The following is a 115,343-nucleotide window of genomic DNA, read 5'->3' as shown; positions in this document are numbered from 1 at the left end:
AACTGATCATTTTGTATGCTTTGTTCATCTCTCTAGGAAAGATGCCATTAGCAATTACGACGCATAACCCTGTAGCTGCTGCAAAAGCTAGAGTGGTAAATGCTAGACTTTGTAAAAAATCCCTTCCACTAATTTTTTTTTCCTGTATATTAGCAGAGTGCGATTTGTTTGATGCTTCTTCTAGATGTTCATGCCATATATGATTGCAGTTCGTACACTTTACCTTTCTTCCAAATGCACCAATTTGCTCAGAAGATACTAAGTAAGTTTTAGTACAACTATTACATTGTATTTTCATAGCACTTACATATAAAGTAGTAACAAGCTCAAATAGTACAGAGCTATAAATTTAATATTAATATATATAACAAATGGAAGGTTTGCAACTAAAAAAAACACAAAGTGAGATAGAAAATATTTGGAAAAATAGAGAAAAATTTAATGACTGTAACCTAAAGGAAACAGCAAGAATAGCAATTAAAGAGGTAATTGAGCTCCTTGATAGTGGCAAAATTAGAGTAGCAGAAAAGCTATCAAGTGGAGAATGGGTAGTACATAAGTGGATAAAGCAGGCAATATTATTACATTTTCTCACTGAAGAAAACAAAATAATAGACAATACCAATTGCTGGTTTGACAAGATCGGTAACAAATTTAGTGAATGGAATGAGGAGAAATTTCGCCAGTTAAAAATTAGAGCAGTTCCTGGGTGTTTTGTCCGCCGATCTGCTTATATAGGTACAAATGTTGTTCTAATGCCAAGTTTTATCAACGTTGGTGCATATGTTGATTCAGGAACAATGATAGATACCTGGTCAACGATTGGTAGCTGTGCACAAATAGGAAAAAACTGCCATATTTCCGGTGGAGTGGGAATAGGTGGAGTCCTTGAGCCTATTCAAGCTTCACCTGTCATTATAGAAGATAATTGCTTTATTGGAGCACGTAGCGAGGTAGCCGAGGGTGTGGTAGTGAGAGAAGGATCAGTCCTTGGCATGGGTGTGTTTATTGGAGCGTCAACAAAGATTATTGATAGAGAAACTAGCGAGGTATTTTATGGCGAAGTGCCACCTTATTCTGTAGTGATACCAGGGTCTATTCCATCTAAAAATAACATTTCAACCTATTGTGCAGTTATAGTAAAAAAAGTGGATAAAAAGACGAGATCGAAAGTCTCTATAAATGAAATATTGAGGGATTAAACTATCTCACTGCTTGTCGTCACTTTTTTTATCATTATTACTAACCACAGTAATGGCATACGCACATAACTCTGAGAAAGAGACTCCATTTTCTTGAGATAGTTTATGTAATTTTTGTAGACTTTCTTTTACTTTATTAGGGATATTCCCTCCACGTTCTTTTACAAGCCAGGAATCTTGATGATGAATTGGATGAGCATCACTCTTTGGATTTCCTATGTATATTGCAAAAAGTGAACTTTGCCCTTTGAAGTCACATTGTACAGTAAATTTTTTTATAGATTCGGCCATTTAAAGACCTCTACTTTTCTTTTTGGTCGATTTTATAGCAGGTGGAAGAGGTGGTTTCTTTATAAAATCTTGTCTATTGACAACACTTTCTTTACCTTCCAAAGCTCGGCGAACATCAGCTCTTCTTAATTGCGACTCTTTTGCTACCTTCATTCCATGCTTTGCCATAATATTAGCATATGCTAGTACTTTTTTTACCAATGCTAGATCACCATCTAGCATTTGAACTAGCACTTGAAACACTTCCGCTAAAGTTAGTCCATCAGCATTTATAACCTTGTTTTCTATAAAATTGACAGCTTCTTCAAATTTGTATTCAATACTATCATCTTGAGGTATAAGGGCAACATAATCGGTGTTTTTGTCGTCCATAACTGAAGCACTATTAATCACAAACTTGAGTTTATACTATATATATAAATACTCTACTATTTTATATTATGGCACGCTATAGTTAAACATTTATTAATAACATGCTCACTTATATACACGAATTAATTGACAAAAGTCAAGGATCAATATCCATCAGTGATTTCATAAATGCCGTTTTGTACCATGAAAAATACGGCTATTATACGAGTAGATTACCACTTGGTAAGGATGGTGATTTTACTACTGCACCTGAGATCAGCCAATTATTTGGTGAAGTAATTGCAGTTTGGATAATGCATACATGGGAAAAATTAGGAAAGCCATCAAAATTTTCTCTAGTTGAACTTGGGCCAGGTAAAGGAACACTGATTCACGATATAATAAGAGTCACTAGAAAATACAGCAGCTTTTTTAATTCAATGTTGATCCACTTAGTTGAAATAAGCCCTACTTTACGGAAGATACAAAAGGAAAAATTAAAAGGCTTAGGTGTTAATTGGCACAAAGATATTGACAACCTACCAGAACAACCAACCATTTTTTTAGCAAATGAGTTCTTTGATGCTCTTCCGATAGATCAGTTTGTATATCGTGATGAGGGGTGGTATGAAAATAGGGTGACAAAACAAGATGATGGCAGTCTCTTGGTGTCATGCCAGTGTGTAGTGCCCCTTCCTCGTCATCCCAGTGCCCCCTCTTTGTCATCCCAGTGCGTGACACTGGGATCCAGCAAAATTGATTGTAAACAAGCGCACTATGCAACATTTTCGATCAAAAAACTGGACTCCAGTGTCAGTTACTTTCATAACACCATCTGCAAGTCGTGCAGTTGTATACCAAGCGCTAGAATGACAAATGGAAAACTTTTTAATGGTGCAGTGGTGGAAATATGTTCGACTGGGGTTGAAATATTAAAAAAACTTGAAAAGAAGATACATAATAATAAAGGAGCTGCTTTGATTATAGATTACGGTTATGTATACCCCGCATATAAGAGCACTTTGCAATCGATAAAACAACATAAGTATGCTAATTTTCTTGAGAATGTTGGTAATAGTGATATTACTGCACTTGTGAACTTTCAAGCATTAAAAGATTCATTAAAACACGTAGATTGCGAGATTTTAACTCAAAGAGAATTTTTGTATCTTTTTGGCATAAAAGAAAGAACCCAGGCTTTAATGAAAAGCGCAAATGATGAACAAAAGAATAGGATCTTTAGTGAATTCTTAAGGTTGACTGAAAATATGGGCACTCTTTTTAAAGCAATGCTATTGATAGCATAGCTAAAGTAATTTATGTTATTGGGTAAGTTAAAAATATGATATAAATGAGATAGGAGGGAGCTACTCACTATAGGAATAGAGTTGTGCGCGCGACCTAGGGTTTTATACCATTCTAGAGGTGATATGCGGAAAAGGGGGGATTCGAACCCCCGACATATTTTCATATGTGCACGCTTTCCAAGCGTGTGCTTTAGACCACTCAGCCACCTTTCCATGCTTATTCATAATATTGAAAATTGTACTGCTAAACAATATAAAAACCTGAGACCTGCTGCGAATCAAGCGATAAAAAAAGGAAAGGAGGGTGACTAAAATCAAGGTTAACTAAAAGGCGTGCTTAAGATTTACAATACCAGCAATAATATTGAACCTCAGGTTATATTTTTTCTGAAAATTGCGATAAACATTCGACATAATCTTAAATATCTTTATCTCTCGGATCTTGTTTTCTACTCTCATTCTAAATGATGCTAATCTTCTATTATGCTCTGGAGTTAATGGCTTTTTACGATACTTTTTATATGGAATTATAACATTGCTTTGCAATTTTTGCCAACCTTGATATCCAGAATCGGCATGTTTTATGCTATCAAGTGGTAAATATTTTTCTTGTTTCCTTATGCGGAAATCACTAATTCTACCACGGTATGACTTTGACACTGATAAAATTCTTCCTCCTTCTTCGATAATAATCTCAGTTTTCATAGTGTTGGTTCTTTTTTTCCTGAATATGATTTCTTCCGTTTTTTACTATCTTCTGGTCTCTGTATTTGCTGTTCTGTAACATCAGCCAAAATCTTCAGTATTTTTTCTGGCGTCATACTTCTATCTTTTGTTATAGTCACTTTTTTGGCGAGTAATGGCTCTATTCTCTTAAGTAACCTACATACATTTGCGTTGTGTACATTGAATAGGCATCCTAAAAATCTATGTGTTATGTAAGTGCGATAGTACAAAATTACGCAAAACAACTTATCTTCCAGAGTTGGTAGTTTTGATCTTCTACCATGACACTTTTTCTGTTTTTCCCATCCAGACCTCACTTTTTCCACTACTTTTTCGAACTCCTCTATAGTTAAACCTGTTATATTACGAAAGTTTCTTGGGTATTTTTTCATATTATAGTAACTAAAGCTCATTTTTTTTCCTTACTTGATCTGCTTATTCTTCTTCTACCTCTCTCACATCATTTTTTCAATCACCTTTTTCAGCAGGTCTTTAGATGTACAGTCCCAGAGTGTGATGGTAAGGATTTAGTATAAACAATTCAGGAGCACTGAGAACATATAAATTCAAAAGGAGTAAGACCATTACAGGTATAATGCAGGAAGTCTAATAGCGCAGCAACACGGAACCCCAAGTCAGGCCTGCACCTATTGCAATCAGCAGTACCAGATTTCCTGATTTTATTTTTGATTCTTGTATTGCATAGTCTAAAGCCAGTGGAATTGACGCTGCTGAGGTGTTTGCATGCTTATCAACGGTATTAATCACTTTCTCTATAGGAAAATCTAATTTCTTTACTACTGCTTCAATAATACGAATGTTTGCTTGATGGGGAATTAACCAGTCAATATCAGTGATTTTCAAATTATTGCATCTTAGTGTTCCCTCTACTGAGGCTGTTAACTTATCCACTGCATGTTTAAACACTTCTCTTCCATTCATGCATATTTTTCCAGAATCATCAGTAGAGGATACCCCTCCGTTCGTACATAATATGTTCACATTGCCATCAGAGTGTAAGTTCGTTGATATGATGCCGCTGCTACCCATTTCCGATTTTATTATCACTGCACCAGCACCATCACCAAAGAGTACACAAGTTGACCTATCTTCCCAGTCAACAATCCTAGACATTATTTCAGCACCAATAACGAGCGCATATTTAATTTTATTGTTAGATTTTATGAGCGAATCAGCAACTGTAACTGCATATATAAAACCAGAGCATGCTGCTTGTACATCAAAAGAAAATGCGTTTTTACATTTTAACTTACTTTGTACAATCGTTGCACAGCTAGGAAAAGTTTTATCAGGAGTTGTTGTGGCAACTATAATCAAGTCAATTTCACCCACTGAAATTTTAGCTTTTTCTATAGCACTTTTTGCTGCATTTACAGCTAGATCTGACGTTAATTCTCCTTCATCTGCTATATGCCTTTGAACTATTCCTGTTCTCTGCCTTATCCATTCATCGCTTGTCTCAACTATCGATGCAATTTCGTTGTTACTCAACGTTTTTCTTGGTAGGTAAGATCCAGTGCTTAATATGAAACTTTTATTCAATATGACTTACCCCGTTAATTATCTTTTGATTTAAATTTTCACTAATTGCATTTACTGCAAATTTTATAGCATGAGCAAAAGAAATAGCATCAGAATTTCCATGACTTTTAATGATGATACCATTCAGCCCTAAAAACATAGCTCCACTTCTAATTTTGGGATTAAAACGCGTTAATGCTTTATTTAGTTTAGATTTTAACAATATACCAACAAGCATCTTTGTTGCCCATGAGCTCAGTACTTCCTGCTTTATTAGATTGATAAAAGTACTAGCGGTTGCCTCAGCTGTTTTGAGCATTACATTGCCAACAAAACCATCAGCAACAATCACATCTATATTACCCTCTAAAAATTCACTTGCCTCTATATACCCTTTGAAATTAATGCCTGGAGCGTTTTTAAGCAACTCAAAAGCGCCGCGTACTGAGTCAGTGCCTTTAACTTCTTCTGTGCCGATATTGAGCAAAGCAACCTCAGGATTGTCAATTTTTAGCGCTACTTTTGCAAATATGCTTCCCATTAATGCAAATTGGAATAACAAATCGGCATTACAATCGACATTTGCACCAAGGTCAAGCAAAGCGAAGCTTTTTGTCTTAGTTGGACAGATAGAGACAATAGCAGGACGATAAATATTTGGTAATGTTCCTAAAATAAATCTGGAAATTGCCATCAACGCCCCGGTGTTGCCTGAAGATACCACTCCGAAAGCTTTACCTTCTTTCACTGCAACAATTGCAGCTTTCATACTTGAGTCTTTACGATGTCTCAGCGCAAAAGATGGCTTATCATTTGCAAGGACATTGTCAGAACAATGAGTAAATTCAGAATTGTTACTTACTTTTTTATATTTCAAAAGCAAAGGAGATACTTCTTCCTTATCTCCATAAATATGAAAAAAAACTTTAATTCCTGGGTCAACAAGATTATCCAAAAAAAAACCAGCACCCTGAATTATGGAAAGAGGTGCAAAATCGCCCCCCATAGCGTCAAGTGCAATAACTATGTGATTATTGACCGTAGGTAACATACCATAATAGTCATTCTGCCTGTTGCTTAATAAAAACCCGTTTTCCTTTGTAACTGCCATCGACCGCTACATTGTGAGGCAACATGAATTCCCCAGTTGTTGAACATACCACAACATTCTTAGGCTTAATAACATGATGAGAACGATGCATATCACGCCTTGACTTTGATTTTTTTCTTTTTGGAACTGCCAAAATTTCCTCCATTTTACTACAAAATACAATACATTAGTAACATGTTTTTTACAAGAAGTAAACAGGGATAGTAAAATAAGTAAGGTTTGCTTATGTAATTGAGTCCTATGGATTTTAAATTAAAACATCAAGTATATTGAACTTAAAACATATCTCAGCTATACTTTGCGATAAAGTTAATAAAAATTTTAATAAAATCAGTAACTCTAGCTAAAATGAATACAAAGTGAGCTTTTTTGATATAAATAGTGTTAGAATAATTGGTAGGTACTTTATCAATTTTTTGTTAAGGCTTGGTAGTGCATTCATATTTTTTATTCAATCTCTATACCACTGCTTCGTACCACCATATTATTTTAGCAACGTAGCAAGACAAATTATAGAGATAGGCTTTTTCTCTCTGCCAATTGTTGGGCTCACTGGAGTTTTTATAGGAGCGGCGATAGTTTTACAAAGTAGCTTGAGTGACCCATTAATTAACCAAGAACAGATAATACCCAAACTTGTTACGATCACTATCATTAAAGAGTTAGGACCAGTTTTGATCAGCTTAATAATGGTAGGAAAGATTGGATCATCAGTTGCAGCAGAAATTGGTACAATGCGCATCACCGAGCAAATAGATGCCCTTACAACTTTGAACATCAATCCTTTCAAATATTTAATTGCACCAAGGATTTTAGCGTCAATCATAGTATTTCCCATACTTATAGTATGTGCAGATCTAATAGGAATATTTGGAGGGTATGTCACTGCAGTCTTCGAATTTAACCACAATCTAAATATATACATTAAATACACAACTCAGTTCTTTAATATGTACGATTTTATTGTTGGGCTAATAAAAGCAATTGCTTTTGGCGCCATAATTTCTGTTTCAAGTTGCTATTACGGTTACCATTGCAAAGAAGGTGCACGAGGAGTAGGTGTTGCTACAACATCAACTGTTGTTTTATCGTCCATACTGATCATTTTAGCAAACTACATGATTACTTTGATACATGCGTAACCCCATAATATCAATATTGAACTTAAGCTTATCTTTTGATGATAGGACAGTACTAAAAGATCTAAGTTTTGATATATTAAAAGGGGAATCATTAGTCATACTTGGCGGCTCAGGAAGTGGCAAATCTGTACTAACAAAAACAATTATTGGCTTGCTTGCTCCAGACTCAGGGTCTGTTAAAATAAATAGCAAAAGCAAAAATAAATTTGGGGGTTTATTTCAAAATTCCGCTTTACTTGACTACGTTACAGTGTGGGAAAATATATCTTTTAATTATAAAAAGCGCTTTAATATCAGCAAAAAGGAGGCAAAACAGCTAGCAATTGAGAAGTTGAATGATGTTGGACTGGAGGAAAACATAGCAGATATGTTTCCAATAGAGCTATCAGGTGGAATGAAAAAAAGAGTGGCACTTGCAAGGGCGATTGCACACAATCCAGAAATCATTATTTTGGATGAACCAACTTCAGGATTGGACCCAATTATGTCAGATATAGTAAACGAGATAATAATAAAATTATCTAAAGACTTTAACCCTACAATTATCACGATTACACATGATATTCATAGCGCATTTAAAATAGCTGACAAAATAGCAGTATTATATGAAGGGGAAATCATTTCCCATGGAACTATTCAGGAAATACAAAATACTAATAACGAATATATAAAGAAATTCATTCGTTATATAAGGTAGCAGACATTGGAATTCGGATTTTTTCAAACTGGGTCCTATATAAGATGACAGAAATTGTTTGTATTAGCTATATTCAAAAGCTCTATTAGACCTGCTGCAAAAGGTGATTGAAAAAATGATGTGAGAGAGGTAGAAGAAGAATAAGCAGATCAAGTAAGGAAAAAAAATGAGCTTTAGTTACTATAATATGAAAAAACACCCAAGAAACTTTCGTAATATAACAGGTTTAACTATAGAGGAGTTCGAAAAAGTAGTGGAAAAAGTGAGGTCTGGATGGGAAAAACAGAAAAAGTGTCATGGTAGAAGATCAAAACTACCAACTCTGGAAGATAAAGACCTGCTGCGAATCAAGCGATAAAAAAAAGGAAAGGAGGGTGACTAAAATCAAGGTTAACTAAAAGGCGTGCTTAAGATTTACAATACCAGCAATAATATTGAACCTCAGGTTATATTTTTTCTGAAAATTGCGATAAACATTCGACATAATCTTAAATATCTTTATCTCTCGGATCTTGTTTTCTACTCTCATTCTAAATGATGCTAATCTTCTATTATGCTCTGGAGTTAATGGCTTTTTACGATACTTTTTATATGGAATTATAACATTGCTTTGCAATTTTTGCCAACCTTGATATCCAGAATCGGCATGTTTTATGCTATCAAGTGGTAAATATTTTTCTTGTTTCCTTATGCGGAAATCACTAATTCTACCACGGTATGACTTTGACACTGATAAAATTCTTCCTCCTTCTTCGATAATAATCTCAGTTTTCATAGTGTTGGTTCTTTTTTTCCTGAATATGATTTCTTCCGTTTTTTACTATCTTCTGGTCTCTGTATTTGCTGTTCTGTAACATCAGCCAAAATCTTCAGTATTTTTTCTGGCGTCATACTTCTATCTTTTGTTATAGTCACTTTTTTGGCGAGTAATGGCTCTATTCTCTTAAGTAACCTACATACATTTGCGTTGTGTACATTGAATAGGCATCCTAAAAATCTATGTGTTATGTAAGTGCGATAGTACAAAATTACGCAAAACAACTTATCTTCCAGAGTTGGTAGTTTTGATCTTCTACCATGACACTTTTTCTGTTTTTCGCATCCAGACCTCACTTTTTCCACTACTTTTTCGAACTCCTCTATAGTTAAACCTGTTATATTACGAAAGTTTCTTGGGTATTTTTTCATATTATAGTAACTAAAGCTCATTTTTTTCCTTACTTGATCTGCTTATTCTTCTTCTACCTCTCTCACATCATTTTTTCAATCACCTTTCTCAGCAGGTCTATAGAAGTATGACGCCAGAAAAAATACTGAAGATTTTGGCTGATGTTACAGAACAGCAAATACAGAGACCAGAAGATAGTAAAAAACGGAAGAAATCATATTCAGGAAAAAAAAGAACCAACACTATGAAAACTGAGATTATTATCGAAGAAGGAGGAAGAATTTTATCAGTGTCAAAGTCATACCGTGGTAGAATTAGTGATTTCCGCATAAGGAAACAAGAAAAATATTTACCACTTGATAGCATAAAACATGCCGATTCTGGATATCAAGGTTGGCAAAAATTGCAAAGCAATGTTATAATTCCATATAAAAAGTATCGTAAAAAGCCATTAACTCCAAAGCATAATAGAAGATTAGCATCATTTAGAATGAGAGTAGAAAACAAGATCCGAGAGATAAAGATATTTAAGATTATGTCGAATGTTTATCGCAATTTTCAGAAAAAATATAACCTGAGGTTCAATATTATTGCTGGTATTGTAAATCTTAAGCACGCCTTTTAGTTAACCTTGATTTTAGTCACCCTCCTTTCCTTTTTTTTATCGCTTGATTCGCAGCAGGTCTTATGTTATATAATATACTGTACAAGTATTAAATGAAGCAGTGTAATGAAAGACATTAGGGATAAGGTTATAGCTCTTGCAATAATTGGTGGTATAACAGGAGGTATTGCCAGTCTTGTGCTAAATTTAATAAAATTAATAGGGATGATTATTAGTTTTGTACTAAGTTTTATGGAAGTTGCTGCTGGTTTTGTACTAAGCTTAGTAGGCCTAAAGGTAGCTTTGGCTTGTCTTGCGCTAGGCTTAATTGGAGCTATTGTCATTGATAGGCAAACCAGCTCATCACCTTCGATCAAAAAGATAATTGTTCCGCCTATTATTGTTTGTGGAATAATTTTAATAGGGCACATTGCTGACTTTGTGTTGAACTTTATTAGTTCGTCACCTTTGATTATGGGAGGAACGATTGGTTTTATATATCCAGCACTGTCTACAATTTTGTTCTCATTTGCAGTTTTATCGTATAATTCTAATGAGGAAGACAAAGCCTTCGATGGAATCTTTCAAAATAGTAAAACATTTTTCATAAAATTAGGTATTGTGACAGTAATCGGTACAGCAGTTGGAATTGGTCTTGGTGCTGCTGTTAGTGCTATTTTCCCTAATGTCATGCTTGGAATGTGGTCGATAGCTTTAGCAAGCACAGCAATAGGAGCAATAGTATTCCCAATAGAAATTTTTACTGCTGAACTTATTACCCTGTCTGCAATTAAAAAATTAGAAACCTTCACTGCATTTGTGGTAAATAAAGTAACCAAACGTTTTTCTTCAAAAGAAAGTGAACCAAGTGAGCAATTAAGTGGAGCAGAAGTGCTTAAAGCTTTAGGAGACTTACCTTACATCTTACCTTCCACGCCTGTGGACAAAAAAAATAAACCAAGTGAGTCGTTAAATGAAACAGAGGTACTGAAAGCTTTAGGGGACTTACCTTACGTCATCTAGTTTTTCTGCTGCATTTTCAACTCCGTAGTTATTGAAGTGACAGTAAGGCCTTGCACACAGAATTAGAGTTGCGAAGACGTAAATGTTATGTATAACATAAAAAAGTATTAATCTGGAGATAGTATGACCGGGATAGGGGTGACAACAACAAGTTTTGAAGAAAGTGTAAAAGTAGAAACTGCAGAGCAGAAAATAATGAAAGATACAACACAAATAAAACACTCTGTTGAATTTCTAAGTGGTGCGAGTAGTAATAGCACTATTAAAGGGATTTTAGAGAAGATTGAAGAAAAAATAAAGGGATCTCAGCCTCTGGATAATGTCAATGTCAACACTGATGAAGTAGATGCTGAAATTAAAATAGAATCTGGTGAAAAAGATGATGTATACAACATTAAATTTACAGATATTAAAATTAAACAAGTTCAAACTCAAGATAAGAAACAAAATGAAGAATTAGCTGCGTTAAATACACTTAAGAAAGTGCGGTTGTTTGCACACAGGAAGGAGGTGGATGGCAAAGAAGAATATAAATTTGGAGTAAAGTTTGGTAAAGATGGAGAAGAATTTACCATAGGTGGAGATAATGAAAAGTTACCATATAAATCACAAGTAAGTGCACTAGAAGATGGTTTTGATAAGAATTTAGCATTAATTGCAACAGCAACAGGATCTGGTAAAACCATAACAAAACTCATGTTTGCTCTTGTAGCAAAATTACGTGGAATGGATGTTGTATCGGTTAATCCCCGTGCTGACTTGGTAGGGCAAGAATATGAAGAGCAAAAAGGAGCCGTATCAAAACTAGGTGATATTAACTATGATAATTCTTACAAAAAAGAATACAAACACAATGTGGTAAGTCTAGAGGCTTTCTTTAATAGCTCAAATGAAATATTAGATTTTAGTAAATTTTCCAAGCTGCTGAAAGATGAAAAGGCGGAAGATGAGGAATTTAAGGTAGATTTAAAAAACAAAGAAATAACAATTGGTGGAAATATCACGATCTATAAAGATTACTATACGATTGGGGGCAAGGAATACAAAGAAAGTATTTTTAATGACCGCAATTTACTTTTAATGCTTGATGAAGTGCAGGATATGGTTGACAAGGGAGAAGCATATTATAAAACAACCCAGCTTTTGCTATTGCTTGCACATTGGAAAAAAATAAACCTGGTAATAACAACGGCAACTCCTCCTGTTTGGATGAAGGGCTACATAAAAGAGGAAGAAAAAAAGGGAAGAGCGCATATTGAAAGTCAATCGTTGCAGCAAAAAATTAAGTTGGGTATTGGCGCGAGGATTGATGTTAAAGTTAGTAATAATGTAGAAGATAGTGGTTTTGTTAGCAAGTATGTAGAATACCATAATAAGGAATTATTGGAAAGACGACCTGAAGATGATGAATATTATTACAATCCCAAGAAGGACAGTTCTAATATAGAGGAAGAGATAAGGAAGTGCATCATATGGAATATGCAGAGTGTACGCAATAGAATGACTCTTGCTTGCATGGATTCTGATCAAGCTCAGAAGCAGTTGAAGGAGTGTTTGTGGAAAGAGAAAAAAAGTTCAGAGATGGGGGAATTTCTTGACAAGAGTAAGTTAGGTGATTCAACCAGTACAGTAAAGGAAAAACTTTTAGGTCAATTTGGTAAAGAGAATGAAGAAGCAATTGATAAAGTTCTCATAGGCTTTGACTGTAAGGGTAGCATTGTTGATAGTGGTACATTTGCTGTAGAGCATGGGATTATTAACAATGTCATATCGTGCATAACACAGGATAAACTAGATAAAGATAAATTCGAAGATAGGCTGAGTGAGCTCGATAATCAACGGTTCTCAAATATAGAATTATTTAGAGAAAAAGTTAAAAAGGCTATCGCAAAACTTAATGATCAGGAAGCTCATAAAAAGATAGAGGAATATGTTAAAGGTCTAAATATTGACAATTGTTTATATGAATGCGATATAAGATCAGCAATGAAAACTGTATGGGAGGTATTAAAGGACGATAGCAATAAGGACAGGCTAAATGAATTGCTAGACAATCATAATCTCAGCAAAGAAATTCACGGAATGATGCCACCTGACTTGGGTTCCATATTCAATAAAGATATTCTAGATATTCTTGAGAAAAATAGAAGTGCTTTTTTTAGATACCTCAAAGAGCACTATGAAACAGGTGGAATGTTGGCGAAAATAGAATGGAAGTGTAACACACTGTATCAAGAGTATGAAAAAGCAAAGGATGATGCAGATAAATATAAGAGAGAAACACTGAAGCCAGCTAAGGGGGAGTTTGAGGAAGCAGAGAGAAAACATAACGCATGTGAAAGAAGAATAAAAGAGTTAAAAAAGGGGATAGAAAAAGCGAAAGGTGCGGATCGAAATAAAATTGAGGAGATGAGAAAAGAGTTACGAGAAGCTGAAGGAAAACTGGGAGGTTTATGGGACAAAAAGAAGGAAACAGAAGAGAATAAGAATGCTTGTCAAACTACATATAATGGTAAAGAAGAAAAGGCAAAAGAAAAGGGGCAAGACTTAATTACTGCATTTAGAAAAATTACAACAGAGTTTGAAAGTGATGAAAAGTATCCGTTAAGGAGATTACGAAAAGTTTGTGAAAAGTTATCTGTCTACGAGGCTAAGGGTAAAGATGAATGCGCTGGCGATAAATTATCAAAGGTAGGCCTTGTTGGGTATTATTTCAATTGGGAAAGGAAATCGGGTTATAATAATCAAGTACTGCATAACGTTCTTATGAGAGAGACGGTGGAGGATAATATAGAAAATAAGAAGCAGTGCGTAGGTAGGGGAGGTAGGAAGAATGGGCCTATTATATCGTTATCTTATGTTGATTTTGCAAAGGTCAAGAGTCCTGATAAAGTAAAGGGTCAGCTAATAGATAGTGATCCCTTTGACTCTCTTAAGGAAGTGAAGCATAAAACTGATACGAAGAAGTACGCTGAAAGGATAGTTAAAGAGATCGAGAAAGTTGTTGATTCTAAGTATCCAAAAAAAGAGGTTGCAGGAACTAAGGAAGAAATTAAGTTTATTAATGAGGAAGTATACGATGCACTGATTAAAGGTACTTTTGAGTGTATTTTAGGTGTGCGTAAAGAAATTTATAACCGTAGTGGGTACAGTGTTGAAGCAAATGAATGCTTTTATCAGGTTTTAAAGTCTGCAACTTCTACTTTGAAAAAACAACTTGATCAAAAAGGAATAGTAGTAGGTGATTGTGAAATTGAGCTTGGAATTAAAATTCTTGAAAACAAAATAGGTGATCCGTTGGAAAAACATGAGAACTCTTCACGTAACATCACGCGTAAACAAGAAGAAAAAGATAAGGTTAGTAACAAACTGAAGATAGAAGGTAATTTTTTAAAGGTTATTATCATCAAATTTTGTACTTTAGTATTACGTTTGTGGTATTGGAGATTTACCCTTGACAAGTCACAAGTGGAAGAAGTTTTAAAGAAAGAAGATAAGCTTACTTTCAAAGAAAGAGTTGGCCTTATCAGGGAAGAAAATAAGATTCAAAAGGAAGAAGCAGCTTTACAGAAGGTACATGATAAACAGGAGAGCGAAATGGAAGATTTCAAGAAAGAAAAGATAGATCTTCAAAAGCAGTATAATAAAATGCATCAATTCATAGAAATAAAGGCAATCAAAGGTAATGTGGAACACAGGGAAATAACAAAAGAATACAAAGAGAGAACAAAAACAAAACAACTTAAATACATTGAATCAGAGTTAAAAGAAGTGCAAAGTCGTTTGGGTAAAAACAAAAAGGATGTGGATATGTTTAATGAGCTCAATAGTAGTACAATCGGCATAACAGAATTAGAAAATAATATGAATTCTCTAAGAAAGGAATTAGAAGAAATTGTTTATAAACACCAACAATTAGCTGAAATTAAAAAGATTTTAGTAGGTCTGAGAAAGGGTATTATAGGAAATTTTTCAGAAGATGGTCAGAAATCATTGAAAGACAGAATGAGACAGATAACAGAAAGTTTGCACAGCGGTAAGTTAATGGGTAGTACTGATAAAGATAAGATAAAAAGTCAAATTAATGGTCTATACGCTGCAGGCAAAAGTGAAGAGCAAAATAATAAATTAGCTCAAGACATATTTGAACAGCTATTAAATTATATGGAGAAGGCCAGTAAGACTTCAGTGTGCCCGAAAGGTACAGAAGAAGGTAGAACTAAATTTGAGAAGTTGTATAATACAATAAATCATAAAATTAAGGGTCTCAAAGATACAGATCTTGCCGATAAAGCGCTGCAGTGCAATCTTGGTGATGTTGAAAGTTTGCTCACGTATTTTGATGAATTTGCAGATGAGAAGAAAAAGATAGAAGAATGGCAGGAGAAAAAAATCAATTAGAAGGTGAAAAAACTGAGTTATCCGATGATGCAAGACTAACGGATATTTGCAGAAGATTGAAAGTATTTGAAAGTATTAATAAGAATTATGATGTAAGAAGGATTATGTGGCTAGGTATGGTACTTACTGAATTCTTGCCAAAGCTAAATGAAAAGGATCTTGATCTCAAGATGGAGTATATCAACTCCCCTCTTTTCTTAGAACTCTTTACTAATATCGTGGCACCACTTGCTAATGATGGAAATCTCAAAATAGCACTTGATATATTTGATAAGAGTAGCAATAGTTCAAAAGATGGTGCAGGCAAAATCTATAAATTTTATCAAAGTTTATTAAATAAGGATGAGAGTTTTATAAGAGACAACATTGATAATGTGTTAACGAATACAGCTCAATTGTGTGTATTAATTGTATTTACAAAGTTCAGTCATCACGCTAACGCTTTTAGCAAGGATCTTGAGCTTATAAGCTCTTTAACATTTGGTATAGTTAATCCAATAGAGCTGTTCGTTAACAATAACACTTCTGATACTACTAACAATGAGCAAAAAATATATTACAAGATATTGCGAAACGATTTTTCTCAAGAAACTCAACTACAAAAGAAGCATTCAACCATCTAAAGAAACATAACCCTATGAGCACTGGAATTCGTGGTGATCAATTCAATACTGGAACAACTATGTTTTCAACGCTTAATGTAATAATGAGAGGGTTAGCTGTTGCGGCGGATTACACAGCTCATAGTGGAGATAATCAAAATAGCATGTCAGAAAAGGCACTTGGGTTCTTTGGCGATAGTAGTATTAGAAGAGCGGAAGAAGAAACTGCAAGATTAGGTAAAGGTGTACATAAAGAGGTTGCAGAAAAATATATTTATGAATATTTGAGGATATTGAGAGCAGGATTAAATGGTCGTAATTACTGTATATCTCAGCAGCCTGGTGATTTACCAAAAGCTTTGCTTAACACTTGCCATATTCAAAAATTATCGGAAGATTATAAGAAAGCATCACAAGGCCCATTTCCTGCAAGTTTAATAGCTTCTCCAGATATTGAAAGTTTAGATAGAGTTCAAGCAGGGGTTAAGTTGGGTGGGTAAAGTAAGAACTTAAAAGATCAAGGTTCTCAATAACCTACCTAAAATCACTCTGGTTAAGAGTTGCAAGAGCTATTGTAGATCTTGTGAAAAGCGAGGAAGTCGTACATTGCTGAAGTGCGAAATTACAGAATTCTTCTCTGCTAGAAATTTTTGGCTCTTGTGTAGCAGTTTCTTTTGGAGCAGTGGTCTTCCAATTTTTGAATTTTCTAGCAATAGCTTTCCCTATCTTTTTCATAATCTCTATTAAAATTTGTTGTATTTAATGTGCGTAATTTAACCGTAGAACTTCTCCAACTGTTCACTCCACAGCATCGTTATTTCCCTTAAATCAACTAACCTCAAATTACTTGGTTGCCTCCCATTTACTATGTCTTCCTTAATCTTTGGAGCCAGATAATTTAATCTCAAGATTTGCTGTATTCTTCTCATGCTTATCTTAATTTTAGTGCTCAGCTCCTTCACACTTCTATATTTTCCTGCCTCCAGTTGACGTTTCCACAGATGAGCCCTTACCACTGCTTTCAGTAGCGCATTTCCCTTCTGGCTGTGCACTTCGTTGCTTTCTTTTTTAACTACATTGGTATAAATTTTTCTCTGACTCAGGACACACCCCTATAGGTAAACTTTTCACCGCTAGTAATAGCAGAAAGAAATTGGTGGTCTATGAGACTATTTCTTCTTGAGTTGTTCAATTTCATCTTTAGGAAGACCTGTAGATTCAGCTACTAGGTCAACAGATACTCCAACCTTAAGTAAGTTTTTTGCCACTTCAATTTTTCCTTCAATTTTTCCTTCATTAAATTTCTGGTTGAGGCAAGATACGTTATCATCCTCATTTTTCTTAGCTTGTCGATATATATCACGTTCTTCCCTAGTCCAATTATACTCTATCAACTCGTTATAAGCTCTGCCAATAATCTCGTCACTTCCTACTATTTTCTTTAGATCCTCTTCACTAGTCTCACTTGCATACTTAAAGAAATATATCCATTTTTCAACTATGCTTTCTAGTTGATCCTCTTTTGTCTTTGGAAATTTCGGTAGTTCTATGAAAGTAAAACTAAAGTCCTTCAAGTCATGCTCGTGAGTAACCTTATCAAGAGTAACGTGATCTGATTTGTAGGCTGCTTTTTTAGGAAACAGAACAAAATCAGTGATGGCAATGAAGATAACTTCTTTAAGTTCATGATATTTGTCACCTATGCCAGCTTGGCTAAAATAAGCTCCAGCAGCATAGTATTGTGCGCGTTTTTCAAAGCCAGTCGTTCTCGCAACCTGCATCTCGCATATAAATTGAACACCTGCAGAATCTCTACAGAGTACATCGACAATACTCTCCTTTTTAGCGGTAATGTCGGGATTTTGAATGGGGCTTAGGAACTGCACATTCTTTATTTTAGCTTCACCTGTTAGGTTTAGGACATCGTTGAGAAAATGAATGAGAATATCTTTATTTTTCTCAGTACCGAAGATGCGCCTAAAGGCATAATTATTTTTTGGATCTAAAAACTTTGACAAACCCATAACAAATTTTCTTCAAAAGTATTAATAATTATACTCTATTCTATTCAAATATTCAACCTCTTTATTTTTAAATCCTCTTTTTTTAACTTTGGGCTTGTTAAAGAAAAAAACGACTGTCAGAGATGGGCTGAGATCGCATTCCCTACTTTAACATATCTTTTTATAACCACCTCTGTAACATGCCTTGAAAGACCAGAATCAAGTTTTTTTGCCAATACCTTTTTTCAGTGCTCTCATTTTGTTGCTTTTATAAACGTTAATCCATAAAATTTCTCCAACTGTTCACCCCACAGCATCGGTATTTCCCTTAAATCAGCTAGCCTCAAATTACTTGGTTGCCTCCCATTTACTATGTCTTCCTTAATCTTTGGAGCCAGATAATTTAACCTCAAGATTTGCTGTATTCTTCTCATGCTTATCTTAATTTTAACGCTTAGCTCCTTCACACTTCTATATTTTCCTTCTTCTAACTGCCGTTTCCACAGATGGGCTTTTACCACTGCTTTCAGTAGCGCATTATTCGTTTTCCCTTCTGGTTCTACCACCATGCATTTATTTCCTTTCTTCTTTAAATTCATTGCTATAAATGTCTCCTCTGACTCAGAATGCACCTCTATTCCATCTTCTTTTACCATTACTCCCTCTATTAATTTCTTCACCACTTCTTTCTGTTTTCCAGGGCTTAAATTTTTCCATTCTTCTGCTTTTTCTTGCCAATTTTTGTATAGACGTTCGGCTCTTCTCATTACTTCTTTTTCTACTTCTCCTGCTACTATATTCCGACTCTTTGACGCACAGCTTTTTCCAACTAAATGATTGTTGCATACGTAATATCTATACCTTTTATTTTCCTTTTTTGCATAGGTCAGCGTCATGTTTACTTCACAGCTCTTACACTTAATTATTCCCCTAAGCAGCGCTTCCTCATATTTTGCTTTTCTATATGGCTGATCCTTTATCAACTCTTGCGCTTTTTGCCATTTTTCTTCTTCTATTATTGCTTCATGCTTTCCTTCATATTGCCTCTCATAATGCCTTATCTTACCCATATATGTAGGGTTTGTTATTATTCTCCTTACCGTCGCTTTTTTAAAGATATCTGATTTTGCTTTCGTTCGGTACCCTTGGCTATTTAACTCCCTTGCTAATCCTGCCATCGATTTTAGCTCCATATACCTCTCAAATATATGTTTCACCGTCTTTACTTCTTTCTCATTTATTATTAATTCTTTATCTTTTTCATCATACCCCAGTGGCAAAGTTCCACCCATCCACAACCCTTGCTCTTTTGATGTTGCTATTTTGTTTTTTACTCTCTCTACTATCATTTCTCTTTCTAGTTGCGCTGCTCCTGATAACACTGTTTGTACAAACTTCCCCATTGGCGTATTATTGTCAAATATTTGTGTTACTGCTACAAAACTTATCCGGTGCCTTCTAAAAAATGACGTTACTTCTATGCAGTCCTTTGTTTCTCTTGATAACCTATCGAGCGTATACACTACCACGCAGTCTTGTATCTTGTAAAAAGCATCTAATGTTTTAAGCTTAAGCATTAGATGGAGAAGGGAAGAACTCTGTCAGCGGTCTTAGATATAGAATCTGTGAGGTAGATAAGAGTTCCCTTCTCAAGAGTACAGGCTGGACGGTATCGTAGAAAAACCTAAATGGTTCTAATTCTGTATTCACAAGACTAGCCTTACTTTTCATTTTTAATGGTAACGTATATATGATCAACAACTTTTTAGGCATAGACGTATCGAAAGATCGCTTTGATGTTTTTCTCTCATTTATAAGCAAAAAAGGAAGACATGAAACTAGAAAAAGGAGTTTTAAAAACGAGGATTCTGGGTTTCAAGGTCTACTTAGCTTTCTACAAAAACATAATGTAGAAGAAGTAAAAGCCTGCATGGAGGCTACTGGTTGTTATAGCGAAGCTTTGGCTGAGTTTCTGCACAACGCTGGACATTTTGTTAGTGTTCTTATTGCATAAAATCTTATGCGAGGAGTAAGCTTATACGACAAAAAAATGATCAGACTGATGCAGAAATTATTGCTGATTATTGCCAAAGACAAGAACCAACTCGCTGGACACCACCTGCTCCTGAGTTAAAAAAATTGAAACATCTTTATCGTTGCTCGGCTGCATTAAAAGATGAATTGACATTAGTAAATAACCACCTAGAAAAAAAGAGAGGCTACCTAAAGAAGTTGCAAATGCTTGGGAAGACCTCGCAATCAACATAAGACCTGCTGAAAAAGGTGATTGAAAAAATGATGTGAGAGAGGTAGAAGAAGAATAAGCAGATCAAGTAAGAAAAAAAAATGAGCTTTAGTTACTATAATATGAAAAAATACCCAAGAAACTTTCGTAATATAACAGGTTTAACTATAGAGGAGTTCGAAAAAGTAGTGGAAAAAGTGAGGTCTGGATAGGAAAAACAGAAAAAGTGTCATGGTAGAAGATCAAAACTACCAACTCTGGAAGATAAGTTGTTTTGCGTAATTTTGTACTATCGCACTTACATAACACATAGATTTTTAGGATGCCTATTCAATGTACACAACGCAAATGTATGTAGGTTACTTAAGAGAATAGAGCCATTACTCGCCAAAAAAGTGACTATAACAAAAGATAGAAGTATGACGCCAGAAAAAATACTGAAGATTTTGGCTGATGTTACAGAACAGCAAATACAGAGACCAGAAGATAGTAAAAAACGGAAGAAATCATATTCAGGAAAAAAAAGAACCAACACTATGAAAACTGAGATTATTATCGAAGAAGGAGGAAGAATTTTATCAGTGTCAAAGTCATACCGTGGTAGAATTAGTGATTTCCGCATAAGGTGTAAAAGATAAGACTTAATCTGACAGACAAGAATTAACTGACAGAAGAATTGAGGTAGTTAAAACTAATATCAGTCTCTTGTTTAATGCTACTAATATTTTTCTGAAAAGCAATATGTTTGCTATCAAGAAAAGTCTGCATAGGTGTTTTTCCATAGCAGTACTTACCAGAGTGAGGTCTTGTATCATTATAAGAATGCAACCAACAATCAACATCAATCTGTAGATCTTCCAAAGAATTGTAGATTTTCTTTCTAAAGATAATATTGTAACACTCATCTTGCATAGTTCTATGAAATCTTTCACATATGCCATTAGTTTGTGGAGAGTTGGCTTTGGTTCTAGAATGGTCGATATTTTCGATTCCCAAATATAGCTGATAAGCGTGATTTTCTGGCTTGCCACAATATTCCGTACCCCTATCAGTTAGAATGCGTAATAATGGAATTTTCTGCTCATCAAAAAATGGAATAACCCTATCATTGAGAAGATCTTCAGCTGTAATAGCTGTTCTGTCCGTGTAAAGTTTAACCATTGCAACCCTGGAATAAGTGTCAACAAAAGTCTGCTGATAAATTCGCCCTATACCTTTGATATTGCCCACATAATAGGTATCTTGAGAACCCAAATAACCTGGATGTTGCGTCTCAATTTCACCATGAGCTTCCTTTTGTTCTTTCATTTTTTCTAAAGCTGCAAGTTGTTCTTCAGTTAAAATGATTCCGTCTTGAGCTACTTTTGTCTCTAGTGCTTTAAGTCTCTTTTTGAGAGTTTCAAGGTCATTTCTTAGCCATACAGACCTTACTCCTCCCTGAGAAATTATTATACCTCTTTTTCTCAGTTCATTTGCAGCTCTTTCTTGCCCATATGCTGGAAATTCTGTTGCTATACCAATCACTGTTCTTTCTATATTATCGGAAACTCTGTTCGCTAATAGCGGTTTTTTCTTACTTATTTCATGTAATGCTTCCTCTCCTCCATTTTCATATAACTCCTTAAATCGATAAAATGTATCTCTTGAGTATCCCATCACTTTACATGCTTGAGATACATTTCCTAGTTGTTTTGCTAGTTCTAATAACCCTAGCTTTGGTTTTAGTATTTTTGTTTGTATTGTACTCATTTCTAACACTCCTTTCTTTTATTATTTTATAACTTACTTTTTTAAAGTGTCAGATCAAGTCTTATTTAATACACATTAAGCACGATAAAGAAAATCATTCATAATCGCTATAGCAACTAGTGTAGACACTTGACGTTCCTTGTGATTTGATAAATAGAGGTTTTTATCTGACTTCACAACAAGGGCTTCTGGATGACTTTGAAAGTGAACATTACCATGCTTATCTTCAATAGCCTCTATTACCCCCTCACTGGAAAATGCTGCAACTTTATATCCAAGTAACTCCAATTTTCTTCTATTTTCTGGTGTATTACTTACTGCCCCTGAATGAGCATCTGGAAAATATGTTGAAAACCAGCCATTTTCATTAGGTATTAGGAATTTGGCTACTACTTCTGCTAAACGACTATTTGGAACGATCTTTATCTGCTGGAGAGGTACATCCTCTTTCTGTGGATTAGGTGTTGATTTTAAATGAGATCTTTGCTTCTCTTCATCACTCACAACACTCACTACTTCAATTCTCTTTGCATTCATTATGCCTTCACATATGCCAAGTAAATGAATTGCAGGGTTATCATCAACTATTTTTACAATTGCTTCAGTAACAAGCTGGCGATAAGGAGTGGGTGCTGAATGTAAATTATCCGGAATAAATATCCTATTTATTTTGTGCTCTTTAATGAATTGTGCAACTTCAACTTTTATTCGGTCTAATGTTAGCTTTTTTGCCAATGTTTCATCTTGTTTTGCGAGATTAAGTGACTCTGTCTGAATTTTTTTAAGGCTAATTATCTTATTATAATCAATCAGTACAGTCTTAACCCCAAAGTTATTAAACATCTCATAGATATTTTGAGATAGCCCAAGTTCATGTGCTTCTTCCGTTTTCAACAAACCAACAACTACGTCATTATTTACTGTATTTTCTGCCGTCAAGACAGTTGACGCTGGTTCTTCTTTTCTGGTTACATGTTGAGATGCCGGTTTTTTACTAACGCCAGCATAAGTAATATTGCTTAATAATAGAACTATAGTTAATAAGATCTTAAATACTTTATTATAATATTTATATACCATCTCCCTAATATTTATATTATGATATAGAGTATTTTATAACAAAAAGGCAAGTTTGCCACGAAAGAGAAAGTGGCCTGAGCAGGAATCGAACCAGCGACACAAGGATTTTCAGTCCTTTGCTCTACCAACTGAGCTATCAGGCCAACTGTATACTTTCATTTTTAGATAAAAAATGTTATTATGTCTATCAAAAGTTTTTAAAGTAGTTTATATAAAAATAAAGGATGAACATTAATAACAGAATAGGAATCTACCCTGGCACATTTGACCCTATAACTTTTGGGCATATTGACATAATCAAAAGAGCGTGTAAACTAGTCGATAAATTAATAATAGGAGTTGCAGAAAACGTTAATAAGCATATTGCCTTTGACACAAAGCTACGCACAAGCATGGCTGAAAGTGAAATCAAAGGGCTAGGAATTGATGCAGATGTTATATCTTTTAATGGGTTGCTAGTGAAGTTTGCCAAAGAGCAGAATGCTTCTGTTATTATAAGGGGACTCAGAGCAGTATCGGATTTTGATTACGAGTTTCAAATGAGTTGGGTAAATTATAAACTTCTTCCTGAAATCGAAACCATATTTCTTCCTGCTTCTGAAGATACTCAATTTATCTCATCAAGTTTTGTAAAGGAAATAGCAAGATTAGGGGAAGATGTTAGCAAATTTGTATCAAAAGGCGTTCAAAACGAATTGATTAACCTGAATAGGATAAAAAATGGAGAATAGTGCTTGTTGTTTTTTATTTCTGGATGGGTATATTCAATATATAAAATATTATAAGCTAAAGGAGTAGCATGTCAAAAGTGAGGGTTAATAATAGAAAAGTTTGTTGTCATGGTGATGAGAATGATGAGGGTTCCGGCCATCCATTAATATATTTAGATATGGGAGAAGAAGAGGAAATAGCCTGCCCTTATTGTGAAAAGACGTTTGTCCATGACTGTACTGTAGAAGCGGTTGGGGAGCTGACTAGGGATGAACTCTAATGGCACTTTATTTCTTCTGCAGACTTAGCTTATGTAAATGGCAATAAGAGGGGCAGTAAAAATGAAACTATCCATACGATCGAGCACTCCTCCATGGCCAGGTATCATACTTCCACTATCTTTAACACCGTAAGCTCTTTTAACAAGCGACTCAGTGAAATCGCCAAGTTGCGCTAGAATAGCGATTGCAAGGCCAATGATTGGAGAATAAAGAATTGAAAATAGACCAAAAAATATTGATCCAAAAATTGTGCACACTACTCCAGCTAAGATTGCACCAAGAAGTCCTGTCCAAGTTTTTCCAGGGCTAAGAATTGGGCAAATTTTAGCTCCACCAAAATTCTTGCCAAACAGGTAGGCAGTAACATCAATTCCCCAAATGGTTAAGACGAACCATACTAATGCATATTTTCCCTGTGGTAGATTATATAAATATATTAATGAGGCGCTTGGTAGCGCAATTAATAATAATGCAAAAACGTATAAAATTTTGTTTCCTTGGGTTAGATTATACCATTCAAAAGAAGATAAAACTGCTATCGAAAAAATTAATAGGTAAAACGATAAATCACTGAAATATGTAGCAAAAGAAAATATAAATAATATTATTATTGAGGACAATATTCTGACTATAAAATTATTATCTACCATATTTTTTCTCTCTTTTTGTATAATCTTCTAATGCTTTGCTCAAATCTTGACAAGAAAAATCAGGCCATAAAGTATCACAAAAATATAATTCAGCATAAGCTGCTTGCCATAATAAAAAATTGCTTAATCTTTTTTCGCCACCAGTGCGAATTAATAAATCCAATTTTGGCAAATCTTTAGTATATAGAAATTTTTCAAATTCCTCTTCTGATACATAAGCAATATTTTCTTTTATAATATTGCTTATAGCTTGTGTAATTTCTTGCTTTGCTCCATAACTGACTGCCACAGTGAGTAATAACCCATCGTTCTTATGTGTCATTTCTTCTGCTTTTTTAATTTGATCCAATATTTTACTGGATAACAGACTTAAATTGCCAATAAAATTCAACTTAATGTTACAGTTACAAATGAAATTGACTTTATCTTCATTAGTTAAAACGGAGTAAAATAAATCAAATAGACAGTCAGTTTCGTTTTTAGGTCTAAGCCAATTCTCCATAGAGAATGCATACAAAGTTAAGTAGGGTATGGTTAGGTCCGTACAATACTTGGCAATATCGTATGCAACTTCACTGCCCTTTTTATAACCATCAATTTTTACCTTTCCTTGATTGTTCGCCCATCTACCATTACCATCCATAATAATTGCTAAATGTTTCGGTAAAGATTCTTGATTCAACATTTAAAGTTCATCTAAACTACTCGATATCATTCCAGTACTTGACATATAACTGTGCAAACATTGTGATTTGGGACACTTGAAAGGTGTCATCCCAGTAGCCCTTTTTCCTGTCATCCCAGTGCGTGACACTGGGATCTAAGTATAAAAATATTTGCAAATTATGCAATGAACAACAGATTCTTAGAGCATATAATGTCCATGATGAAAATAAGATGGATCCCAGTGTCACGCACTGGGATGACAGGGAAAAAAGGCACTGGGATGACATGAAAGAGAACACTGGAATGACATCATTTACTGTATAATATTGTGCAATATTGCAACGTTCATACGGTTGTGTGCCTGCTACCTCCATGACACCCTTGCATGTAATTTTTTCTTTTTCACTACTGAAGGTTTCTTTCATATTACCTTAGTGATGCAATATATCCTTTTCTTTGATGGACAATTCACCATCAATCTTTTTTATATTATCATCAGTAGTATTTTGTATTTCCTTCTTAGCACCATGAAAATCATCTTCTGAGATCTCCTTATTTCCCTTCATTTTCTCTATTTCTTCCATAACATCTCTGCGTATATTTCTGATGGCAATCCGCGCATTTTCAGAAAACTGATGCAATAATTTTACTAATTTTTCACGGGTTTCTTGTGTTAAATCCGGAAGAGCTATACGTATGGTATTGCCCTCAACAACAGGATTTAAATTCAAGTTGGCATTTAATATAGCATTTTTCACTTCACCTACAACATTAATATCCCAAACTTTAATTGATAGGGTTTTGTTATCTATAACTGAAACGCCTGCAACCTGATTTAACTTTTGATGTCCACCATAGATATTTACAACTATACCATCAAGCAACGATGCGCTAGCTCTACCAGTGCGTACGCCTTTAATATCACCATGAAAGGACTGAATAGTTTTTAGCATTCTTTCTTTTGTTTTAGCTTTTATTTCATTTAACATAAATTACCTACTGTTTACAATCTGAAACTATAGTATAAGTACCTTGACCCTTAATAATATTGACTATTTTTTCTCCCTTCAAAGAAAAAACTATAATTGGAATAGAATTCTCACGAGCAAGTGAAATTGCTGATGCATCCATAACTTTTAAATCACGAGTCAATAAATCCGTGTAAGAAAGCCTATCATACATTACAGCATCCTCATTTTTTTTCGGATCAGCGGAGTATACACCATTTACTTGTGTACCCTTTAGAATAACATCACAATTCATTTCAACAGCACGTAAGGCTGCAGCTGTATCTGTAGTAAAAAATGGGTTGCCTGTGCCTGCTGCAAAAATTACCACTCTACCTTTTTCTAAATGACGAATAGCTTTCCTTCTTATGTAAGGTTCACATACAGTGGCCATGGGTATTGCAGATAATACCCTAGAAGCTACTAAATTTTTTTCTAAAAAGTTTTGTAAAATTAAAGCATTGATTATAGTTGCAAGCATTCCAATATAATCACTGCTTGCTCTTTCACAGCCACTTAAAGACGCAGATGCGCCACGAAAGATATTACCACCACCAACAACAATACATACCTGAACTCCAAGCCTGTTAACATCAGCTATATCTTTGCATAATTGGCTTATTATTCCCATATCATGGCCAAAAGACTGTGACCCCATCAAAGCTTCACCAGAGATCTTCAATAACACTCTAGAGTATTTTACTTTATCTGCTAAGGAAGACATTTCTTGCCATTTAGTTTGCACTGCCCAAAACAAGTAACTTGTAATCAGATAATTTAATAGCACTCACCTCGCTTGATTTTATAAAATCAGAAATCTTCATTTTATCATCTTTTATGAACTTTTGTTCTAGTAAAACAACTTCTTCATAGTACTTAGCCATTCGTCCATCTACTATTTTTTTTGCTACTTCTTCAGGTTTATTTAAGCTCCTTACTTGCTCTTCAATTATAGAACGTTCATTTTTCAACTTCATTTGATCTAAATCATCTATAGACAAAGCTTCAGGCTTCATAGCAACTATGTGCATCGCTATTTGTTTTCCAATTTCCTGTAACTTTGCCTTATCACCGGGTGATTGCAATGCAACTAAAGCGCCAGTTTTACCTAAACCACGTACATCACCGTGTACATAACCAGCAACAACTCCATCCTTAGTCTCTAGGTAACAAAGCTTGCTTAACTCTAACTTTTCACCAAGAACTGACGTACCATTCATAATAGCTTCCTGCACTGTGCCAATGCTTTCATACTTGGCATTTTTTAACTCATCAACACTGATACAGCGTTCTTGATGAGCAATTGATGCTAAATTTGAAACTAACTCTATAAATTTCTCATTCCTTGCAACAAAATCGGTTTCGCAATTGAGTTCAACCAATGCACCATAATTTTCAGTCAAACACATAGCAACGAGCCCATCTGAAGCTACTCTATCAGATTTTTTGTCAGCTTTAGCAAGACCTATTGTACGCAACTTATCAACGGCTTTCTTGATGTCACCATCACATTCTTCTAATGCTTTTTTACAGTCACTTAAGCCAAGCCCTGTCCTATCACGTAATTCCCTTATATTATCTGGATTCATCTTCATTTGTTACTACCTCCCTTTCTTCTTCTTTGTAAACTTTACTACGTTTCCTTTTAGTTTGCACAATACTATCTTCTTTTTCTTGAATAAACTCATCACCTTTTATGTTATCAATCTTAACTCCAGATCTTGCTAGACTAGACTCTATTCCAGCTAATATAGAGTCGGTAGCTAATTTACAATAGAGCTCTATTGATTTTCTTGAGTCATCATTTCCAGGTATTAGATAAGTAATATCATCTGGATCAGAATTAGTATCAAGTATTGCAACTATTGGGATTCCTAACTTTTTAGCCTCCTTAACCGCAATATGCTCTTTATTAGTATCAACGATGAATAAGATATCAGGAATTGCTCCCATTTCTCTAATACCACCAAGCGCCTTATCAAGCTTTTGCTTTTTCTTTTCAATGTTCCCCAATTCTTTCTTTGTTAAAATGCTATCCTCGTCATTTAATATTTTCTCATATTGCATCAAGGTTTTTATCGAAGAAGAAACAGTGCCCCAATTAGTAAGCATACCACCAAGCCATCGATGATTCACATAATATTGACCACAACGAATCGCTTCACTTGCAATAATATCAAAAGCTTGAAACTTTGTACCAACAAATAGAATGCGACCACCTTGAGATGCAACGTCATATAAAGCCTTCATGGCCACCTGTAGCAATGGTAATGTTTTTCGCAAGTCAATTATATGTATACGATTTTCTTGATGCACTCCATATATGTATGGAGCCATTTTTGCGTTCCAGCGACTAATTTTGTGACCAAAATGTACACCAGATTCGGCTAAATCACGCACAGTGACTTCAGGCAAACTTGCCATATTTATTCCTCCAAATAGTTTATCTTCCATGGCATAACCCTAATGGGACTACTTGTACAAGCCATGTGTGAAATTAAATTATTTACATAGTAATAGAAAAGACAGCAAAGCGCAAACAAAAAATATTGACAAAGGGCAACATGTTTATTAGCTTTAAAGTCGAAGCCCGAAAACGCTAAAAAGAAATTAGGGGGGTGTAGCTCAGTTGGTTAGAGCGCATGCCTGTCACGCATGAGGTCGTGAGTTCAAGTCTCATCACTCCCGCCATACTGGTTTTAGCATAATCTAAAATCCGCAACCGGTATTTAGAAACGTTTTCACCAGACTTGACATGGCATGGTATTGTAATTAATACTTAAATAGGTTTATTTTTATCATTAACAATTAGGATTAAATATGCTCATTTCTGAAGTTTTTGCAGCAGATGCAACTAGCAATGCATCAAGTATCGGCGCATCTTCTGCTAGTTTTATTCCATTGATTTTAATATTTGTGGTATTTTATTTTCTCATTATTCGTCCACAACACAAAAAACTAAAAGAACATAGAAAGATGATAGATCAAATAAAGCGTGGTGATACAGTCATTACTTCTGGCGGGATAATAGGTGAAGTTAATAAAGTTGATGAGGCAAATGCACAATTTATAATAGAAATAGCACCAAAAGTTGAGGTGAAAGTCCTAAAGTCCGCTATATCTGAAGTTTTAAACAAAGAAACTCAAAAAGTGGCAGCTAAACCAATTGAAAAAGGCAAAATCGAAAAGAGTGATGAAAAGAATAAAAATCAACCACCAGAGGAAAGTAAAAAGGGAAAAGATGATAAAGACAAAAATGCTGCATAACTTTAAAAGAAAGTTCATTTGGTGATCCATTTGTGTGCGGAATATTTGGTGTAGTAAGTAGCGGTGATTCAGTAATACCAACTTTACTAACTGGGTTGCAAAAATTGGAATATAGGGGGTATGATTCCTCAGGTATAGCAATCATAAATAACGAAGGCGAGATAGAAGTCAAAAAATCAGAAGGTAAAGTTAAAAGATTGTATGAAGTTGTTGATGAAAGCAAGATTTCTCACAGTACAGTTGGTATAGCACATACTCGCTGGGCTACACATGGAGTTCCAGGCCTTAAAAATGCTCATCCCATTCATACAAATAATGTTGTTGTTGCTCATAACGGCATAATTGAGAATTACAATCTGCTAAAAAAGGGTCTAGAAGAAAGGGGAATGTTATTCCATACTGATACTGACACAGAGATCATACCAAATATGCTAACCTTATATCTTGATGAAGGATTGTCGCCAGTTGATTCTCTATTTAAGTGTTTAAACAACTTACATGGCTCATTTGCCTTGGTCTTATTATTTGCAGAATATCCAGATGCCTTATTTGTTGCGAAGAGAAATTTGCCTTTAGCAATAGGCTATAACTGTAACACAGTGTTTGCTGCATCTGACTCTAATGCTTTAAGTGCATTTGTGGAAAGAATATCGTATTTGGAAGATGGTGACATTGCAGTGATAAAATCTAGTGGAGTTAGTATATACAACAATGGTACACAAGTTAAACGTAGTATAGAAAATAGTAGTCCAAGTGATTTTCTAATTAGCAAAAATGGGTATCCTAGCTTCATGTTAAAAGAGATTTTTGAGCAACCGCGTGCATTAAACAAAACAATAAATCAATTTTACAAGCAATATAAAGAGGTCAACAAAAAATTATTTTCTGAGCGGAGTTACATTACTATAGTTGGATGCGGGTCATCTTATTTTGCCGGGCTAATAGCAAAATATTGGCTGGAAAGTGTCGCTCAAGTTCGAGTATATCTGGAAATCTCATCAGAATTTAGGTATAGCAACGTCAAGCTAGAAGAAGGCAGCATTGGGTTATTCATCTCTCAATCTGGCGAAACTGCAGATACCATAGAAGCGCTGCGTTATGCGAAATCACAGAAGCAAACAATCATTAGTATAACTAACACATTTAACAGCAGCATTGAAAAGATCTCAGATATTGTGTTACATACTCTTGCTGGGCCAGAAATTGGTGTTGCTTCAACAAAAACCTTTTCTGCGCAACTTGCAACTTTAGCATGCTTTGCCGTGGAGCTTGGAAAAATAAAAGGTATACTGGGTGGAGAGAGAATAAAACAGCTAAGCAGTGCTATCAATTCTATTCCCGAGTATGTTGAGCACGTTTTGAATGTGATGAAAATACAACATATATCGGGCAGTATATTAGAACACAATAACGTTATTTTAATCGGCAGAGGAAGTTCATACGGAGTTGCAATGGAAGGCGCATTGAAGATAAAAGAGCTTTCATACATTAATACCATTGGTATTGCAGCAGGGGAAATGAAGCATGGTTCTATTTCTTTAATAGACTCTACTGTGCTTGTTATAGCAATTATCCCTTATGATAGTTTATTCTTTAAAGCGCTATCTAATATACAAGAGATTATTGCAAGAAAAGGCAAAGTAATTGCCTTCAGTGATAAGCAAGGAGCGCCATTCCTAAGGGGAGTTTGTGCAGATGTGGTGCAACTTCCAGACACTGATAATTTTATCTCTCCAATCATCTACAGTGTTGCTATGCAATTCCTTGCTTACTTTACTGCAGCAAAAAAAGGGTTAGATGCCGATTGTCCAAGAAATTTAGCTAAGTCTGTCACGGTTGAGTAGTCCATTTAAAGTTAAAGCTAGACTTCTAATTAAGGTACTCAATGGCATCAACTTAAGGAAAAATGTCTGCGGTTGTGTGTAAAATTTCTCTCTAAATTTTTTCGCATTAAATTACCCAAAAGCTGCAATAAACAGCACTTTTGTTTCTGTTTTATTTCAACAAAGAAGTCTAAAATGTGTCCTTTTTAGGTGAAACATGCAAAAAGAGACCTGCTGAAAAAGGTGATTGAAAAAATGATGTGAGAGAGGTAGAAGAAGAATAAGCAGATCAAGTAAGGAAAAAAATGAGCTTTAGTTACTATAATATGAAAAAACACCCAAGAAACTTTCGTAATATAACAGGTTTAACTATAGAGGAGTTCGAAAAAGTAGTGGAAAAAGTGAGGTCTGGATGGGAAAAACAGAAAAAGTGTCATGGTAGAAGATCAAAACTACCAACTCTGGAAGATAAGTTGTTTTGCGTAATTTTGTACTATCGCACTTACATAACACATAGATTTTTAGGATGCCTATTCAATGTACACAACGCAAATGTATGTAGGTTACTTAAGAGAATAGAGCCATTACTCGCCAAAAAAGTGACTATAACAAAAGATAGAAGTATGACGCCAGAAAAAATACTGAAGATTTTGGCTGATGTTACAGAACAGCAAATACAGAGACCAGAAGATAGTAAAAAACGGAAGAAATCATATTCAGGAAAAAAAAGAACCAACACTATGAAAACTGAGATTATTATCGAAGAAGGAGGAAGAATTTTATCAGTGTCAAAGTCATACCGTGGTAGAATTAGTGATTTCCGCATAAGGAAACAAGAAAAATATTTACCACTTGATAGCATAAAACATGCCGATTCTGGATATCAAGGTTGGCAAAAATTGCAAAGCAATGTTATAATTCCATATAAAAAGTATCGTAAAAAGCCATTAACTCCAGAGCATAATAGAAGATTAGCATCATTTAGAATGAGAGTAGAAAACAAGATCCGAGAGATAAAGATATTTAAGATTATGTCGAATGTTTATCGCAATTTTCAGAAAAAATATAACCTGAGGTTCAATATTATTGCTGGTATTGTAAATCTTAAGCACGCCTTTTAGTTAACCTTGATTTTAGTCACCCTCCTTTCCTTTTTTTATCGCTTGATTCGCAGCAGGTCTAAGGAAAAAATCTTATTTTACAAATTAAAAATACAATATACTCGAAAACTTTTCAGAAGATCCATTGTGTTGGAAAAAAAGTTTCACACGCACGAGGAAACTTCCTTTTGCGACAGTATTAGACTTCCTGCATAACCAATAACGAACTTTTATTGGGAATAGAGACGAAAAAACTTCCTTGACAAACTCCACCAGCCCCCTTATCATGAAAGTGAGGCTATTTTATTTAACTTCGCAATCTCTGCAGCAGATTAAAATGACAAGAAAACTTGTATTTGGCGTACTATTGTTTAATTTTTTGCACTATGTGCACCGTATGTCTTTATAAAATTTCTAGGTTTTTACCTACATAAGCTGAAACGCGCTTATAAAGCGTTCAAGACATCACCCAACGTCAAATTTTAAAATAGAGAGTGCAATAACTAGCTACCACGGGTTTTCTATGCCTTTTTTTTCTGCCTAGTAAATTTCTTAAATATTAAAGCTAAGGTTAGTTGCCGTTTAAAAGCAGCTAAATTGCAGCGTTTAAGACTTAAAAAACGCCAATACTGAAAATAGACAATGACTAGGGCTTCTTTTGCCTTTTTTTTCGTTTGATAAATTTCTTAATGTTTGTAGCTAAAGCAACTTAAGAGACCGAAAATAGTCAGTGCTCCTTTTTTTGTCATCCGAGTGGCCCCTATGATGTCATTCCAGTCTGTGATGCACAACTGTACGAACGTTGTAGTTTGGGAGCAATTCCCACTAGTGGGGTGTCATCCCAGTGCCCAGACACTGGGATCCAGCTTCTATGCAACTTAATTAAAAACGTTTGTTTTAGCGTAAGACAACTACCTTTAGCTCATCAGCTCAGTTATAAGCAAAATTTCTGGATTCCAGACTGGAATGACACCATTTGCTGTCTTCAAAAATGAATGTTCGTACAGTTGTGCGCGTGACGCTGGAATCTAGTTCTTATTGTACATTTACTTGGTGTAGAGTTAAGTTTCCTGGATCCCAGTGTCTGGGCACTGGGATGACAAAGAAATAGGCACTGGGATGACAAGAAAGGAACACTGCCATTATAGAGTAAAATGAGATCCCAGTGTCAAGCACTGGAATGACATCATAGGGGCTACTTTCATGACATCATTCTTTTTCCTGGATCCCAGTGTCTGGGCACTGGGATGACAAGAAAAAGAGGTACTGGGATGACATTCAAGAGTAGGGATTGATGGCAAAGAGAAATACAGGTGTCATTCCAGTGCGTGACACTGGAATCCAGGTGTGCATTGGGTTTGATAAGTGTAGGGTTTTATGTTAAAAGGGAGCGTTCTTGATGAAATTGCAAAAAAGACTGGATCCAAGTAGTCTGGGCACTGGGATGACACCCTTCCTAGTGGAGATTTTTCTCAAATCACAATGTTTGTGCAGTTTTTGAACTTACGCGTTCAATTTTATTTTCTTCCATTTCTCTATAGCTTGGTAATGTAGAATTTTTTATATGCAATCCGGTACATACTGCAACCAAAGCAGCTACAATACCACAAATTGCTGCACCAGCCGCAAATGGAACCATCACAGCAGCAGCAATAAATAATCCTGTAATAACAACTCCAACAGCATCTTTTGTTAATGAGGTGTAAAAATTTTCCTTATATTTAGTTTCTTTTTCATTTGGCCTAGAAAATTGAGCATTTGTGAGGTTACTAGACTTATCATTACCGCTTGACATAGCAGGTGTGCCGGCGTTTGTTGATACTACAGGAGATACTGGTTTATCCCCACCGTTACCACTATTTGGTACTGTTTCTTGTGTAATAAAGTTTAAAAACACCTGAGTAATTTCTTCTTGTGCATTATTTATAGCCAACTCTAAAGCTGTTTGTCTGCTTTTATCATTTACATAACCTAAAAATGCTTTAACTTCTTGAACATTACCTTGAACAATAGCAGAATTCAAAGCATGCAATTTTTCTTCTTCATTAAACTTACCACTATCTAAGAGTATTCTTACAACGTCAGTTTGTTTTGTTATTGCAGCTATGCCCAATATAGTTCTGGAAGCAGTATCTGTAAGGTGGATTACAGCATCTAAATTCTGTAAACAATTTTACAACATACAGCATTTGCAAACGAGTCAAAAATTGCTCGATTTGTTTCTCTCCCTTGTATTAGTTGCTTGTAAAGTACTTCAGCAGTCATACCAGGGTTTTTGCAGTTACTAGAATCTACTTCATTACTGTCTGATTTATTTTCTTCTACATTAGGTGCCTCTTCTTCCTTGTTTATTGCTGCGGTTATTTGCTCTTGTTGAAGGGGTTCACACCCATTTTGGAGGAGAAAATCCTTAACGCGTGGGTTGTCTTTTTTGGTTGCATGTTTTAGAAGTAAGTCTCCTAATAAATTGTCTCCTTCACACTTATCTTGAAAATTAACTTCTTTTCTTAATCTCTTTTCCAGTTCTTCCAAACTAGTAACTGTGTTATCAAATTTTGTAATTCTATCTAGATATAACTCTTCAATATCATCATTACTATATACCATAACTAAACCTACTACTATATGTTAGTTTATTATATCAACTTTCCCACAACCAGTCAAGACATATTGCAGTTTCAAGCAGCATGATATATATTGAATATAGTTCTTAAAGCAAATGATGGAAGATTTAGCCTATAAATTAGTTAAAGTGACCGAAGCTGCAGCACTTGCTGCGTATAAATTGGCAGGCTTTGGTGATGAAAAAAGGGCTGATCAAGTTGCAGTTGATGCAATGCGAACAGTGTTAAATTCAATGGAAATAAATGGTACTATCGTAATTGGCGAGGGGGAGAGAGACGAAGCTCCTATGCTATATATTGGGGAAAAGGTTGGCACTGGAAATGGTCCTGAAATCGACATTGCTGTTGACCCACTTGAAGGCACTACAATCTGCGCTCACCATAAACAAGGGGCAATGTCCGTTCTTGCTGCAACGAAAAAAGGTGATTTTTTACACGCACCTGATGTTTATATGGAAAAGATAGCAATAGGAAAAAATCTCCCAGAGGGTGTAGTCTCACTAAAAAATAGCATTGAAAAGAATCTAGACAATTTAGCCAAGGCAAAAGGATGTAAAGTGAATGATCTTACAGTAACTATACTTAACCGTGAAAGGCATGATGAATTAATATTAAAAATCAGGAAGTTAGGAGCAAAAGTTAAACTAATAGATGATGGTGATGTTGCGGCCGTAGTTTCACTAGTAAATGACAATCACGACATGTATATCGGAATAGGAGGGGTACCAGAAGGGGTGCTTGCGGCTGCAGCGCTGAGTTCAATCGGTGGGCAGATAGAGGGAAGATTAATATTTGACACAGATCAGTTAAAAGAAAGAGCAAAAAATTTAAATATTGATGACCCAGAAAAAATCTACACCATAAAAGATATGGCAAAAGGTGAATCAGTGTTTATTGCAACTGGAATAACAAACGGAGAACTTGTGGATGGAGTTAAATTGAATCATAATACCTATTCAACTAATTCTTTAATAATTCTGCCTAACAAGCTGATAAAGCTGCAAGTTATAAGTTAGGTTAATTATTTTTCAATATATTATGTAAGAGTTAAAGGGAGTGTTAAAATGTTAGATTCATTTTCTCAAGAGAAACTAATTGTACAAGAAGTTCCTCAAGACGGACATAAAAAGAAGGCTGAACCCTTTTCAAAACCTTCTATCTATTGTTTCTTAAACCACTCTGCTGAACGGAGACAGTTTAGGCTGTTATGCCTGGCGGCTTTGTTGAAATAAGTTTTTCAACACTGCTCACAATAAAGTCAGTGATACCGTCAGCTACCTTATCGAATTTATTGTTTATATCTTTTCCTATTTCTTCATTTTTAACATATTCGTGTAGAGCTAAAGCAGTTATAGCTGCACATGCTGCAATCAAGCCAGTTTGTGCTATAATGAATAGTGATAATCCTCCTACAAGTATAGATGTTAATCCAATAGCTAGGTTTATAATTTTACTTTGTGTTGTTTGTTGTGCTACCTCTGCTTCCTTCTCTTCAAGAACGTTTGATGTTGTTTTTAAGGCAACTTTTATCGCTATTGCTGCAACTGAAACCATAATTAGCCCTATAGCTATTTTTGCTAAAAGAAGAATCGACGGCATCATCATTGCAAATAACAGCGAGCCAGCTACTATAGTTAACCACTTCTCATTTATTTTTTTAGGTTGATTTGTGTTAGTGTTCATTGTTACCCTCCACTTTACTTATGATTTACCTATATCTAATACGAATCAATGGTGTCACTTATTCTTGCTAATATATTGTCAAACTTTTTGAATTGAGATTTATCTTGTGGTGCCATATTACTAACCTCTAGAATAAAATTATTTAATTGTACAATAAAGCTAAAGGAAGTCAAGTCCAGCACTTATTCAGGAAACAATAGCTTAAAAAGAGACTTAGTGTTAAATTTCTAATAGATTACTTATAAAAATAAATCTTATGGAAAGCAGAGCTAAGGCTTGGTTCATTTGGCTGATCAGTAACTTGGTTGTTATATTCAGCAATATGCAGATAATTTATACTTTTATAAGTGTGAATCTCGAAAAAGAACTTAGACTGACAATTACGCAAGTTGCGCTAGCTAACTCAGTATATACTTGGACTTTTGCCATCTTACAATTTTTTAGTGGGGCAACGTTTAATGTTTTTTCCAGTAAAAAAATTTATTCTTTCTCGTTATCAACTATAATCCTCGGGTTTCTTATCCTTGTTAACGGTAACAATTTTTCCCATTTGATTTTGTCTCAAGTGTTGATTGCAACTGGAGCATCATTTGGTTTTATTGGTGCTGCTCACACAAGTAGCATATGTTTTTCCGCTGCTCAATTTGGACTAATGTTTTCACTAGTGCAGACAATTTCAAGCCTTTCTGCTTTGGTAATTCAAATACTGTTCTCTAACTTGCTTGCCGAAGATGCATATTGGAAAAATCTGATTGTATGCATAATACTATTTGGTGTGTTGATATTTGTACTTACGCTTTTTTGTCCAAACGCACTTCCAGAAAGCAGCTCAGAAAAGCGCACAATAAAAAGCTCTATGAAGACAGTAATGTGCTCTATATTAACAGTGCTAAAATTAAGAGATATCTGGATAACTTCAGTGGTGGGTGCTATTACTTTTGGAACATTTTTAGCACTTAATACCTTGTGGGCTCCAAGGTTACTGGGCAACTCAGAACTCAATGCAATGGAGTCAGGTATAGCAACTGCAATACTATGGCTTGGTCTTGCAGTTGGTGCTCCAATTGCAGATCGAATCTCAAACTTATTTAAAAATAGGAAATATGTAATTTCTGCTTTTGCTTTATTGCAAGGCGTCTCAATTATTATTTTACTATACAGCCATTTAACAGTCCACGTTGTGTACTTTTGTATGTTAATGTTCGGGTTTTTTGCGGGAGGACATATGCTTAATTTTGCTGTCGGCAGCGAGATTGTGAAACGAAAATACATTAGCACATCATCATCTATTATCAATGGGTTTATGTTTATTGTCAGCGGAATTATAGTGTCAATGCTAGCACTTTTTACAGATCATCAAATGGCGCTTTTTGCAATATTTGTAATGTTGGCAGTTGCTAGTATTTTAAATTATGCTACAGAAGAGACATACCCTAAAAAATAAAGTAGCTGAATCTCGAGTCGATTGCTATATTATATTTACGTATTGTAATATTTATCAATAATGGATCACGTTACAACAAAAGACACGACAGTAACTAAGGCAACGATAGCTGAAAATATAAACCAAGAAATAGGATTATCAAAGGAAGACTCTGCTTCGATAATAGATGATATATTGAACGAAATAAAGACAAGCTTGGCAAAGGATGGAATAGTAAAAATATCGTCATTTGGAACATTCTTGGTTAAGAAAAAGAAGGAAAGACCAGGAAATGTACCAAATACATCGGAGAAAGTGATGATTCAGGCAAGGAGTTCAATTTCTTTTAGGCCTTCAAAAATTATAAAAAAATTAATCAATAATTAATGAATAAGGAAAAATTATTTTATACGATTGGGGAAGTAGCTGAAGAGCTACATTTGGAACAGCATGTTTTAAGATTTTGGGAAGGTCAATTTCATCAAATTAAGCCTACAAAGCGTAAAGGAAGAAGGCTATATGATCTTAAGTGTATAGAGGCCATAAAGAAAGTAAAATACATGCTATATGATAAAGGATATACAATAAAAGGAGTGCAAAAAGAATTTGGTAATGATATAAGAGTCACAAAGAATTTGTTGCAAGAACTTACCGATTTGAGGGATTATTTAACTAGTAAAATAAATAACGAGGAAAGTAACGAACAGGTGTGAAACACTACGTCTCGCTAAAATTTTGGAGTTTTGTGAGAGTTGATATATCTAAAATATGGCATATAGCTTCATTTCTTATATTATTAGCAATATTAATAGGCTGTGGCCTGCAAAAACCTGCACCTGTGCTGCTTAAAGGCGAAGAATTTTACGGAAAAAGAGAGCTGGAATATACAAGAGAGTACCATTTAATTAGGGAGCCTTTAATAAAAAAAGAAAATAGAAAAGCCATCATAAACAGGATATACAAAGATAACAATAATGCACAAAACGTGGGGGTAAATTGCAAATTTGTAATGCCAGTTAAAGGTACAGCTACCTCTTCTGATGAAACGTGTAAGGATGGCATAAAAATTGCTGCTCAAAATGGAACGAATGTAGTTGCTTCTGCACCCGGCAAAGTGGTATATGTAGGCAAAGGGCTGAGATGGTATGGAAATTTAATTATAGTAGAACACAAAGATAATTACATGACTGTGTACTCCTATTTAAAAAACATACATGTTGAAATTGGTGATAAAGTAAAGCAAGGTCAAGTGATTGGATCTGCAGGTAAATCAAGCACACAAGATAAGGATCCACAGATGTGTTTCACAATACGGCATAATGGCCAAGCGGTTGATCCTTTGATGCATGTGAACTGTAATTGAATTTGGATTTATATGAAATATGATTTTAAAAGTGTTGAAAAATTTTATCAAGATAAATGGGATTTTTCTGTAAGCAAGAATAGTGAACAAGAGAAATGTTACGTATTGGAGATGTTTCCATATCCATCCGGTAAAATTCATATGGGGCACTTACGTAACTATGCAATAGGGGATGTGATAGCGCGTTACAAGAGAGCTCGTGGATTTGAGGTTTTGCATCCAATTGGCTGGGATGCGTTTGGATTACCAGCTGAAAATGCAGCAAGGGACAATAATATTAGCCCTGAAACATGGACAAAAGAGAATATAGATAATATGCGTACACAGTTGAAATCTATAGGTCTTTCTTATAATTGGGAGCGTGAACTTTCCACATGTGAGCCTGATTACTACAAACACGAACAAAAATTTTTCCTGGATTTTTTAAAGCATGGGCTTGCCTATCGAAAAGAGTCATGGGTTAACTGGGATCCAGTGGACCAAACAGTGCTTGCAAATGAACAGGTGGTTGATGGAAAAGGGTGGCGATCAGGCGCAATTGTTGAGAAACGTAAGTTATCCCAATGGTTTTTAAAGATTACTGATTTTGCTGAAGATTTACTCAAGTGCTTGCAAAGTTTAAAAAATTGGGCCAGAAAAAGTCAAAACAATGCAGGAGCGCTGGGTGGGGAAATCTGAAGGGGCAACTATAGAGTTTGAAATCGTTGGCTTAAATAAGAAATTGAAGGTTTTTACAACTTATCCTCATACTTTGTTTGGGGCTTCTTTTTGTGCAGTGGCAGCAGAGCACCCTATTGTGCAGAATTGCAAAAACGAAGAAATACAGGACTTTATCGATAACATAAAAACAAAGGGAGAGAATGACGAAAAAATAGGAGTTTACACCGGATTAAACGTCAAACATCCATTTCTTGATAAGGAATTGCCACTTTACATAGCGAATTTTGTGTTGATGGAATATGGAGAAGGCGCGATTTTGGGTTGCCCTGCACATGATCAGCGTGATTTTGAATTTGCGCAGAAATACGATTTGCCGGTTATTCCTGTAGTTCGTGAAGAGGGTGCACAAGCCATAGAGACCTTAAAAGAAGTATACACCGGCGATGGGGTAATGTTCAATTCTGAATTCTTAAACGGATTAACTGTCAGCAAAGCAAAGGAAGTAGCCATTAAAAAGCTTGAAGAAAAAGGAATAGGCAAGAAAACGATAAACTATCGTTTACATGATTGGGGAATTTCAAGGCAACGTTATTGGGGATGCCCTATACCTATAATATATTGTAAAGATTGCGGAACTGTTCCAGTGCCAGAAAAAGACCTTCCTGTGGTTCTACCTGCAGATGTAGAATTTACAAGTGGTGGCAATCCGCTGGATAAGCACCCAACTTGGAAGTTCGTTGATTGCCCAAAATGTGGAAAGCAAGCAGAGCGTGAAACTGATACATTCGACACCTTTTTTGAGTCTTCCTGGTATTTTGCTGCATTCTGTAGTGAAGATAAATCAATAGACAAAGATGCATGTAATCGTTTTATGCCTGTTGATTATTATATAGGTGGGATAGAACATGCAATTCTGCATTTGCTTTACTCACGATTTTTCTGCCGTGCTTTAACCAAATGTGGCTATTTTGATATTAAAGAGCCTTTCTCTACTTTAATCACCCAAGGAATGGTCTGCCATGCAACTTATAAAGACGAAAATGGTAAGTGGCTATTTCCCGCAGAAGCAAAAGAGTTGATTGCACAAGGAGCTAAGGTTCAAGTGGGCAAAGTTGAAAAAATGAGCAAGTCGAAAAAGAACACAGTTGATCCAAATTTTATCATAGAAAAATATGGTGCTGATACTGCTCGCTTGTTTGTGTTGTCCGACACTCCTCCAGAGAAAGATATGGAATGGTCCGATGATGGCGTGGAAGGTTGTTCTCGTTATATAAACAAGTTGTGGCGTATGGTAATGCAGCTGAGACCTGTAAATATACACTATGATAATGAGAGTGTTACGGGTGGACTTCTAGAGTACAGAAAAAAAATTCATAAACTCTTACACGGACTTACAGATGACTTGGAAAACTGCAGATTAAACTGTGTAGTGGCAAAATTTCGTGAGATGACGAATTTAATAGCTGAAATAGATGTAAAAACTGGAAAATCTCTTATTGATGAAGGTATATGTATATTAATCAGAGTAATCGAACCATTCATACCACATCTAGCTGAAAGCCTATGGCAAGAAATAGGAGGTCAACCTTGGCCAAAAGCTGATGAATCATTATTAGTTGACGATACGGTAACTATAGCAGTGCAAATCAATGGAAAATTACGCACAACAATAAAGGTAGCAATTAACTTACCTCAAGAAGAATTGAAGAAAATAGCGATAGACTCTGTGTCCAGTAAGATCGGTCAAAGCAAAGTTCGCACTGTATATGCTGTACCAAATAAGATAGTAAATATAGTTATATAAAAAATCCGAGTGTATCTGTTCAGGCAATGGCGTCAACTTAAGGGAGAATATCAGTGATAGTGTATAAAATTTCTCTCTAAAATTTTTACTATTAAATTACCCAAAAGCTGCAATAAACAACACTTTTGTTTCTGTTTTATAGTATTTTCAAAAGCGAATGATAAAGGTATAATATATTCTATACCGAGAATATGCATGAGCTCCAAGAGGAGAAAAAATATATGCTGATGTTCCAGGAAAAAAGTGGGAAAGAGTGAGTATAATAGGTGGATGGATTGAAAAGAAGTTTATTGCACCAATGACCTTCACAGGAGGGTGTAATAAAGATGTATTTAATGTATGGTTAAAGCGAACCACAATTGCAGCGGCATAGTTATAGATAATGCTGCATTCCATAAAACTCCCAAAACAAAGTCATTAATAGAGTCTTTTGGCTGTCATTTGCTTTATCTTCCAACATATTCACCTGATTTAAATCCGATAGAGCATTGTTGGCACACCATCAAAAGTCGCCTCAGACCTCTAATGCATCAATAGACCTGCTGCGAATCAAGCGATAAAAAAAAGGAAAGGAGGGTGACTAAAATCAAGGTTAACTAAAAGGCGTGCTTAAGATTTACAATACCAGCAATAATATTGAACCTCAGGTTATATTTTTTCTGAAAATTGCGATAAACATTCGACATAATCTTAAATATCTTTATCTCTCGGATCTTGTTTTCTACTCTCATTCTAAATGATGCTAATCTTCTATTATGCTCTGGAGTTAATGGCTTTTTACGATACTTTTTATATGGAATTATAACATTGCTTTGCAATTTTTGCCAACCTTGATATCCAGAATCGGCATGTTTTATGCTATCAAGTGGTAAATATTTTTCTTGTTTCCTTATGCGGAAATCACTAATTCTACCACGGTATGACTTTGACACTGATAAAATTCTTCCTCCTTCTTCGATAATAATCTCAGTTTTCATAGTGTTGGTTCTTTTTTTCCTGAATATGATTTCTTCCGTTTTTTACTATAGATCTGCTGAAAAAGGTGATTGAAAAAATGATGTGAGAGAGGTAGAAGAAGAATAAGCAGATCAAGTAAGGAAAAAAAATGAGCTTTAGTTACTATAATATGAAAAAACACCCAAGAAACTTTCGTAATATAACAGGTTTAACTATAGAGGAGTTCGAAAAAGTAGTGGAAAAAGTGAGGTCTGGATGGGAAAAACAGAAAAAGTGTCATGGTAGAAGATCAAAACTACCAACTCTGGAAGATAAGTTGTTTTGCGTAATTTTGTACTATCGCACTTACATAACACATAGATTTTTAGGATGCCTATTCAATGTACACAACGCAAATGTATGTAGGTTACTTAAGAGAATAGAGCCATTACTCGCCAAAAAAGTGACTATAACAAAAGATAGAAGTATGACGCCAGAAAAAATACTGAAGATTTTGGCTGATGTTACAGAACAGCAAATACAGAGACCAGAAGATAGTAAAAAACGGAAGAAATCATATTCAGGAAAAAAAAGAACCAACACTATGAAAACTGAGATTATTATCGAAGAAGGAGGAAGAATTTTATCAGTGTCAAAGTCATACCGTGGTAGAATTAGTGATTTCCGCATAAGGAAACAAGAAAAATATTTACCACTTGATAGCATAAAACATGCCGATTCTGGATATCAAGGTTGGCAAAAATTGCAAAGCAATGTTATAATTCCATATAAAAAGTATCGTAAAAAGCCATTAACTCCAGAGCATAATAGAAGATTAGCATCATTTAGAATGAGAGTAGAAAACAAGATCCGAGAGATAAAGATATTTAAGATTATGTCGAATGTTTATCGCAATTTTCAGAAAAAATATAACCTGAGGTTCAATATTATTGCTGGTATTGTAAATCTTAAGCACGCCTTTTAGTTAACCTTGATTTTAGTCACCCTCCTTTCCTTTTTTTTATCGCTTGATTCGCAGCAGGTCTTATCTTCTGGTCTCTGTATTTGCTGTTCTGTAACATCAGCCAAAATCTTCAGTATTTTTTCTGGCGTCATACTTCTATCTTTTGTTATAGTCACTTTTTTGGCGAGTAATGGCTCTATTCTCTTAAGTAACCTACATACATTTGCGTTGTGTACATTGAATAGGCATCCTAAAAATCTATGTGTTATGTAAGTGCGATAGTACAAAATTACGCAAAACAACTTATCTTCCAGAGTTGGTAGTTTTGATCTTCTACCATGACACTTTTTCTGTTTTTCCCATCCAGACCTCACTTTTTCCACTACTTTTTCGAACTCCTCTATAGTTAAACCTGTTATATTACGAAAGTTTCTTGGGTGTTTTTTTATATTATAGTAACTAAAGCTCATTTTTTTCCCTTACTTGATCTGCTTATTCTTCTTCTACCTCTCTCACATCATTTTTTCAATCACCTTTTTCAGCAGGTCTTATGTACTATTATCTTCTCTTACTTTCAACCAAGCAATACTTATTCATATCATCTGGGTAAGGTCCACAACTGTACGAACGTTGTGATTTTGGCCCATCAGGAGGGTGTCATTCCAGTCTGGGATCCAGGAATTTTAATTGTAAGTAAGCATACTGAGTTGATAAGTATAAAAGTAGCTAGAAAATAAACATTTTTGATGAGATTATATGGAAAACTGGATTCCAGACTGGAATGACAAGAAGAGGGTACTTGGATAAGAGGCATTGCCCTTCTGGTAGCACAATGTTCGTACAGTTATGGGTAAGGTCACAGTCATATAATAAAAGACCAAGGACGTAAGTATTTCTTTCCTTTTGCAGAAGAATATTGTCACTTATTTACTTAATAATTCAAAAAACTTGAAAGAATAAAGATAGCTATTGAAATTATCTTGATTTACATCAGTTATCCAAGTTTGACATTGAATACTTAACACTTCCTCTATTAACGCCTTTCTGTAATGTTTATCTAGATGAGACATTATATCATCAAGTAGAAGAAGTGGTGCCTTATTGTAATGAATACACCTTGCTTTTACACTGGATAAAATAATAGAAAGCAGTAATAACTTTTGTTCTCCAGTGGAGCACAGATTTATTGGTACGTTTCTTTTTTGACAAAAAACCCGAAAATTATCGTTATGCACACCAAAGGTTACTCTACCAGTCAATGAATCTTTTTCTCTGTTTTCCTTTAGACGATTCTGAAAATATTCTGCAGTATCGTCCAAAGTTAGCTGGCTGCTGAATTTCAAACTTGCCTTCGGAAAAAACTCACTGGAATGGTTATCAATTGTGTCTTGTAGTGTCTTTAAAACAGACGATCGCATACGTAAAATACTAACTGCATTAACGACCATTATGTTTTCAAGACTAGAGAGCCAATTTTCGTCCAAGGTGTTCTCTCTCAACAGTTTACTTCGCTCATGTTTAGCTTTTCTATATTTCATGTAGCAGCAAGTGTAATTTTCTTCAAACAGTGAAACTATACGGTCTAAAAATTTTAATCTGTCACTTGGAGAATTAAGAAGAACATAGTCCATTTGTGGAATCAGCCATATTACATTGGATATCTTATACAGAGATGAATAACTTGATTGCGTTTTTCCATCAATTTGTATTAGTTTCTTATCAAAACTCTTTGCGATACCAATTGAATTAAAATCCGTTCCATTAAAAAAATCATAGTGCACTACCCAATCTTCATTACTGAATCTATTTTGTATCTCACTGGCTTTTGCTTTTTTCATTCCATTGCTTTTAGCAAGCAACGAGATTGCTTCAAGTATATTAGTTTTACCAATACCATTTTCGCCAGTTATTACAACTGAGCTATCATCTGAATCCAGCTCAAAGTTTGAGTGGCTACGAAAATTATGTAATTTCAGCTTTTTTATGTAGCAATGGGTAGCCATTAACCTATTCTTTAGTTTACATTCTCCTTACTTCTTCCAGAACCTCATCAACATGCCCACTAACTTTTACATTTTTCCAGATCTTCACTACTTTACCTTTTTTATCTATTAAAAAAGTAGTGCGCTCTATTCCCATATACTTTTTGCCAAACATACTCTTCTCTACCCAAACACCATATTTTTCCAACATTTCAGCATTCTCATCAGAAACTAAAGAAAATGGCAGAGAATATTTTGCTTTGAAGTTAGCATGGCGCTTAACACTATCTTTTGATACACCAATTATCACTGTGTCAAAGGAAGAAAAATCATCTATTTTATTTCTAAAGCCTTTTGCCTCCATCCTACAACCCGGAGTATCGTCTTTAGGATAAAAATAAAGAACTACATTTTTTTTATCAAAAAATTCACTTAATGATAAAATTTCACCAGAATCTGTTGGTAAGCTAAAATCAGGTGCATTATTTCCTATTGCTAATTCCATACCTTGCTCCATTAATACCACTTCTGTGGTATTATAGTAGTATGGCACATTATTTCCTACTGCTAATTCCATACCTTGCTCCATTAATACCACTTCTGTGGTATTATAGTAGTATGGCACATTATTTCCTACTGTTAATTCCATACTTTGCTCCATTGATAACACTTTTATCTATAGTAGTATATTGTAGTCAGAGTATCAAATTTTATATATAGCTAACAGATAAGATTCTTGATGGGGGCTTATTGATAAGTTTCTGTCTTGTATCTTGTAAAAAGCATCTAATGCTTTAAGCTTAAGCATTGTAAGTCATGCTCATTAGTTTCCTCATCTCTTATAGTATGGCTGGATATATAATTGGATTCCTTAGATGTACAGTTCCAGAGTGTGATGGTAAGGATTTAGTATAAACAATTCAGGAGCACTGAGAACATATAAATTCAAAAGAAGTAAGACCACTAAGAGTTTTGAGTCTCTTTGCATAATTGTAAGCCATATAAAGATGCTTTGTGAATTGCTGATGTGATTGGTAGTAGTATTTTTTAAAGTTTCGTTCAACTTGCCCAAGATTTTTGTTAGACGATGTTCAATATTATGTTCTTTACAAACTCTATCAAATATGTGTTGGAAAGCGTATTTATGGCGTTTCTGGTTGGTAAATTGTATATCGTTGTCTGTCAAAACAGTGTGCGGTAGAATTTTAATCAAATTACGTAAAAACTCAGCAGCTATGGGTTTTGTAGCACGTTTATGTAACTCAACATAGGTGAATTTGATCTATAGCAACAAATAGATATAGTTTTCCCTCCTCTGTTCTGACTTCTGCAATATCAATATGCTATAGGATATTTCTTAAATTTCTTTTTTGGTTTAATCAACATCTGGCAGTTTGCTAATGTTATAACAGCGATGCAGGCTAGAAGTGCGGAATTGTAGACTGCAAGGCAATCATCTAATGGCAGAAGTGTATGCTTCCGAAATGCGATCTTCTTCTAAAGTTAGAACAGTTGATCTTGGATGTTTTGAGCGTCTTTAGTAAATGAGCGTTTTCTCCATTTGACAATAGTTTTTGGATTAAGGTTTGGAAAGCTTTGCTATACTATTTTGTATTGCTCTACGCTGTTGTCCGGGCGCACCCATGTAACCATAATTCCTCCTTCGATGGTATTTTTTTCTTACATTTTATCATACCATCACACTCTGGGACTGTACATCTAAGGGATACCGCGGCGGTATGACGTAGGGTTTGCCGAGATTCCAGTGCTTGACACTGGAATCTAGTTCTTATTGTACATTTACTTGATGTAGAGTTAAGTTTCCTGGATCCAAGTAGTCTGGGCACTGGGATGACATCATAAGACCTGCTGCGAATCAAGCGATAAAAAAAAGGAAAGGAGGGTGACTAAAATCAAGGTTAACTAAAAGGCGTGCTTAAGATTTACAATACCAGCAATAATATTGAACCTCAGGTTATATTTTTTCTGAAAATTGCGATAAACATTCGACATAATCTTAAATATCTTTATCTCTCGGATCTTGTTTTCTACTCTCATTCTAAATGATGCTAATCTTCTATTATGCTCTGGAGTTAATGGCTTTTTACGATACTTTTTATATGGAATTATAACATTGCTTTGCAATTTTTGCCAACCTTGATATCCAGAATCGGCATGTTTTATGCTATCAAGTGGTAAATATTTTTCTTGTTTCCTTATGCGGAAATCACTAATTCTACCACGGTATGACTTTGACACTGATAAAATTCTTCCTCCTTCTTCGATAATAATCTCAGTTTTCATAGTGTTGGTTCTTTTTTTTCCTGAATATGATTTCTTCCGTTTTTTACTATCTTCTGGTCTCTGTATTTGCTGTTCTGTAACATCAGCCAAAATCTTCAGTATTTTTTCTGGCGTCATACTTCTATCTTTTGTTATAGTCACTTTTTTGGCGAGTAATGGCTCTATTCTCTTAAGTAACCTACATACATTTGCGTTGTGTACATTGAATAGGCATCCTAAAAATCTATGTGTTATGTAAGTGCGATAGTACAAAATTACGCAAAACAACTTATCTTCCAGAGTTGGTAGTTTTGATCTTCTACCATGACACTTTTTCTGTTTTTCCTATCCAGACCTCACTTTTTCCACTACTTTTTCGAACTCCTCTATAGTTAAACCTGTTATATTACGAAAGTTTCTTGGGTATTTTTTCATATTATAGTAACTAAAGCTCATTTTTTTTCCTTACTTGATCTGCTTATTCTTCTTCTACCTCTCTCACATCATTTTTTCAATCACCTTTTTCAGCAGGTCTTATGTTGATTGCGAGGTCTTCCCAAGCATTTGCAACTTCTTTAGGTAGCCTCTCTTTTTTTTCTAGGTGGTTATTTACTAATGTCAATTCATCTTTTAATGCAGCCGAGCAACGATAAAGATGTTTCAATTTTTTTAACTCAGGAGCAGGTGGTGTCCAGCGAGTTGGTTCTTGTCTTTGGCAATAATCAGCAATAATTTCTGCATCAGTCTGATCATTTTTTTGTCGTATAAGCTTACTCCTCGCATAAGATTTTATGCAATAAGAACACTAACAAAATGTCCAGCGTTGTGCAGAAACTCAGCCAAAGCTTCGCTATAACAACCAGTAGCCTCCATGCAGGCTTTTACTTCTTCTACATTATGTTTTTGTAGAAAGCTAAGTAGACCTTGAAACCCAGAATCCTCGTTTTTAAAACTCCTTTTTCTAGTTTCATGTCTTCCTTTTTTGCTTATAAATGAGAGAAAAACATCAAAGCGATCTTTCGATACGTCTATGCCTAAAAAGTTGTTGATCATATATACGTTACCATTAAAAATGAAAAGTAAGGCTAGTCTTGTGAATACAGAATTAGAACCATTTAGGTTTTTCTACGATACCGTCCAGCCTGTACTCTTGAGAAGGGAACTCTTATCTACCTCACAGATTCTATATCTAAGACCGCTGACAGAGTTCTTCCCTTCTCCATCTAATGCTTAAGCTTAAAACATTAGATGCTTTTTACAAGATACAAGGACCGCTGTCATTCTGCTTTGTTAGCGGATGAGATACCGCGAATGAATCGCGGTATGAAGGTTCGCGGCGGTATGAAGGTCTGCGGCGGAATGACGATAATCTCGTCATCCCGCTACGTGTTAGCGGGATCTATAGACCTGCTGAAAAAGGTGATTGAAAAAATGATGTGAGAGAGGTAGAAGAAGAATAAGCAGATCAAGTAAGGAAAAAAATGAGCTTTAGTTACTATAATATGAAAAAATACCCAAGAAACTTTCGTAATATAACAGGTTTAACTATAGAGGAGTTCGAAAAAGTAGTGGAAAAAGTGAGGTCTGGATGGGAAAAACAGAAAAAGTGTCATGGTAGAAGATCAAAACTACCAACTCTGGAAGATAAGTTGTTTTGCGTAATTTTGTACTATCGCACTTACATAACACATAGATTTTTAGGATGCCTATTCAATGTACACAACGCAAATGTATGTAGGTTACTTAAGAGAATAGAGCCATTACTCGCCAAAAAAGTGACTATAACAAAAGATAGAAGTATGACGCCAGAAAAAATACTGAAGATTTTGGCTGATGTTACAGAACAGCAAATACAGAGACCAGAAGATAGTAAAAAACGGAAGAAATCATATTCAGGAAAAAAAGAACCAACACTATGAAAACTGAGATTATTATCGAAGAAGGAGGAAGAATTTTATCAGTGTCAAAGTCATACCGTGGTAGAATTAGTGATTTCCGCATAAGGAAACAAGAAAAATATTTACCACTTGATAGCATAAAACATGCCGATTCTGGATATCAAGGTTGGCAAAAATTGCAAAGCAATGTTATAATTCCATATAAAAAGTATCGTAAAAAGCCATTAACTCCAGAGCATAATAGAAGATTAGCATCATTTAGAATGAGAGTAGAAAACAAGATCCGAGAGATAAAGATATTTAAGATTATGTCGAATGTTTATCGCAATTTTCAGAAAAAATATAACCTGAGGTTCAATATTATTGCTGGTATTGTAAATCTTAAGCACGCCTTTTAGTTAACCTTGATTTTAGTCACCCTCCTTTCCTTTTTTTTATCGCTTGATTCGCAGCAGGTCTATTAGATGCTTTTTACAAGATACAAGACCAATCCATCCCAAGAGAAACTCTTCTCACGCTTGCTGGTTTTGGTTGCTGGAAATACTATATTATTAATATTGTGTAATGATAATTCATTTGAGATATAGTTAGCGTTATGATAACCCCATTACATATTTACTACAGTAACGTTTTATAAGAGTATTGACAAAGCTTCGTTATCTAAGTGGAGAAAGTCACCTCTCCCCACTCGACTGCAGAACCGTACGTGACAGGTTACCGTCATACGGCTCCTCTGCAATTTGGTGCTTGTCATGCACACTTTCTGTGTAAATTATCATGGCAATGTCCATGTAACAAAGATAAGTTTTTGGTTATATTGTTTTTCTTATTTTGGTCTTTGTGATGTACTTCCAAAATATCATCATTTTTAAACCAAAGTTGACAATAATCACACTTACCTTGTTGTAACTTCAATAAATTTGTTACTCTTGTTGGCTTATCTGGTACTCTCTTCAGACGATTACTCCAGTATACCCAATCACCATCATATGGTGTCTTGGTTCCTTTCACCTTGGTATGCCGTTTAATAACGTAATCTCCATGTCTGGTAAGATTTACTCCATTACTTGTCATAAATCGCCAATTATCGTTACCATACTTTTTAAAGTATTTTTCCTTGATCCAGCGGTTTCCTTTGTTATGGTGTTTATATACTGCCCATTTCCAAAGTTTTCCAAACATAATGTGATCTAACAAACTAAATATCTTACATGATACTACTGAAGTGTAATATTGACACCATCCTTTAATAATTGGGTTAATGTGTTTTATTACTGCTCCCTGCGATTCACCACGCAATTTCTTCAGTTTGTGTTTGATGACCCATGTATGCTGTTTCACGGATTCGCGACTTGGCATAATTATTGTTTTATGGCTTCTCTTACCACGATTTACTGGATATTGTCTTACCGTAAACCCCAGAAAGTCAAAACCTGGCTTTTCTCCCTTTAGAGTATGAGTTATCTTGTTTTTGATGGCTTTAGCTCTAGACCTATGGTTTTTAACCATTCTTCAACCAGAACTTTCGCCTTAAGAATAATTTCTTCACTCTCATGTATGATGACAAGGAGAGTAGACCGGCGGAGCTTCCCCACCAGTCTCTCGCAGAACTGTACGGAAACCTCTCGGTTTATACAGCTCCCATTATTTAGTCTTTTGATCCTAACCCAAGTGTCCAGTGATAGAAAATATTTGGAGACCTCTTTCTCACTTTTCCTAGAAATTGCTTTGCTAGCCTTCCGTGATCTCGAAGTTTCTTATACTTGGTTCTGACCCATCTTATGAGGTATCTCTCTATATTTCTGAGAGATGGATACATCTCTGATTTATAAAACCTGCCATAGTACTGAAACCAGCCTCTGACTATTGGATCTATTCTCTTCGATATTTCCTCTAATGTGGTCCACGTGACCCGATGTATTCTCCATGACTTTATGGTTTTCTTGATCTTCTTTTTGGCTTTGTTACAAATTGCTGGTAGAAATGAGACAAAATAATTCCTCATCTTATTCTTTGCTATTCTAGGTCTGAAAGTATAGCCTAGAAAATCAAAGCTTTGTATGGGATATTCTTCTTTTCTGTCGTCGTCCTTATTGTACACAATCTGTGTCTTTTCAGGACGCAACTTCAATTTACACTTGGCCAATCTTTCTTCAATCATTGCTTTCATAAACTCTGCCTGTCTTTTAGTTCTGCAGTGTACTATCGCATCATCCACACATCTTTCAAATGGTACCGTTGGGTAATTTTGTTTCATCCACATATCAAATGCATGGTGCATAAATATGTTTGAGATGATTGGACTTATTGAACCTCCTTGCGGAACTCCTTTATCCCTAGCTACCTTGTTGCCATCTGCTTGCTGAATCGGGACTTTCATCCACCTTTCAACATACAATATGACCCATTTGCAGTCTGTGTGTTTCTTGATAGCCTGCAGTGCTAAATCGTGGTCCAGATTGTCAAAAAATCCAGATATATCAAGATCTATTGTCCAATCATTTTTCCAACATCTCTTCCGTGCTGTATATACCGCATCCAATGCAGACTTATTTGGTCTATAACCATATGAATCCTTATGAAATATCGGCTCTACTAACGGTTCAAGATACATTGTAGCTGCTGTTTGCGCTATCCTATCTGATACTGAAGGAACACATAAAGTTCTTTGTCCTCCTCCTGTACCTTTCGGTATTGCAACAGCTTTTACTGGCTCTGGAAAATAACTTCCGGATGACATCCGATTCCATAGTTTGTATAGATTATCTTTTAGATTTTCTTCAAACTTTGTTATCGTAACCTCGTCTACACCAGCCGCTCCTTTATTCTTCGATACTTGTTTATAAGCTCTCCAAACAAGTTGCTTCGGCATATCAAAAGACTTTGTTTTATTCATTAACTCCTCCCTTTCGGTTGATAAATAATTAAAACTAAATAACTCAGCTCCTTCGCTCCATTTCCATTACAGAAACTTCTTCACTACTACGAGCTGATCCGCCCCTGTTTTTCGCATCGGTACTCTCATCCTCAGAGATCGGCTCTTTGGACTTCTCCCTTATCATCAAAACGACAGGTTCCCGTAGTTCCATGCAGTAGCCTAAAATAGATTCACGCCACTTTTATGCCGGACGCCACCTACCCAGTAAACAAGCTCCTGGTAGATTTATCCCAGGTTAACGACTACCCCCTGGTTTTGACGTCGTCCCTACGCTTTCGACACCTCATCAGTGGTTCACTTACGTTCGTCTCTCTATTTCATACATGACACATAATTGTGCCTTTTCCATAACGCTCACTACCTTAGCTCTTTACTAAAGCAGCTTATGGCTGTTTGAAGCCTGCTCTTGCAAACCGGCTCCGAGGGGCCCCTCCCTCATCTACTGCAAGCTTCAACACTTCCCGTGTCTCTACGGCGCACAATCATCTGCGTAAAAGATTACGCTTATTGATTGTTTTACCTCTTCATACGATCCCTGACCACGCTTCTTTTTCATAAATTGAAAAAGTTCATTTGTTAATGCTTGTTTGACATATTGTTCTAATCCATATAATGCAACACATGCAAGTAACGGTGATATCGTTCCTCCTTGTATAGTGCCACGTTTTGTGGGTTTAAACTTTCCATCTTCCATAACACCTGCCTTCAACCATCCTCTTATTATCTTTCTAAAAGTTGGTGTGGTATTGAGTTTCTTTAGCAAGGCGTTTTGGTCAATTTGGTCAAAGCATCCGGAAATATCAGCATCTAATATAAATGCTGTCTTACCTCCAAGAGCTATGAATATAGCCTCTATTGCATCATGACATGATCTACCAGGTCTAAAACCATATGTGTTTGGCTCAAATTTTGCCTCCCACTCTGGTTCTATCGCCATTTTCATAAGTGTTTCTTTTGCTCTCTCTGAAATAGTAGGTATGCCTAACGGCCTTTTCTCAGTTTTCCCAGGTTTTGGAATCCAAATACGTCTTGATGGTTTAGCTTTCTCTCTTATATCCAAAGAATATGCTAATTGCAATCTTTCTTCTTGATTAAGATTAGCCTTTCCATCAATACCTGCTGTCTTCTTTCCTCTGTTATCCTGAGTTACCTTTCTAACAGCTAGCAATTTTGCACTCATTGAGTTAAGTAATAATCTTTGAAGTTTATGTACCTTCTTGATATCATCACACTTTGCAGCTTGGTAAATTCGCTTTTGTAACTTGAATACAAATTTCTCTAACTTACGCCAAGGAATTGTACGCCATTTATACCTAACATTTTGTTGGTCTATAACATATTTATTACTATTCACAACTTTACCTTCCAAACTACAGTGTTTACGTCTGCATATCCCAAATATTACTTCGGGCATTAGCTTCTTAAACAATCCTTCCACATAGAAGCATTCGGTTGGCTACCTTCTTGATTATCCTTTAAATAAAGAATAATAAGAGCTTCCATGTGGTTACTCCGTTCCATGGTTTCGTTTCACGTTAAACTTAGGTTCTTACTATTTGCCGGAAGCTGAAAACATCCATAATCAAGCATCAAAACCTTGATTCTTCTTGTGCTTCATACCATTTTGGTCCATGCGTATCAACCTTATTTCGCATATTGATATTGACGACAATTCAAACATAAGTTCCTCTCGTAACCATATCTAACTCTGTTTGCAGGGATTTACCATAAAGGTTAGGTATTACCTGCTTTTGTCTCATGCTTGCATCCCAGAGGTTGCCATTCTCCAAGATGTGAGACATACATTATCCCCGATGTCTAGGGAAGATGGAATTTAACCATCACAAAACCACGACTATTCGGATCGCACTTTGACCTATATCCCGTTCCACTTCTTGAGGCATTGGATTTCCTATACTACTTGTCATCCAAGTAGCTGACACTGGGGTCCATTTTTCTTTTTTTTTCTGGATTCCAGCGTCAAGCGCTGGAATGACACCAAATGGTATATTGTTGCTCTGTATAGAAGGTTTTGGTGTTCTTAAAAGGGATAACCTTATTACATCATTAAAAAAATTGGGTAAGGGAAGGAAGATTCTATATTTTGGTATATTAGCTTTTATTGCAGCAGTAACCACTGGAGCTTTACAATTTACTTTGCTTGCTATGTTAAAGCCAAACGAGCCTGTAAATGGTACAATTTGTCTATTTTGTGCGTTTTTTTGCTTAGTTTCACTCTGTTCTTGTCTGTCTTTATTTTCTGCTTCTTTTAGTTGTAGTGTAACTTGACTCTGTTCCTCATTTTCAGTTTTTTCTGCATGTTTTAGCTTCTTATTCAAGAACGACTCAATTCTGTGCGAGTTATCCAGGTTAATGTTTTTAACGTCTGTTTGTAGTATTATTGTTATTCCTTGCAGAAGGATTTGAGGCGGAGCATTACTTATGAATTCTTCTACAGTTTTATCACTATTAGTTTTACAGTAGTTATTATATAATTCACTGCTTTCTTTTGGTACTTTTATGTTGACTGTAAAATTTTTTTCCCGAGAAAGGCAGATTTAAAAAAATCAATTAAAGATTTTATTTGAAATGGTCTTGTATTAAAAGTGTCTTTATCTGTTGCTGTTAGCTCAAATGAAAATTCTTGTATATTACTTTCAACACTTCTCGAGCGAATGGTACTGATCTTAATTATTTTGCTAGAAAATGCTTTACTTATGTTTTTGGATCTTTCCTTAAAGAACTTAGGTAAATCCTCTATTTTGTACGTATTATAAGTTTCAGTGTCACTGTTGTGCATGGTTGATACAGCAAATTCATCAACGCAAAGGTAAATAAAAAAAATGGTCAATAAATTAATAATTAAAATGGGACAGTTTTTAGATTGTTGATGCTATTCAAGATTTTACTATAATTAAAGTTTAAGCCAGCGTTTCTAAGATGAATAAAGAGCTACTGAATGAAATACCTTCACTTGAAGATAAAGCGGTCTCTGAAATTGAGAATGCTTCTTCTTTACAAGATTTAGAAAAAGTCAGGCTATCATATTTGGGAAAAAAGGGTGTAATTAAAGCTTATTTTGACAACTTAAAAGAGATAGAAGATGCAGGAAGAAAGCGCAATTTAGGCGAAGTTATCAATGTTTTACGTAATAAGCTAGATCAGCTTATAACGAATAAGGAAAATATACTAAAAGCCGAAGAAGCTAACTTTAAATTGCAGAACGAGGCGGTTGATATCACGTTGCCCGTTAGACCAGAAAAAATGGGCAAGGTCCATCCACTCAGTAAAGTTATAAATGAAGTAAAGCTTATTTTTGCACATATGGGTTTTAAAGCAGTTGATGGCCCTGACATTGAAGATGAGTTTCATGTATTTGATGCACTGAATACTCCAAGTCATCATCCTGCGCGAGAGGAGCAAGATACCTTCTACTTAAAGAATAAAATAGATGATAAAAGAATGGTACTGCGCACTCACACCTCATCTGTGCAGATTAGAACCATGGAAAAAACAAAAAATTTCCCAATTAAAATAGTAGCCGCAGGTAGAGTATACAGAAACGACTTTGATGCAACTCACACTCCTATGTTTCATCAGATAGAAGGGTTATATGTCGATGAAAGTGTCAATATGGGCCAGTTAAAATTTACTATTCATCACTTCCTTAATAAGTTCTTTGGCGATAAAGGGCTGAAGATACGTTTTCGTAATAGTTTTTTCCCTTTTACTGAACCCTCTGCGGAAGTGGATATAAGTTGTAAAGGTAGTAAATGGATAGAGGTGCTCGGATGTGGTATGGTGCATCCAAATGTCTTTCAAAATGTTGGAATAGACCATACTAAGTACAACGGTTTTGCGTTTGGCATTGGTATAGAAAGGCTTGCGATGCTAAAATATCAAATCAGTGACCTAAGAAGCTTTTACGATAACAAAATCAGTTGGCTTGATCATTATGGTTTTCATTTCTCATCTTTAAGATAAGTGATAAATAAAGCTCATACTTTCATCATACTTGCTGCCGGGCATGGCAGGCGGATGAATTCAGATTTGCCTAAGGTCCTACACAAAATAGGCAGTTTTTCTATGCTCCAGCATGTCATTTACAATGCAAAACAGTTAAATCCTGAAAATATTGCTGTTGTAGTTGATCAGCCTTTAATTGAAAGACTAAAGTACTTTGAGGATATACAGTTAATTACACAAGAATTAACACTTGGCACGGGAGATGCAGTCAAAACTGCGATGAGAAACCTGAAAGAATTGCCAGATTCGAGCATAATTATTGTGCAGTATGGAGATACCCCACTCATAAAAAGCAGCACAATAACTAAAATGGTTAGTTGCTTAGAAGGCAAGGCTCTAGTTTGCCTAGGTTTTAGGACAAGCAATAAAGAATACGGTAGGTTAATTATTGAGAATGGTTCCTTAAGAGAAATCGTAGAAGCAAAGAGTGATAAAAATAATCACGAAGAGTTTCTTGCAAATGCTGGAATAATGGTTGCATGTGCAAAGAATTTACGTGAATTGGTGGAGAAAATAGAGTACAATAGCTCAACTCATGAATATTACTTGACCGATATAGTTTCCATTGCAGTGAAGAGTAATTTAAATGTCGGTCACGTTATTACCGGTGGAGAAGAGGCAACGGGAATAAATAACAGAAATGACCTTATAAAAGCTGAATTTTACTTTCAAGAAAACAAAAGAAAATTTTTTACCAACTCTGGAGTAACGCTTGTTGCTCCAGAGGCTGTTTTCTTTTCTCTTGATACGCAAATTGCCAGAGATTCAGTTATTTACCCATATGTTTTTTTCGGTACTGGAGTGAAAATAGAGTCTGGTGCGAAAATACTGCCATTTTCGCATTTAAAAAACTGCTTAATTAAAAGTAATGCTGAGGTCGGTCCATTTACCAGAATACGCGGAAACACAACAATTGGTAATAAGGCAAAAATAGGAAATTTTGTGGAAGTGAAAACAAGTGAAGTTGGTCAAAACACTAGAATAAAACACTTAAGTTATATAGGAAATGCTAAAGTAGGGCAGAGGAGTAATATAGGAGCAGGTACTATTGTTTGTAATTATGATGGGAAAAATAAACATGAAACGAATATAGGGAGCAATTGCTTTGTTGGCTCCAATAGCTCGCTGATTGCGCCACTTAATATTCATGATGAATCTGTAATTGCAGCAGGTAGTGTTATAGTTGAAGATGTACCAGAAAAAAGCCTTGCAATAGCAAGAGAAAAACAAGTGATTAAGAAAATAAAGTAAAATGATTATATGTGTATACATGCATATATCAGTATTTGGAGGGTAAAAATGAAAAAACTACTTACTTTAGTAGCTATATTGCCTGCTATTTCTTTGTCAGCACCGTCTTTTGGAGTTGATTGGATTAGAGATAGAATCTATACTTCGTCGTCATATGGCAATCTTGGTATTAATTATGATCTTGGCTATCATTATACAGATAGCGTCAAAATTTCAGTTGGTCCTGTAGTCAAACCTATTCTCAATAGTGAGTATCAATTCACTGGACTAGAGGGGGGGGCTTATGGCAAAGCTTCATTATCATCATAAATTTGAAAGTACGGATATTACTCCTTATATTACTTTTGGCGCAGGAGGCATTACTGCAGTGTTTCAAGAAGGAGGAGATTTTTTTCCTACCAAATAGGTTCTGGTGTTAATCTTCCACTTTCTGAGCGAACGAATATTTTTGCTGGTTACAAGCTTCACAAGTTCAGTAATTTTTCTCATGGGTTTGAACTTGGAATGAGTTTTAATTTGTAAGCTCCGATTGAAAGCTTTTATTAGCATAGCAAAGTTTCCATGAGACTCAGAGAATTTAAGAGTAGTAAAGTTTTAAAACTTTACTACTTGCCAAAGGAAAGAGGATGAAGTATTTCATGTTTTTATTTATATTGACAGTATGTGTAACATCATTTACGATTAGTATTAATAACGATAATTGATATTTATCATGTTTGCAGTAATTGAAACTGGCGGAAAGCAGTATTTAGTAAAAGAAGGCAGCATAATCAAAGTAGAAAGATTACAAGCTGAAGAAAAAGAGGAAGTGGAGATCAGTAAAGTGATTTGTGTTTCAAATAATGGCTTATCTTGTCCATCTAATGCTATTGTTAAAGCTGAAGTACTGGAGCAGTGTAGAGATAAAAAAATTATAATCTTTAAGAAAAAGAGAAGAAAAAATTACCGTAGGAAAACTGGTCATAGGCAGTATATCACTGTTCTTCGTATCAATGAAATTAGTCTTCAAAAGTAAGAGGTAAGATATGGCAACTAAAAAATCAGGTGGTAGTTCCTGTAATGGTAGAGATTCAGCAGGTCGTAGGTTAGGAATAAAGAAGAATGGGAAGGTTATTCCTGGTAACACAATTGTGCGCCAAAGAGGCACAAAATTCCATCCTGGGAAGAATGTTGGTATAGGTAAAGATCATACGATTTTTGCCAAAGTAGAAGGCTGGGTCAGCTTTAGAAGGTCAGCAAATAAAAAGACTTTTATTGATATCTTGCCTACAGATAATATGAAAGCTTCAGCTTGAATAAATCAGGGGTCTGTAGCTCAGGTGGTTAGAGCGCACGCCTGATAAGCGTGAGGTCGGAGGTTCAACTCTTCCCAGGCCCACCATTTAGTAATTACTAACTGTGTTTTTTATAGTGGTTTTGGTATTGTATAAGCAGAAACCTAAAGCATGAGTTTATATAAAAATTTAGTAACCAGTGAGTCAGTGGCGGCTGGTCATCCAGATAAAGTAGCAGATCAAATTTCAGATGCAATACTTGATGAATACCTTTTCACTGATCCTTTTGCGCGAGCTGCAATAGAGACTTTAGTCACCAAAGATAACGTTATTATAGCTGGGGAAGTATTCGGACCTAACATCAAAAATAGCAGGATTGAAAGTATTGTACGGAATACAATAAAAGATATTGGTTATGAGCATGATGGTTTCCACTGGAGAAAAGTGAAAGTAAATATACTGCTGCATGAGCAATCAAATGACATTGCAATAGGGTTGAATCGAGGTGCTGGGGATCAGGGCATAATGTATGGCTATGCAACAACAGAGACAGAAAACCTTATGCCAGCACCCATTTTTTATGCACACTCGATTCTGAAAAATATTATGAGCGCAGTTAAAGAAGCAAAGCTTGGTCCGGATGCAAAATCACAAATCACTTTGGCATATGAGAATAACCTCCCGGTACGTGCTGAAAGTATTATTGTCTCAATACAGCACCCTGAGGATTTGGATCAATCAAAAGTAAAAGAAATAATTTATCCTTACATAGTTTCATCTTTACCTAAAGGGTGGATATGTCCTGAGGAAAATCTCTTAGTCAATCCAACTGGTAGATTTGTTATTGGTGGACCGGTTAGTGATTGTGGATTAACCGGACGAAAAATTATGGTTGATACCTATGGAGGTTATATTCCACACGGTGGAGGGGCATTTTCCGGAAAAGATGCAACCAAAGTTGATAGATCTGCAGCTTATATGGCAAGATACCTTGCTAAAAATATTGTCTTTGCGGGTTTAGCTGAACGTTGTCTTGTGCAGCTTTCTTATGCAATTGGTGTATCAAAACCTACTTCATTCTATATTGATACATTTGGTACGAATGCGGTGGAGGAAAGAGTAATTAAAGAGTTTATCGAGAATAGTATAGATTTATCAACAAAAGGCATAATCAAGCATTTATTGCTTAATCGCCCTATATATAAACGTACAGCCTGTTATGGACATTTTGGTAAAGAGTCAGAAAATGACGGTGGATTTTCTTGGGAAAGCATGAACTTGTCTGCTGATCTTTGTAGAGAATTCAATATAGAAGGTAATAGTAAAATTTCTTTAGATTGCTAAAATTTTTGATTTACAGCCTCATATTTATATACTAGCTTATTGTTGAAGTATAATTGCTTTTTCATAATAATTATACTATATTAGTGATAATTATTATATTCAGTTTTTATTGTGAGGCTCAGAAAATGTATAGCGGAATAGAAGAAGAATTCTGTAGCATAGCTATAAAAGAATCATCTGATCTTATTGATAGAATAGAAGAACATCCTTTTTATGTTGAATTGATGAATGGCAAATTAAGTTATAAGAAGTTCAAGTTCTACGTTCAACAGACTTTTTATGCTTAGTGGATTGCACTCGTGCTTTTTTAATTATTGCAGCTAGAGCTAATGATATTGAAACAATGGATAAATTAACCTTTATAGCTCGTAAAATATTCAGTATGCGAAGTCTATGTAAGGAGCAGTTTACAGAATGTAACTCATCCGATAATCACAAAAGATCGAAATCTAGTTCTGCCTTTATTGATTTCTTCATGCGTGCTGCATACCATAATTCAGTAGCTGAAGGCTTAGCAGCTTCTTATCCATGTTTTGGTATGTGTCAGATCACCTTTCAACATACGGTAAAAGATAGCATTCCTTCAAGCAATAAGTATAAAAAATGGATTAATCTCTATAATACTAATATAGTGGATAACACAGCTAATGCTATAACTGAGATTGTGAATAAGCTGTATAGAGAATCTAGTAATAAGGAGAAGAAAAAGATGCTCGAGTTTTTTTATAACGGATTAGAACTTCAGGTAATATTCTGGGACGAGATGTATTACTCTAATATATCTAGCAAAGAATATTAGCAGAGGATTATTTACGTTGACTTGATCTTTATCGGTAACTACAGTGTTCAGTGGCGTAATTAGGAGCTGTTACGGGTCAAATCTTTTAAAGGATATAATTGAGCATCCTTTTAATGTTAAGTTGGCGGATAACACCCTAAATATAGAGAACTTCAAATTCTATGCTCAACAAAAGACGTTGTTCTTAGGTGATTATATTCGTACCACCTTAATTACTGCATCCAAAATGGAAGATTATAGTAATATTATCTCGCTTACTGAAGTAGCCCAAAGAGCAGTGACTGTTAATAGAGTGCTATATGACTACTACTTTACTATGTACGGTATAAGTCGTGGAAAGAAATCTCTTGAGTGTTTTAATTTCACTAATTTTCTTTTATCCATCTCGTATAGTAATACCTATGAGGCTATGACGGTTTTGTATTCTTGCATGTTTATATACAAGACTGTCGTTGATAGCATGAAAAATAGATTCAAAAAAAATAATAGATATAGGGATTGGTTTTATTTTTGTTACAGTGATTCAGTAAAGTCTGGATGTGTTATTTTGGAAAATATTATTGATGGATATTGCAGCAGAGCAAGAGAAAATGAAAAGAGCAAAATGCTTGAGTTGTTTAGAATAACTGCACAATTTGTGTTAGATTTTTTGAACGGTGCATATAATTTTTCAAGGTTCAATCAATTTCCTAAGGAACATAAGACCTGCTGAAAAAGGTGATTGAAAAAATGATGTGAGAGAGGTAGAAGAAGAATAAGCAGATCAAGTAAGGAAAAAAATGAGCTTTAGTTACTATAATATGAAAAAACACCCAAGAAACTTTCGTAATATAACAGGTTTAACTATAGAGGAGTTCGAAAAAGTAGTGGAAAAAGTGAGGTCTGGATGGGAAAAACAGAAAAAGTGTCATGGTAGAAGATCAAAACTACCAACTCTGGAAGATAAGTTGTTTTGCGTAATTTTGTACTATCGCACTTACATAACACATAGATTTTTAGGATGCCTATTCAATGTACACAACGCAAATGTATGTAGGTTACTTAAGAGAATAGAGCCATTACTCGCCAAAAAAGTGACTATAACAAAAGATAGAAGTATGACGCCAGAAAAAATACTGAAGATTTTGGCTGATGTTACAGAACAGCAAATACAGAGACCAGAAGATAGTAAAAAACGGAAGAAATCATATTCAGGAAAAAAAAGAACCAACACTATGAAAACTGAGATTATTATCGAAGAAGGAGGAAGAATTTTATCAGTGTCAAAGTCATACCGTGGTAGAATTAGTGATTTCCGCATAAGGAAACAAGAAAAATATTTACCACTTGATAGCATAAAACATGCCGATTCTGGATATCAAGGTTGGCAAAAATTGCAAAGCAATGTTATAATTCCATATAAAAAGTATCGTAAAAAGCCATTAACTCCAGAGCATAATAGAAGATTAGCATCATTTAGAATGAGAGTAGAAAACAAGATCCGAGAGATAAAGATATTTAAGATTATGTCGAATGTTTATCGCAATTTTCAGAAAAAATATAACCTGAGGTTCAATATTATTGCTGGTATTGTAAATCTTAAGCACGCCTTTTAGTTAACCTTGATTTTAGTCACCCTCCTTTCCTTTTTTTTATCGCTTGATTCGCAGCAGGTCTATTGACAATTTTAAGCTAATTTGTATCCTTAGTAAGTATTTTTTAAAATGCTATGAAAAGTAAAGAACATGATTTTCATTTAGTGGATCCAAGCCCTTGGCCAATTGCTATATCAGCAGCAATTCTTATTCTTGCACTTGGATTAGTTGGCGCGCTTCATAAACAAATTTTCGGAGTGTTTTGTTTAGTTTTGGGAATCTTTGCAGTATCAGGGGTGCTGTTTTATTGGTGGAGAGATGTAATAAGGGAGGCCATTTATGACAAATGTCACACTGCCATTGTAAAACATGGACTCAAATTTGCAATGTACTTATTTATTCTCTCGGAGGTCGTATTTTTTATAGTGTTCTTTTGTTCATTCTTTAAAGCCTGGCTTGATCCAGTTTTTTTATTTGAGGCGTTTTCTCCTGCAAAAAAAGTTGAATGGCCCCCTGAGGGAATTTTGCCACCTGATCCGTGGTCACTACCGTTCATGAATACGTTAATATTATTGCTTTCTGGTACAACAATTACTTGGGCAAATCACTCTTTACTTAAAAATGATAAAAAGAGCATGATTAAAATGCTGTCCATAACTATATTGCTTGGAGTTTTTTTTATAATAGTGCAAGCAATAGAGTATCATGAAGCGAGTTTTTCTCTACAAGAAACAGGAGAAAAGCTTATTTATACATCCAATTTTTATATGATTACCGGTTTTCACTGCGCACACGTTATAATAGGAATAATATTTTTATCAGTGTGTTTATTTAGAGCACGGAAAGGCCAATTTACACTTCAGGACCATTTGTGCTTTGAGTTTGCCTCCTGGTATTGGCACTTTGTAGATGTAGTCTGGATATTTTTATTTTTGTTTGTCTATTGGTTAAGCGTTTATTAAGTGGTTAAAATAATAGGTCTAGATCCAGGAATAAGCAAGACTGGGTGGGCCATTATCAGCCTGAACGAAAAAAATAATATTGAATTTTTGGGCGGCGGTACCATATCAACTGATGGTAAATTGGGTACAGGTGAACGCCTACATATAATTTTTGAACAATTAAAGAAAGTAATTTCCCTATACTCTCCGAATGAAGCTGCGGTGGAGAAAATTTTTGTTAATAAAAATCCTAAATCTTCACTAACTTTAGGATATGCAAGAGGGGTTGTAATTTTAGCGTTAAAAATAACAAAGCTAACTATGAATGAATATGATGCAAACTATGTAAAAAAAAGCATTACCGGAAATGGCCATGCTGATAAGGATCAGATTATATTTATGGTGAAGCAAATAGTTAAAAATTTGAGTATAAAATGCCACCATGCTGCTGACGCTCTTGCTGTAGCAATTTGTCATGCTTATACGAAAGGTTCTTGTTTTGTTGAGTAACTTTTATATGGGATTCAGTTTGAAGATTTCCAGATCTGGAAAAACTATTTGATTGTATTTATCTTGTCTAACGTTCGTTGCAAAATAATACATGCGGAGATTTTATCATCTATTTTTTTCGATTTTGTGATTGATATTCCAGTAATTTTTAGTGTATGAGTTGCGATAGATGTTGAGAAGCTTTCGTCTTGTAAGTATATATTTACTTTATATTTTTTTATTATTTTATTTGCGAATTGGATTATAGTTTTACACCATTTAGTTTCTTGCTCGTCCATTTTTAATGGTAGTCCTATTACCATTGATCCAGATTCATTTTCTTTGAATATTCTATGCAGATAACCTAAATCTTTGCTCATATTTTTTCTGTGATATATGCTATGAGCTGTGGCTATGAGCTGTGTTTTATCGCTAAATGCTATGCCTATTTGCTTTTCTCCCATGTCAAGGCACATTATGCGCTTATCTTTTGGAATAGACTTTAGAAACTCATCTGGATTTCTATGTAGCATCTATTAGACTTCCTTTAAAGTGACCTTACCAAAAAAGTGGAGAGAAAGTTAAGAAAATTTTTTGCAAAAAGAATAATGAATCAAATTGCTCAGGAATGCAATAGACTTCTTGCATAACCCAAACTAAGTAGCTGACACTGGTTTCCATCCAAAAGGGCAGTGCCCCTATGATGTCATTCCAGTGCTTGACACTGGGATCTATAGACCTGCTGAAAAAGGTGATTGAAAAAATGATGTGAGAGAGGTAGAAGAAGAATAAGCAGATCAAGTAAGGAAAAAAAATGAGCTTTAGTTACTATAATATGAAAAAATACCCAAGAAACTTTCGTAATATAACAGGTTTAACTATAGAGGAGTTCGAAAAAGTAGTGGAAAAAGTGAGGTCTGGATAGGAAAAACAGAAAAAGTGTCATGGTAGAAGATCAAAACTACCAACTCTGGAAGATAAGTTGTTTTGCGTAATTTTGTACTATCGCACTTACATAACACATAGATTTTTAGGATGCCTATTCAATGTACACAACGCAAATGTATGTAGGTTACTTAAGAGAATAGAGCCATTACTCGCCAAAAAAGTGACTATAACAAAAGATAGAAGTATGACGCCAGAAAAAATACTGAAGATTTTGGCTGATGTTACAGAACAGCAAATACAGAGACCAGAAGATAGTAAAAAACGGAAGAAATCATATTCAGGAAAAAAAAGAACCAACACTATGAAAACTGAGATTATTATCGAAGAAGGAGGAAGAATTTTATCAGTGTCAAAGTCATACCGTGGTAGAATTAGTGATTTCCGCATAAGGAAACAAGAAAAATATTTACCACTTGATAGCATAAAACATGCCGATTCTGGATATCAAGGTTGGCAAAAATTGCAAAGCAATGTTATAATTCCATATAAAAAGTATCGTAAAAAGCCATTAACTCCAGAGCATAATAGAAGATTAGCATCATTTAGAATGAGAGTAGAAAACAAGATCCGAGAGATAAAGATATTTAAGATTATGTCAAATGTTTATCGCAATTTTCAGAAAAAATATAACCTGAGGTTCAATATTATTGCTGGTATTGTAAATCTTAAGCACGCCTTTTAGTTAACCTTGATTTTAGTCACCCTCCTTTCCTTTTTTTATCGCTTGATTCGCAGCAGGTCTATAGTATAAATTATTTCAAATTGTATCTATTTGCAAGTATATAAATATAATAATTTTGCATAAAAAATTAGATCCCAGTGTCACGCACTGGGATGACACCCTACTAGCGAAAGTTACTCTCAAATGTTTGTTCATGCTAGCTATAAATATTAAGAAATTTACCAAGCGAAAAAAAAGGCAAAAGAAGCCCTAGTCATTGTCTATTTTCAGTATTGGCGTTTTTTAAGTCTTAAACGCTGCAATTTAGCTGCTTTTAAACGGCAACTAACCTTAGCTTTAATATTTAAGAAATTTACTAGGCAGAAAAAAAAGGCATAGAAAACCCGTGGTAGCTAGTTATTACACTCTCTATTTTAAAATTTGACGTTGGGTAATGTCTTGAACGCTCTATAAGCGCGTTTCAGCTTATGTAGGTAAAAACCTAGAAATTTTATAAAGACATACGGTGCACATAGTGCAAAAAATTAAACAATAGTACGCCAAATACAAGTTTTCTTGTCATTTTAATCTGCTGCAGAGATTGCGAAGTTAAATAAAATAGCTTCACTTTCATGATAAGGGGGCTGGCGGAGTTTGTAAAGTAATTTTTTCATTTAATTTTTCGTTCTGTTTCTACGGGTTGCATACCACTTAGCTAACATGAGTTTTGTTTTGACTTTTTGTGTTAATTTTGCAGAATATTAAGATTATCATTTTAAATAAAATACATGACAAAAGAGGATTGGGAAGCGGTAATTGGGCTTGAGGTGCACGCTCAAGTTTCTTCTAATACGAAGCTATTTTCTAGCTCATCAACGGAGTTTGGTACTGAGCATAACACTCAAGTTTCTCTAGTTGATGCGGCAATGCCAGGTACGCTGCCAATACTAAATTATTACTGCATAGAGCAAGCAATACGCACCGGTCTTGCACTTTCTGCAGAAATTAATAAGTGTTCTTACTTTGATCGAAAAAATTATTTTTATCCTGATTTACCGCAAGGTTACCAGATAACCCAGTTTTTTGAGCCAATAGTTAAAAATGGTAGAGTATTTATCAACGACAATGAAAAGGAAATAAGAATTGCGAGAATTCATTTAGAGCAAGATGCAGGGAAGAGCGTTCATGAGGAAAGCAAAACTTATGTGGATTTAAATCGTGCAGGGGTTGCTTTAATGGAAATTGTTTCAGAGCCAGATCTCCGTTCATCTGCGGAAGCTGAAGAATGCATGAAAAAATTGAGGCAGATTTTGCGTTACATTGGTTCATGTGATGGTGATATGGAAAAGGGATCACTTCGTTGTGATGCAAATGTTTCTGTCCGCCTAAAAGGCAGTAGCATACTTGGCACCCGCTGTGAAATAAAAAATCTAAACTCGATACGTTATATCGTGCAAGCTATAGACTATGAAATACAAAGACAAATTGAAATTTTAGAAAGTGGGGAAGAAATAAGTCAAGATACCTTATTGTTTGATGTCGCTTTGGGAAAAACAAAAGTGATGAGAAGCAAAGAGGATGCAAGCGACTATAGGTATTTCCCTGAGCCTGATTTATTACCTGTTGAGGTAAGCCAGGAGGAAATTGATTCTATTAAATCATCTTTGCCTGAGTTACCAGATCAAAAAAAGCTGCGATACATTGAGGAATTAGGTATCAATGAATACGATGCAAACGTCATTACTTCCGGTAAGGCGATTGCTGATTACTTTGAGGAATTGATAAAAAAACATGATTCAAAGCTCGCGGTCACCTGGTTAACTGTAGAGCTTTTCGGTCGTTTAAATAAAGCAAATATTGATATTGTGAGCTCCCCAATCAAAGCAAATGCTTTGTCCGAACTCTTAGATTTTATCGTTGATGGAACGATCTCTGCTAAACTTGGTAAACAAGTTTTTGATATTATGTTTGAAACTGGCAAACCTGCATCTCTTATCATAGAAGAGCAGGACCTAAAGCAAATAACTGATAGAGGGCAAATATCAGAAATAATCGACAAAATCATCAATAGCAACCAAGATAAAGTTCAAGAATACAAAAGCGGTAAAACAAGATTATACGGATTCTTTGTCGGCGAAGTCATGAAACTTACCAAGGGAAAAGCCAGCACTGATGTGGTGAATTTAATTTTGAGTGAAAGATTAGGATAAAAACAGGGGTAATGTATCTAGAAGATGATTCTACTTGGGGGTTCAAACGCATTTACCATGGTATTACCTATCAAGAGTTGGTGCTCATAATATCTCTCATGGATGTGATGGATAAAAAATGTCCTTTCTACCTAGCCACAGAACTAAAGTCAGCTAAAGGTTTTGATGATGTTGTTCTCCAGCGTGAGGAAAATAAAGCTGTAGTACATAAGTTTGCACAAGTCAAGCACAGCCAAAATGGGACTAAAAAAATCAGTGTAGGTAGCTTATTAACAAAAAGTGGTAAGTTTAACTTGTTAAAATACTTTGCTGCCTATTTAAAAATCAAAAGTAATGGAAAATTCAAGAGTGAAATAAAGGATTTTATTATTGCTACGAATATTGATTTTGATTTCGCAGATTCAACACAACATGCAGTGAGAAAGCTAAGAATGATGTTAAGTGGAGAAAATGAAGGAAAAGAGGTTTCAGTTGTAAAGATAGATATACAAGATGAGTTTCTGGATATAGGCAATGGTGCAAGATATAGAATTAATGATTCGGGCGGTAGTATTGCTCAATACTTGAAGCAAAATATGGGTTTTATAAAACGTGAGATAGGCAGAGAAGTCAGCGATAAAGAAATAGAAGACTTTTTAAATGAACTGGTGTTTGTGGTTAATTTACCCAATGAAGATCAGCTAAGAGAATTGTTTAAAGGTAAGTTGAGTAGTAGGTTGGCCGAAAGATACGGCTATATTGGTGGCAATGAAATCTTTTGCAATGATCTTCTGAAGAAAATATCGGACTGGGTAAAAGATATAAAAGGGAGTTTTTTTTCACGTAAAGAAGGTGAAAAGCTTTTCGAAGAAGTTGAGCTGTGGGCTAGTACTTTAGGTAAGATAGAGGAAGAAGTAAAGAAAGTAAATGAAAAAGCAGATAGAATAGAGGAAAAAGTCAATAGAATAGGAGAAGAGGTAGCAGACAGTGTGCCGTAGAGACACAAAGGATGTTCATAAAAGGGCAAACTAAGTGCAAAAGCTGCGCAGTAGATGAGGGTGGGCCCCTCGGAGCCGGTTTACAAGAGCAGGCTTCAAACAACCATAAGCTGCTTTGGTAAAGAGCCAAGGTAGTGAGCGTTATGGAAAAGGCATAATTATATGTCATGTAAGGAATGGAGAGATGAACGAAAGTGAACCACTGATGAAGTGTCGAAACCTTTTAAATGACGTCAAAACCAGGGGGTTGTCTGTAACCTGGGATAAATCTATCGGGAGCTTGTTTACTGGATAGATGGCGTCTGGCATAAAGGTGGCATGAATCTATTTCAGGCTATTGTGTGGAACTACGGGAACCTGTCGTTTCGATGATAAGGGAGAAATCCAAGGAGCTAAACTCTAAGGATGAGAGTACCGATGCGAAAAACAGGGGCGGATCAGCTCGTAGTAGTGAAGAAGTTTCTGTAATGGAAATGGAGAGAAGGGGCTGAGTTATTTAGTTTTAATTATTTATCAACCGAAAGGGAGGAGTTAATGAGTAAAACAAAGTCTTTTGATATATCAAAGCAACTTATTTGGAGAGCTTATAAACAAGTATCGAAAAATAAAGGTGCTGCTGGTGTGGATGAGGTTTCGATAACAAAGTTTGAAGAAAATCTAAAAGATAATCTGTACAAACTATGGAATAGGATGTCATCCGGAAGTTATTTTCCAGAAGCTATAAAAGCTGTTGCAATACCTAAAGATACAGGAGGAGGACAAAGCAATCTTAGGTGTTCCTTCAGTATTTGACAGGATAGGGCAAACGGCTGCTGCTATGTATCTGGAGCCGCTAGTAGAACCAAAATTCCATGATGATTCATATGGTTATAGACCAAATAAATCTGCACTGGATGCGGTAGATACTGCGCGTAAAAGATGCTGGAGGTACAATTGGTCAATAGATCTTGATATATCTGGATTTTTCGACAATTTGGACCACGAGTTAGCATTGCAAGCTATCAAAAAGCACACAGACTGCAAATGGGTCATACTGTATGCTGAAAGATGGATGAAAGCTCCAATTCAGCAAGCAGATGGCAGTAAGGTAGTTAGGGATAAAGGAGTTCCACAAGGAGGTTCAATAAGTCCGATGATCTCAAACATATTTATGCATCATGTATTTGATGAGTGGATGAGACAAAAGCACCCGACAATACCATTTGAGAGATATGTAGATGATGCGATAGTGCACTGCAGAACTAAGAAGCAAGCGGATTTTATGCGAGACGTAATTGAAGAAAGACAGGCCAAGTATAAGCTAAAGCTACATCCGGAAAAGACACAAATAGTGTATTGTAAGGATAACAGAAGGAAAGATGAGTATACTATACAAAGTTATGATTTTCTAGGTTTTACATTCAGACCTAGACTAGCGAAGAACAGTAAAGTAGGGAATTATTTTCTTTCATTCATACCTGCAATTAGTAATAAGGCCAAGAAGAAGATTAGTCAAACCATAAGGTCATGGAAAATACACAGACAAACATCTACAACTCTGGAGGGGATATCAAAGAAAGTAAATCCAATAGTCAGAGGCTGGTATCAGTACTATGGCAGGTTTTACAGGACAGAGATATACAAACCTCTGAAGAACATAGAGCGGCAACTTGAAAAGTGGGCAAGAAGAAAGTACAAGAAACTTCAAACTCGTGGAGGACTAGCAAGGCAACTTCTAGGAAAAATGAGAAAAGAAGGACCAGACACTTTCTACCACTGGACATTAGGTTTGGGACAAAAGGCTGAATAATGGGAGCTGTGTGAGTCGCGAGGTTCATGCACAGTTCTGCGAGAGACTGGTGGGGAAGGTCCGCCGGTCTACTCTCCTAAATGCTGAAGAATATGGAAATAAATGCACGTCGCTGCACCTTGCATGTATGGTAGGCGAAAAAGAAATAGTGGAGGAGCTAGTAAAAGCAGGGGCTGGAATAGAGCAAGCAGATAAATTTGGAATGACAGCGATAGATTATGCGAAAAATAGTAAAGAAGTAAACGAGGTGTTGAAGAAAGAAACAGACAGAATTGAAAAGTTATTTGAGAAATTATGAGAGGATAGAAAATATGGAAAAAAAGGAAGAAACAGAAAAGAAAGTGATGAATTTAGAGAAAAAAACGTTAGAAGAGCTAAGGAGAATGTGGAAGAAGGTATTTGGGGAAGAGGTACCTAAACATTCAAAGAAATATCTGATACCGAGACTAGCATATAGAATGCAGGAGGAAGCATATGGAGAAATGTCAAGAAAAGGAGCAAAAAGACTAGAGTATCTGGCAGATCAGCTAGAAAAGGGAAAAAGAATAAGTAGTGACAAATTGCCAGTAGCAGGAACAGAGTTGATATTAGAAAGAGGTGAAGAAACACATTCGGTAATGGTAACCGATAAGGGTTTAATCTACAGAGAAGAGTTTTACACATCATTATCAGCAATAGCCGGGAAAATAATGGGAATGAGCTACAACGGACCGCTCTTGTTTGGGATGCGTGAAAAGGAGAGAAAGGGTGTGTGAAGAAATAAGATGTGCGATATATACGAGAAAATCAAATGAAGATGGACTAGAACAAAAGTTTAATAGTCTTGATGCGCAGCGAGTAGCATGTGAAAAGTACATAAAGAGCAGAGAGGGCTGGGTAGCATTGGCAAAAAGGTACGATGATGGTGGCTTTTCAGGGAAAAATTTAGAAAGACCAGCGATAAAGGAGTTGTTTGAAGATGTAAAGGCGGGAGAAGTAGATTGTGTAGTAGTATATACATTAGACAGGTTATCAAGGGAAACAAAGGATAGCATAGAAGTAACATCATTTTTTAGAAGGCATCGAGTAAATTTTGTAGCAGTAACACAAATATTTGACAATAATACGCCAATGGGAAAGTTCGTGCAAACAGTATTGTCAGGAGCAGCACAACTAGAAAGAGAAATGATCGTAGAAAGGGTAAAAAATAAAATAGCAACATCAAAAGAACAAGGATTATGGATGGGAGGAACTGTGCCACTTGGGTATGATGTAAAAGATAAAGAATTAATAATAAATGAGAAAGAAGCAAAGACAGTGAAGCATATATTTGAAAGATATTTGGAGCTGAGATCAATGGCAGAATTGGCAAGAGAGTTAAACAGAGAAGGATACCGAACGAAATCAGATATCTTTAAAAAAGCGACGGTGAGAAGAATAATAACAAATCCGGTATATATAGGAAAAATACGGCATTATGAGAAACAGTATGAGGGAAAGCATGAGGCAATAATAGAAGAAGAAAAATGGAAAAAAGCGCAAGAATTGATAAAGAATCAGCCGTATAGAGGGGTAAGATACGAGGAAGCGCTGCTTAGGGGAATAATTAGATGCAAGAGCTGTGAAGTAAACATGACGCTAACATACTCAAAAAAGGAGAACAAGAGGTATCGATATTATGTGTGCAACAATCATTTAAGAGGAAAAGGTTGTGAATCAGTAAATCGAAATGTAGTAGCAGGGGAAGTGGAAAAAGAAGTAATAAAGAGAGCAGAGCACCTATACAAAAATTGGCAAGAAAAAGCAGAAGAGTGGAAAAATTTAAGTTTTGGAAAGCAGAAAGAAGTAGTGAAAAAGTTAATAAAGGGAGTAATGGTAAAAGAAGATGGAATAGAAGTGAGTTCAGAGAATAAGGTGGAATTTATACCAATAAAAAAGAAAGGAAACAAATGCACAGTAATAGAGCCAGAAGGTAAAACAAATAATGCGTTACTCAAAGCAGTGGTAAGAGCTCACCTATGGAAACGGCAACTGGAAGAGGGAAAATATAGAAGTGTAAATGAGCTGAGTGCCAAAATTAATATAGGTACAAGACGTATACAGCAAATTTTAAGGCTGAATTATTTAGCACCAAAGATTAAGGAAGACATAGTAAATGGAAGGCAACCAAGAGGATTGAAGTTAGCTTACTTGAGGGAAATACCAATGCTTTGGAGTGAGCAAGTGGAAAAATTTTACAAATTGGCGCCTTAATTAAGCGATTAATAAGTTATTAATGTAACTAATTTCCAGACTATATTGTGATATTGATGCTGCAGGCAAAGAGAAAGATATAAGATCAGTAATGCAACAAAGACAGGCAGTCTGGCCGGTAGTGCTGGTGTAATGTTACTGGTAGACAGCATTGCATTGTATATCATGAAAATGCCTATAGTAGCAGTGGTTGTGGAATAGTTGGATTAGCATGTATGGGTTTTGCGCTGTACAATCTTTTAAAGCCCAATACCAAACTCGAAAAAATTGAAGATGTAGAACAACTCACCACTCAGCCTTTTTTGAATCTGGCATAAAATGTGTATACTCAAGAAATATGAAAATTTTACTACTTGCTAACAAAACAATTGGTATTTTTGAAGTCCTTTACGCTATTAAATTCATAGATTCATTTGCCGGGGTTTTATGTGATTTACAGAAAGATAGCTCTTTTCGCAATAATCCGAACAGATCATAATATGCTACTGGCCTCCCATAGCCATAAGCACATATCTTACCCTATTTGGACTATTACGAGAAATGCTATAGTATCCAAACGATCCATCGAGCTCTTAAAAAGATTAGATTCACGCGCAAAAAAAGACATATGAATACAAGGAAAGGAGTGAAGAAAAACATGCTGAATTTTTGAAAATTATAGCAACAAAAGAACCTCAAAACTTATTATATATAGATGAATCTAGGATTGATAGTACCGAAGACTATCCTTATGGATATTGCCAGAAAGGACAGCGGTTTTATGCCCTAAATCTGGCAAGAAAACTCAACGAATTAGCATGATTGCATCCTTAAAAGGCAGAAAAATAGTTGTTCCGTTAACATTTGAAGGCCACTGTAATATGGATATCTTTAATAAATGGTTTGAGCAGTTTTTGACACCGATTTTGGAACCTGGACAAACTGTTATTCTTGATAATGCTACTTTTCATAAGTCTAACAAGATTACTGAACTTGCTAGAGGAGTTGGTGCAGAAATTTTATATCTACCGCCTTATTCTCCCGATTTTAATAAAATTGAGCATTATTCGTTTGCTATAAAAAACAGAGCTAGGAAAAACATCCCTCTATTCACATCTTTTCGTCATGCTGTTGATTCTGTTTTTCGATAAGCCTTCCGGACTATTGTGAAAAGAGCTATAAATCTAGAATTAGAACTTTTATTAGATGTGAAAAGTTGTTCCAATTGACTATAACTTGATTGTAAGAGAAAATCTTATTTAGATTACCATGGGTAGTGCTGTAAACTAGTAAAAAAGAGCAAGTGCTTTGTGTAGAGCTTAGGGCAATTCCTTTCTTAGACTACTAATTATCTTAGTTAACATTTCAATGAATCTCAATTTAATACTTTTTACCTAGCAATTTCTCCCCTAGAATCAGAAATCTTTCTTAACTCTTCACGTCCTGCCCATGAAACTTTCTTGTTATCAGACTCGCTTATTACTTCATGATGTATTAATCCACCGGATCTAGCAAAAACACCTTGGTCTATGGTTTGAATAACTGGTAAACCTCCTAATAAGCAATTTTTTCCCACTTCTTCTTCACAATTCTTTAACTTTTTCCACTTGTCTTGATCCTTTACTTCTACCTTTATTAGACCTTGCATATCAGGATATAATCTAACTTCTAATTCTCCTAAACTAGTATGGAAAGTTAATACTACATCACTACCATCTGCAAGGTCTGTATAATTTCTCACTTCTCCTATCTTCTCAATTCTTGCTACACTGCTACCTACCCCCAGCACGAAAATTCTTAACCCCAGCTTCTCTACTTCACACTTGTTCATAACCTCTGCAGGTTGAATAACACAATTCTGTGGATAATTTACGTATAAAAATATATTATCCATTTCCACTTCTAGATTTTTCCTAATCTTCCCGCTTGCATTTACAATGCTCTCATACGCTATACTTTCTATTTTGTTTTTAATTTCTTTACAACAACTAGAGAGGTATTCATCAAAACACTCGGCAGAACTATTTATAAACCCCTCAGTAGAGTGTGCTATCCTATCGTAACGGAAAAGATGCCTATTGACTTTGCCACCTCTTAGTAGCAAATTGCTAACAATGTCTTGTATTACTATTATATTTTCTTCCTTTGTTTCTTCATTTTCATTCTCATCATAGCCTAGATACCCTGAATTGCTAAACCTGCACGCAATACCACCAGAAGTCGTGGTTGTAGTGGATTGAAGAATTCCTATTATTTCTTCAAACACTAAATCTACCGTAGTTTCTTTCTTATCGTTATAATATACACTTAGTCTCATTCCCTTTGCTAAGTATTGATCAACTACATATTTGATACGTTCTAAGGAACTTCTTGTCCAATCTACATTTAATAAGTTCAAAGTCTTTTGAAACTCTTTGTTGTTTTTTTCTTGCACATCCTGCATTTTCTTGTAAAACTCATCGAGCAGGTCTATCTCATCTTTAGTAGATGAAATTGGCTTCTCCAATAGGCAATATCCTTCCTCCAAAAGAAAAGGAAAAGTGTCACCCAAGGCATTACCATCTTCCCCAGACTCTAAAACGGGATATGTTGAAGTATGATCCTTCTTTAAAATTGTCTGATCAGTCATATAGTGTAACCATTATTATAATATCTACTTAAAAACTATCATACTATAGCATTCATTTAACAAAATCATAACTTTATTTTGCTAATGCAAATTGCCTCTGATATATAGGAGACAGCAAAGTTGCCCATACAAATCAGAGTGAAGAAAAAGGCTGTCCGCTCTCTCTGCCTACATCACCTTCTAGTAGAGATATATCTAATTAAAGTTGAAACTTCTAGACAGATCAAGATTATGAAGCACTTTAAGAGAAATATTTACATGCAAGCATCGAACAGACGAAATCTGTCAAATCAGAAAGAAACACACAAATTTAAGTTTTTAGTAGTTTTCAAGTATAGTTGTACAGGGAGCGCCTTTGCAGTTATGACCGACATTTTCAATGGTGCCTAAGTGCCCGTATGCAAGCATGGTTTTGGAAGGAACGGTCAAATCATTGATGGAGTCATTTAGACTACCTCGGTTAGGAGATTGTACTATCAACCGTTCCAAGCTGAAGCGTTTCCCTATTACAAATTATATGTAGGGGTTACCATGAAAAAAGCAAAAAGTAAATTAGAAATAGTGAATCCTAATGCAGCAGGAATAGACATTGGTTCAGCTGTACACTATGTGTGTGTACCTGAAGGAAGAACGCGTTCAGAAATTTGGCTGCTTTACTGAAGACCTTCATAACTTAGCACAGTGGTTGAAAAAGTGTAAAGTTACAACAGTAGCTATGGAATCAACAGGAGTATATTGGATTCCTTTATTTCAAATACTTGAGTCATACAAATTCGAGGTAAAATGCACGGCATGTAAAGAATGTACCTGGTAGGAAGTCTGACGTTCAAGATTGCCAATGGCTCCAACAACTGCATAGCTACGGACTGCTTCATGGATCGTTTAGGCCAGATAATCAGATGTGTGTATTGCGCAGTTACGTGCGGCAACGCAAAAATCTCACTGAAAGTGCATCTACACATATTCTGCGTATGCAGAAGGCATTAATTCAAATGAATATACAATTACACAAGGTTATTAGTCATATTACTGGGATAACTGGTATGAAAATCATTGAAACTATAATTGAAGGCGAAAGAGATTCTGAAAAATTGGCAGAATTCAGGGACGTGCGAATGAAAAATGATCAGTCTACTATTGCAAAAGCGTTAGCTGGTGACTATAGAGAGGAACACTTATTCACGCTAAAGCAAGAATTTGAACTATATAATATTTATCAAGAAAAAATAGCAGAATGTGATAGAAATATTGAAGCCTATTATAAAACGTTTGAAACAAAGTCTTGTGAAAGCAAACAGCTAAGTAAGCAAAAGAATAAAAATAGCAAAAGTAAGCCAAGCTTTGCTTTGTATGAGGAACTGCACCGAATAACTGGTATGGATTTCACTAAAATTCCTGGATTTGATGTATTAAGTATACAAACCATAATTTCAGAAGTTGGTATAAACCATAGTAAATGGCCAACAGAAAAGCACTTTTCATCGTGGTTGGGACTCAGTCCTGCTAATAAAGTTACAGGGGAAAAAGTGTTTAACACAAGAACACGTAAAGTCATTAACCGTGCTGCAAATGCTTTGCGAATAGCTGCTCATTCTGTAGGAAATAGTAAAAGTGCGTTGGGTGCATACTACAGAAGATTGAGAAAACGACTAGGAGCACCAAAAGCAATAACAGCTACTGCAAGAAAAATGGCATGCATATTTTATAGTATGCTCAAATACGGACAGGAATATGTAGAAAAAGGAATGGAATACTATGAAACACGCTATAAAGATAGAACTGTAAAAAATTTGATCAAAAAAGCGAGCGAATTTGGCTACATATTAGTTCAACAAGAAGAGTTAGTTAAGTGAGTTTCTTAGGAGGTAAAAACCTAGAAATTTTATAAAGACATACGGTGCACATAGTGCAAAAAATTAAACAATAGTACGCCAAATACAAGTTTTCTTGTCATTTTAATCTGCTGCAGAGATTGCGAAGTTAAATGAAATAGCTTCACTTTCATGATGTGTATAACAATGTTACAAAAAATAATATCATAGAATTCAATAGGATAATTCCTAGAAAATCCCTACATACTAAAAAAAGCAAAATGCTGTTAAAATGAGCTTAAGAATAAATAGCAAACATCTAACATAACAATTCTATTTGTAAATCAGGTGAGACTTATCCTATAGAAAGCTTTCGAACTACACAAGCGTATCTTTTGCCTTTAGTATTTCTTTAAACCTGCTGCAAAAGAGTGGGAATGGTTATAAAATAGGGAGGTATAGCAAGAGAATAGGGAGGGAAGATGGGCTTAAACTACCATAATCTAAAAGAACATCCGAGAAATTTTCGAGATGTAACAGGTTTGAAAATAGAAGAATTCGAAAAGGTTGTAGAAAAAGTGCGCCCAGAGTGGGAAAAAGTTCAAGAACAGAAGAAATGCCATGTCAAGATTGCCTGTATTGGAAGATAAAATACTCTGTATAATTCTATAGACCTGCTGCAAAAGAGGAGATATTAAAGAGAGATGTAGCAAGAGGGAATGAGCTTAAATTATCAAATCAACGTTATTCTACTTTACCTCACTAGCATTTTCCTTACCTTGAGCCTTACTATTACTCACAAATATAAACGTTCGTTACATAGCTCTTAATATTTCTACAGAGACGAAATTTCCCGAATTATTTATAATGAACCCTTACGATCACATTCTGGGGACGTACATCAGAAAACTTTTATATTATTAGTTTTGTAGTAAAATTATATGAGTACATCGTATCTATTAAATCAGAAGCTTTATGGATTACAGATTGAGAGCTTATTTGTTTGGGGTTATCTGGTTTATACTTAGCTTACTTAGTAGTGTAGCTAATGATACTATATCAAAATATCTAAGTTTACATCTTCAGAGTTTTGAAATAATTTTTTTCCGCTTTCTGTTTACCACTATTACCCTTGTACCTTTTATGTTTTACTATGGAATAGAAACTTTTAAAACAAGTCAAATATCTACTCAAATAACCAGGGGCGGGTTGTTATTTTGTGGAATGACCTTATGGACTTACGGGTTGACTGTTTTCCCCATAGTAACTGCAACGATTATAAGTTTTTCTATACCATTATTTGTTATACTTCTTGCAATCTCTTTGCTAAACGAAAATATAATTTGGCAAAGATGGATAGTAACTGTTATTGGCTTTGTTGGTATTGCTATTACTACCAAAGCTCATAGTGAAGATTTTAATCCTAAAATTCTTATTTTTATTGTATCTGCATTGATCTTTGCTATATTAGATATACTTAATAAGAAACTTATAATAAAAGAGTCAGTAATAAGTATGTTATTTTATTCAGCTCTAACGACAACTATTTTTTCTACTCCACCTTTGTTATTTTATTGGCATATGCCTTCCTTGTTGGAATTAATATTACTGCTGATTTTGGGAATTAATTCAAATCTAATTTTGCTCTTTATGTTAAAAGCTTTTACTCTTACTGATGCTACTGCACTTGCACCTTATAGATACATAGAGCTAATAATTTCTGCAGTAGTAACATACGTTATATTTAATGAATTACCTGATAAAAGTGTTTTACATGGTACTTTGATATTAATACCGTCAACCTTATTTATAGTTTACTCGGAAGGTAAGGCAATTAAGAAAAATAGTGTAACAACAAAAGTTTATAATTGTTAATGGTGTTTATTTTAGATGCTAAGCTACATTTTTAAGGTGATAATAAAATGCACATAACTATTATAGGAGTAGGGTATGTAGGCTTAGTATCTGGTACAATGTTATCGGAGCAGGGCCATAAAGTTGATTGCATTGACATAAATACTAAGAAGATTGAACTTTTGAAATCAGGGAAAATTCCTCTATATGAACCTGAATTAGCAGATTATTTAGAGAATAATATAAAGTCACAAAGGATAAGATTTTTCGATTCGTATTCTCAAATAAATCCCAATACAGAAGTAGTATTTGTAACTGTAGATACTCCATCAGACTCCATAGGAAATGCAAATTTAAAGAATGTATATAATGCAGTAAGTGAAGTTTCTGAGAGAGTCAATCAAGATTGCTTAATAGTGATAAAGTCAACTGTTCCTCCTGGTACTGCAGAGAATATACATAATTATTTATCTAATAAGGGCTATAACTTTGATTTGGGAGTTAATCCAGAGTTTCTCAAGCAAGGCTCTGCAGTATCAGATTTTTTATACCCAGATAGGATAATAATAGGAGTAAAAACTAAGCTAGCTAGGGCAAAACTAGAAATTATATATAGATCATTTATAGGTAAGAATATTCCGTTAATAGTCACTGATACAGTTACTGCTGAAATGATTAAATATGCTTCTAATGCTTTTCTAGCAACAAAGGTTGCTTTTATCAATGAGATGGCAGGTTTATGTGAGCTATTAGGAGCAGACATTGACCTTTTAGCTAACAGTATGGGAATGGACCATAGAATAGGTAAGGAATTTCTCAAAGCTGGTCCAGGATTTGGAGGATCATGTTTTCCTAAAGATTTGTCAGCTTTAATAAGGCTTGCTGAAGACCACAATGTTAAGCTACAAATTTTAAATTCAGTTAAGGAATCTAACTATAATCATATAACAAACATTGCTAAAAAGGTAGAATATGTATTGAATGGAGTCCAAAATAAAAAAATAGCGATATGGGGGCTAACTTTTAAGTCTGGTACTGATGATGTAAGAAATAGCCCAGCTATAGATATTGCAAAATTGTTAGTGAATAACAAGGCTAAAATTACTGCATATGATCCAGTAGGGATGGATAATGCTAGGCAAATTCTAAAGGATATAGAGTACGCGGACAGCGCTATAGGAGCTGCAAGAGACGCGGAAGCCTTATTATTATTAACGGAGTGGAAAGAATTTAAAAATCAAGATTTTTTAATCTTAAAGGATGTTATGGCTACACCTAATATCTTTGACTTTCGCAACTTGTTAGATAATGAATTGCTACTAGGATATGGCTATAACGTTTATTCCCTGGGTAAAAAATCTATCTACAAAGTTTAACTGTTGAGAAATGTTTTCTACACCGCTTTACTTAGTTTTTTAAGATCTTTGCTTGATAGTATGGAAAAGCAAACGAGTGCAACAACAGAGCAAATGGAAAAAAATGAAAACATAATACTGTTACCACAGTGCTTAACAAGCACTCCTAAGAGCACGCATGAAAATATTGAACTTGCAATATACCCAAATAATCCTGTTAAGCTTACAATTGCACATATATTATTTTGTGGAGCAATTTCTACAGCTATAACACCTGTCAGTACTTGCACTCCAAATATAAAGAATCCTGATAAGATTGCACCAAGGTTCATAAGAATTATGTTTTGACCAAAGTTCATTGCAATAAAAGTGAGTGCTATACCCAACATGTAAAGTAATGCCAGCAAGCTTCTATTTTGAAAGAAGTACATATCACTAATTCTTCCTGTGATTAAAGTTCCAAGGATTCCACCTAAATCATATACGCCCGTTATTAGTGAGGATTGTACAAGAGAAATTTGTAATTTATCCTTTAAAATTATAGGAAACCAAAAGAAGATTCCCATTTTTATAATATAAGCACAAAAAGTAGCACAACATAGAAACCATATGGAACTTGTTACCTTGATACCTATTTGAGATTTCTGCACCTTATAATAGGTAGTAAAGTTGGCACTTTCTTTGTAATATGCTTTTAATATTATATAAATTCCAAAAAGTAAGCATAAGAGACCAGAGTATAAAAATGCACTCTTTGCATCATATATTTTAATTATACTTGGTAATAAAATTAAAGTAATACAAGAACCAAGTTGCTGAGATGCGCTCATAACTCCCCATGATGATGCAATTGAAGAGATGCTAGAGTTTGTAACCATAAACTTGGTAATAGCTGGCCAACCTAACCCTTGTGTCCAAGCTAATAATATTAATGTTAACAGTAATAAAGTCAGATTATTATATGATAAAGTTATACCAATGGTTAATAATCCAGTTGCAATGTTGCATATCCCGAACATAAATAATGGATTATTTTTGGAGTCCATGATTATTCCATTAACAAATTTTGATACTCCATAAAAAAAAGAAAAGCAGGCAAAAAAATAGCTTAATTTTACATGGTCAGTATCTATTAACAGTGGTAGAGCAATTGGTATACTTTGTCTTGATAAATAAAGCAGCATATATCCACAGAAGAATAGTAAATATTGAAAGAAGACAAAGTTCACACCTATTCCCAAATAGCTCTATGCAGATGCTAGCATAATACTATATTGGTATAATATTGTTTGACAAGCAGTTTGTAAACAATTAGTGCAGAAAATTACTTAGTATCTTTCTTATAGCAGATACAGTAGTATTAATATCTTCATAGCTTATATCTCTATGTGTTATAGCTCTGATTTTACCTTTGATGTTAGCCATTCTAATTCCATAATTTTTCATTAGTACGTTTATTAATTCTTGAGTAGATATACAATTAGTACGTAATGAAAAATACGCTATATTAGTTTTATACAGGTCGATATCAATTATAACTTGATCTATGGAGTCTAGGCCTTCTATAAGGTGCTGCATTTTTTTATGATCTTCTTCTAAAGAATTTACATTATTATGTAGAGCATATAAACATGCAGCTGAAATAATGCCAGCTTGGTGCATACCTCCGCCAATTTGAAACTTATAGTACCAAGCTTTTTCAATAAACTCTTCACTTCCAAGCAATATTGCGCCCATTGGAGCACCTAATCCTTTACTAAAATCAATGAATACCGAATCAAAATAACTTGCATACTCCTTTGGAGATATTTTAGTATGAGCACAAGCGTTGAACAGTCTTGCTCCATCTAAATGAGTGAATACGTCATTCTCTTTGCAGAGACTTGAGATCTCTTGAATATATTCTAAAGGCCACACAGCTCCACCACCAAAATTTGTCGTTTGTTCGATAGAAACAAGCCCAACTCTCGGAATATTTCTTAAACTAGGACGAGTAATAAACTCAACAATTTGTTCTCCAGTAAATATTCCTCTCGTACCTTTGATGGGCAAAGGAGTAGCATGTGCCTGGGCTGCAATCAAGCCAGATTGTACTATGAGCGGATGTGAAGTTTCATCAAGCAGCAAGTAATCACCAGGTCTTTGAATGTGTACTTTATAAGCAATTACATTGGACATCGTTCCTGAAATCAAAAAGATTCCTGCAGGTTTACCTAATATTTTACATGCGGTTGCCACTAATTCGTTCACAGTTGGATCTTCACATGCAGCTTCGTTTCCAACTTTTGCTTTAGCCATCGCTTCCCTCATTTTAGCTGAAGGGTCAGTGTTTGAATCGCTAAAGAAATCTATTTTTATTCTCATATTAAATTTAACACAACCTCCTTTATAATTTCAGCAGCTTTCATGATGTCTGTTTCCTTTGTGCCAAGATGGGTAACTGCTCTTATATGAGACTCAAGCCAAGGAAAAAGCAATAAACCATAAGCTTGGCACTTACTCAAGAAAACCTCATTAGTTACATTTAGTGCTTTTATACTAAAGCTTACTATATTAGTTTCTGGATAAGGTAGTACCAGTTTGATGTGTGGAATTTCTTTAATCTTATCTGCAAATAATTTAGCGAGCTTATTATCTTCTTTAAGCCTAGAGATATTATTCTGTAGTACGTATTTTGCTGCATTAGCACAATACCCTATCTGATGATAACCACTACCTAGCCAAACCTGTAGCTTTTTAGCCCTTTCAATTATCTCTCTTTTACCCATAAGCATTGAACCAAAAGGAGCGCCAAGTCCTTTAGTAAAAGAAAAGCTCATTGTATCCACATATTTAGCATAATCTGCTAAAGCAATATTTGTTTCGATATGAGCATTAAATATTCTTGCACCGTCTAAATGAAGATTTACATTGTGAGCTTTTAAAAAGTGATATAACTCGACTTGTTTTTCAAAAGGATAAATTTTACCATTAAACCCATTTATACTATTTTCTATAGAAACAAGACTCACCTGAGCAAAAATTTTATACCTCGGCTTAGAATTAATAGCATATTCTACTTCATCAACATCTAAGATTCCGCTATTATTTCTAATACAATTAAATACGATATTATTTACTTTTGCATTGCCTGCGCTATCGAAAAAATTAACGTGGTAATTATAATGAGTTATTAGTTCATCACCAGGACTTGTTTGACTGGCAATGGCTAATCTATTTGCAAGCATACCGCTGGTTACAAATAATGCTTCTTCTACTTTGAATAATTGTTTGCAATATTCTGATAAGTCATTACAGCTTTTGTCTTCACCATAAGCAAAATCTCCAACAGTTGCATTACTTATTGCATGTATAACGTTGGAGCTCTGCAGAGTTGTAGTGTCACTTCTCAGATCAATAATTTTTTCCATCTTCTTTTTTGCCATTCAAACAACCAATTTGAGCATTCCAAAGTTCTTTATAAAGACCGTGTTTAGAAACTAGTTCAGCGTGTTTACCATCTTGGACAATTTTTCCTTTGTTAAATACTAGAATTCGGTCCATGTGTAAAAGTGTAGAAATACGGTGTGCTATAGTAATCGTAGTTTTATTTTTCATCAATTTAAATAAACTCATTTGAATTGTTTTTTCTGTTATAGAATCTAACTGACTAGTTGGTTCATCGAGAAATAATATTGGAGCGTTTTTTAAAAATGCCCTTGCTATTATTATTCTTTGTCTTTCTCCTCCAGATAGCTTGATGCCTTTTTCTCCAACTGTAGTTCCATATTGATCTGGTAGAGTCATAATAAAATCGTGAATACCAGCCAGCTTTGCAGCTCTCATTATTTCTTCTATAGTAGATTGAAGTTTACCATATATGATGTTTGCTAAAATAGTATCATGAAATAACAATGGGTCTTGAGGTATTACAGATATTTGTTGCCTCAAAGAACTCTGTGTAACTTCTGATACTATTTGATTATCAATCTGTATATTACCTTTTTTAACATCAAATAGCCTTAGAATTAAGTTTATAAAAGTAGATTTACCACCTCCAGAATAACCAACTAGACCTACCTTTTCGCAAGGATTAATGGTAACTGAAAAATCTTGAAATAATGACTCCTGACCTTCATAAGAAAAAGAAACATTATTAAACGTTATTCTTCCGCTTAATAAATTTAATTCTTTAGCATTTTTCTTATCTTGAATTTCTGGTACGGTAGTCAAGATTGGCAATGCATCTGAAACTTTGCCGAAATGAGTAGAAAATTGGGTAAGATTCCTAGTTAGATGGTTAAGAAACTCTATAATCGATATATTAATTCCAAGTACAAGAGCAATATCTCCTATTGCGATTTTGTTAAATTGATAATCATGAATTAAAAAGTACAAGTTTACTGCTTGGAGTATATCAAATGAATAGCCATATATAAACCAAAGCCAAAAGTATGTCCATTGTAATTTTCTCTCTGCAATAGTTCTTTTCTTACATATTTGAAAAAATTTGTGTCTCTCATGTGCTTGCTGAGAAAATAACCTTACTGATATAACATTTAAAATACTATCTGCTATACTAGCTATTACTTGTGAATTTTGTTTAGAGTAATTATCAGCTAATTCAGTAAGTACACGAAAGCTGAAAATCGAGACTAAAATAAAAATGCTTACCCAAGTGAATGTAGCGATTGCAAACTTTATGTTTACTAATGATAAGGTATAAATAGCTAAGACTAATGCTATACTGTAACCGAAAAAACAATCTATAAGCAATCTTATTAACTCTATCACACTATCCATTAAGCTACTGACCTTATGTACTAAGCTTCCAGATAAATTGTTCTGATAATAGGAATGGTCTTGTTGGAGTAGCCTACAAAAAGATATATCAGCTATTTTTTGACGCATTAAGGTAAACATTCGAATGTCAACAAAATAGCCATAGAATCTAAAAGCAGTAGTGATAAGTAATGCCATACCAAGATAAGCGCTTACAGGTAATAAAAGATTCTCAATTACATTACCTTCCTGATATTTTACAGCTGTATCTAGAATATTTTTTACTAAATACTTTCTAAAAGACAAATCAACAGCTACCACCAGGGCAACTAAAGACATTATAAGTACATTAAGTTTGAATTTAGATACTATATTCAAGATGAACATCAATACACATTTGAAGCTATCAACTCTACTTCTGTTCATTTATAATGCTAGCTCCACTACGTTGACTTTTTTATTGAGAAATACAAGTAGTGAAAACCATAAATTTTTGTATATTTTTCCTGAGATGTCTCCAGCATCATGTAGTGCTGACGCTTGATTCAGAATAAGTAGCTTATATAAATCTCGCTTAGCCTTAGTAGTGTCGATCTCAGAAATATTTGTAGTTGTATCTGTAATAAAGACTAACCAGCTCTTAATAAGTTCTTCCATGTTTTTTGCTTTTATACTTTCCTGGTAGCCAAATAATGACAAGTATTCTCTCAGTATAGATTCTGTTAACTTACCACAATTGAGTATACCAAAAACTGAAGGCTGAGGTTTTGGCACAAAGGGAAGGTCTTGATCTTTTACAATCCACCTTGTTACATAAGCAAATCTATCTTTAGCATCTGTATTCTTATCACTACCATGCCATAACCGTGAATCAAAAACTATCGCATCTCCTGCTGAAATAGGTAGTGACTTAATTTTGTAATTTTCTCGGTTGTTTGAGTACTGATCAAAAAAATATGGGTACCAAAAATCAACTAAAGGCTGTATTTCCCATTTATGACTGTTTTCTATAATTTTTAGTGCACCTGAAGTTTCACTGACATTATTCAAAGCTAACCAAACGGAAAAGTGGTAAGGATCATTGAAACTATAGGAGATGTCTTGATGGAAGGGAACTGCATCTATTAAATCAGCAGTTTTACATATAACATTTGATTTTTTCTGCAGTATCTGACACTGAAGTGATTTTTCAAGGTAATTTTTAATAATTTTATCTAATGCTTGAGAGATAATTCTAGTTACTTGAGATGACGTGCCCCATCTGCCGGTACAGTTTAAGTAGTCAGAAGTTGAAACACTTAGTTCTTGGGATAGCTTTGATATCTTATTTGTTATGTCACTTAAAGACTGAGTTATTAGCTCTAAAGGAACCAGATTTTTGATAATAAAAAAACCATTTTTTTGTAATGTTTCCATATGATTAACACCTGACATCAATAACTGATAAGTAATCTGTTAAAGGTATAACAGCAAAAATTTTGAATCCTTTTACTTGTTTGAGTATTTTTTCCCAATCGCTTAATGTTCTTAGTTTACCTCCTGTTTCAACCATTACATTAATATCTACAGAGCCTCCAGCTGGAGAGCGGTAATCTAAAATAGTTTCTATCAATAAAATACGAGATATTCCTTTGACCAATTTTAAATAAGATAATACTTTATCATCATCATAATGCTGTAGAAAGCGGCAAAAGACACCTAATTCATAATTTGTAACTGATAGTTCTTCCTGAGTTATAAGTTTGACTTTTAAATTTTCTACTAACTGTCTTGGTACTTTATGTTCGTTATATAGGCCTATAGAACCTTTATTGTGTATATCAGAATAAGCAAGAAATAAAGAGTGTACACCAAATAGCAATATATTCTTAGCATCATCTATATTAATTCTAGAATTAAACTCTTTAGTATCAAACCTAGAATATCCTAGCAATGCTTGGTAAAATGCTATTTTCTTATCTTCTGATGCTTCTCTTTCCTTAAAAGATTCAAATGAAGAGATAGACTTCTGTTTTAGTATATCGGCCATCTTTAACCAATTCTTTTCAGCGGCAACTCTTGCCCACATCGTTGCTGCTTTTGGCAAAAATGGTATTTCCTTAAAACACTTACCTTTTGATGATAGTTGCCATAAGTCCTTGTCCTTATCGTAATCAATAAACCCTATTTCCCACAACGCCCTTAACAGCCTTTCTAGATTTGGTACGATAATGTTTAACTTTTTAGATAAAACTGGCGTAGTTGCAGGTAAAATATTTAACAAATCAAGTTCAATAGCAACGCTTGTTAGGTAAGTTTTCCAAAAGGCTGAAAGTTCTGCAGAAATCCTATGCACTTGAGATTCTTTACCTAAATCAAAAATACTAAACTTTACATTTCCGGTAATATCGATTTGTCCTAACACGCCTTCAAAAGTTTCAACTTTTGCCATCCCATTATAAAATGCTTCTACCATTTTAAATCTCTGCTGGTAAACAGGATCACCATTAATATCTATATGAAACCAACCATGTTGATCTTCTGCAATAGAATACCCTTTATGAAAAACATTAAGTTTTTTATACCATTTATTATGTACTAACTTTCCATGATGATTAATATGTGTAGCTTTACTATCCTTATAGACTACAGCGATACCATCCTTAAAATCTCCAACATAATCATATTCCTCCTGATAAATTCTGTTGCCATTTAAATTAATATGAAAACATTTATCATGTCTTCTAACTACACAAGCATCTTCCTGATAATTTCCAATCCATTGATAAGACTGTTTGTATACTCTACATCCAGATGGATCAATATGGTAACACCCTGTATCATCTTCTACGGCTGCTCTATTAAAGTAGAATCCAAAAGTTTTCAGAAATCTATTATGATAAACTGCTTCTCCTCTTACATTGATATGATAAGCACCTGTCTGATCATAAACCGGTGCAAGACCGGGCTCATGAAATTTACCAACCTTTATAAACCTATTTTCATATAAAGGATTTCCTAGTAACTCGTGAAAGCTCTCACACGGTGAAATTTTAATAGATTTAAAATTATCTTTGATTAATTGATCAAAGGTTTTCTCATGTTGCATGTTTTGCATAATTTGTAATTTAAATAATTCTTTTGTAAGCTTAGGTACTCACTACTCTGCCATATTTCCTCGAGTTTAACCTCATTAACATTACCAAAATTTCCTAATGTCTTACGGAGTTCATCTGGAGCACAGCAAGGACTAAACTTTCCTTCATTGTTTATCCATGCTTCTTTACCTAAAAATGGGCATTGACCACCTGGAGCCAAATCCTTAATACCTTCTTGAGAAAGGATTGTAAAATTTTCTAATTTTATCTTTTTACCATTTGGCAATAGCATATTATCTCTAAGCTCATATAACCTTCTTACCTCTGTATTCCATCTACTAATTGCTAATTCATCTCTTCTCATAGATAGATCCTTAATTTCCTCAAAATGTGCCCAAAGATGATGTCCTTTGACTCTATCTATGCCGTTCTTTATGGCCATCTTAACTATGTCATAGAGTTCATGTAAATTACTTTCCAAAAATGTTAATTGTAAAGTAACGGTACACCTTTCACCTGTATCGCTAAAGTATTTATCTCTAACTTCAAGGAAAGTTTTTAAATTTTCTGTCACTACTTCCCATTTTGAACCTTTCATGATTCTTTCATGAGTTTCTTTAGTTGCCCCATTCCAGGAAATCTTAACATCAGATAAGATTGGTACCAATAGTTCAGCCCATTTTCTAGCTCCTTTAATAGGAAAAGAACCATTGGTTGTGAGGTTAAGCTTAAGGCTGAACTCATGGCACAAATTGATTATTTCATCAAAGCTTTTATACATTAAAGGCTCACCCATAGTAGAAGGAATGATTTCCCTTAAAGGTGTTCCAGCTGCTTCCTTAATTACTTTTCTGATAGTTTCTATCGACAGTATCTTAGGTTTTATTCCTTTAGCTTTCTTTTCTTCTTTAACTTTGCTGTATGGTGAAAAACATTCGCACATTATACAAGCAAAATTGCAGTAATCTGGATTAGTATCAAAAGTAATTCTCCAAGGACCTGGTTTCACAGCTACTGATTTGCCTTTCTTTTCAATAACATTGCAGTAAATCTTGTTAAGTTTCTCAGTATGCTCACTTATAGAAGGTATATTTCCATTTTCAGTATAAGGATAGCCTTTTTGGGTAAGTTTATTATATAACTCCTGATCTGTAGATAGGACTTGCATTTTTTCTGACAAACTACTTGCATCTCTGTGCTTAAATAATAGTCCATCTCTTACATATTCTGCCATTCCACCATAATCGGCTGTTATAACTGGTATTCTAAGTTGCTGTGCTTCATGTATTACTAACGGTGAATTTTCACCCCAAATTGAAGGAACGACTATTGCATCAACTTTATTAAATACGTCAGTAACTATATTCTTGTTATCGTAACTTCCCATCCACTCTATTCTTTCTTTAACAACAGGTGAAAACTGATCGGAAATCGCCTTTAAAGCTTTAGTTTCTTCTCTTGCTGTTCCCCAAATTCTAAGTTTTGCTTTAGATGATAAGTGAGAAAAAGCTTTCAATAATAGATCAACACCTTTCTCGGGAGTATGAGTACCAATATAACCGAAAATAAACTCTTTTTCTTGTGCTCTATTTCTATTCTTAAGACGATTGAGATCAAAACCATAATCAAGGTAAGAAATTTTGTTTATCGGAACATTAAAATCCTGAGTAAATTTATCCATTAAGAATTTCGATGGGGAAATAAAGTAATCTATATAGTCTATTATTTTCCTTGTGTGCTTCATTCTAGTTGCAACCCATTGTTCCCAATAATTCATGTCTAAATTCAGGAGTTCTTCATCTCCTGTAAAATATCCCTTGTAACATTGGGTTGCACATTTTTGGTCCTTTTGTCCATCACAAAGCCGTAACAGATCTTCAGAATTGCGTTGAATAAACCTTCCTCTTGGACACATTAACCAAAAGTCATGTAGCGTAAAAATTGTAGGTATATTTTCTTTAAAAGCAATTTTTGGTAAAGTAATTGATAGATGATTAAGATGACCAAAATGTATAAGATCTGGCTGAAAGTTATCTATTACTCTTTTAAATTGTCTATCTACTTCTTCATTGATAAATTTGTAACGATATTTAGCTGTGGGTATATTAATTAAATGCAGTAAGATTCTGGAATCACTACGATCTAGGACTGTAGTGTAATAAAAATCAGGTAAAAAGCTATTTTCATACCTAGTAAATACTTGTACCTCATTGTTATTTGCTAGTTCATGGGCAAGAGTTTGGCTGTAAACCTCTGAACCAGCACTATAATAAGGAGGGTAACCATGAATAACTTTTAATATTTTCATATATTACCATATCTATATTGTTAGGATATTCTTGTGTATTGTTTTGTAGACTTTTTATAAATTTACTTAATCCTACTTCTAATGAATGTTTTGGAGACCAACCAAGTAGCTCTTTAGCTCTAGTAAAATCACCATAGAACTTAGTTACATCAAAATTTCTTGGAGGATAAAAATCAATTCTAGAATCACTTTTCGTGACTTTTAATATTGTTTTTGCTAAGTTTTCTAAGGTACATGGGCTATTAGTAGTAAGATGAATAGCAGGAAGAGAAGATTTTTCACTTTGTAAATATTTTACAGTTAAGCATATACCCTCTATAACATCATCCAAGTAGGTAAAATCAAAAACACATTCTTTACCTTCTATTTTAATTGGATCACCTCTTAATGCATTAATACAGAGTGCGGGAATTACTCTACTGTTATGATCTAGTAAACCACCATATACATTTGAAAAGCGTAATATTGTTACATTAAAATCTTTTAAACTTGTTATTTGTTCCTCAATAAATGCTTTACCTTTGGCATAATTATTTATTGGATCGATACTAGCAGATTCTGTAACCGGCAGTTCCTTCTGCTCTCCATAGACTTCCCTACTACTTGCATATATAAACCATGGCTTATTTGAAAGTGACTTACATAACCCTAAAAACTCCATTGTACCATCAACATTAATTTTTTTACATAGTTCAGGATAAAGTTCACCATGTATAACTCGAGAAATTGCAGCCAGGTGAATAATTCCTGTACACTTAGCAAGTAGTGGTACTACATCTTCTGAAAAAAAACTGAGTGGATTATCGCGAAACCTAATATCGCAGCTTATTACTTCATGGCCTTGGTTTTCTAACTTTTTCACCAAGGTCGACCCTATCAAACCTGCAGCACCTGTTATTAATATCCCCATGTATACCCTCTACTACAACTAGGAAAATTTGTCGTACCAATTATCTTACAAGTAAGAATCAAAAGGTATTATAAAACCAGTATAAAACAAATGTCAACTTAAATTAATGAATAAAAAAATTTAGTTATGAAAGAAGAATTGGCTGCCTTCTTTCTTGAAAATAGTGTTCGGCTTTAATCAAATCCTCTTTATTATTTACTCCCATTGCTTCTCTTTCATCAGAAACTACATAACCTACACTCAAGTTATTGTTTGCTGCAATGGGTACTATATCATTAAGACAATATTCATTGGTCGAATTATTAAATTTTATTTCTTTTACTAAGGTAAAAAGATCTTTAGCATATGAAACTATTATTCCAGAGTTTGCAAGAAGCATTTTATCGCCATTTTTTAGGATTTTTTGAACATTTCCGTAATTATCAATTACTAACCTTCCATATTGTTCATCTTGACTATTGAATCCAAGAAGAACTAAATTATTATACTTTAGACAATCAGTCATCTTCATAACTGTATCACTAGATATAAATGGAGTGTCCCCATACTGTATTAAAACCATATCTTGATCAGATAACTTCTCCAGATTTTCTAGGGCAATTTTAACTGCAGTGCCAGTACCTGTAATATCTTCTTGAACTATTAGTTTTATATTGTATTGATCGATTATACTTTTTAGGGTATCAAACCTTTGTAAATCTTTTAGAAGAGACTCATTAACAACAATTGATAAGCTTTTTAGACTCAGCGATTTTGCATTAGAAATTATATGCTCTAAAAGAGTAAGATTTCCCACTTGGTGCAACGCTTTTGAATATTCAGAATTCATTCTACTGCTCTTTCCTGCTGCTAATATTATCAAAGTTTTACTCATACATAACTCAGGAATTAATTAGGTAGTAAGTTAGTTTATAATTAGTAAGATGTAAAGCCCACTGTAATTTTTTAAGTGATCCAGATCTTGGCACCCTCATTAGAGTTTCATTTAAGAAAGCTATAACTTCAAACTCTTTACTCGATTTTCTACGCTGACATCTTGTAAACTCTGATCTGGACTTTTTAATATTTCTAATAATCTACTTGCAAGGTTTGAGTGTTTATTGATTACTGCAACCTGGACTAATGACTTGTCTTGATCATTACGAGCATTTGTTACAGCTACGCGCTCATCGGGTTTTATTGCTTTCAGCTTACTGATAATTTCAACATTACCATTTTTTGCATTCTCAAATAGCTCTTCTACTAATTTCAATAGGTTAGTAATATTCTGGTCTCGAGAAAGATCAAGTGGTGTTTTACCTTCTTTATTCTTGATGTTATAAATTGCACCATGTTTTAACAAAGACTTTACAGCTTCAAAAAAGCTATTTTCAGTAGCAACATGCAACGATGTAGTGCCTTTAACTATTGTTTTAGCATTAATAAAATCACTCAATTTATTGTGGCTTACACGTTGTAACAAAGCTTCAATAATTTCTTTGTGACCTTTGGAAGCAGCAGTGTGTAATGGTGTATTACCTTTGTTAGTAACTTTAGTAGCATCAGCTCCATTTGCTAGCAAGATATTTACAACTTTTATGTGCCCATTATTAACAGCATAATGTAATGGCGTTCTTCCATCCACGTTCTTCGAATCAATGATTGCTCCATCTCTAATGGAACTCTCAATTCCTAAATAATTATTATCTTCTATAGCCTTAAATAACTTCTCAACCAATTTTAGTAATTTTATTACTTCTGGGTTTCCTCTTCTTTCTGCAAAGTGTAATGGTAAAACATATCTACCTCCTTCAGCTCTAGCATTAAAGTATGCTCCTCTCATAAGTAGAGACCTAACTATATCTAAATTACCAATTTGTGCCCCTAAGTGTAAAGGTGTAGCATTTTTATCCATTTTTGCATTAACATCTGCTCCACTTATAATAAGGGTTTTGACTACCTTAGGATGACCATATTGAGCTGCAAGATGTAGGGCTGTGCCTTTATTTTGATTTTCTTTTACATTTACATCAGCACCATGTTTCAATAGAATGGTTGCTATCTGATCATAACCTTTTTCTGCTGCAAAATGTAAAGGAGTCCAATTTGTGTGATCTAGAGCATTAATATCTGCTTCCTTTTCTAAGAGCAATTCAACCACCTCTAAATGATCATGGTCTACTGCAAAGTGTAGAGGTGTAGTACTTTTAACTGTTTTAGCATTAATGTCTGCTCCTTTATCAAGCAAAGATTTAGCAACTTCTAAATTACCATCATATGCTGCACAATGTAGAGGAGTCCAACTTCTGTTATCTAGAGCATTAATATCTGCTCCATTTTCAATCAAGAAATTCATTATTTCCAAGTGATTATGTTCTGCTGCTAAATGTAGAGCTCTTCTACCATCATCCATCTTTGCATTTATATTTGCTCCTTTTGCAATTAAGCTCTCTACTATTTTTAAAGAAAAACCATTATATGCTGCATTATGTAAAGGAGTCCAATTCTGATCATCCACGGTGTTAATGTTTGCTCCATTTTTAATTAAAAAATCACTCACCTCGAAATGACTTTGCTGCATTGCTAGATGTAAAGGTGTAAAACCTTCGTTTTTTTTAGCATTAACATTGGCTTTTTTCTCTATTAGTAACTTCACTACTTCTAAGTGACCATTCTGAGATCCTATATGTAAAGCTGTGGAATTATCGTGGTCCTTAGCATTAACATCAATTCCCTTTACGAGAAGAAGAGACTTAACTACTCCAAAGTGATTACGTTCTGCTGCTAAATGTAGAGGTGTAAGATTCTCATAATCCTTAGCATTAACATTAGATTTTGCTTTTAGTAAAATGTCTACTAACTCTAAAAAGCCATTTTGAGACGCTAAATGTAGAGGTGTAATCTTATCATCTGTTTTTGCATTAACGTTTGCTCCCGCTTCAAGCAGAACTTTAACTATATCTAACCTACCAGTTTGTGTTCCCAGATGTAAGGGTGTAATGTTTGCATCAACTTTACGATTACCTATGCCTGAAGATCCAGCGTTAATGTCAGACCCTTGTGAAATAAGAGCTTTAACTACTTCGAGGTTACCATTTTGTACTGCAGAATGCAAAGGTCTTGCTCGATCATTATTTACAGCATTAACATCTAATCCCTTTTCAATAAAAACATTTACTATATCTAGATGACCATTCTCTGCTGCTAGGTGTAAAGGTGTATTAAGTTTATCTGTTTTAGTACTAAAATCTGCTCCATTTGCAATCAAGGTGTTGACTATATCTAAATATCCTTGCTGGGATGCAAAACTTAAAGGTGTAAAGCCTAGAATGGCCCTATGGTTTACATCTGCTCCATGAGCAATAAGAAAGTTAACCATCTCTAAGTGATTTTTTGCAATTGCAAAATACAGTGGCGTAAAGCCATCGTACTTAATCTCTGAGTTAATATCTAAACCCTCTCCTAATAAAGTGTTGACTAAATCCAACTGACCATTTCCTGCTGCTAAATGTAGTGGTGTAAGACTAAGATGTTTCTGAGTTTCATAATTTTCATTTAAAAACTCTACAAAAAATTGTAGCTGATCCAGATTATTAGATATTCTATTAGTAAACATAAAGGCCTCGCATGAAGAATTTGTGTAAAATATAGTATCTACAAGTTTTTAAGCAAGATAAATCTTCTTCTTAAAAAAGATACTGTGATCTAATCTGTGTGCTTATAACTTTTTTATTTGATCATGAGTGATCAGCTGTCTCAGCTGCAATAGAGACACCTGCCTTAAGTAGTTACATCAATTTTCTCTGTTTTTTTGCCCTTTTTTTTCGCTGATGATGATGTCTTCATTCTTCTCAGTAGCCAACATTCTTTTTAAAGTATAATCGTTACGTGCACCAAGGAACTTAGAAAGAACAATAGGAAATCCACTTAAAAAGCATTAATAATTATACATAATTCTAATGATCTTCATGAAAGGGCTTAGAATAGAATTTAATAGACAATCTGATTTTAATTGATATTAAACTGATCAGACTGAGAGTTGAAAATATGGCAATAATTCTTTTAGACAAAAAAACTATAAATCGTATAGCAGCAGGAGAGGTAATAGAGAGGCCAGCAAGTGTAGTAAAGGAATTAGTAGAAAATGCAATAGATGCTGGAAGTTCAGAGATAGAGATCAAGATAGAAAGTGGTGGGCGTAATCTTATAACTGTAACAGATAATGGAAATGGAATAGAAAAGGAAGATTTGGAACTTGCGTTTATGCGCCACGCTACTTCAAAATTAAGCGATAGTGAGTTAATAGAAATCAAGCACCTTGGGTTTAGAGGAGAAGCTTTGCCTTCAATTGCAGCAGTAAGTAGAATGAACTTATCGTCTAAGGCAAGTGGAGCAAAGGAAGCATGGTCTATAAGTTATGAAGGAGGAGAAAAAATAGGAGAGGTTATCCCTTGTTCTTTGCTACAGGGTACATATATTGAAGTTCGTGACTTATTTTTTGCCACTCCAAATAGACTAAAATTTCTAAAAACTGAAAGAGCAGAAACACAAAGCATTGTTGAAATTGTAAATAACTTAGCAATGATTAACTACAATATTGGGTTTACTCTCACTTCCAGTAATAAAAAGCTCTTAAAATATGCTAAACAAACTTCATTCTTTAACAGACTATGTGAAACAGAAGAAGAATTTCAGAGCAATTCGCTGGAAGTTAAAGAGGAAGAAGACGGCATCAAACTTACGGGACACATCTGTAAACCAACTATTAGTCGTGGCAATTCAACTCAAATCTATACGTTTGTTAATGGAAGGCCAATAAAAGACAATTTACTTGTTGGTGCAATTCGATATGCATATCAAGATTTTATTCCAACTGGAAAGTATCCTTTTGCAGTGCTGCAGTTAGAAATACCGTACGACCAAGTAGATGTAAATGTGCATCCAAATAAATCAGAAGTAAGATTTCAGAATAAAAGGTTAATATATGAAATAGTGAGAAGAGGGATAATAAAAGCATTATCGACTAGGTTCGCAGCAAGTGATGTTGAGTCTCAAAGTATTGAAGAGTTTGATAGCCAAGAGCAGGTTAACAGTAAAGAGGAAAAAAATCAAAAAGAGTTTTATGAAAAGAGACCAAGTCTTTTAGAAAATCGTCTAATGAAAGAATTCAATGCACCAGATGAAAGAAGGCAAAGCTTACCAGAAACGTTTAAGTATGGAGAATCTCCACCCCAAAAGGGAGCGATGGTTCTAGAAAGGGAGCAAATTGATTTAATAGAGGATCATCCTCTAGGGTATGCACGCTGTCAGGTCCACAGTACTTACATTATTGCTGAGGCTAAAGGCAAATTAATTATAGTAGATCAGCACGCAGCTCATGAGAGATTGATATACGAGTGCTTAAAGCAAAAATCAAGCATAAAAAGACAAAAACTTCTTCTTCCTGAAATAGTTGAGATTAAAAACCAAGCAGGGATGGAGATGGTTGAAACTTATAAAGATAAGCTTTTTGAAATGGGTTTTGGTATTGAAATAGAATCAGAAGATAAAGTAAGGGTGAAAGAAATACCTGCAATCTTGGGAACAATAGATATAAAGGAGATGCTAGTTGATATAGTAGATAAGTTAATGGAAATGGAAGATACGGTGCCAATAGAGGATAAGGTGAATAAAATATCAGCCACAATTGCTTGCCATGGAGCAGGAAGAAAAATGAAATTGGAAGAGATGAATGAGATACTAAGACAAATTGAGAAAACTCCATATTCTGACCACGGAAAGCTAACTTATATAGAAATGAAACTAAGTGATATAGAAAAATTATTTGAAAGGAGATGAGTTCAGTTTGTCAAAAAGGTTACCAATTAGGTATACGTAACGGCTCTTCTGATTATGAGGCGTAAAATGTGAAAAAAGAGAATAATTGTTCTAACTTTTTAGATTACAAAGTAATAGGACAGGAAGTAAGAAATCGTAGATTAGCAAAGGGATATACTCAAAAAGATTTAGCAAAAAAAACCGGCACAACATATCAGGTAATACTGCAATATGAAAAAGGAACACGCAGAATTTCAATTAAGAAGTTATATGAATTAGCAGAAGCATTATCAACAACTGCTAGAGATCTAGCTTGCGGACAAGAAGTATCAAATGAGGAAAGGTATGAAGAAGAAGAGGTATTAAATCTAGTAAGAAGACATAAAGAGATTAAGGACCAAGAATTACGTGAAACGTTTTACTTATTAACCAAATTCATCCGTATTAGTGAGGAAAGAAGTGGAAAAGCGGTAAAAATAGAAGTAGCAAAGGGTTTGGTTAAGGAAGGAGTTTCTGCTCATGTTATCTCTCAAACGACCAGTTTATCTATTGATGAATATGATAATGATGAGAAAAAAATTTCTATTCCGTATAAAGTAGGTCAAAGAATAAAAGAATGGAGATTGATACGAGGATACACTCAAGAAGATTTAGCAAGCAAAGTGGGCGTAATAAATCAAAGAATATATGAATATGAACAAGGACGGTCTGCTGTTTCACTTGAAATGTTAGATGAAATAGCAAAGGTACTATTAATTAATATTACAGATCTGCTTCCAGAAACAACAGAAAATGAGAATAGTGAAGCAGAGCTATCAAGGTTAATAGAAGAATATAAAAAGATTAAAAGCCAAGAACTACGTCATGTACTAATAAAATCTCTGTTTGAAAGCATACAAATTTGCAAAGAGAAAGTGAAGAAAGTAGAAAAGATGAAAATTGCAAAGAATTTAGTTAAAGAAGGGATTTCTATCAATATTATTTTAAAAACAGTAGGCATCTCTTTGGACAAAATTCAACAAGTTTAAAATAAAAAAATCAGCATCTATTAACATCTTTACTTTTTGATGAAAAAATAAGTAAAAAAGATTTAAAAATTGATTTGACTTCACTCAAAAGCTATGGCTTTATGCCAATGCTGATAAAAAACAGCAGTAAATATCTAAAAAAAGTTTGTTGTTAGTGAAGGGTAATTTTTATGAAAAATAAGGAAAATAGTAAAGATCGTAGAGAAGAAATAGAATTCAGAGCATTAGAAAGCAACGGTAAAGCACTACTTGATCGTGAAGTAATAGAAACGTTTCTAAGTGCAGTGCATGACAGGGAAGAAGCTCGAATTATTGCTAGAAAGCTAATAGATAGTTTTGGAATAGGAGGAGTTTTAGGCCAGGAAATAGATGACTTGAAAACTATAGAAGGGATAACTGATTCTACAGTAGCAGTAATTTTATGTCTAAAGGAAGCTGCAAAGAGAGTACCAAGAGAAGAGTTAAAGAAAGGACCTGTAATGGATAACTTGGAAACCATAGTAAAATATTTAAGGGTGAGTATTGGTTATTCAGAGGAGGAAAAGATGAAAATAATATATTTTGATCAAAAGTGCCGTTTAAAGGGGGAAGAAGTGTTCACTGGTACAGTGGATAAGGTACCTTTTTACATAAGAGAAGTAACAAGAAAGGCATTAATAAGAAAAGCGATGTCAATAATAATATCGCATAACCACCCAGAAGGAAGGTTAAAGCCATCTGATGAGGATGAAGCTGTAACTAAAGACTTGGCTAAAGCTTGTCAGACTATAGGGATTAGGTTAATGGATCACATTATCATCACAAGTGTTGGGTATTTTAGCTTTAAAGAGCAAGGACTGTTATAAAGCAGATGTTTGAAGATTTTCATGAGTTGTTTAACTATTTGAATGAAGAAAGTATTTGCAAATACATTAATCATTATTTATAATTAATGAAAAAGTATATATTGAATTAATAATAAAGTAATAAAGTCGGTTGTAGATTTAGTAAAGTATATTTAATAGCGGAGGCTAATATGGTTAATAAAATAATTGTACCTTTTGATGATCAAGAAGGGGGTGTTTACGAATTAAACGTTGATCTTGATAGATTATCAAAAGGTGAGATGTTAAATGCGATTATAGGAATTGGTCGTACTAAGGAGCAATCCACCTTTGTAAGCAAAATTAATAAGGCTAAAAAGCCTGAAGAAATAGCACCTTTCCCTGGTAGAGAAGTTCGCGAAAACCAAATCAACTATGGGAAAGGATTTGACTATGTTTATGGCACAAAACCTGTAAGTGATCAAGAAGATAAAAATCCATTTGCTTCAGCTTTGAAAAAAATAAAGCCGAGTGCAGGTGAAAGTGAAACTTTGAGCTGGTTTAAAAGTGAAGTGGTAGAGGCAAAGAATGTAAATGAATTGCACAAAGTTATAGACAAAGTACTAGCTTCTGGAGGAAGGCTAAATGCATGTAATGATGGAGAGTGGAGCTTTGCAGAATATATAGTATTAGGTACACATTTTCATAAATTAGAAAAAAGTGATCGAAAAAAGCTAATACGCAAATTAATGCTAAGCGGCGCAGAGTTTCATGATACTTTATTGGAGAATAAATTGATAGGTGAAATCTATAATGAGCTACAACCAGAAGTTCAGCCACAGATAGATGAGAGACTAGAAGAACTAGAGAAAGCTGGCGAAAGTGCTGTGCAAGAAGGAGAATTAATAGATGTTGAGATAGATAATACAACATCGTATATAGAATTTTCCGAAGATAGCAAAATAGAAGTAACCAAAATACTGGAAGCAAATAGAGAGTTAAGAAGTAATATTTTAAAAATAGGCAATGATGCAGTTGAGATCAGAAGGGAGGAAGGAGGTGTAAGAAATTACGTTGATGTATCAGATGGTAGCTCTGTTGTGTTAGAAATTCCTACAAGCGCTGGTAAACTAAATATTATATTGTACCATGATGTAAAAAAATATGATCAAGTACAAGTAAGAGTAGAAAACAAGGAAATGTGGGCTAAACTACAACAAAGAGGGGAAGAAATTGGAAAAAATTGTCTTTTTGCTGGAGTAAAACTTAAAGAAGCAGTAGAAAAGGGAAGTTTTATGAGATGTGGCATATGGAATAGCAAGCAGCTTATGAAGGAGGTTGATAGCCCAAGTGAAAAATTGTCTTCATGGGTAGATAAAGTACGTGAAAATAGTAAAGAAACTTTTAGGGGGCTTTAATTCATTTATTTTAAGGTTCCAGAGTCTACCATTATATCTGAGCTATAGTAGAAAATATTATATGTATGGTTCTTTGTATGAAAAAAAGTCTAGACTGTGAGGTAGGGCAAAAAGTGAAAAGCTGGAGGTTAGAGAGAGGGTATACTCAAAAGGATTTAGCGGAGAAGGTTGGTGTAAAGTACTGGGCAATACTGCAATATGAAAAAGGGAGTCGTAAAATTCCAATTAAGAAGTTATATGCTATAGCAAAAGCATTATCAGTAAATGTTAAAGGTCTAGTTTGTGGAGAGACACTACCAAATGAAAAAAGATATTTTGAAGATGAAGAAATATTAAATTTAATAAAGGGTTATAAAGATAAAGAATTAAGCGAGGTATTTTATTTATTAACCAAATTTATTCGTTTGAGTGAGGAAAGAAGCAGAAAAGCGGTAAAAATAGAAGTAGCAAGGGGTTTGATGAAAGTAGGAGTTTCTGCTCATGTTATCTCTCGAACAACTAACTTATCTATTGGTGAGTATGAGGAAAACAAAATTCCGGTTCCATACAAAGTAGGGCAAAGGATAAAAGAGTGGAGATTGATACGAGGATATACACAAAAAGATTTAGCGAATAAAGTTGGCATAACAAATCAAGGAATATACGAGTATGAACAAGGGAGAGCTGCTGTTTCACTTGAAATGTTAGATGAAATAGCAAAGGTATTATCAATCAGTATCATAGATCTACTTCCCGAATCAGATGAGGATAGTGAAGCGGAAGAAAAGCTATCAAACTTGATAGAAGAATACAAAAAGATTGAGAGTCAGGAATTACGCGATATGCTAATCAAGTCTTTATTTGAAGGTATACATGTTTGTAGAGGAAAGGTTAGAGAGGAAAAGAAGATTGAAGTTGCAAGGAATTTAGTGAAAGAAGGAATTTCTGTTGATATTATCTTGCAAACGACAGGCTTATCAAATTATATGATTGAGAAATTTTTGTGATTTCATAAAAACTTAGCCAATAGTGGATTTTTTGTGATAGAATATATGTTTGCTTCTGTAGGAAAAACAGCTTTTAGAGGATTTATCTATGATAATTCAGAGCATATTGGCTCAGTAAGCTACGAGCTAGGGAAAAAAATAGAAGATTGTAGGATAGTACAAGGGTATACTCAGGCAAAATTAGCAAGCAAAATTGGTTTAACACATAAGGAAATACATAACTTTGAACTAGGGTGCAAGGCTATTACAATCAAAGAATCGTATATAATAGCAGAAGCATTGTCAGTCAATGTTGTAGATCTACTTCCAGGACCAACAGTACTAAGAGAAAACGGTTGGTATGAAGATGAGGATAAAGAAATAGTCTATCTAACAAAAATACATAGAGAAATTAAGGATCAGGAATTACGCAAGAAGCTGTATCCATTAGTAAGGTTTGTATATATTAGCGAGAAAATTAGTCAAGAAGAAGCAAAAATAGAAGTAGCAAAGAATCTAGTGAAAGAAGGAGTTTCAGTTGATATTATTTCCCAAGTGACTCGCTTATCTACTTATGAGTATGATGATATAGAGAAAGAAATTTGTACTGATTCTATACTCTACAAAGTGGGGAAAAGGATAAAAGAGCAGAGATTAATACGGGAATACACTCAGGAGGACTTGGCAAATAAAATCGGTTCAACACCTAAAGAAATACACGACTATGAACGAGGATATACAGACATTCCAATTGAAATATTATATAAGATAGCAAAGACATTATCAGTTAACATTAAAGCTCTTGGACTAACAGAATATGAAAATGAGCCAGTTTTGAGATTTGTAGGTAAATGCGAAAAAATTGAGGATCAAGAATTACTGGATACGGTAGCCAGATCTTTATCTGAAGGAATGCAAACTGGTAAAGAAAAGGTTAAAAAAGCAGAGAAAATCAAGATTGCAAAAGATCTAGTTAAGGAAGGTGTTGCTATTGATATTATTGTGCGAGCAAGTGGCCTAACTGCTGATGAGTGTGAAAATTGAATTGTGTTAAAGATGGTTGGGAGTGTTAAATAATATATTAAGATATAAGCAAAAATAGTTATATATTTAACACTTCTGTGCAGAATTTTTCTATCATTTTCTGATTGTCCTCTATCATTGCCTCTGCCTCTTGCTGAAGAGATTTGATATTTTTTGATGTAATATTATCCATGTCAGGTGATGCTATTTTTAGCTGTGACTGTATTCTTAAATATCTACTACCTATAACTTGATCCAGCTGATAATTTACTGCATCTAAACTTGAAGCAAACATCACATTCAGTAGTGGCTTGATCCATCCTATTTTTCCAAATCTCTTTGAATAGGCATACTCTATACTTCTATCTGTTCTTCCAGTACCTATCGATAACAGTAGAATATCATCATTTGGAAATAACCTCTTACCACTTGCATATGCACAAGCCGCTGGATTATTGGCAAACACCCCGCCATCCACTAATACTCTGTTTATCTGGTTAATTTTTAGATGTTTTGGTATGAAATAAGTAGGTGCAGCCGTTGCAGCTCTGAGTGCATCTTTTAGCCTGATAAAATTTCTATCTTCTCTCCAGTTCTTAAAAAGAAAGGATAGTTGTTGTTAATATCATAACTTGTAATCAACACCTTACTTAAAGTGTTTTTGAGAATATCGTCACCAAAATACTTGTCCAATATCAACTCGATGTTTTCGTATGGGTATTGTGCGCAGTTAAACCAAGATAATATTGATCGCCTGAAGAATGAAGATTTGAAAATATATGATCCATATCTCTGGTAGAGCTCAACCAAATCATTTGCAGAGTATTGAGGATTTCCTTGTTCATCTTTCTTGCATAACCCTGCTACAACAATGCCACCGGTTGAAGTACCAGCCATCAGATCAAAGATTTCAGCTACCCTCTTTCTTGTTCTTTTTTCTATTTCTGCTAGTATCATTGCTGGTATTATACCCCTTATGCCTCCGCCATCTACTGAAAGGATGTATTTAGTCATGTTTAGATATTTATTGGTTTTATTAACTTGTTTTCTTTTATCAGGTTGTGTTACTTGCCCAAAAACTACAGTTTGCTTCACACCTAGAGGAAATTGTGCCGAACAAATAACCAATGCTATAGATCAAGCTCAAAAATTCATATTAATTCAGGCATATACGTTTACTTCAAAGCCAATTGCACAATCTTTAATTAGAGCAAAAAAACGTGGTATCGATATTAAGGTTATTCTAGATGAATCACAGGTCAGATCAAAATACAGTGTCATCAATGAATTGTTTTATCAAAAGATACCGGTATACATAGACTATAAACCTGCAATTTCACACAGCAAAATTATGATCATTGATAATCAAAAAATCATAACTGGATCTTTTAATTTTTCCGATGCGGCACAGAAAAAAAATGCTGAGAATCTACTGGTTATAACAGGAAGCCCTTCATTAGTTGAACAATACGTTGAAAATTGGAAAGATCGTCAATCGCAATCTAAGCCTTATACGCCATTAATAGAAAATTGATTACCCACATTTTAAGTTGCTAGCTTTAAAATCATCCAGTTCTTCAGAAAGATTTTTTACCCTTTCCTCAAGTACTAACACTTTTTCCATTAAACCATATTCAATAAGTTTATCGTGAAGCTGTACCCTTGAGTCTAATTTGGATAACCACCATATGATTGCTACGGTTTGGATTAATAACGTGATAATTACTGTAATTGGGATTTTTTGATTTTGCATAATCATTTAAAATATGAATTTATTATGGATAGCTAATTTAGTAACTACTATTTTGATTTATGCTGTTCCTCTGCATTTGCAAGTAGCTTAATAATTTCTCTGTAAGGTTTATCTTTGTTGTGCCGTGATCTTAGTACAGCTACATCTCTTGGGTTTTTTCCATCTTTATTTCTAATTGTAGGATTTACACCTTTCTCCAATAAAACCCTTATGATTTCTAAATTTCCTCGATATGCAGCATTGTGAAGCGCTGTACTTCCATACCCGTTGATAATATTTACATTAATTCCTTCGTCTATCAAAAACTTGACAACTTCTAAGCATCCTTCTCCTGCAGCATAATGTAGTGTAGTAAGTTTAGAAATTTGCGTATCTATATCTAATAAATTTTCTACTGAAAACTTCACAATTTCTAAGTTACAATTTTCAGATGCAATCCGCAGTATTGTTTTATAATTGTCTGTAGCTTTTGCTTTCACATAGCAACAGGTAATAATAACGCATACTACTGTTACTATAACCCACCAAAAGTGTAGCTTATTTCTTGGATCTTTGCTCATGTTTAACACTTTTCTTAACATTAAATATTTGTTTTACTTATTTTCTCTTAACGTTGATGCTGATAATGCAGTGCGATAACCTGAACCATCTAATACGTGTTCTGCTCTGTCAATTATCCATTCACCGTCTATATCTTGATGAAATTCTAATAAGCTAAGTTTCGCCTCTGCAAATAATTCTGGATTACCAGGCATAGTGATATCCAATACTGCATTATTTCGCTTTAGTTGTTTTAACTTAGCATTTGCTGCACTTAATGCTGATTCTACATTAGAGTAAAGCGTTTGTATGGTATAACTTGGACTACCAGAGCCAACTGTTTCTGATATAGTTTCACCTCTTTCATAGCTATGCCATTTTGCAATCACTGAGTTGTACCTGCTTACGGTAAAATGCACTTTCCAATTTATCGTGTCTTGAGGTCTAATAGCTGTTGTTCCTAGAGCTTTTCCAGTTGCCGACTTTGCTTTGCCTTTTGGAATAAAAAGTATGTATCCGCCAGCTAGCTTTGCCACTGCTCCGTATTCTATTGCTATTTTTGTTAATAAACTTATATCACTTTCTTCTATTTGGTTAATATGTGGAATCAACACATTTTCAAACTCTTCTGCAACTCTGTATCCATATCCGTGCTTGTGGGCTATTTCCTTAACCAAGTTACCTAGAGTAATTTGATGCCGTTCTTTAGATACTTTCTCTTTTAATGACAGTCTTAAATTTGTTGCATGAGCTTTGATCAGTAGAGTCTTAGGTGGGTCTTGTATCGTAACTTCGTTGACTGTATATACACCCATTGGCAACACACCTGTTTCTCTATAACCTAGAGCAATATTCAATTCATTCGGAATATTTAAGTTTTCATCTCTGTAATCAACACACACTTCAACTACATCGTCTATTGTCCCAGATTCATCAGTAAGGCGCAATGATATAACTCTATCTTTAATTGATTCACATTTATCTATTATAAAATCTGGCTGCATTTATTCCCAGACCTTTAATTTTGACTTTTGTATTGTTTTCTGAATAGTAGGGAACTTTATCTTTAATCCTGCCGGTAAAAAGCTTCCATATTCCACAAGTCCAGGGTTTTCTTCTAATACTATTTCCACTGCTCCGCTACTGTATCCATAATGTTTCCAGCAAATCAGATCTAGCATTTCATTTTCTTTGCTCACATAATACATAGTCATCTATAGCTCTTTAAACTCAAACTAAATTCAACTTTCCTTGGTAGTCCATTAGGTAAAAAATACATCTGCTTTTCTTCTAACTTGGTAATTACGAATTGTCCTAAAATATTACCTAGACTATCTACTAAAACATGTGATTTTTCAGCTTCTTTCATATTCTTTAGTTGATTTGGCCCGTTGGGATTATGCAGATAAATCATTCCTTCTAAATCTATATTTTCTACACCTTGACCGATATTTTGTAATAGTGGCATATTTTTAATACACTCAATCGTGCTCCAACGATTTTCTTTGCTATACTTCAAACTTATCGGAGTAAATTTATATGGACCAAGAGATAACATCAATAAAATGTCTCTACCGTATCAAATAAAACATCACGTAACTTTTCTCTTATCCTTTTTATTACTTCATCAGCAAGACTACGAACATCTTGATTTGGTTCTGCTTTAATACTGATATGATAATTATTAGTGATGTTCTGAGTTTTATTTTGTTCTTTATTTTCAAACTTACTCCTTGCAAAATCTGCAAATATCTTATCATTATCGCTCTCTGTAAACTTTTTCTCCTCAATAAGGCTTTTGACTCTGAAGCTATTTTTATTTCTCTTGGAAAATTCTTTAATTATACTGTTACCTAGCAAAGGATTTCCACTGTTGAGAATATTACTTTTTAGGGGAATATGGACTGCTTTTACTTCAGTGACAATACTTTTTCTTTTTTCAAATTCTTTCAGTGGACTATTTTCAGAGATTTTTCCAAATATGCTACTAACTGTATTTCCTATCCATGAAAAAGCTTTTCCTATGGGTTTTATTATCGATTCTATATATTCCCAAAAGCTAGAGAAAAAGTCTTTCACCTTTTGCCAGTTAGTGATAACAAGAGCTGCACCAGTGACAAGACTTGCTATTAAAAGTCCAATTGGGTTACTCATTACAGCGAGCGTTATTGCTCTTAGCCCTGTTACTACTGCAGGAAAAACTATAGCTGATAAAAATGAAAATGTTGCAATTATTTTTGCTCTTAACCCGAGAACTGTACTCGCTAAAAAAGTAAATCCATAACCTAAGCCCACTAGTAAGATTTTCAAACTTATTAAAGCTGCTATAGTCCCCATTATTGCTTTAGTTAAAGTCGGATATTTTTCTGCAAATAACGCTATGCTCCTAGTTTTTTCTTGTAAAAATTCAGCTATAGATTTTAAAGTAGGCAGCATCACTGAGCCCAGGTTCATACCAACTTCAGCTATTGCGTTTCGAAGGAGTCGTAATTTATTGGCTGTAGTATCTGCACGATTTTTAAATTCTTTCTGCAGAGAGCTCTTGTACTCTTCTGTGTCAGCTAGTAACTTTATTGCATCTTCGTATTTGTTAAAACTTCCAGCTAATAATGCAATATCATCTTGATATTCTTGACCGAAAAGCTTCATAAGGATTGTAGAACGTTCCTGGTTATCCATTTTCTTTAGAGTTTGAAAAAAGTGAAGTAGTGCTTCTTCTCCGCTTTCGCTGATCCTTTGTACCATTTCTTCCGCGGTTATGCCCAGTTCTTCTAGTGCTGCCTTGAATTCTTTTCCTTGACCTTCAGCAGTTTGAAGTTTGCTAAGCAGTGCATTTATAGCAGTTGAAGCTTTTGCTGGTTGTTTGCCTAAACTAATGAAAGCATTTACTAAGCTGCTTGTTTGTTCAAACTTTAATCCAAACTGCTTTGCAGTACCACCAACTATAGCTAGAGCTTGTACCATATCTCTTGCTTTAGCAGCAGTGTTATCTGACAAATGGTTGATCACATTGCCAACATGCTCCATTTCACCAACTTCAATTCCATAAACATTAGAGAGTTTAGCTATAGAGTCACCTGCCTGCTCTGCAGACATATCAAATGCTGTGGACATTTTTGCCACTGTTTCTATAAATTTAAAGAGATCTTCTTTTTTGATACCAAGCTGACCACCGCTTGCAGCTATTTGTGCTAATTCTGCAGCCGATAGTGGTATAGTATGTGACATCTCTTTTAATTTCTGGGCAAATTTATCGGCTTCCTTTGTCTTTTCCTCAAAATCTACTACTTTTTTCACATCAGCCATAGCACTCTCAAAATCAATAGCAACTTTGATTGGCGCTGCAAGTGTTAGCCCTAGTCCAATAGTCTCTATAATTTGTGACTTAAAATGTGCTTTGCTTGCTAAAAAACTTTGGTGACTACGTATTGCAGACCCAAGCTTACCATACTTACCTTTTAGTACTTCAATAGAAGAACCAAGTTTATACTGGTCACTTACTAAAGACTTAATGTTTCCTCCACTTTTCCTTACTTCTTCATTGAGTGAATGCAAAGCATCTCTCTTTTTCAAGTATGCTTCTTTTGCTTTTGTTGCGGAGGTTTTGGCCTTGTCAAACTCTGCTTTTAAAGTTTTGCTCGGCTTCTCTACCGCTTTCATTTGTTTAGCTAAAGATTTTACTTGATCTTCAAAGCCCTTCCATGACCTTCTGCTAGTTAAAACATCACTACCTAACTGCTTAAATTTTGATACTGATTTTAAAGATGAATCAAGCTTTCTTATATTCTCACCAAGATTAGAGAGTTGACTACTACTTCCTTTCATTACAGTATTAAAACTGCCATCTAAAACTGCTCCGATTTTTATAGATAACGTTGACATTTAGACCTCTTTGCTATTTCTGCCCATAAGATAAATTCGTTAATTTCCATTTCAAGTATTTGTTCAACCCCGCCTCCTACAACAGAGCTGAACATTAATACTTCTAATCTCAAGTTTTTTGGATAATCGGTGAAAAAAAATCCTTTAATACCTCTTGCACCTTTACATAATCAGCAATATCTAACTCTTCAATTGCTTCTTTTGCAACTGATGTCAGATTGGCAGTCAAAGTTACTTCCTTACTTAGATCACTACCATTAAGTCTCTCAATAGCTAGATAATCTCTAACTTTTGGACGTCTAACGGTAAGTTCTGAGACAGAAATTCCATCAACTGTAATTGGGTTATTAAGTGTTATAGTGTGCATTATTGCCTCCTTAAAATAAAACTTTCAAAATCTTTTCATATGCCTAAAACCGCTTGTAACAAAGCCATTTGATCAATACCATTTATCTTTCTCATCATATTTTCAGCATCGATTTCTATCAGCTCATTGCCACTTATCGTAAGTTTATAGTAATGGGCAGCTACAGTGCATTTGAGAGTGGCTTTTTCAGCAGGTTTCCAGCTACCAAAATCAAATTCTCTGAATATTCCCCTGAGGTTGATAATTACTCCTTCGATATCATTACTTCCACTTCCTTGTAATCCGCCTCTTAGCGTCAAAGATACCGAATTCCCATCTATCAGCCCAAATAACCTAAAAAGCTCTGAATCATATTCGGCAAAAGTAAACTCTGCTTCAAGCTTTTCCATGCCCATATCAATATTTATTGGAATATCCATACCACCAGCACGATACTCTTCGGTTTTTATGGTAAGCTTCGGCAAGGTTATTTCATCTATTTTTCCTGCATATCCTCTACCATCTACGAATACATTGAAATTCTTTAAAATCTTTGGTAGCATTTTCTTTTTCTCCCCTTATAGTATTTCACTATTGATCAAATGAGACCTGAAAGTAATCTGTTCTGCTGGATACGGTGGTGTAAATTCAAAGTCAAAATACACTTTTCCACTTGCAATGTTTGCCGGCGTATTGAGTTCTGGGGTTGCATAACATCTTCCACTGATAATCGCTCCTTGTGCTTTTAAACTTGCTAGGTAGGAATTAACACTCTCTATCACTTCATCTATGTAGGTTTTGGTGATATTTCGATCAACTGCCCATAGATGAGCCCGAAGTAGACTATCATTGATTAGATCTGCAGTACGTCTCACTGATAGAAAAGCCCACCTTTCATCGTTTGAACACGTTCTGTTTCCCCAGAGCTTGTAGCCATTTTGATGAATGATTGTCGTGACTTCATTCTCATTTAAGTAATTTGCTCGAGAGCTTCTATCACCGAGCGTAAAATCAATAGCTCTACTTGTTCCAACAATACCATTTATCTCTTTATTTGAAGGCGAATGCCAAAAGCCTTGCTCACTATCTACTTTTGCTATTAAACCTGCTACAAATGGGCTAGACGGCAAAGTTTCTTCTTTTCCCTCAGTAAACACCTTTACCCACGGATCAACGACATAAACTCTCGCGCTACCAACACTTTTTCTCCATTTTATTGCTTCTTCATCATTGGTATTTGGACCATCTGCTACTATTATTGCTCTTAGCTTTTCTGCTACCCCTATTAAAGCTGCAATTACTGGATTTTTAGAATTCTCAGACTCAGGTAATTGATGGGTAAAATAAGGAGCAATTAGTATTCTTGGCGCAACATGTACTATACTTTCACTGCTTAAGAACGCTTGAATCCCTTGATATTCCCCAGTTTCTTCATCAACTCCTCCAATTACATTGCTGAGCGTCTCTTCTTCTTTTAATTCTGGATCACTGTTTTCAACTCGAATAACTACTACTGTTGCACCAACCTGGGAAAATATTCCATTTACTGCAGAAGGTAGTGTTCCACTTTTCCCAAGTTTTGCTGCTTCTTTCAAGCTTCCTGCTATTAATACTGGACTATTCAGTGGAAATTTTTCCCCATCCGCTTCAGGTGCAGTACCAATTACACCTATCACTGATGACTTTGCTGTGCGTACTGCTCTTGCTCCTGAGGTAACCTCAATAACATTTACTCCATGTAAAAATTGTTCTGTCATTTTTGCCCCTTTTTTTGCCCCTTTTTAACTTTCCTGCATTTTTTGTTTACAGTCATCTAGCAAAGCTTGCAGTTCTTCTTTACTTTTAGCTTCACCGATTTCCCTTTCGGCTATATCCACCAATTCTTCGCACTTGATTATTGCTTTTTTCGCTCTTTTTACCTTCTCTTGAATTAATTCAGCCATTTGAACTACTGAAATTCCTCTTACTTTTGCTAATGGCTCTATAATTTCTGCATCTTTTTCGTCTATAGATTCTGGTGCTGTTAAAATGTTCTTTGCGGCTTTTGCTTGTATTTCATACGACTTAAGCTTCTGATGAGAATATCCTGCGTATTTGTTAGTATAATGATTAAAATAAATACGGATGCTATCAAGTGCAGAAAGTTTCGCAGTTTCCAATAATTCCAGCTCAATATTTTCTTGACTCCTCTCAACAATTTTCCCTCCTTCCGTTAGACAATAACTCTTTTGCCAGTCGAAATTTTCTGGTGCTTCATACCAGCCAGTTGGCTTACTTTCAAGCGTTGTTGTTTCAACTTGTTTGTTATTTTCAAAATGAATATAAATTGACATTGCGTTTTTAATTCCAGATTTTGTGGGTGGCATCCAATCCTGGACATTGCCAAGCTTTTAGCGTTCTCTCTACATCAACTTCAAGCCCTGCAGTTAAAAAGTTGTTACGTATGTTATAAATTCCCCACTGGATAAACTGACCATAGATATATACGTCACCTGAAAGCATACCTTCACTAACTTTTCCTCTGCTATCTAGATAAGATGATGTATACAGTAACACTGCAACTGTTTTTCCTGCTGGAATTTCTACATTCCCTGATGCAGCAAATCCTCTACTCGAACTCGTGTATTGGTAAACATTTTTCCATGTTATTTTTGAAATCCTCGATTTATTGGTATTATCAGGGGTTCCCACAAATGCTCCTGCTCCTTCATATCCTGAACTCCAATAAGATGTACCAATAAAGTTTAATGTTCTTGTTATATCACTACTTGTGGTGTTTTTTACAAACATTACTCCAAGTGCAGCATACGGGTAGTAATATATCTGATCACGACTCACGGAATCACTGCTTGTATATGACTCTCCGTAAATAAATGTTCCTTTATTTCCCTCTATAAAACTCAGTTGTCTTGGCCGATAAAAACTGACGTAATCTGTATCGTATGTATGGTTACCTGCAAGTAGTTGTAACATGTAGTCGGTTTTTGTTATATCACTGCTCCATTGACCTAATTCAGTTGTGAAAGCTCCGTGACCATAGTAATTATTTTTTCTACTGAGCACACCAAACAAGAAAGGTAATGACCCTGGTTCAACCATATTCCTCTTTTTCACTTCTTTCATAATTGATGAACTGCTAGGCACATCATTGATGGAGTTAAATTTGGTTGTCAGTGTTCTTAGCTGATTTTCCCTAATTTTTATCTCGTTTGTAAGGGATGCTTTTAATTGCTCATCTCGAGTTTCTATTTCTCCTATAATTGATGAGCCAGGTGGTACATTATTAATAGCACGAAAACTTTCTACTACACCTTTAAGACCATCTTTATGACTGTTGCTAACACTGTTTATTGCCGCAATATTCGCATTCTTTCTCGTGTCAAGTAGTGATACATATGAATCTGATGACGCTTTTAAAGTATCCAAGGTATTAGTTTTTAGCGTATTGATCTCATTTACAGACTCTGTCTTTGCTTTAGTTATCGCTGATATTGAATTTTCCTTATTGCTGTTTATCTCATTCAAGTGCGATCTTGCAGCACTTAGAAGCTCATTTAACTTTCCATCTGTCATCTGTACAATTTCAGACACTGCACTTTTGTCGACTATTGATTCCAATGCCTTAGCAAGATATGCTAATTGATCTGGGGTACTGTTTACTGCTAAATCCTTAAGCCTTCCTTGTAGTACATCAATTATTTCTTTTATTGTGGTCATTTGCACAATATTGGAAATAGCTTTTTTATCTACTATCAATTCCAGCGATTTCGCAAGATATGCCAGTTGATCAGGTGTGCTACTTGCTGCTAAATCCTTTATCCTTTGGTGTAATGCTTCTATTGCTTCTTTCATTCCCAAAAATTCAAAAAAGTTTCAAATCTAAATCGTTCAAAATTATTTTTAAGTTCATCTTCTCTTTCATTCATATCTTCATCTATTTTTTCTATGGCTCTGCGAATACGTACTACATCTTCTACTGCAATGTTCTCTGGATGCGGCAAAGAATATCCTCGTTTGGTTTGATCAAAAGTCATTTAAATTTTATGTTACTATTACTCTGAGATTTTTGACTTTAGGACGATAAACAACCGTTCCACTTAAAACTAATTTTATCCTTGTTTCATTGGCATTAAAATTTGATAGCACGTGAGTTCTCTCCACCCAATTTTCTCCGATTGGTTTTCCTGCTGTTAAATCTACTAATTGCCATCCTTTAGCGCTTTGTTCCACATATGATTTTACATCTGCAGTACCAGGTATTAATGCATCATACGTTATGGTAATTTTAGTGTTAGCTCCTGCGGTAATGCTCCTCGTGACATAATCTCCTTCTTCCCCTATATTTCCCAGAACTAGCTGTAACCCAGGATATAGCACTGGACTTCTTTTTTTCCCACCTTTTAGTCTTGCTTTTACTGTTAGTTCTCCACTTATTCTTTCACGTAGTGCGAGTGGCAAATTATCAGATAAAAAGTTTTCTTTGCCCTCCTCATCTGTTAAGATAAATTCTACATTGGTATCAAAGCCTACTTTTTCCACATTCGTCAAAACTATCAAATCTGATACATTATTTGCTGTAACTTTGCCAAGATCAATAACATGAGAAGTCTCAGTAAATTTTGCTGCTAGTAGTCGAAACGTTAAATCTAAATTTTGATGTGGAGTCCAAGTACTTGCATTGCTCGATGACAGTAATACTCCTACTTGATATGGTTGACTGGTTACCCATCTACTGTTTACTGCATCATATTTGCCAAGCTCTGCTATCTTTACCGCTGTGTCTGCATCATCAGTAAGTAATACTATCGCATACTCTTGCCCTCCATGACAAAATACTGGTGACCAAGTTATACGTGTTGCTGTGCCGTTAGTATCGATCTTAGCTGGTTCGATGGAATTTTCAGCAATAACTGTTTGCGAGGGCACTCCAACTGTTGTTTCCCTAATCTGCACAACAACATGTCTTTTGCCGCTATTTGTAAACCATAAGTCTATACCTCCTATATGCCTACTCTCATCCAAGGTAAATGTTTGTGCTAAAGGATCAACACGTTTGCTGGAAAAAACTCTTCTTCTCTCTTCTATGGTAATAGTTTTTTTACCAGTATACGTTGCTTCTCCATAACTTCCTTTATCCCCGTAAAATTGCACTAATTTAGTACCGGCTGGAATATTTGCTGGGATCTTTATTTTTCCACTTATTCGTCCTTGATTTTCCACTTTTTTTCCCTCTATGCCACGGGTTGAATGACGATGCCATCGAACTTTATCTCCTTAAGCTTT

Annotated in this window: 100 protein-coding genes, 4 tRNA genes and 19 pseudogenes (2 of these 123 only partly in view); 61 read left to right on the top strand and 62 right to left on the bottom strand. The window is 34.7% G+C overall.

What is annotated here, in order from left to right:
• Window positions 1-298 carry the 5' portion of a zinc-ribbon domain-containing protein gene (locus tag MWH06_07765; GenBank protein UPA55089.1) on the bottom strand. Its footprint begins 131 nt before the window's first position, so the window shows 298 of its 429 coding nt (coding positions 1-298); the start codon lies at window positions 296-298; its stop codon lies beyond the left edge, outside the window.
• Between the two features lie 73 nt (window positions 299-371).
• On the opposite strand from MWH06_07765, the gene dapD reads away from it, so the two are divergent.
• Window positions 372-1,202 (top strand): 2,3,4,5-tetrahydropyridine-2,6-dicarboxylate N-succinyltransferase, encoded by an 831-nt coding sequence (gene dapD / locus MWH06_07760; protein ID UPA55088.1) that lies wholly within the window; start codon window positions 372-374, stop codon window positions 1,200-1,202.
• A 6-nt stretch (window positions 1,203-1,208) separates the two neighbouring features.
• On the opposite strand, the gene MWH06_07755 is transcribed toward dapD, so the two are convergent.
• Window positions 1,209-1,493 (bottom strand): DUF2610 domain-containing protein, encoded by a 285-nt coding sequence (locus MWH06_07755; protein UPA55087.1) that lies wholly within the window; start codon window positions 1,491-1,493, stop codon window positions 1,209-1,211.
• Complete coding sequence (locus tag MWH06_07750; protein UPA55086.1) at window positions 1,494-1,865, bottom strand: hypothetical protein; 372 nt, start codon at window positions 1,863-1,865, stop codon at window positions 1,494-1,496.
• 101 nt (window positions 1,866-1,966) lie between these two features.
• Between MWH06_07750 and MWH06_07745 the strand changes: the two genes are divergently transcribed.
• Window positions 1,967-3,151, top strand: a complete 1,185-nt coding sequence (locus tag MWH06_07745; protein ID UPA55085.1) for an SAM-dependent methyltransferase — start codon at window positions 1,967-1,969, stop codon at window positions 3,149-3,151.
• Window positions 3,152-3,277: 126 nt separating this feature from the next.
• On the opposite strand, the gene MWH06_07740 is transcribed toward MWH06_07745, so the two are convergent.
• The 5 genes and pseudogenes from MWH06_07740 to rpmF all read right to left on the bottom strand — a co-directional run bounded on the left by MWH06_07740 (window position 3,278) and on the right by rpmF (window position 6,663).
• Window positions 3,278-3,364: transfer RNA gene (locus MWH06_07740), tRNA-Ser, on the bottom strand.
• 111 nt (window positions 3,365-3,475) lie between these two features.
• Window positions 3,476-4,290, bottom strand: a pseudogene (locus MWH06_07735) (transposase).
• 193 nt (window positions 4,291-4,483) lie between these two features.
• Window positions 4,484-5,440 (bottom strand): ketoacyl-ACP synthase III, encoded by a 957-nt coding sequence (locus tag MWH06_07730; protein UPA55084.1) that lies wholly within the window; start codon window positions 5,438-5,440, stop codon window positions 4,484-4,486.
• Window positions 5,433-6,470 (bottom strand): phosphate acyltransferase PlsX, encoded by a 1,038-nt coding sequence (gene plsX, locus MWH06_07725; protein UPA55083.1) that lies wholly within the window; start codon window positions 6,468-6,470, stop codon window positions 5,433-5,435. Before plsX ends, MWH06_07730 begins: the two co-directional genes overlap by 8 nt.
• Window positions 6,471-6,480: 10 nt before the next feature.
• Window positions 6,481-6,663, bottom strand: a complete 183-nt coding sequence (gene rpmF / locus MWH06_07720) for a 50S ribosomal protein L32 (GenBank protein ID UPA55082.1) — start codon at window positions 6,661-6,663, stop codon at window positions 6,481-6,483.
• Window positions 6,664-6,889: 226 nt separating this feature from the next.
• Between rpmF and MWH06_07715 the strand changes: the two genes are divergently transcribed.
• The 3 genes from MWH06_07715 to MWH06_07705 all read left to right on the top strand — a co-directional run bounded on the left by MWH06_07715 (window position 6,890) and on the right by MWH06_07705 (window position 8,727).
• Window positions 6,890-7,672 carry an ABC transporter permease gene (locus MWH06_07715; protein ID UPA55081.1) on the top strand — a complete coding sequence of 261 codons (783 nt, stop codon included), beginning with the start codon at window positions 6,890-6,892 and terminating at the stop codon, window positions 7,670-7,672.
• A complete protein-coding gene (locus MWH06_07710; protein ID UPA55080.1) occupies window positions 7,665-8,369 on the top strand; it encodes an ATP-binding cassette domain-containing protein in 705 nt (234 codons plus the stop codon). Before MWH06_07715 ends, MWH06_07710 begins: the two co-directional genes overlap by 8 nt.
• A gap of 187 nt (window positions 8,370-8,556) precedes the next feature.
• Window positions 8,557-8,727 carry a hypothetical protein gene (locus tag MWH06_07705; GenBank protein ID UPA55079.1) on the top strand — a complete coding sequence of 57 codons (171 nt, stop codon included), beginning with the start codon at window positions 8,557-8,559 and terminating at the stop codon, window positions 8,725-8,727.
• Window positions 8,728-8,763: 36 nt separating this feature from the next.
• Here the strand turns inward: MWH06_07705 and MWH06_07700 are convergent.
• A pseudogene (locus MWH06_07700) lies at window positions 8,764-9,578 on the bottom strand (transposase).
• Window positions 9,579-9,640: 62 nt separating this feature from the next.
• Here MWH06_07700 and MWH06_07695 point away from each other — a divergent pair.
• The 5 genes and pseudogenes from MWH06_07695 to MWH06_07675 all read left to right on the top strand — a co-directional run bounded on the left by MWH06_07695 (window position 9,641) and on the right by MWH06_07675 (window position 16,667).
• Window positions 9,641-10,162, top strand: a pseudogene (locus MWH06_07695) (transposase family protein).
• Between the two features lie 105 nt (window positions 10,163-10,267).
• Window positions 10,268-11,164 carry a hypothetical protein gene (locus tag MWH06_07690; protein ID UPA55078.1) on the top strand — a complete coding sequence of 299 codons (897 nt, stop codon included), beginning with the start codon at window positions 10,268-10,270 and terminating at the stop codon, window positions 11,162-11,164.
• Between the two features lie 138 nt (window positions 11,165-11,302).
• A complete protein-coding gene (locus MWH06_07685; protein UPA55077.1) occupies window positions 11,303-15,565 on the top strand; it encodes a hypothetical protein in 4,263 nt (1,420 codons plus the stop codon).
• Window positions 15,541-16,188, top strand: coding sequence for a hypothetical protein (locus MWH06_07680; GenBank protein UPA55076.1), 648 nt, complete (start codon window positions 15,541-15,543; stop codon window positions 16,186-16,188). The genes MWH06_07685 and MWH06_07680 overlap by 25 nt, the downstream gene beginning before the upstream one ends.
• A 14-nt stretch (window positions 16,189-16,202) precedes the next feature.
• Window positions 16,203-16,667: a hypothetical protein gene (locus tag MWH06_07675; GenBank protein UPA55075.1), complete on the top strand. Its 465-nt coding sequence runs from the start codon at window positions 16,203-16,205 to the stop codon at window positions 16,665-16,667.
• A 273-nt stretch (window positions 16,668-16,940) separates the two neighbouring features.
• On the opposite strand, the pseudogene MWH06_07670 reads toward MWH06_07675, so the two are convergent.
• From MWH06_07670 to MWH06_07660, 3 genes and pseudogenes are all read right to left on the bottom strand, one after another.
• A pseudogene (locus MWH06_07670) lies at window positions 16,941-17,257 on the bottom strand (recombinase family protein).
• 79 nt (window positions 17,258-17,336) lie between these two features.
• Window positions 17,337-18,191 (bottom strand): Rpn family recombination-promoting nuclease/putative transposase, encoded by an 855-nt coding sequence (locus tag MWH06_07665; protein UPA55074.1) that lies wholly within the window; start codon window positions 18,189-18,191, stop codon window positions 17,337-17,339.
• A 233-nt stretch (window positions 18,192-18,424) separates the two neighbouring features.
• Window positions 18,425-19,747: a recombinase family protein gene (locus MWH06_07660; GenBank protein ID UPA55073.1), complete on the bottom strand. Its 1,323-nt coding sequence runs from the start codon at window positions 19,745-19,747 to the stop codon at window positions 18,425-18,427.
• A 173-nt stretch (window positions 19,748-19,920) separates the two neighbouring features.
• Here MWH06_07660 and MWH06_07655 point away from each other — a divergent pair.
• Window positions 19,921-20,437 (top strand): annotated as a pseudogene (locus MWH06_07655) (transposase).
• Window positions 20,438-20,516: 79 nt separating this feature from the next.
• Window positions 20,517-21,041 (top strand): annotated as a pseudogene (locus tag MWH06_07650) (transposase).
• 34 nt (window positions 21,042-21,075) lie between these two features.
• On the opposite strand, the gene MWH06_07645 reads toward MWH06_07650, so the two are convergent.
• The 3 genes from MWH06_07645 to MWH06_07635 all read right to left on the bottom strand — a co-directional run bounded on the left by MWH06_07645 (window position 21,076) and on the right by MWH06_07635 (window position 23,387).
• Window positions 21,076-22,164 carry an IS481 family transposase gene (locus MWH06_07645; protein UPA55072.1) on the bottom strand — a complete coding sequence of 363 codons (1,089 nt, stop codon included), beginning with the start codon at window positions 22,162-22,164 and terminating at the stop codon, window positions 21,076-21,078.
• Window positions 22,165-22,239: 75 nt separating this feature from the next.
• A complete protein-coding gene (locus MWH06_07640; protein UPA55071.1) occupies window positions 22,240-23,244 on the bottom strand; it encodes a gamma-glutamyl-gamma-aminobutyrate hydrolase family protein in 1,005 nt (334 codons plus the stop codon).
• A 70-nt stretch (window positions 23,245-23,314) separates the two neighbouring features.
• Window positions 23,315-23,387: transfer RNA gene (locus tag MWH06_07635), tRNA-Phe, on the bottom strand.
• Between the two features lie 81 nt (window positions 23,388-23,468).
• Here MWH06_07635 and coaD point away from each other — a divergent pair.
• Entirely contained in the window at window positions 23,469-23,975 is a 507-nt protein-coding gene (coaD, locus tag MWH06_07630) for a pantetheine-phosphate adenylyltransferase (protein UPA55070.1), read from the top strand.
• Window positions 23,976-24,043: 68 nt separating this feature from the next.
• Window positions 24,044-24,235, top strand: a complete 192-nt coding sequence (locus MWH06_07625) for a zinc-finger domain-containing protein (GenBank protein UPA55069.1) — start codon at window positions 24,044-24,046, stop codon at window positions 24,233-24,235.
• Between the two features lie 24 nt (window positions 24,236-24,259).
• Here MWH06_07625 and MWH06_07620 read toward each other — a convergent pair whose 3' ends face one another.
• Window positions 24,260-24,886, bottom strand: coding sequence for a phosphatidate cytidylyltransferase (locus MWH06_07620; GenBank protein ID UPA55068.1), 627 nt, complete (start codon window positions 24,884-24,886; stop codon window positions 24,260-24,262).
• Window positions 24,876-25,571 (bottom strand): polyprenyl diphosphate synthase, encoded by a 696-nt coding sequence (uppS, locus tag MWH06_07615; protein ID UPA55067.1) that lies wholly within the window; start codon window positions 25,569-25,571, stop codon window positions 24,876-24,878. Before uppS ends, MWH06_07620 begins: the two co-directional genes overlap by 11 nt.
• Before the next feature lie 165 nt (window positions 25,572-25,736).
• On the opposite strand from uppS, the gene MWH06_07610 reads away from it, so the two are divergent.
• A complete protein-coding gene (locus MWH06_07610) occupies window positions 25,737-25,841 on the top strand; it encodes a hypothetical protein (GenBank protein ID UPA55066.1) in 105 nt (34 codons plus the stop codon).
• Window positions 25,842-25,983: 142 nt separating this feature from the next.
• Here the strand turns inward: MWH06_07610 and frr are convergent, their stop codons facing one another.
• Genes frr through rpsB form a run of 4 tightly spaced genes read right to left on the bottom strand, consistent with a single transcriptional unit; the run spans window position 25,984 to window position 28,983 of the window.
• Window positions 25,984-26,541: a ribosome recycling factor gene (gene frr, locus MWH06_07605; protein ID UPA55065.1), complete on the bottom strand. Its 558-nt coding sequence runs from the start codon at window positions 26,539-26,541 to the stop codon at window positions 25,984-25,986.
• Between the two features lie 7 nt (window positions 26,542-26,548).
• Window positions 26,549-27,283 (bottom strand): UMP kinase, encoded by a 735-nt coding sequence (gene pyrH, locus MWH06_07600; GenBank protein UPA55064.1) that lies wholly within the window; start codon window positions 27,281-27,283, stop codon window positions 26,549-26,551.
• A gap of 10 nt (window positions 27,284-27,293) precedes the next feature.
• The gene (gene tsf / locus MWH06_07595) at window positions 27,294-28,154 is read right to left on the bottom strand and encodes a translation elongation factor Ts (protein ID UPA55063.1); all 861 of its coding nucleotides are present in this window, start codon (window positions 28,152-28,154) and stop codon (window positions 27,294-27,296) included.
• Complete coding sequence (gene rpsB, locus MWH06_07590; protein UPA55783.1) at window positions 28,135-28,983, bottom strand: 30S ribosomal protein S2; 849 nt, start codon at window positions 28,981-28,983, stop codon at window positions 28,135-28,137. Before rpsB ends, tsf begins: the two co-directional genes overlap by 20 nt.
• 190 nt (window positions 28,984-29,173) lie before the next feature.
• Between rpsB and MWH06_07585 the strand changes: the two genes are divergently transcribed.
• From MWH06_07585 to MWH06_07570, 4 genes are all read left to right on the top strand, one after another.
• Window positions 29,174-29,250: transfer RNA gene (locus MWH06_07585), tRNA-Asp, on the top strand.
• Between the two features lie 129 nt (window positions 29,251-29,379).
• The gene (gene yajC, locus MWH06_07580; GenBank protein ID UPA55062.1) at window positions 29,380-29,826 is read left to right on the top strand and encodes a preprotein translocase subunit YajC; all 447 of its coding nucleotides are present in this window, start codon (window positions 29,380-29,382) and stop codon (window positions 29,824-29,826) included.
• A gap of 32 nt (window positions 29,827-29,858) precedes the next feature.
• On the top strand, window positions 29,859-31,670 hold the full coding sequence (gene glmS / locus MWH06_07575) for a glutamine--fructose-6-phosphate transaminase (isomerizing) (protein UPA55061.1): 1,812 nt from the start codon (window positions 29,859-29,861) through the stop codon (window positions 31,668-31,670).
• Between the two features lie 284 nt (window positions 31,671-31,954).
• The gene (locus tag MWH06_07570; protein UPA55060.1) at window positions 31,955-32,770 is read left to right on the top strand and encodes a transposase; all 816 of its coding nucleotides are present in this window, start codon (window positions 31,955-31,957) and stop codon (window positions 32,768-32,770) included.
• A gap of 1,456 nt (window positions 32,771-34,226) precedes the next feature.
• On the opposite strand, the gene MWH06_07565 is transcribed toward MWH06_07570, so the two are convergent.
• Together MWH06_07565 and MWH06_07560 are read right to left on the bottom strand one after the other, a co-directional pair.
• The gene (locus MWH06_07565; GenBank protein ID UPA55059.1) at window positions 34,227-34,862 is read right to left on the bottom strand and encodes a hypothetical protein; all 636 of its coding nucleotides are present in this window, start codon (window positions 34,860-34,862) and stop codon (window positions 34,227-34,229) included.
• Between the two features lie 41 nt (window positions 34,863-34,903).
• Window positions 34,904-35,356, bottom strand: a complete 453-nt coding sequence (locus MWH06_07560; GenBank protein ID UPA55058.1) for a hypothetical protein — start codon at window positions 35,354-35,356, stop codon at window positions 34,904-34,906.
• 115 nt (window positions 35,357-35,471) lie between these two features.
• On the opposite strand from MWH06_07560, the gene glpX reads away from it, so the two are divergent.
• On the top strand, window positions 35,472-36,389 hold the full coding sequence (gene glpX, locus MWH06_07555) for a class II fructose-bisphosphatase (protein UPA55057.1): 918 nt from the start codon (window positions 35,472-35,474) through the stop codon (window positions 36,387-36,389).
• A gap of 181 nt (window positions 36,390-36,570) precedes the next feature.
• On the opposite strand, the gene MWH06_07550 is transcribed toward glpX, so the two are convergent.
• A complete protein-coding gene (locus MWH06_07550) occupies window positions 36,571-37,056 on the bottom strand; it encodes a hypothetical protein (protein ID UPA55056.1) in 486 nt (161 codons plus the stop codon).
• Window positions 37,057-37,405: 349 nt separating this feature from the next.
• On the opposite strand from MWH06_07550, the gene MWH06_07545 reads away from it, so the two are divergent.
• The 6 genes and pseudogenes from MWH06_07545 (at window position 37,406) to MWH06_07520 (ending at window position 42,843) form a co-directional block, all read left to right on the top strand.
• Window positions 37,406-38,500, top strand: a complete 1,095-nt coding sequence (locus MWH06_07545; GenBank protein UPA55055.1) for an MFS transporter — start codon at window positions 37,406-37,408, stop codon at window positions 38,498-38,500.
• A 60-nt stretch (window positions 38,501-38,560) separates the two neighbouring features.
• Entirely contained in the window at window positions 38,561-38,866 is a 306-nt protein-coding gene (locus MWH06_07540; protein UPA55054.1) for an integration host factor subunit alpha, read from the top strand.
• Window positions 38,866-39,192, top strand: coding sequence for a MerR family transcriptional regulator (locus MWH06_07535; protein ID UPA55053.1), 327 nt, complete (start codon window positions 38,866-38,868; stop codon window positions 39,190-39,192). Before MWH06_07540 ends, MWH06_07535 begins: the two co-directional genes overlap by 1 nt.
• Window positions 39,193-39,245: 53 nt before the next feature.
• On the top strand, window positions 39,246-39,842 hold the full coding sequence (locus MWH06_07530) for a M23 family metallopeptidase (protein ID UPA55782.1): 597 nt from the start codon (window positions 39,246-39,248) through the stop codon (window positions 39,840-39,842).
• A 12-nt stretch (window positions 39,843-39,854) separates the two neighbouring features.
• Window positions 39,855-42,306: pseudogene (leuS, locus tag MWH06_07525) on the top strand (leucine--tRNA ligase).
• A 339-nt stretch (window positions 42,307-42,645) separates the two neighbouring features.
• Window positions 42,646-42,843, top strand: a complete 198-nt coding sequence (locus MWH06_07520; protein UPA55052.1) for a transposase — start codon at window positions 42,646-42,648, stop codon at window positions 42,841-42,843.
• A gap of 59 nt (window positions 42,844-42,902) precedes the next feature.
• On the opposite strand, the pseudogene MWH06_07515 reads toward MWH06_07520, so the two are convergent.
• Window positions 42,903-43,330 (bottom strand): annotated as a pseudogene (locus MWH06_07515) (IS5/IS1182 family transposase).
• An 81-nt stretch (window positions 43,331-43,411) separates the two neighbouring features.
• Between MWH06_07515 and MWH06_07510 the strand changes: the two are divergent.
• Window positions 43,412-44,227, top strand: coding sequence for a transposase (locus tag MWH06_07510; protein UPA55051.1), 816 nt, complete (start codon window positions 43,412-43,414; stop codon window positions 44,225-44,227).
• A 68-nt stretch (window positions 44,228-44,295) separates the two neighbouring features.
• Here the strand turns inward: MWH06_07510 and MWH06_07505 are convergent.
• The 6 genes and pseudogenes from MWH06_07505 to MWH06_07480 form a co-directional block, all read right to left on the bottom strand.
• Window positions 44,296-44,676: pseudogene (locus MWH06_07505) on the bottom strand (transposase family protein).
• A 453-nt stretch (window positions 44,677-45,129) separates the two neighbouring features.
• Complete coding sequence (gene recF, locus MWH06_07500) at window positions 45,130-46,209, bottom strand: DNA replication/repair protein RecF (GenBank protein UPA55050.1); 1,080 nt, start codon at window positions 46,207-46,209, stop codon at window positions 45,130-45,132.
• Window positions 46,210-46,225: 16 nt separating this feature from the next.
• Window positions 46,226-46,693 (bottom strand): thioredoxin-dependent thiol peroxidase, encoded by a 468-nt coding sequence (bcp, locus tag MWH06_07495; GenBank protein UPA55781.1) that lies wholly within the window; start codon window positions 46,691-46,693, stop codon window positions 46,226-46,228.
• A 366-nt stretch (window positions 46,694-47,059) separates the two neighbouring features.
• Window positions 47,060-47,882, bottom strand: a pseudogene (locus MWH06_07490) (IS481 family transposase).
• Window positions 47,883-48,111: 229 nt separating this feature from the next.
• Window positions 48,112-48,927 (bottom strand): annotated as a pseudogene (locus MWH06_07485) (transposase).
• A gap of 79 nt (window positions 48,928-49,006) precedes the next feature.
• A pseudogene (locus tag MWH06_07480) lies at window positions 49,007-49,524 on the bottom strand (transposase).
• A 428-nt stretch (window positions 49,525-49,952) separates the two neighbouring features.
• Here MWH06_07480 and MWH06_07475 point away from each other — a divergent pair.
• Window positions 49,953-50,767, top strand: a pseudogene (locus MWH06_07475) (transposase).
• Between the two features lie 352 nt (window positions 50,768-51,119).
• On the opposite strand, the gene MWH06_07470 reads toward MWH06_07475, so the two are convergent.
• The 4 genes and pseudogenes from MWH06_07470 to MWH06_07455 form a co-directional block, all read right to left on the bottom strand.
• Window positions 51,120-51,878 carry a hypothetical protein gene (locus tag MWH06_07470; protein ID UPA55049.1) on the bottom strand — a complete coding sequence of 253 codons (759 nt, stop codon included), beginning with the start codon at window positions 51,876-51,878 and terminating at the stop codon, window positions 51,120-51,122.
• Between the two features lie 139 nt (window positions 51,879-52,017).
• Window positions 52,018-53,265 (bottom strand): group II intron reverse transcriptase/maturase, encoded by a 1,248-nt coding sequence (gene ltrA, locus MWH06_07465; GenBank protein ID UPA55048.1) that lies wholly within the window; start codon window positions 53,263-53,265, stop codon window positions 52,018-52,020.
• 511 nt (window positions 53,266-53,776) lie between these two features.
• A complete protein-coding gene (locus MWH06_07460) occupies window positions 53,777-54,745 on the bottom strand; it encodes a reverse transcriptase N-terminal domain-containing protein (GenBank protein UPA55047.1) in 969 nt (322 codons plus the stop codon).
• A 430-nt stretch (window positions 54,746-55,175) separates the two neighbouring features.
• Window positions 55,176-56,107: pseudogene (locus tag MWH06_07455) on the bottom strand (hypothetical protein).
• Window positions 56,108-56,247: 140 nt separating this feature from the next.
• On the opposite strand from MWH06_07455, the gene pheS reads away from it, so the two are divergent.
• The 13 genes from pheS to ruvC all read left to right on the top strand — a co-directional run bounded on the left by pheS (window position 56,248) and on the right by ruvC (window position 65,026).
• Window positions 56,248-57,291: a phenylalanine--tRNA ligase subunit alpha gene (gene pheS, locus MWH06_07450; GenBank protein ID UPA55046.1), complete on the top strand. Its 1,044-nt coding sequence runs from the start codon at window positions 56,248-56,250 to the stop codon at window positions 57,289-57,291.
• Window positions 57,292-57,345: 54 nt separating this feature from the next.
• Complete coding sequence (gene glmU / locus MWH06_07445; protein UPA55045.1) at window positions 57,346-58,584, top strand: bifunctional UDP-N-acetylglucosamine diphosphorylase/glucosamine-1-phosphate N-acetyltransferase GlmU; 1,239 nt, start codon at window positions 57,346-57,348, stop codon at window positions 58,582-58,584.
• A 48-nt stretch (window positions 58,585-58,632) separates the two neighbouring features.
• Window positions 58,633-58,893: a hypothetical protein gene (locus MWH06_07440; protein UPA55044.1), complete on the top strand. Its 261-nt coding sequence runs from the start codon at window positions 58,633-58,635 to the stop codon at window positions 58,891-58,893.
• A 403-nt stretch (window positions 58,894-59,296) separates the two neighbouring features.
• Window positions 59,297-59,599 carry a 50S ribosomal protein L21 gene (gene rplU, locus MWH06_07435; protein ID UPA55043.1) on the top strand — a complete coding sequence of 101 codons (303 nt, stop codon included), beginning with the start codon at window positions 59,297-59,299 and terminating at the stop codon, window positions 59,597-59,599.
• Between the two features lie 10 nt (window positions 59,600-59,609).
• The gene (rpmA, locus tag MWH06_07430) at window positions 59,610-59,879 is read left to right on the top strand and encodes a 50S ribosomal protein L27 (GenBank protein UPA55042.1); all 270 of its coding nucleotides are present in this window, start codon (window positions 59,610-59,612) and stop codon (window positions 59,877-59,879) included.
• A gap of 9 nt (window positions 59,880-59,888) precedes the next feature.
• Window positions 59,889-59,965, top strand: a tRNA-Ile gene (locus MWH06_07425).
• A 64-nt stretch (window positions 59,966-60,029) separates the two neighbouring features.
• On the top strand, window positions 60,030-61,202 hold the full coding sequence (metK, locus tag MWH06_07420; GenBank protein UPA55041.1) for a methionine adenosyltransferase: 1,173 nt from the start codon (window positions 60,030-60,032) through the stop codon (window positions 61,200-61,202).
• A gap of 125 nt (window positions 61,203-61,327) precedes the next feature.
• Window positions 61,328-61,489 carry a hypothetical protein gene (locus tag MWH06_07415; GenBank protein UPA55040.1) on the top strand — a complete coding sequence of 54 codons (162 nt, stop codon included), beginning with the start codon at window positions 61,328-61,330 and terminating at the stop codon, window positions 61,487-61,489.
• Window positions 61,489-62,001: a TenA family transcriptional regulator gene (locus tag MWH06_07410; GenBank protein ID UPA55039.1), complete on the top strand. Its 513-nt coding sequence runs from the start codon at window positions 61,489-61,491 to the stop codon at window positions 61,999-62,001. The genes MWH06_07415 and MWH06_07410 overlap by 1 nt, the downstream gene beginning before the upstream one ends.
• Window positions 62,002-62,044: 43 nt before the next feature.
• On the top strand, window positions 62,045-62,713 hold the full coding sequence (locus MWH06_07405) for a TenA family transcriptional regulator (protein UPA55038.1): 669 nt from the start codon (window positions 62,045-62,047) through the stop codon (window positions 62,711-62,713).
• A gap of 67 nt (window positions 62,714-62,780) precedes the next feature.
• Window positions 62,781-63,596 (top strand): transposase, encoded by an 816-nt coding sequence (locus MWH06_07400; GenBank protein UPA55037.1) that lies wholly within the window; start codon window positions 62,781-62,783, stop codon window positions 63,594-63,596.
• Window positions 63,597-63,709: 113 nt separating this feature from the next.
• Entirely contained in the window at window positions 63,710-64,537 is an 828-nt protein-coding gene (locus MWH06_07395; protein ID UPA55036.1) for a cytochrome c oxidase subunit 3, read from the top strand.
• Window positions 64,538-65,026, top strand: coding sequence for a crossover junction endodeoxyribonuclease RuvC (ruvC, locus tag MWH06_07390; protein ID UPA55035.1), 489 nt, complete (start codon window positions 64,538-64,540; stop codon window positions 65,024-65,026).
• A gap of 44 nt (window positions 65,027-65,070) precedes the next feature.
• Here the strand turns inward: ruvC and ruvX are convergent, their stop codons facing one another.
• Window positions 65,071-65,538, bottom strand: a complete 468-nt coding sequence (gene ruvX, locus MWH06_07385) for a Holliday junction resolvase RuvX (protein ID UPA55034.1) — start codon at window positions 65,536-65,538, stop codon at window positions 65,071-65,073.
• A 281-nt stretch (window positions 65,539-65,819) separates the two neighbouring features.
• Here ruvX and MWH06_07380 point away from each other — a divergent pair.
• The 9 genes and pseudogenes from MWH06_07380 to MWH06_07340 all read left to right on the top strand — a co-directional run bounded on the left by MWH06_07380 (window position 65,820) and on the right by MWH06_07340 (window position 74,952).
• Window positions 65,820-66,635, top strand: a pseudogene (locus MWH06_07380) (transposase).
• 767 nt (window positions 66,636-67,402) lie between these two features.
• Entirely contained in the window at window positions 67,403-68,824 is a 1,422-nt protein-coding gene (gene gatB, locus MWH06_07375) for an Asp-tRNA(Asn)/Glu-tRNA(Gln) amidotransferase subunit GatB (protein ID UPA55033.1), read from the top strand.
• 11 nt (window positions 68,825-68,835) lie between these two features.
• Entirely contained in the window at window positions 68,836-69,801 is a 966-nt protein-coding gene (locus MWH06_07370) for a hypothetical protein (GenBank protein UPA55032.1), read from the top strand.
• Window positions 69,802-70,335: 534 nt separating this feature from the next.
• Complete coding sequence (locus MWH06_07365) at window positions 70,336-70,593, top strand: hypothetical protein (GenBank protein ID UPA55031.1); 258 nt, start codon at window positions 70,336-70,338, stop codon at window positions 70,591-70,593.
• Entirely contained in the window at window positions 70,532-71,590 is a 1,059-nt protein-coding gene (ltrA, locus tag MWH06_07360) for a group II intron reverse transcriptase/maturase (GenBank protein UPA55030.1), read from the top strand. Before MWH06_07365 ends, ltrA (MWH06_07360) begins: the two co-directional genes overlap by 62 nt.
• A 76-nt stretch (window positions 71,591-71,666) precedes the next feature.
• Window positions 71,667-71,888, top strand: a pseudogene (locus tag MWH06_07355) (ankyrin repeat domain-containing protein).
• A 13-nt stretch (window positions 71,889-71,901) separates the two neighbouring features.
• Window positions 71,902-72,345 carry a DUF2924 domain-containing protein gene (locus MWH06_07350; protein UPA55029.1) on the top strand — a complete coding sequence of 148 codons (444 nt, stop codon included), beginning with the start codon at window positions 71,902-71,904 and terminating at the stop codon, window positions 72,343-72,345.
• A complete protein-coding gene (locus MWH06_07345) occupies window positions 72,338-73,822 on the top strand; it encodes a recombinase family protein (protein UPA55780.1) in 1,485 nt (494 codons plus the stop codon). The genes MWH06_07350 and MWH06_07345 overlap by 8 nt, the downstream gene beginning before the upstream one ends.
• Window positions 73,823-74,369: 547 nt before the next feature.
• A pseudogene (locus MWH06_07340) lies at window positions 74,370-74,952 on the top strand (IS630 family transposase).
• A gap of 239 nt (window positions 74,953-75,191) precedes the next feature.
• Here the strand turns inward: MWH06_07340 and MWH06_07335 are convergent.
• Window positions 75,192-76,430 carry a hypothetical protein gene (locus tag MWH06_07335; protein UPA55028.1) on the bottom strand — a complete coding sequence of 413 codons (1,239 nt, stop codon included), beginning with the start codon at window positions 76,428-76,430 and terminating at the stop codon, window positions 75,192-75,194.
• A gap of 531 nt (window positions 76,431-76,961) precedes the next feature.
• On the opposite strand from MWH06_07335, the pseudogene MWH06_07330 reads away from it, so the two are divergent.
• From MWH06_07330 to MWH06_07315, 4 genes and pseudogenes are all read left to right on the top strand, one after another.
• Window positions 76,962-78,283, top strand: a pseudogene (locus MWH06_07330) (IS110 family transposase).
• A gap of 440 nt (window positions 78,284-78,723) precedes the next feature.
• On the top strand, window positions 78,724-78,891 hold the full coding sequence (locus MWH06_07325; GenBank protein ID UPA55027.1) for a hypothetical protein: 168 nt from the start codon (window positions 78,724-78,726) through the stop codon (window positions 78,889-78,891).
• A gap of 325 nt (window positions 78,892-79,216) precedes the next feature.
• Window positions 79,217-80,116: a DMT family transporter gene (locus tag MWH06_07320; GenBank protein ID UPA55026.1), complete on the top strand. Its 900-nt coding sequence runs from the start codon at window positions 79,217-79,219 to the stop codon at window positions 80,114-80,116.
• A gap of 47 nt (window positions 80,117-80,163) precedes the next feature.
• Complete coding sequence (locus MWH06_07315) at window positions 80,164-81,471, top strand: UDP-glucose/GDP-mannose dehydrogenase family protein (GenBank protein ID UPA55025.1); 1,308 nt, start codon at window positions 80,164-80,166, stop codon at window positions 81,469-81,471.
• A gap of 17 nt (window positions 81,472-81,488) precedes the next feature.
• On the opposite strand, the gene MWH06_07310 is transcribed toward MWH06_07315, so the two are convergent.
• The 10 genes from MWH06_07310 to MWH06_07265 form a co-directional block, all read right to left on the bottom strand.
• On the bottom strand, window positions 81,489-82,634 hold the full coding sequence (locus tag MWH06_07310) for an MFS transporter (GenBank protein UPA55779.1): 1,146 nt from the start codon (window positions 82,632-82,634) through the stop codon (window positions 81,489-81,491).
• A 127-nt stretch (window positions 82,635-82,761) separates the two neighbouring features.
• Entirely contained in the window at window positions 82,762-83,748 is a 987-nt protein-coding gene (locus MWH06_07305; GenBank protein ID UPA55024.1) for a threonine aldolase family protein, read from the bottom strand.
• A gap of 62 nt (window positions 83,749-83,810) precedes the next feature.
• Window positions 83,811-84,860, bottom strand: a complete 1,050-nt coding sequence (locus tag MWH06_07300) for an aminotransferase class I/II-fold pyridoxal phosphate-dependent enzyme (protein ID UPA55778.1) — start codon at window positions 84,858-84,860, stop codon at window positions 83,811-83,813.
• Complete coding sequence (locus tag MWH06_07295) at window positions 84,844-86,637, bottom strand: ABC transporter ATP-binding protein/permease (GenBank protein ID UPA55023.1); 1,794 nt, start codon at window positions 86,635-86,637, stop codon at window positions 84,844-84,846. The genes MWH06_07300 and MWH06_07295 overlap by 17 nt, the downstream gene beginning before the upstream one ends.
• On the bottom strand, window positions 86,638-87,627 hold the full coding sequence (locus MWH06_07290) for a phytanoyl-CoA dioxygenase family protein (protein UPA55022.1): 990 nt from the start codon (window positions 87,625-87,627) through the stop codon (window positions 86,638-86,640). It lies immediately after the preceding gene.
• A gap of 4 nt (window positions 87,628-87,631) precedes the next feature.
• On the bottom strand, window positions 87,632-89,308 hold the full coding sequence (locus MWH06_07285; GenBank protein ID UPA55021.1) for a WG repeat-containing protein: 1,677 nt from the start codon (window positions 89,306-89,308) through the stop codon (window positions 87,632-87,634).
• Window positions 89,269-91,596 carry a glycosyltransferase gene (locus tag MWH06_07280; GenBank protein ID UPA55020.1) on the bottom strand — a complete coding sequence of 776 codons (2,328 nt, stop codon included), beginning with the start codon at window positions 91,594-91,596 and terminating at the stop codon, window positions 89,269-89,271. The genes MWH06_07285 and MWH06_07280 overlap by 40 nt, the downstream gene beginning before the upstream one ends.
• On the bottom strand, window positions 91,553-92,506 hold the full coding sequence (locus tag MWH06_07275) for an NAD(P)-dependent oxidoreductase (GenBank protein ID UPA55019.1): 954 nt from the start codon (window positions 92,504-92,506) through the stop codon (window positions 91,553-91,555). Before MWH06_07275 ends, MWH06_07280 begins: the two co-directional genes overlap by 44 nt.
• A 124-nt stretch (window positions 92,507-92,630) precedes the next feature.
• Entirely contained in the window at window positions 92,631-93,380 is a 750-nt protein-coding gene (locus MWH06_07270) for an NTP transferase domain-containing protein (protein ID UPA55018.1), read from the bottom strand.
• Between the two features lie 120 nt (window positions 93,381-93,500).
• The gene (locus tag MWH06_07265) at window positions 93,501-96,101 is read right to left on the bottom strand and encodes an ankyrin repeat domain-containing protein (protein UPA55017.1); all 2,601 of its coding nucleotides are present in this window, start codon (window positions 96,099-96,101) and stop codon (window positions 93,501-93,503) included.
• 431 nt (window positions 96,102-96,532) lie between these two features.
• Between MWH06_07265 and mutL the strand changes: the two genes are divergently transcribed.
• The 6 genes from mutL (at window position 96,533) to MWH06_07235 (ending at window position 103,560) form a co-directional block, all read left to right on the top strand.
• Window positions 96,533-98,323 carry a DNA mismatch repair endonuclease MutL gene (gene mutL, locus MWH06_07260; GenBank protein ID UPA55016.1) on the top strand — a complete coding sequence of 597 codons (1,791 nt, stop codon included), beginning with the start codon at window positions 96,533-96,535 and terminating at the stop codon, window positions 98,321-98,323.
• 68 nt (window positions 98,324-98,391) lie between these two features.
• Window positions 98,392-99,330 (top strand): helix-turn-helix transcriptional regulator, encoded by a 939-nt coding sequence (locus tag MWH06_07255; GenBank protein UPA55015.1) that lies wholly within the window; start codon window positions 98,392-98,394, stop codon window positions 99,328-99,330.
• Between the two features lie 170 nt (window positions 99,331-99,500).
• Window positions 99,501-100,175: a DNA repair protein RadC gene (gene radC / locus MWH06_07250; GenBank protein UPA55014.1), complete on the top strand. Its 675-nt coding sequence runs from the start codon at window positions 99,501-99,503 to the stop codon at window positions 100,173-100,175.
• A gap of 170 nt (window positions 100,176-100,345) precedes the next feature.
• Complete coding sequence (locus tag MWH06_07245) at window positions 100,346-101,551, top strand: hypothetical protein (protein UPA55013.1); 1,206 nt, start codon at window positions 100,346-100,348, stop codon at window positions 101,549-101,551.
• Window positions 101,552-101,628: 77 nt separating this feature from the next.
• Window positions 101,629-102,537 (top strand): helix-turn-helix domain-containing protein, encoded by a 909-nt coding sequence (locus tag MWH06_07240; protein ID UPA55012.1) that lies wholly within the window; start codon window positions 101,629-101,631, stop codon window positions 102,535-102,537.
• 45 nt (window positions 102,538-102,582) lie between these two features.
• Window positions 102,583-103,560: a transcriptional regulator gene (locus tag MWH06_07235; GenBank protein UPA55777.1), complete on the top strand. Its 978-nt coding sequence runs from the start codon at window positions 102,583-102,585 to the stop codon at window positions 103,558-103,560.
• Window positions 103,561-103,618: 58 nt separating this feature from the next.
• On the opposite strand, the pseudogene MWH06_07230 reads toward MWH06_07235, so the two are convergent.
• Window positions 103,619-104,553, bottom strand: a pseudogene (locus MWH06_07230) (patatin-like phospholipase family protein).
• Here MWH06_07230 and MWH06_07225 point away from each other — a divergent pair.
• A complete protein-coding gene (locus tag MWH06_07225) occupies window positions 104,552-105,073 on the top strand; it encodes a phospholipase D family protein (GenBank protein UPA55011.1) in 522 nt (173 codons plus the stop codon). The pseudogene MWH06_07230 and the gene MWH06_07225 overlap by 2 nt on opposite strands.
• Here MWH06_07225 and MWH06_07220 read toward each other — a convergent pair whose 3' ends face one another.
• The 14 genes from MWH06_07220 to MWH06_07155 form a co-directional block, all read right to left on the bottom strand.
• Window positions 105,074-105,292 (bottom strand): hypothetical protein, encoded by a 219-nt coding sequence (locus MWH06_07220; protein ID UPA55010.1) that lies wholly within the window; start codon window positions 105,290-105,292, stop codon window positions 105,074-105,076. It lies immediately after the preceding gene.
• 47 nt (window positions 105,293-105,339) lie between these two features.
• The gene (locus MWH06_07215) at window positions 105,340-105,861 is read right to left on the bottom strand and encodes an ankyrin repeat domain-containing protein (protein ID UPA55776.1); all 522 of its coding nucleotides are present in this window, start codon (window positions 105,859-105,861) and stop codon (window positions 105,340-105,342) included.
• A 24-nt stretch (window positions 105,862-105,885) separates the two neighbouring features.
• Window positions 105,886-106,836: a phage tail protein gene (locus tag MWH06_07210; protein UPA55009.1), complete on the bottom strand. Its 951-nt coding sequence runs from the start codon at window positions 106,834-106,836 to the stop codon at window positions 105,886-105,888.
• Window positions 106,837-107,046, bottom strand: coding sequence for a tail protein X (locus tag MWH06_07205; protein UPA55008.1), 210 nt, complete (start codon window positions 107,044-107,046; stop codon window positions 106,837-106,839).
• Entirely contained in the window at window positions 107,043-107,300 is a 258-nt protein-coding gene (locus MWH06_07200) for a phage tail protein (GenBank protein UPA55007.1), read from the bottom strand. Before MWH06_07200 ends, MWH06_07205 begins: the two co-directional genes overlap by 4 nt.
• Before the next feature lie 89 nt (window positions 107,301-107,389).
• A complete protein-coding gene (locus tag MWH06_07195) occupies window positions 107,390-109,714 on the bottom strand; it encodes a phage tail tape measure protein (GenBank protein UPA55006.1) in 2,325 nt (774 codons plus the stop codon).
• A gap of 109 nt (window positions 109,715-109,823) precedes the next feature.
• Entirely contained in the window at window positions 109,824-110,081 is a 258-nt protein-coding gene (locus MWH06_07190) for a phage tail assembly protein (protein UPA55005.1), read from the bottom strand.
• Between the two features lie 35 nt (window positions 110,082-110,116).
• Entirely contained in the window at window positions 110,117-110,623 is a 507-nt protein-coding gene (locus tag MWH06_07185) for a phage major tail tube protein (GenBank protein ID UPA55004.1), read from the bottom strand.
• A 15-nt stretch (window positions 110,624-110,638) separates the two neighbouring features.
• The gene (locus MWH06_07180; GenBank protein ID UPA55003.1) at window positions 110,639-111,817 is read right to left on the bottom strand and encodes a phage tail sheath subtilisin-like domain-containing protein; all 1,179 of its coding nucleotides are present in this window, start codon (window positions 111,815-111,817) and stop codon (window positions 110,639-110,641) included.
• 24 nt (window positions 111,818-111,841) lie between these two features.
• Window positions 111,842-112,393 (bottom strand): hypothetical protein, encoded by a 552-nt coding sequence (locus MWH06_07175; protein ID UPA55002.1) that lies wholly within the window; start codon window positions 112,391-112,393, stop codon window positions 111,842-111,844.
• Between the two features lie 7 nt (window positions 112,394-112,400).
• Complete coding sequence (locus MWH06_07170; GenBank protein ID UPA55001.1) at window positions 112,401-113,912, bottom strand: hypothetical protein; 1,512 nt, start codon at window positions 113,910-113,912, stop codon at window positions 112,401-112,403.
• Window positions 113,909-114,094 carry a hypothetical protein gene (locus tag MWH06_07165; protein ID UPA55000.1) on the bottom strand — a complete coding sequence of 62 codons (186 nt, stop codon included), beginning with the start codon at window positions 114,092-114,094 and terminating at the stop codon, window positions 113,909-113,911. The genes MWH06_07170 and MWH06_07165 overlap by 4 nt, the downstream gene beginning before the upstream one ends.
• A 7-nt stretch (window positions 114,095-114,101) precedes the next feature.
• Window positions 114,102-115,280: a hypothetical protein gene (locus MWH06_07160; protein ID UPA54999.1), complete on the bottom strand. Its 1,179-nt coding sequence runs from the start codon at window positions 115,278-115,280 to the stop codon at window positions 114,102-114,104.
• A gap of 11 nt (window positions 115,281-115,291) precedes the next feature.
• A protein-coding gene (locus MWH06_07155; protein UPA54998.1) for a DUF4815 domain-containing protein crosses the window boundary here: on the bottom strand, window positions 115,292-115,343 show its end. The gene runs 1,865 nt beyond the window's last position; the window shows 52 of its 1,917 coding nt (coding positions 1,866-1,917); the start codon falls outside the window, past its right edge; its stop codon occupies window positions 115,292-115,294.

Origin of the sequence: Wolbachia pipientis (assembly GCA_023052945.1) — a bacterium.
Taxonomy (GTDB): domain Bacteria; phylum Pseudomonadota; class Alphaproteobacteria; order Rickettsiales; family Anaplasmataceae; genus Wolbachia.
The sequence above is the reverse complement of the archived record's forward strand: the minus strand, read 5'-3'. Positions and strand labels throughout refer to the sequence as shown.

Bases quoted from the DNA above. Each gene is read 5' to 3' on its own strand.
- MWH06_07610 (UPA55066.1), top strand. From the start codon at position 25,737: ATGAACAACAGATTCTTAGAGCATATAATGTCCATGATGAAAATAAGA.
- MWH06_07570 (UPA55060.1), top strand. From the start codon at position 31,955: ATGAGCTTTAGTTACTATAATATGAAAAAACACCCAAGAAACTTTCGT.
- frr (UPA55065.1), bottom strand. From the start codon at position 26,541: ATGTTAAATGAAATAAAAGCTAAAACAAAAGAAAGAATGCTAAAAACT.
- tsf (UPA55063.1), bottom strand. From the start codon at position 28,154: ATGAAGATGAATCCAGATAATATAAGGGAATTACGTGATAGGACAGGG.
- MWH06_07315 (UPA55025.1), top strand. From the start codon at position 80,164: ATGCACATAACTATTATAGGAGTAGGGTATGTAGGCTTAGTATCTGGT.
- glpX (UPA55057.1), top strand. From the start codon at position 35,472: ATGGAAGATTTAGCCTATAAATTAGTTAAAGTGACCGAAGCTGCAGCA.
- MWH06_07395 (UPA55036.1), top strand. From the start codon at position 63,710: ATGAAAAGTAAAGAACATGATTTTCATTTAGTGGATCCAAGCCCTTGG.
- MWH06_07470 (UPA55049.1), bottom strand. From the start codon at position 51,878: ATGGTTAAAAACCATAGGTCTAGAGCTAAAGCCATCAAAAACAAGATA.
- metK (UPA55041.1), top strand. From the start codon at position 60,030: ATGAGTTTATATAAAAATTTAGTAACCAGTGAGTCAGTGGCGGCTGGT.
- MWH06_07745 (UPA55085.1), top strand. From the start codon at position 1,967: ATGCTCACTTATATACACGAATTAATTGACAAAAGTCAAGGATCAATA.
- yajC (UPA55062.1), top strand. From the start codon at position 29,380: ATGCTCATTTCTGAAGTTTTTGCAGCAGATGCAACTAGCAATGCATCA.
- MWH06_07270 (UPA55018.1), bottom strand. From the start codon at position 93,380: ATGAGTAAAACTTTGATAATATTAGCAGCAGGAAAGAGCAGTAGAATG.
- MWH06_07750 (UPA55086.1), bottom strand. From the start codon at position 1,865: ATGGACGACAAAAACACCGATTATGTTGCCCTTATACCTCAAGATGAT.
- MWH06_07645 (UPA55072.1), bottom strand. From the start codon at position 22,164: ATGAGTACAATACAAACAAAAATACTAAAACCAAAGCTAGGGTTATTA.
- MWH06_07170 (UPA55001.1), bottom strand. From the start codon at position 113,912: ATGAAAGAAGCAATAGAAGCATTACACCAAAGGATAAAGGATTTAGCA.
- MWH06_07625 (UPA55069.1), top strand. From the start codon at position 24,044: ATGTCAAAAGTGAGGGTTAATAATAGAAAAGTTTGTTGTCATGGTGAT.
- MWH06_07185 (UPA55004.1), bottom strand. From the start codon at position 110,623: ATGCTACCAAAGATTTTAAAGAATTTCAATGTATTCGTAGATGGTAGA.
- rpmA (UPA55042.1), top strand. From the start codon at position 59,610: ATGGCAACTAAAAAATCAGGTGGTAGTTCCTGTAATGGTAGAGATTCA.
- mutL (UPA55016.1), top strand. From the start codon at position 96,533: ATGGCAATAATTCTTTTAGACAAAAAAACTATAAATCGTATAGCAGCA.
- MWH06_07175 (UPA55002.1), bottom strand. From the start codon at position 112,393: ATGTCAATTTATATTCATTTTGAAAATAACAAACAAGTTGAAACAACA.
- MWH06_07665 (UPA55074.1), bottom strand. From the start codon at position 18,191: ATGGGTTTGTCAAAGTTTTTAGATCCAAAAAATAATTATGCCTTTAGG.
- MWH06_07520 (UPA55052.1), top strand. From the start codon at position 42,646: ATGGTTAAAGCGAACCACAATTGCAGCGGCATAGTTATAGATAATGCT.
- MWH06_07205 (UPA55008.1), bottom strand. From the start codon at position 107,046: ATGACTATGTATTATGTGAGCAAAGAAAATGAAATGCTAGATCTGATT.
- MWH06_07245 (UPA55013.1), top strand. From the start codon at position 100,346: ATGGTTAATAAAATAATTGTACCTTTTGATGATCAAGAAGGGGGTGTT.
- MWH06_07165 (UPA55000.1), bottom strand. From the start codon at position 114,094: ATGACTTTTGATCAAACCAAACGAGGATATTCTTTGCCGCATCCAGAG.
- MWH06_07200 (UPA55007.1), bottom strand. From the start codon at position 107,300: ATGCCACTATTACAAAATATCGGTCAAGGTGTAGAAAATATAGATTTA.
- uppS (UPA55067.1), bottom strand. From the start codon at position 25,571: ATGTTGAATCAAGAATCTTTACCGAAACATTTAGCAATTATTATGGAT.
- MWH06_07220 (UPA55010.1), bottom strand. From the start codon at position 105,292: ATGCAAAATCAAAAAATCCCAATTACAGTAATTATCACGTTATTAATC.
- MWH06_07190 (UPA55005.1), bottom strand. From the start codon at position 110,081: ATGCACACTATAACACTTAATAACCCAATTACAGTTGATGGAATTTCT.
- MWH06_07320 (UPA55026.1), top strand. From the start codon at position 79,217: ATGGATTACAGATTGAGAGCTTATTTGTTTGGGGTTATCTGGTTTATA.
- MWH06_07510 (UPA55051.1), top strand. From the start codon at position 43,412: ATGAGCTTTAGTTACTATAATATGAAAAAACACCCAAGAAACTTTCGT.
- MWH06_07705 (UPA55079.1), top strand. From the start codon at position 8,557: ATGAAAAAACACCCAAGAAACTTTCGTAATATAACAGGTTTAACTATA.
- MWH06_07540 (UPA55054.1), top strand. From the start codon at position 38,561: ATGGATCACGTTACAACAAAAGACACGACAGTAACTAAGGCAACGATA.
- MWH06_07675 (UPA55075.1), top strand. From the start codon at position 16,203: ATGAGCACTGGAATTCGTGGTGATCAATTCAATACTGGAACAACTATG.
- bcp (UPA55781.1), bottom strand. From the start codon at position 46,693: ATGGAATTAGCAATAGGAAATAATGCACCTGATTTTAGCTTACCAACA.
- MWH06_07180 (UPA55003.1), bottom strand. From the start codon at position 111,817: ATGACAGAACAATTTTTACATGGAGTAAATGTTATTGAGGTTACCTCA.
- MWH06_07195 (UPA55006.1), bottom strand. From the start codon at position 109,714: ATGTCAACGTTATCTATAAAAATCGGAGCAGTTTTAGATGGCAGTTTT.
- dapD (UPA55088.1), top strand. From the start codon at position 372: ATGGAAGGTTTGCAACTAAAAAAAACACAAAGTGAGATAGAAAATATT.
- MWH06_07550 (UPA55056.1), bottom strand. From the start codon at position 37,056: ATGAACACTAACACAAATCAACCTAAAAAAATAAATGAGAAGTGGTTA.
- MWH06_07710 (UPA55080.1), top strand. From the start codon at position 7,665: ATGCGTAACCCCATAATATCAATATTGAACTTAAGCTTATCTTTTGAT.
- MWH06_07755 (UPA55087.1), bottom strand. From the start codon at position 1,493: ATGGCCGAATCTATAAAAAAATTTACTGTACAATGTGACTTCAAAGGG.
- MWH06_07335 (UPA55028.1), bottom strand. From the start codon at position 76,430: ATGACTGATCAGACAATTTTAAAGAAGGATCATACTTCAACATATCCC.
- ltrA (UPA55048.1), bottom strand. From the start codon at position 53,265: ATGAATAAAACAAAGTCTTTTGATATGCCGAAGCAACTTGTTTGGAGA.
- MWH06_07225 (UPA55011.1), top strand. From the start codon at position 104,552: ATGTTTAGATATTTATTGGTTTTATTAACTTGTTTTCTTTTATCAGGT.
- pyrH (UPA55064.1), bottom strand. From the start codon at position 27,283: ATGTCTTCCTTAGCAGATAAAGTAAAATACTCTAGAGTGTTATTGAAG.
- MWH06_07415 (UPA55040.1), top strand. From the start codon at position 61,328: ATGTATAGCGGAATAGAAGAAGAATTCTGTAGCATAGCTATAAAAGAA.
- recF (UPA55050.1), bottom strand. From the start codon at position 46,209: ATGGCTACCCATTGCTACATAAAAAAGCTGAAATTACATAATTTTCGT.
- MWH06_07535 (UPA55053.1), top strand. From the start codon at position 38,866: ATGAATAAGGAAAAATTATTTTATACGATTGGGGAAGTAGCTGAAGAG.
- MWH06_07295 (UPA55023.1), bottom strand. From the start codon at position 86,637: ATGAACAGAAGTAGAGTTGATAGCTTCAAATGTGTATTGATGTTCATC.
- MWH06_07440 (UPA55044.1), top strand. From the start codon at position 58,633: ATGAAAAAACTACTTACTTTAGTAGCTATATTGCCTGCTATTTCTTTG.
- MWH06_07210 (UPA55009.1), bottom strand. From the start codon at position 106,836: ATGCAGCCAGATTTTATAATAGATAAATGTGAATCAATTAAAGATAGA.
- MWH06_07235 (UPA55777.1), top strand. From the start codon at position 102,583: ATGTTTGCTTCTGTAGGAAAAACAGCTTTTAGAGGATTTATCTATGAT.
- MWH06_07265 (UPA55017.1), bottom strand. From the start codon at position 96,101: ATGTTTACTAATAGAATATCTAATAATCTGGATCAGCTACAATTTTTT.
- MWH06_07640 (UPA55071.1), bottom strand. From the start codon at position 23,244: ATGGTATATAAATATTATAATAAAGTATTTAAGATCTTATTAACTATA.
- MWH06_07240 (UPA55012.1), top strand. From the start codon at position 101,629: ATGAAAAAAAGTCTAGACTGTGAGGTAGGGCAAAAAGTGAAAAGCTGG.
- MWH06_07280 (UPA55020.1), bottom strand. From the start codon at position 91,596: ATGAAAATATTAAAAGTTATTCATGGTTACCCTCCTTATTATAGTGCT.
- radC (UPA55014.1), top strand. From the start codon at position 99,501: ATGAAAAATAAGGAAAATAGTAAAGATCGTAGAGAAGAAATAGAATTC.
- rplU (UPA55043.1), top strand. From the start codon at position 59,297: ATGTTTGCAGTAATTGAAACTGGCGGAAAGCAGTATTTAGTAAAAGAA.
- MWH06_07690 (UPA55078.1), top strand. From the start codon at position 10,268: ATGAAAGACATTAGGGATAAGGTTATAGCTCTTGCAATAATTGGTGGT.
- MWH06_07290 (UPA55022.1), bottom strand. From the start codon at position 87,627: ATGGAAACATTACAAAAAAATGGTTTTTTTATTATCAAAAATCTGGTT.
- glmU (UPA55045.1), top strand. From the start codon at position 57,346: ATGAATTCAGATTTGCCTAAGGTCCTACACAAAATAGGCAGTTTTTCT.
- MWH06_07365 (UPA55031.1), top strand. From the start codon at position 70,336: ATGAGTAAAACAAAGTCTTTTGATATATCAAAGCAACTTATTTGGAGA.
- MWH06_07620 (UPA55068.1), bottom strand. From the start codon at position 24,886: ATGGTAGATAATAATTTTATAGTCAGAATATTGTCCTCAATAATAATA.
- MWH06_07275 (UPA55019.1), bottom strand. From the start codon at position 92,506: ATGGGGATATTAATAACAGGTGCTGCAGGTTTGATAGGGTCGACCTTG.
- MWH06_07400 (UPA55037.1), top strand. From the start codon at position 62,781: ATGAGCTTTAGTTACTATAATATGAAAAAACACCCAAGAAACTTTCGT.
- gatB (UPA55033.1), top strand. From the start codon at position 67,403: ATGACAAAAGAGGATTGGGAAGCGGTAATTGGGCTTGAGGTGCACGCT.
- MWH06_07660 (UPA55073.1), bottom strand. From the start codon at position 19,747: ATGCTTAAGCTTAAAACATTAGATGCTTTTTACAAGATACAAGACTGC.
- plsX (UPA55083.1), bottom strand. From the start codon at position 6,470: ATGTTACCTACGGTCAATAATCACATAGTTATTGCACTTGACGCTATG.
- MWH06_07560 (UPA55058.1), bottom strand. From the start codon at position 35,356: ATGGTATATAGTAATGATGATATTGAAGAGTTATATCTAGATAGAATT.
- MWH06_07325 (UPA55027.1), top strand. From the start codon at position 78,724: ATGGGCTTAAACTACCATAATCTAAAAGAACATCCGAGAAATTTTCGA.
- MWH06_07305 (UPA55024.1), bottom strand. From the start codon at position 83,748: ATGGCTAAAGCAAAAGTTGGAAACGAAGCTGCATGTGAAGATCCAACT.
- MWH06_07680 (UPA55076.1), top strand. From the start codon at position 15,541: ATGGCAGGAGAAAAAAATCAATTAGAAGGTGAAAAAACTGAGTTATCC.
- MWH06_07310 (UPA55779.1), bottom strand. From the start codon at position 82,634: ATGCTGCTTTATTTATCAAGACAAAGTATACCAATTGCTCTACCACTG.
- MWH06_07300 (UPA55778.1), bottom strand. From the start codon at position 84,860: ATGGAAAAAATTATTGATCTGAGAAGTGACACTACAACTCTGCAGAGC.
- coaD (UPA55070.1), top strand. From the start codon at position 23,469: ATGAACATTAATAACAGAATAGGAATCTACCCTGGCACATTTGACCCT.
- MWH06_07350 (UPA55029.1), top strand. From the start codon at position 71,902: ATGGAAAAAAAGGAAGAAACAGAAAAGAAAGTGATGAATTTAGAGAAA.
- MWH06_07370 (UPA55032.1), top strand. From the start codon at position 68,836: ATGTATCTAGAAGATGATTCTACTTGGGGGTTCAAACGCATTTACCAT.
- ruvX (UPA55034.1), bottom strand. From the start codon at position 65,538: ATGCTACATAGAAATCCAGATGAGTTTCTAAAGTCTATTCCAAAAGAT.
- MWH06_07285 (UPA55021.1), bottom strand. From the start codon at position 89,308: ATGCAAAACATGCAACATGAGAAAACCTTTGATCAATTAATCAAAGAT.
- pheS (UPA55046.1), top strand. From the start codon at position 56,248: ATGAATAAAGAGCTACTGAATGAAATACCTTCACTTGAAGATAAAGCG.
- rpsB (UPA55783.1), bottom strand. From the start codon at position 28,983: ATGGCAAGTTTGCCTGAAGTCACTGTGCGTGATTTAGCCGAATCTGGT.